The organism is Rhodococcus sp. HNM0569, from assembly GCF_012726205.1.
Taxonomy (GTDB): domain Bacteria; phylum Actinomycetota; class Actinomycetes; order Mycobacteriales; family Mycobacteriaceae; genus Rhodococcus_F.
In genome coordinates this window covers 56,434-171,776 of sequence record NZ_JAASAE010000003.1, presented here as the reverse complement: position 1 = coordinate 171,776, position 115,343 = coordinate 56,434, and the positions used below count along the sequence as shown (strand labels likewise).

87 protein-coding genes and 1 pseudogene (2 of these 88 only partly in view) are annotated in these 115,343 nt (G+C 69.6%); 44 read left to right on the top strand and 44 right to left on the bottom strand.

Annotated elements, in window-relative coordinates:
- The 3 genes in view from ipdA to ipdC are tightly spaced (each overlapping or abutting the next) and all read left to right on the top strand, a layout consistent with a single transcriptional unit that may run on beyond the window.
- Positions 1-346: the 3' portion of a cholesterol ring-cleaving hydrolase subunit IpdA gene (ipdA, locus tag HCA44_RS05385; RefSeq protein WP_169647504.1), read on the top strand. Its footprint begins 545 nt before the window's first position; only the last 346 of its 891 coding nucleotides appear in the window; its start codon lies beyond the left edge, outside the window; it ends in the stop codon at positions 344-346.
- Positions 343-1,092: a cholesterol ring-cleaving hydrolase subunit IpdB gene (gene ipdB / locus HCA44_RS05380; RefSeq protein ID WP_169647503.1), complete on the top strand. Its 750-nt coding sequence runs from the start codon at positions 343-345 to the stop codon at positions 1,090-1,092. The genes ipdA and ipdB overlap by 4 nt, the downstream gene beginning before the upstream one ends.
- Positions 1,089-2,153 carry a (3aS,4S,5R,7aS)-5-hydroxy-7a-methyl-1-oxo-octahydro-1H-indene-4-carboxyl-CoA dehydrogenase gene (ipdC, locus tag HCA44_RS05375; protein ID WP_169647502.1) on the top strand — a complete coding sequence of 355 codons (1,065 nt, stop codon included), beginning with the start codon at positions 1,089-1,091 and terminating at the stop codon, positions 2,151-2,153. The genes ipdB and ipdC overlap by 4 nt, the downstream gene beginning before the upstream one ends.
- 68 nt (positions 2,154-2,221) lie before the next feature.
- Here ipdC and HCA44_RS05370 read toward each other — a convergent pair whose 3' ends face one another.
- The gene (locus HCA44_RS05370) at positions 2,222-3,691 is read right to left on the bottom strand and encodes an MFS transporter (RefSeq protein ID WP_240945313.1); all 1,470 of its coding nucleotides are present in this window, start codon (positions 3,689-3,691) and stop codon (positions 2,222-2,224) included.
- Positions 3,692-3,932: 241 nt separating this feature from the next.
- Between HCA44_RS05370 and HCA44_RS05365 the strand changes: the two genes are divergently transcribed.
- Positions 3,933-4,511, top strand: coding sequence for a TetR/AcrR family transcriptional regulator (locus HCA44_RS05365; RefSeq protein WP_169647501.1), 579 nt, complete (start codon positions 3,933-3,935; stop codon positions 4,509-4,511).
- A 49-nt stretch (positions 4,512-4,560) separates the two neighbouring features.
- On the opposite strand, the gene HCA44_RS05360 is transcribed toward HCA44_RS05365, so the two are convergent.
- From HCA44_RS05360 to HCA44_RS05330, 7 genes are all read right to left on the bottom strand, one after another.
- The gene (locus HCA44_RS05360; RefSeq protein WP_169647500.1) at positions 4,561-5,295 is read right to left on the bottom strand and encodes a DUF6764 family protein; all 735 of its coding nucleotides are present in this window, start codon (positions 5,293-5,295) and stop codon (positions 4,561-4,563) included.
- Between the two features lie 152 nt (positions 5,296-5,447).
- Positions 5,448-5,717, bottom strand: a complete 270-nt coding sequence (locus tag HCA44_RS05355) for a DUF2277 domain-containing protein (protein WP_169647499.1) — start codon at positions 5,715-5,717, stop codon at positions 5,448-5,450.
- Between the two features lie 9 nt (positions 5,718-5,726).
- Entirely contained in the window at positions 5,727-6,116 is a 390-nt protein-coding gene (locus HCA44_RS05350; protein ID WP_169647498.1) for a nuclear transport factor 2 family protein, read from the bottom strand.
- 54 nt (positions 6,117-6,170) lie between these two features.
- Positions 6,171-7,322, bottom strand: coding sequence for an acetyl-CoA C-acetyltransferase (locus HCA44_RS05345; RefSeq protein ID WP_169647497.1), 1,152 nt, complete (start codon positions 7,320-7,322; stop codon positions 6,171-6,173).
- A 50-nt stretch (positions 7,323-7,372) separates the two neighbouring features.
- On the bottom strand, positions 7,373-7,975 hold the full coding sequence (locus HCA44_RS05340) for a TetR/AcrR family transcriptional regulator (protein ID WP_169647496.1): 603 nt from the start codon (positions 7,973-7,975) through the stop codon (positions 7,373-7,375).
- Between the two features lie 30 nt (positions 7,976-8,005).
- Positions 8,006-8,815: an SDR family oxidoreductase gene (locus tag HCA44_RS05335; protein WP_169647495.1), complete on the bottom strand. Its 810-nt coding sequence runs from the start codon at positions 8,813-8,815 to the stop codon at positions 8,006-8,008.
- The gene (locus tag HCA44_RS05330) at positions 8,812-10,044 is read right to left on the bottom strand and encodes an acyl-CoA dehydrogenase family protein (protein ID WP_169647494.1); all 1,233 of its coding nucleotides are present in this window, start codon (positions 10,042-10,044) and stop codon (positions 8,812-8,814) included. Before HCA44_RS05330 ends, HCA44_RS05335 begins: the two co-directional genes overlap by 4 nt.
- A gap of 47 nt (positions 10,045-10,091) precedes the next feature.
- Between HCA44_RS05330 and fadD3 the strand changes: the two genes are divergently transcribed.
- From fadD3 to HCA44_RS05305, 5 genes are read left to right on the top strand one after another with little or no spacing between them, the layout of a single operon-like run.
- A complete protein-coding gene (gene fadD3 / locus HCA44_RS05325) occupies positions 10,092-11,639 on the top strand; it encodes a 3-[(3aS,4S,7aS)-7a-methyl-1,5-dioxo-octahydro-1H-inden-4-yl]propanoyl:CoA ligase (RefSeq protein WP_169647493.1) in 1,548 nt (515 codons plus the stop codon).
- The gene (locus HCA44_RS05320; RefSeq protein WP_169647492.1) at positions 11,636-12,508 is read left to right on the top strand and encodes an enoyl-CoA hydratase; all 873 of its coding nucleotides are present in this window, start codon (positions 11,636-11,638) and stop codon (positions 12,506-12,508) included. Before fadD3 ends, HCA44_RS05320 begins: the two co-directional genes overlap by 4 nt.
- Before the next feature lie 2 nt (positions 12,509-12,510).
- The gene (locus tag HCA44_RS05315) at positions 12,511-13,686 is read left to right on the top strand and encodes an acyl-CoA dehydrogenase family protein (protein WP_169647491.1); all 1,176 of its coding nucleotides are present in this window, start codon (positions 12,511-12,513) and stop codon (positions 13,684-13,686) included.
- Positions 13,683-14,645, top strand: coding sequence for an acyl-CoA dehydrogenase family protein (locus tag HCA44_RS05310; RefSeq protein ID WP_169647490.1), 963 nt, complete (start codon positions 13,683-13,685; stop codon positions 14,643-14,645). The genes HCA44_RS05315 and HCA44_RS05310 overlap by 4 nt, the downstream gene beginning before the upstream one ends.
- On the top strand, positions 14,642-15,721 hold the full coding sequence (locus HCA44_RS05305) for an acyl-CoA dehydrogenase family protein (protein ID WP_346764587.1): 1,080 nt from the start codon (positions 14,642-14,644) through the stop codon (positions 15,719-15,721). Before HCA44_RS05310 ends, HCA44_RS05305 begins: the two co-directional genes overlap by 4 nt.
- A gap of 76 nt (positions 15,722-15,797) precedes the next feature.
- Here HCA44_RS05305 and HCA44_RS05300 read toward each other — a convergent pair whose 3' ends face one another.
- Positions 15,798-16,616, bottom strand: a complete 819-nt coding sequence (locus HCA44_RS05300) for an HAD-IIB family hydrolase (protein WP_169647488.1) — start codon at positions 16,614-16,616, stop codon at positions 15,798-15,800.
- 108 nt (positions 16,617-16,724) lie between these two features.
- Here HCA44_RS05300 and HCA44_RS05295 point away from each other — a divergent pair, with 108 nt between their 5' ends.
- A complete protein-coding gene (locus HCA44_RS05295; protein WP_169647487.1) occupies positions 16,725-17,600 on the top strand; it encodes an aldo/keto reductase in 876 nt (291 codons plus the stop codon).
- A 27-nt stretch (positions 17,601-17,627) separates the two neighbouring features.
- Here HCA44_RS05295 and recD read toward each other — a convergent pair whose 3' ends face one another.
- The 6 genes from recD to HCA44_RS05265 form a co-directional block, all read right to left on the bottom strand.
- Positions 17,628-19,523, bottom strand: a complete 1,896-nt coding sequence (gene recD / locus HCA44_RS05290; protein WP_169647486.1) for an exodeoxyribonuclease V subunit alpha — start codon at positions 19,521-19,523, stop codon at positions 17,628-17,630.
- Positions 19,520-22,831 (bottom strand): UvrD-helicase domain-containing protein, encoded by a 3,312-nt coding sequence (locus HCA44_RS05285; protein WP_346764586.1) that lies wholly within the window; start codon positions 22,829-22,831, stop codon positions 19,520-19,522. Before HCA44_RS05285 ends, recD begins: the two co-directional genes overlap by 4 nt.
- Positions 22,828-26,103, bottom strand: coding sequence for an exodeoxyribonuclease V subunit gamma (gene recC / locus HCA44_RS05280; protein WP_169647484.1), 3,276 nt, complete (start codon positions 26,101-26,103; stop codon positions 22,828-22,830). Before recC ends, HCA44_RS05285 begins: the two co-directional genes overlap by 4 nt.
- A 63-nt stretch (positions 26,104-26,166) precedes the next feature.
- Positions 26,167-26,538, bottom strand: coding sequence for an NAD(P)H-dependent oxidoreductase (locus HCA44_RS05275; protein ID WP_346764615.1), 372 nt, complete (start codon positions 26,536-26,538; stop codon positions 26,167-26,169).
- A 61-nt stretch (positions 26,539-26,599) separates the two neighbouring features.
- A complete protein-coding gene (locus HCA44_RS05270; RefSeq protein ID WP_169647483.1) occupies positions 26,600-27,748 on the bottom strand; it encodes an RNA-guided endonuclease TnpB family protein in 1,149 nt (382 codons plus the stop codon).
- Between the two features lie 84 nt (positions 27,749-27,832).
- Complete coding sequence (locus tag HCA44_RS05265) at positions 27,833-28,099, bottom strand: hypothetical protein (RefSeq protein WP_169647482.1); 267 nt, start codon at positions 28,097-28,099, stop codon at positions 27,833-27,835.
- Positions 28,100-28,199: 100 nt separating this feature from the next.
- On the opposite strand from HCA44_RS05265, the gene HCA44_RS05260 reads away from it, so the two are divergent.
- Positions 28,200-28,916: an acetoacetate decarboxylase family protein gene (locus tag HCA44_RS05260; protein WP_169647481.1), complete on the top strand. Its 717-nt coding sequence runs from the start codon at positions 28,200-28,202 to the stop codon at positions 28,914-28,916.
- An 18-nt stretch (positions 28,917-28,934) separates the two neighbouring features.
- Here HCA44_RS05260 and hsaB read toward each other — a convergent pair whose 3' ends face one another.
- The 4 genes from hsaB to hsaA are packed head-to-tail and all read right to left on the bottom strand — an operon-like array spanning position 28,935 to position 32,498.
- The gene (gene hsaB / locus HCA44_RS05255) at positions 28,935-29,498 is read right to left on the bottom strand and encodes a 3-hydroxy-9,10-secoandrosta-1,3,5(10)-triene-9,17-dione monooxygenase reductase subunit (protein ID WP_169647480.1); all 564 of its coding nucleotides are present in this window, start codon (positions 29,496-29,498) and stop codon (positions 28,935-28,937) included.
- A 26-nt stretch (positions 29,499-29,524) separates the two neighbouring features.
- Positions 29,525-30,424: an iron-dependent extradiol dioxygenase HsaC gene (gene hsaC / locus HCA44_RS05250; protein WP_169647479.1), complete on the bottom strand. Its 900-nt coding sequence runs from the start codon at positions 30,422-30,424 to the stop codon at positions 29,525-29,527.
- Complete coding sequence (gene hsaD / locus HCA44_RS05245) at positions 30,424-31,311, bottom strand: 4,5:9,10-diseco-3-hydroxy-5,9,17-trioxoandrosta-1(10),2-diene-4-oate hydrolase (RefSeq protein WP_169647478.1); 888 nt, start codon at positions 31,309-31,311, stop codon at positions 30,424-30,426. Before hsaD ends, hsaC begins: the two co-directional genes overlap by 1 nt.
- An 11-nt stretch (positions 31,312-31,322) precedes the next feature.
- Positions 31,323-32,498, bottom strand: coding sequence for a 3-hydroxy-9,10-secoandrosta-1,3,5(10)-triene-9,17-dione monooxygenase oxygenase subunit (gene hsaA / locus HCA44_RS05240; RefSeq protein ID WP_169647477.1), 1,176 nt, complete (start codon positions 32,496-32,498; stop codon positions 31,323-31,325).
- A gap of 187 nt (positions 32,499-32,685) precedes the next feature.
- Between hsaA and HCA44_RS05235 the strand changes: the two genes are divergently transcribed.
- Positions 32,686-33,849 (top strand): Rieske 2Fe-2S domain-containing protein, encoded by a 1,164-nt coding sequence (locus tag HCA44_RS05235; protein ID WP_169647476.1) that lies wholly within the window; start codon positions 32,686-32,688, stop codon positions 33,847-33,849.
- 30 nt (positions 33,850-33,879) lie between these two features.
- Entirely contained in the window at positions 33,880-34,221 is a 342-nt protein-coding gene (locus tag HCA44_RS05230) for a hypothetical protein (protein WP_169647475.1), read from the top strand.
- A gap of 48 nt (positions 34,222-34,269) precedes the next feature.
- Here HCA44_RS05230 and HCA44_RS05225 read toward each other — a convergent pair whose 3' ends face one another.
- Positions 34,270-35,853 carry an FAD-binding protein gene (locus HCA44_RS05225; RefSeq protein WP_169647474.1) on the bottom strand — a complete coding sequence of 528 codons (1,584 nt, stop codon included), beginning with the start codon at positions 35,851-35,853 and terminating at the stop codon, positions 34,270-34,272.
- A 113-nt stretch (positions 35,854-35,966) separates the two neighbouring features.
- On the opposite strand from HCA44_RS05225, the gene kstD reads away from it, so the two are divergent.
- From kstD to HCA44_RS05210, 3 genes are all read left to right on the top strand, one after another.
- Positions 35,967-37,691 (top strand): 3-oxosteroid 1-dehydrogenase, encoded by a 1,725-nt coding sequence (kstD, locus tag HCA44_RS05220; protein ID WP_206037751.1) that lies wholly within the window; start codon positions 35,967-35,969, stop codon positions 37,689-37,691.
- Complete coding sequence (locus tag HCA44_RS05215; RefSeq protein ID WP_169647472.1) at positions 37,681-38,538, top strand: MaoC/PaaZ C-terminal domain-containing protein; 858 nt, start codon at positions 37,681-37,683, stop codon at positions 38,536-38,538. Before kstD ends, HCA44_RS05215 begins: the two co-directional genes overlap by 11 nt.
- A 236-nt stretch (positions 38,539-38,774) precedes the next feature.
- Positions 38,775-39,221 carry an NlpC/P60 family protein gene (locus HCA44_RS05210; protein WP_240945331.1) on the top strand — a complete coding sequence of 149 codons (447 nt, stop codon included), beginning with the start codon at positions 38,775-38,777 and terminating at the stop codon, positions 39,219-39,221.
- Positions 39,222-39,329: 108 nt separating this feature from the next.
- On the opposite strand, the gene HCA44_RS05205 is transcribed toward HCA44_RS05210, so the two are convergent.
- The 4 genes from HCA44_RS05205 to HCA44_RS05190 form a co-directional block, all read right to left on the bottom strand.
- Entirely contained in the window at positions 39,330-39,965 is a 636-nt protein-coding gene (locus tag HCA44_RS05205; RefSeq protein ID WP_169647471.1) for a class I SAM-dependent methyltransferase, read from the bottom strand.
- 67 nt (positions 39,966-40,032) lie between these two features.
- The gene (locus tag HCA44_RS05200) at positions 40,033-40,686 is read right to left on the bottom strand and encodes a GNAT family N-acetyltransferase (RefSeq protein WP_169647470.1); all 654 of its coding nucleotides are present in this window, start codon (positions 40,684-40,686) and stop codon (positions 40,033-40,035) included.
- A complete protein-coding gene (locus HCA44_RS05195; RefSeq protein WP_206037750.1) occupies positions 40,670-66,733 on the bottom strand; it encodes a non-ribosomal peptide synthetase in 26,064 nt (8,687 codons plus the stop codon). The genes HCA44_RS05200 and HCA44_RS05195 overlap by 17 nt, the downstream gene beginning before the upstream one ends.
- A gap of 434 nt (positions 66,734-67,167) precedes the next feature.
- Positions 67,168-68,229, bottom strand: a complete 1,062-nt coding sequence (locus tag HCA44_RS05190; protein WP_169647468.1) for an isopenicillin N synthase family oxygenase — start codon at positions 68,227-68,229, stop codon at positions 67,168-67,170.
- A 127-nt stretch (positions 68,230-68,356) separates the two neighbouring features.
- On the opposite strand from HCA44_RS05190, the gene HCA44_RS05185 reads away from it, so the two are divergent.
- From HCA44_RS05185 to puuE, 3 genes are read left to right on the top strand one after another with little or no spacing between them, the layout of a single operon-like run.
- Positions 68,357-69,589 carry an aldolase/citrate lyase family protein gene (locus tag HCA44_RS05185; RefSeq protein ID WP_169647467.1) on the top strand — a complete coding sequence of 411 codons (1,233 nt, stop codon included), beginning with the start codon at positions 68,357-68,359 and terminating at the stop codon, positions 69,587-69,589.
- Positions 69,590-69,649: 60 nt separating this feature from the next.
- A complete protein-coding gene (gene alc / locus HCA44_RS05180; protein WP_169647773.1) occupies positions 69,650-70,666 on the top strand; it encodes an allantoicase in 1,017 nt (338 codons plus the stop codon).
- A 17-nt stretch (positions 70,667-70,683) separates the two neighbouring features.
- Complete coding sequence (puuE, locus tag HCA44_RS05175; RefSeq protein ID WP_169647771.1) at positions 70,684-71,595, top strand: allantoinase PuuE; 912 nt, start codon at positions 70,684-70,686, stop codon at positions 71,593-71,595.
- Here the strand turns inward: puuE and HCA44_RS05170 are convergent.
- From HCA44_RS05170 to HCA44_RS05160, 3 genes are read right to left on the bottom strand one after another with little or no spacing between them, the layout of a single operon-like run.
- The gene (locus HCA44_RS05170) at positions 71,585-72,796 is read right to left on the bottom strand and encodes a cytochrome P450 (RefSeq protein WP_346764585.1); all 1,212 of its coding nucleotides are present in this window, start codon (positions 72,794-72,796) and stop codon (positions 71,585-71,587) included. The genes puuE and HCA44_RS05170 overlap by 11 nt on opposite strands.
- A complete protein-coding gene (locus tag HCA44_RS05165; RefSeq protein WP_169647466.1) occupies positions 72,793-72,993 on the bottom strand; it encodes a ferredoxin in 201 nt (66 codons plus the stop codon). Before HCA44_RS05165 ends, HCA44_RS05170 begins: the two co-directional genes overlap by 4 nt.
- 31 nt (positions 72,994-73,024) lie before the next feature.
- Positions 73,025-74,131, bottom strand: a complete 1,107-nt coding sequence (locus HCA44_RS05160; RefSeq protein WP_206037749.1) for a cytochrome P450 — start codon at positions 74,129-74,131, stop codon at positions 73,025-73,027.
- Between the two features lie 358 nt (positions 74,132-74,489).
- Here HCA44_RS05160 and HCA44_RS05155 point away from each other — a divergent pair, with 358 nt between their 5' ends.
- The 7 genes from HCA44_RS05155 (at position 74,490) to HCA44_RS05125 (ending at position 80,240) form a co-directional block, all read left to right on the top strand.
- Positions 74,490-75,989: an NCS1 family nucleobase:cation symporter-1 gene (locus HCA44_RS05155; RefSeq protein WP_169647464.1), complete on the top strand. Its 1,500-nt coding sequence runs from the start codon at positions 74,490-74,492 to the stop codon at positions 75,987-75,989.
- 3 nt (positions 75,990-75,992) lie between these two features.
- A complete protein-coding gene (locus tag HCA44_RS05150) occupies positions 75,993-76,721 on the top strand; it encodes an aspartate/glutamate racemase family protein (protein ID WP_169647463.1) in 729 nt (242 codons plus the stop codon).
- Between the two features lie 169 nt (positions 76,722-76,890).
- Complete coding sequence (gene uraH, locus HCA44_RS05145) at positions 76,891-77,220, top strand: hydroxyisourate hydrolase (RefSeq protein ID WP_169647462.1); 330 nt, start codon at positions 76,891-76,893, stop codon at positions 77,218-77,220.
- Position 77,221: 1 nt separating this feature from the next.
- On the top strand, positions 77,222-78,139 hold the full coding sequence (gene pucL / locus HCA44_RS05140) for a factor-independent urate hydroxylase (RefSeq protein WP_169647461.1): 918 nt from the start codon (positions 77,222-77,224) through the stop codon (positions 78,137-78,139).
- Positions 78,136-79,506, top strand: a complete 1,371-nt coding sequence (locus HCA44_RS05135) for an 8-oxoguanine deaminase (protein ID WP_169647460.1) — start codon at positions 78,136-78,138, stop codon at positions 79,504-79,506. The genes pucL and HCA44_RS05135 overlap by 4 nt, the downstream gene beginning before the upstream one ends.
- A gap of 108 nt (positions 79,507-79,614) precedes the next feature.
- Positions 79,615-79,884, top strand: coding sequence for a hypothetical protein (locus HCA44_RS05130; RefSeq protein WP_169647459.1), 270 nt, complete (start codon positions 79,615-79,617; stop codon positions 79,882-79,884).
- Between the two features lie 98 nt (positions 79,885-79,982).
- Positions 79,983-80,240, top strand: a complete 258-nt coding sequence (locus HCA44_RS05125; protein WP_169647458.1) for a hypothetical protein — start codon at positions 79,983-79,985, stop codon at positions 80,238-80,240.
- A 29-nt stretch (positions 80,241-80,269) separates the two neighbouring features.
- On the opposite strand, the gene HCA44_RS05120 is transcribed toward HCA44_RS05125, so the two are convergent.
- Positions 80,270-81,400: an FAD-dependent oxidoreductase gene (locus tag HCA44_RS05120; protein WP_169647457.1), complete on the bottom strand. Its 1,131-nt coding sequence runs from the start codon at positions 81,398-81,400 to the stop codon at positions 80,270-80,272.
- Here HCA44_RS05120 and HCA44_RS05115 point away from each other — a divergent pair.
- The 10 genes and pseudogenes from HCA44_RS05115 (at position 81,399) to HCA44_RS05070 (ending at position 91,335) form a co-directional block, all read left to right on the top strand.
- On the top strand, positions 81,399-82,211 hold the full coding sequence (locus tag HCA44_RS05115; RefSeq protein WP_169647456.1) for an FAD binding domain-containing protein: 813 nt from the start codon (positions 81,399-81,401) through the stop codon (positions 82,209-82,211). The two genes, HCA44_RS05120 and HCA44_RS05115, sit on opposite strands and share 2 nt — an antisense overlap.
- The gene (locus HCA44_RS05110; RefSeq protein WP_169647455.1) at positions 82,208-84,916 is read left to right on the top strand and encodes a molybdopterin cofactor-binding domain-containing protein; all 2,709 of its coding nucleotides are present in this window, start codon (positions 82,208-82,210) and stop codon (positions 84,914-84,916) included. The genes HCA44_RS05115 and HCA44_RS05110 overlap by 4 nt, the downstream gene beginning before the upstream one ends.
- Positions 84,917-84,980: 64 nt before the next feature.
- On the top strand, positions 84,981-85,403 hold the full coding sequence (locus HCA44_RS05105) for a hypothetical protein (protein WP_169647454.1): 423 nt from the start codon (positions 84,981-84,983) through the stop codon (positions 85,401-85,403).
- 191 nt (positions 85,404-85,594) lie between these two features.
- Positions 85,595-85,727, top strand: a pseudogene (locus HCA44_RS20925) (IS5/IS1182 family transposase); the annotation flags it as partial.
- A 455-nt stretch (positions 85,728-86,182) separates the two neighbouring features.
- Positions 86,183-86,911, top strand: coding sequence for a hypothetical protein (locus HCA44_RS05095; RefSeq protein ID WP_169647452.1), 729 nt, complete (start codon positions 86,183-86,185; stop codon positions 86,909-86,911).
- A gap of 34 nt (positions 86,912-86,945) precedes the next feature.
- Positions 86,946-87,116, top strand: coding sequence for a hypothetical protein (locus HCA44_RS05090; protein WP_169647451.1), 171 nt, complete (start codon positions 86,946-86,948; stop codon positions 87,114-87,116).
- Between the two features lie 343 nt (positions 87,117-87,459).
- Positions 87,460-87,894 carry a helix-turn-helix transcriptional regulator gene (locus HCA44_RS05085; RefSeq protein WP_169647450.1) on the top strand — a complete coding sequence of 145 codons (435 nt, stop codon included), beginning with the start codon at positions 87,460-87,462 and terminating at the stop codon, positions 87,892-87,894.
- Positions 87,895-87,904: 10 nt separating this feature from the next.
- Positions 87,905-88,315, top strand: coding sequence for a VOC family protein (locus tag HCA44_RS05080; RefSeq protein ID WP_169647449.1), 411 nt, complete (start codon positions 87,905-87,907; stop codon positions 88,313-88,315).
- Between the two features lies 1 nt (position 88,316).
- Entirely contained in the window at positions 88,317-88,928 is a 612-nt protein-coding gene (locus HCA44_RS05075) for a glyoxalase (protein WP_169647448.1), read from the top strand.
- 31 nt (positions 88,929-88,959) lie between these two features.
- Positions 88,960-91,335, top strand: a complete 2,376-nt coding sequence (locus HCA44_RS05070) for an excinuclease ABC subunit UvrA (RefSeq protein WP_169647447.1) — start codon at positions 88,960-88,962, stop codon at positions 91,333-91,335.
- A 47-nt stretch (positions 91,336-91,382) separates the two neighbouring features.
- On the opposite strand, the gene mihF is transcribed toward HCA44_RS05070, so the two are convergent.
- From mihF to HCA44_RS05020, 10 genes are all read right to left on the bottom strand, one after another.
- Positions 91,383-91,697, bottom strand: coding sequence for an integration host factor, actinobacterial type (gene mihF / locus HCA44_RS05065; protein ID WP_169647446.1), 315 nt, complete (start codon positions 91,695-91,697; stop codon positions 91,383-91,385).
- 130 nt (positions 91,698-91,827) lie between these two features.
- Positions 91,828-92,631, bottom strand: coding sequence for an ABC transporter permease (locus tag HCA44_RS05060; RefSeq protein WP_169647445.1), 804 nt, complete (start codon positions 92,629-92,631; stop codon positions 91,828-91,830).
- Positions 92,628-93,635: an ATP-binding cassette domain-containing protein gene (locus HCA44_RS05055; RefSeq protein ID WP_169647444.1), complete on the bottom strand. Its 1,008-nt coding sequence runs from the start codon at positions 93,633-93,635 to the stop codon at positions 92,628-92,630. The genes HCA44_RS05060 and HCA44_RS05055 overlap by 4 nt, the downstream gene beginning before the upstream one ends.
- A gap of 112 nt (positions 93,636-93,747) precedes the next feature.
- Positions 93,748-94,584: a mycofactocin-coupled SDR family oxidoreductase gene (locus HCA44_RS05050; protein ID WP_169647443.1), complete on the bottom strand. Its 837-nt coding sequence runs from the start codon at positions 94,582-94,584 to the stop codon at positions 93,748-93,750.
- A 112-nt stretch (positions 94,585-94,696) separates the two neighbouring features.
- Positions 94,697-95,866 (bottom strand): lipid-transfer protein, encoded by a 1,170-nt coding sequence (locus HCA44_RS05045; RefSeq protein WP_169647442.1) that lies wholly within the window; start codon positions 95,864-95,866, stop codon positions 94,697-94,699.
- A complete protein-coding gene (locus tag HCA44_RS05040) occupies positions 95,863-96,270 on the bottom strand; it encodes a MaoC family dehydratase (RefSeq protein ID WP_169647441.1) in 408 nt (135 codons plus the stop codon). The genes HCA44_RS05045 and HCA44_RS05040 overlap by 4 nt, the downstream gene beginning before the upstream one ends.
- Positions 96,267-97,289: a bifunctional MaoC family dehydratase N-terminal/OB-fold nucleic acid binding domain-containing protein gene (locus tag HCA44_RS05035; protein WP_169647440.1), complete on the bottom strand. Its 1,023-nt coding sequence runs from the start codon at positions 97,287-97,289 to the stop codon at positions 96,267-96,269. Before HCA44_RS05035 ends, HCA44_RS05040 begins: the two co-directional genes overlap by 4 nt.
- 31 nt (positions 97,290-97,320) lie before the next feature.
- A complete protein-coding gene (locus HCA44_RS05030) occupies positions 97,321-98,472 on the bottom strand; it encodes an acyl-CoA dehydrogenase family protein (RefSeq protein ID WP_169647439.1) in 1,152 nt (383 codons plus the stop codon).
- Positions 98,457-99,509, bottom strand: coding sequence for an acyl-CoA dehydrogenase family protein (locus HCA44_RS05025; RefSeq protein ID WP_169647438.1), 1,053 nt, complete (start codon positions 99,507-99,509; stop codon positions 98,457-98,459). Before HCA44_RS05025 ends, HCA44_RS05030 begins: the two co-directional genes overlap by 16 nt.
- Before the next feature lie 53 nt (positions 99,510-99,562).
- Positions 99,563-101,689 carry an acyl-CoA dehydrogenase gene (locus tag HCA44_RS05020; RefSeq protein ID WP_169647437.1) on the bottom strand — a complete coding sequence of 709 codons (2,127 nt, stop codon included), beginning with the start codon at positions 101,687-101,689 and terminating at the stop codon, positions 99,563-99,565.
- Positions 101,690-101,782: 93 nt separating this feature from the next.
- Between HCA44_RS05020 and kstR the strand changes: the two genes are divergently transcribed.
- The 6 genes from kstR (at position 101,783) to HCA44_RS04990 (ending at position 109,038) form a co-directional block, all read left to right on the top strand.
- On the top strand, positions 101,783-102,421 hold the full coding sequence (gene kstR, locus HCA44_RS05015) for a cholesterol catabolism transcriptional regulator KstR (RefSeq protein ID WP_169647436.1): 639 nt from the start codon (positions 101,783-101,785) through the stop codon (positions 102,419-102,421).
- 56 nt (positions 102,422-102,477) lie between these two features.
- Positions 102,478-105,039, top strand: a complete 2,562-nt coding sequence (otsB, locus tag HCA44_RS05010) for a trehalose-phosphatase (RefSeq protein ID WP_169647435.1) — start codon at positions 102,478-102,480, stop codon at positions 105,037-105,039.
- Between the two features lie 155 nt (positions 105,040-105,194).
- On the top strand, positions 105,195-106,169 hold the full coding sequence (locus tag HCA44_RS05005) for a zinc ABC transporter substrate-binding protein (RefSeq protein ID WP_346764584.1): 975 nt from the start codon (positions 105,195-105,197) through the stop codon (positions 106,167-106,169).
- A 51-nt stretch (positions 106,170-106,220) separates the two neighbouring features.
- A complete protein-coding gene (locus HCA44_RS05000; RefSeq protein ID WP_169647434.1) occupies positions 106,221-107,108 on the top strand; it encodes a metal ABC transporter ATP-binding protein in 888 nt (295 codons plus the stop codon).
- Positions 107,105-107,998, top strand: a complete 894-nt coding sequence (locus HCA44_RS04995) for a metal ABC transporter permease (RefSeq protein ID WP_169647433.1) — start codon at positions 107,105-107,107, stop codon at positions 107,996-107,998. The genes HCA44_RS05000 and HCA44_RS04995 overlap by 4 nt, the downstream gene beginning before the upstream one ends.
- 122 nt (positions 107,999-108,120) lie before the next feature.
- The gene (locus HCA44_RS04990) at positions 108,121-109,038 is read left to right on the top strand and encodes a type II CAAX endopeptidase family protein (protein WP_169647432.1); all 918 of its coding nucleotides are present in this window, start codon (positions 108,121-108,123) and stop codon (positions 109,036-109,038) included.
- Here HCA44_RS04990 and HCA44_RS04985 read toward each other — a convergent pair.
- The 6 genes from HCA44_RS04985 to carD are packed head-to-tail and all read right to left on the bottom strand — an operon-like array spanning position 108,983 to position 113,521.
- On the bottom strand, positions 108,983-109,420 hold the full coding sequence (locus HCA44_RS04985; RefSeq protein WP_169647431.1) for a hypothetical protein: 438 nt from the start codon (positions 109,418-109,420) through the stop codon (positions 108,983-108,985). The two genes, HCA44_RS04990 and HCA44_RS04985, sit on opposite strands and share 56 nt — an antisense overlap.
- A 31-nt stretch (positions 109,421-109,451) precedes the next feature.
- Positions 109,452-110,420, bottom strand: coding sequence for a 23S rRNA (guanosine(2251)-2'-O)-methyltransferase RlmB (gene rlmB / locus HCA44_RS04980; RefSeq protein ID WP_169647430.1), 969 nt, complete (start codon positions 110,418-110,420; stop codon positions 109,452-109,454).
- Positions 110,420-111,814, bottom strand: a complete 1,395-nt coding sequence (gene cysS, locus HCA44_RS04975; RefSeq protein ID WP_169647429.1) for a cysteine--tRNA ligase — start codon at positions 111,812-111,814, stop codon at positions 110,420-110,422. The genes rlmB and cysS overlap by 1 nt, the downstream gene beginning before the upstream one ends.
- An 11-nt stretch (positions 111,815-111,825) precedes the next feature.
- Positions 111,826-112,317 (bottom strand): 2-C-methyl-D-erythritol 2,4-cyclodiphosphate synthase, encoded by a 492-nt coding sequence (gene ispF, locus HCA44_RS04970; RefSeq protein ID WP_169647769.1) that lies wholly within the window; start codon positions 112,315-112,317, stop codon positions 111,826-111,828.
- A gap of 23 nt (positions 112,318-112,340) precedes the next feature.
- On the bottom strand, positions 112,341-113,024 hold the full coding sequence (gene ispD, locus HCA44_RS04965; protein WP_169647428.1) for a 2-C-methyl-D-erythritol 4-phosphate cytidylyltransferase: 684 nt from the start codon (positions 113,022-113,024) through the stop codon (positions 112,341-112,343).
- A gap of 8 nt (positions 113,025-113,032) precedes the next feature.
- Entirely contained in the window at positions 113,033-113,521 is a 489-nt protein-coding gene (carD, locus tag HCA44_RS04960) for an RNA polymerase-binding transcription factor CarD (protein ID WP_169647427.1), read from the bottom strand.
- Between the two features lie 263 nt (positions 113,522-113,784).
- Here carD and HCA44_RS04955 point away from each other — a divergent pair, with 263 nt between their 5' ends.
- Together HCA44_RS04955 and radA are read left to right on the top strand one after the other, a co-directional pair.
- Positions 113,785-114,426: a hypothetical protein gene (locus tag HCA44_RS04955; protein ID WP_169647426.1), complete on the top strand. Its 642-nt coding sequence runs from the start codon at positions 113,785-113,787 to the stop codon at positions 114,424-114,426.
- 115 nt (positions 114,427-114,541) lie between these two features.
- On the top strand, positions 114,542-115,343 hold the 5' portion of the coding sequence (gene radA, locus HCA44_RS04950; RefSeq protein ID WP_169647425.1) for a DNA repair protein RadA. 602 nt of this gene lie beyond the right edge of the window; the window shows 802 of its 1,404 coding nt (coding positions 1-802); its start codon is at positions 114,542-114,544; the stop codon falls past the right edge of the window.

The window sequence follows — 115,343 nt, the reverse complement described above, 5'->3', positions numbered from 1 at the left end:
GTACACCGGCATCGACCCCTACTTCGACGACCTGTACTGCGCGGCCGCGCACAAGCGCATCGTGTCGGTCGAACGCGTCGTCGACACCGAAGAGCTCGTCAAGACCGTTCCGGTGCAGAACCTGCTGCTCAACCGGATGATGGTCGACACCGTCGTCGAGGCGCCGAACGGAGCACACTTCACGTTCGCCGGTGAGTACGGCCGCGACGAGAAGTTCCAGCGCCACTACGCCGAATCGGCGAAGGACCCCGAGGCATGGAAGGCGTTCGTCGCCACCTACCTGTCGGGCGACGAGAAGGACTACCAGGCCGCAGTCACGGCCTTCGCGGAAGGAAAGCAGGCATGAGCGACGTCACCCGCGCGGAATACTGTGCCGTCGCATGCGCCGAGATCTTCTCGGGCGCAGGCGAGATCATGGCCAGCCCGATGGCCACTCTTCCCCTCATCGGGGCACGGCTCGCACGTCTCACCACCGAACCCGATCTGCTCGTCACCGACGGCGAGGCGCTCCTCTTCGAGGACACTCCCCCGCTCGGCGCGAAGGCCTCGATCGAGGGCTGGATGCCGTTCCGCAAGGTGTTCGACGTCGTCGCGTCGGGCCGCAGGCACGTCGTGATGGGCGCCAACCAGATCGACCGGCACGGCAACCAGAATCTCTCCGCGTTCGGCCCGCTGCAGCACCCGACCCGCCAGATGTTCGGCGTCCGTGGTGCACCGGGCAACACGATCAACCACGCCACGAGTTACTGGGTCGGCAAGCACTCCACGCGGGTGTTCTGCGACAAGGTCGACATCGTGTCCGGCATCGGCTACGACAAGGTCGATCCGGACAACCCGGCCTATCGGTTCTTCGAATTGCCCCGCGTCGTCACCAATCTCGGCGTGTTCGACTTCGAGGGTCCCGACCACACCTTCCGCGCGCGCACACTGCATCCGGGCGTGACGGCCGACGACGTCGCCGCGAACACGTCGTTCGAGGTCGCCGGCCTCGCCGACGCGGGCGTCACGCGCGATCCGTCGGGCGAGGAGCTGCAGCTCATCCGCGAGGTGCTCGACCCGAAGAACCTGCGCGACCGCGAGGTGGCGGCGTGACCGCGGCGCTGCGCACCCCGCTCACCGAACTGGTGGGCATCGAGCATCCCGTCGTCCAGACCGGTATGGGCTGGGTCGCCGGGCCGCGGCTCGTCGCAGGCACGTCCAATGCGGGCGGCCTCGGCATCCTCGCGTCGGCCACCATGACCTACGACGAGCTGGTCGCCGCGATCGCGAAGACCAAGTCGCTCACCGACAAACCGTTCGGCGTCAACATCCGTGCCGACGCGACCGACGCGGGCGAGCGCATCGACCTGCTCATCCGCGAGAAGGTTCGGGTCGCGTCGTTCGCCCTCGCGCCGAAGCAGGAGCTCATCGCGAAGCTCAAGGACAACGGCGTCGTCGTGGTGCCGTCGATCGGCGCCGCGAAGCATGCCGTCAAGGTCGCGTCGTGGGGCGCCGACGCCGTCATCGTGCAGGGCGGCGAGGGCGGCGGCCACACCGGGGCCGTCGCCACGACCCTGCTGCTGCCGTCCGTCCTCGACGCGGTCGACATCCCGGTCGTCGCCGCGGGCGGGTTCTACGACGGCCGCGGCCTCGCCGCCGCACTCGCGTACGGCGCCGCGGGGGTCGCGATGGGCACGCGCTTCCTGTTGACACAGGAGTCGCAGGTACCCGATTCGGTCAAGCAGCAGTACCTTTCGCGGGGACTGCAGGACACGACGGTCTCGCGCAAGGTCGACGGCATGCCGCACCGCGTGCTCAACACCGAGCTCGTCGACTCGCTCGAGAACTCCGGCAACCTGCGCGGCCTCGTCGCCGCGGCGCGCAATGCGTCGAAGTTCAAGGCGATGACCGGTATGAAGTGGTCGACCCTCGTGCGCGACGGCCTCGCTATGAAGAAGTCGAGCGACCGCACGTGGCAGCAGATCATCATGGCTGCCAACACCCCGATGCTGCTCAAGGCCGGCCTGGTCGAGGGGAACACGCAGGCGGGCGTACTGGCGTCGGGACAGGTGGTCGGCATGCTGGACGACCTGCCGACCTGTGCCGAGCTGATCGACGGCGTGGTCACGGACGCCATCAAGCACATCGACGCCTTGGCGGCCTACCGGGCCTGAGTACATACGTGACATCGCCGGCCGCAGCCTCCTCGGGCTGCGGCCGGCGATGTCGTGTACGGGAATCGCTATGCGTGCACGGCTTCCTCGTCGCGCGACGCGCGCTCGTCCTTGCCGTCCTCGTCGCCGGTCGCGCGTGCGGCCGGGATGAAGGTGGCGATCACGAGGGCCGCCAGTGCCACACCGGCACCGATCGCGAGACCGGTCCGGAAGCCGCTCTCGGCGGTCACGTCGACGCCGCCGAGCGACATGGTCATCTGCGCGAGCACCGTGCCGATCACGGCCGCGCCGATCGATGTGCCGAGCGAGCGCATCAGGGTGTTGAAGCCGTTGGCGGCCGCAGTTTCCGAGCGGGGAACCGAGCCCATGATCAGCGCGGGCATGGCCCCGTACGCGAGGCCGACGCCACTGTTGATCACCATGAGCGCGAGCATCAGACCCCACGCGGTGCCGAACAGGGCGAGTGACAGCCCGTAGCCGATCGCGATCACGACGACACCGCACATGAGCGTGAACTTCGGTCCGCGCGCGTCGGTGAGCTTGCCGCCGAGCGGCGAGACGAGCATCATCATGAACCCGCCGGGCAGCATCCACAGGCCTGCGGCGATCATCGACTGGCCGAGACCGAAACCGGTCGCCTCCGGGAACTGCAACACCTGCGGGATGACGAGCATGCTGGCGTACATTCCGACGCCGACGAAGATCGAGGCGACATTCGTGATCAGCACCCGCGGGCGGGCGGTCGTGCGCAGGTCGATCAGCGGCTCACGGGTGCGCAACTCCCACACTCCCCACGCGAGCAGTGCGACGATCGCAAGCGCGGACAGCCCCAGCGTCGTGCCGGACGTCCAGCCCCATTCGGCGCCCTTCGACACCGCGAGCAGGCCACTCACGAGGCCGACACCGAGACCGACGGCGCCGGGCGCGTCGAAACGCTGGCCCTTCGCGGCGGGCGGCACGTCGGGCACGAGGAACCAGACGAGGGCGGCGATCGCCACGGCGAGCACGGCCGACCCCCAGAAGAGCACTCGCCAGTTCGCGTACTCGGCGACTGCGGCCGCGAGTGGCAGGCCGATGCCTCCGCCGATGCCCATCGACGCGCTCACCAGGGCGATCGAGGAGCTCAGCTTGTGCGCCGGGACGGCGTCGCGCAGTAGTGCGATGCCGAGCGGCACCATGCCCATACCGACGCCTTGCAGGCCGCGTCCGAGAATCATCGGCACGACGCTCGACGACAGCGCACACACGATCGAGCCGACCGCGAGCGGTACCGCGCACGCGAGCAGCATGCGCCGCTTGCCGAGCAGGTCGCCCAGGCGACCGGTGACCGGTACGCACACCGCCGCAACGAGCAGCGTGACGGTCACGACCCATGCGGAGTTGGACGGCGTCGTGTCCAGAATCTGCGGTAGTTGCGGCAGCAGCGGCGTCACCAGTGTCTGCATGATCGCAGCGGTGGTGCCGGCGAAGGCGAGCGTGGCCACCACGCCGTTCGACCGATCGGTCGAGTGGCTCGCGCTCATGGCGGACTGATCCATGACGAAATCGGCTCCTTGTGACGTACTTCTCGGAAGGGGTGCCGGGACCGGCGGCGCTGCGGGTCCCGTGACACGTGAGTGGGCCGACTCGATGTGGTCAGCCGACGACTCGACGACGCTACGCCGGACTCGGGCGATAAGTCAACAACTGACGACTTCGGACAAAACGCCCTCGACCAGGCACCTCCGGTGTCCTCTAGACTGGCCGACAGCCGACGAGCGAGTGGAGGATCAGACCGCGATGAGCACCGACGCCGCCCCTCCCGCCCGTCGCCGCAACGCCGCCGCGACGCGTCAGGCACTCCTCGACGCGGCACGCACGCTCATCGCCGACCACGGCGCGGCCGCCACCAGCACCCGCGACATCGCCGCGGCGGCAGGCGTCAATCAAGCGCTGATCAACCGTTATTTCGGCTCGAAGGAGAATCTCTTCGTCGAGGCGGTACGCGTGGGCGATCCCGGAGTGTCCGATGCGATCGAGTCGACACCGCTCGACGACGTCCCGAACGAGGTGCTCCGCCTCGTCCTCGAGATCAGCACCACCGGGCGTAGCACCGTGGGGATGCTCACGGGAGTCGTCAACAACGAGACGATGAGTTCGGTGGTCAAGGACATGGTGGAGACGATCTTCACGTCTCGGCTCGCCGCCCGTCTGGACGGCCCCGACGCCGCGCTCCGCGCCGAACTGCTCAACGCCGTCGTCGTCGGCATTGCGCTCATGCGCGAGAAGATCGGCAGTCCCGCTATCGCGGACGCCGACGTCGACACTCTCGCGGACTACGTCACGCGGATGTGCGCGCCACTACTCGCCGACTCGTGAGCACTCTACGAGTCCAGGTACGCCGAAATCACTCACGGCAGCGACGGCGTCACGGGTGGCCGAAGCACCATTGACCGGTGGTGAGGTCGGCCGCCACCGCCAGGCCCGCACACGTGGGCGGATCGGTGGCGTCGTGGCCGTCGGCGGTGCGGGCGGTGCCACCGGGCCCGGCCACCGCGAAGCCGTTCGCGTCGACGTGCCGGGCCGAGGCCACGGCGTCCGGTCCGACTGCGAGCGCGCTCTGGTGCGCGTCACCGAAGGCATAGCCCTCTGCGTTCCCGCCGAACAGAGCATGCGCGTCGGCTGTTCCGGAAGAGTTCGCGGTACTGATGGATTCGCCTCCCCACGCCGCGGTCGAGAGGCTCGCGCCGTCCACGATGCTTCCGCTGTTCGCCCTGCCACCGAATGCGGCGAACGAGTCCGAGGCCCGGTTGCCGTAACTCCCGGTGCTGATCGCCTCCCCGCCGAGGGCCGCATACGCAGCCGCCGCGCTCCCCTTCATCGAACCGCTGGTGGCCGTGCCGTCGAAAAGCCCGTGTGCGACGGCCGAACTGTCGGCGACCGCATCCGACCTCGCGTCGCCGAACGTGCCGTAGGCGTCGGCGGTCGACCCGGTGTCCGTGGCGGCCGAACACGCCGACGTCTCGGAGCGGTTCACGACCGTCGCGTCCCCCGTGGCATGGCACTGCACGGGATTCGCCGACGCGACGGCGGGCGACAGGAGCCCCACCGCGAGGACGCCGCCGACTCCGGCAAGACACGTCGCTGCCCACTTCACGACCATCGTCGAACCCTCCACTCACACTCGAACGTCCTGATCCGAGTGTGGTCCGCCCGGTGCGACGAGCGCACAGATTTCCGGGAATCGGGCACGTCACGACTCGTGAGCACTCTACGAGTCCAGGTACGCCGAAATCACTCACGGAGGGTGGGCGTTCAGGCGCGCGCGGCCTCGCGGGCCCGCACCTCCGGGCGCCGCAGCGGCGGCACCGACTTCGGCGGCTGCCGACGCGCGGGGAGCGCGTCCAGCAGCCGCGTCGTGGTGGCCGCGACCTCGGCGACCGCGATCTCGAAGGCCTCGCGGTTGGCGTCGGACAGCTTGTGGATTCCGCTCACCTTGCGGACGTACTGACGTGCCGCCGCCGCGATCTCCTCGTCGGTGGCCGCAGGCTCGAGTCCACGCAGTTCGGTGATGTTTCGGCACATATCTCCACGCTAGCCCGCTTGCGCCGCCTCACGCTCGATGCGCGGGAATTCGGCGCCCATCGCCTCCGCGAGCGCATGCGCACCCGACAGTGGGCGCACCATCACGGTGAACCGGTCGATCAGGCCGTTCTCGTCGAAATGCAGGAAGTCGCACCCCTCGACGGCCTTGTCGCCGACGCGCGCCTCGAACACGAGCGCGTGGTCGGCGCCCGATCCGATCTCCCGCACGTAGTGGAAGTCCTCGAACACACGCAGAACGGCCCGCAGGATCGCCGCCGTGATCGCCTTGCCCGGATAGGGCTTGAACGCGATCGGGCTCGTGAACACCACGTCGTCGGCGAGCAGAGCTTCGATCGCCTCGGTGTCGCGGGCCTCGACGGCGCTGCGGAACGGGTTCATGGTGTCTCCCTCTCGTCGCGTTGATCGGCGCACACTGCCACGCGGGTGAGTAGATCAGACCCGCTCGATGATCGTGACGTTCGCGGTGCCGCCACCCTCGCAGATCGTCTGCAGGCCCCAGCGGCCGCCGGTGCGCTCGAGCTCGTTGACGAGTGTCGCCATGAGCTTGGTGCCGGTGGCGCCGAGCGGGTGACCGAGCGCGATCGCGCCGCCGTTGACGTTGACCTTCGCGGGATCGGCACCGATCTCCTTGATCCACGCGAGCACGACGGGCGCGAACGCCTCGTTGATCTCGACCAGGTCGATGTCGTCGATGCTCAGGCCGGTGCGCTCGAGCGCGTGCTGCGTCGCCGGGATCGGCGCGCTGAGCATGAAGATCGGGTCGTCGCCCCGCGCGCTGAGGTGGTGGATGCGGGCCCGCGGCGTGAGACCGTACTTCTCGACGGCGTCGCCCGACGCGAGCATGACGGCACTCGCGCCGTCCGAGATCTGGCTCGCGACGGCAGCGGTGAGTCGCCCACCTTCGACGAGCGGCTGCAGCGCCGCCATCTTCTCGAGGCTCGTCTCGCGCGGGCCCTCGTCGACCGCGCAGTCGCCGACCGGCACGATCTCACGGTCGAACCGGCCCTCCGCGATCGCGGTCTTGGCACGCTCGTGGCTCTGCAATGCCCAGTGCTCGAGGTCCTCGCGACTCAGGTCCCACTTCTCCGCGATCAGCTCGGCACCGCGGAACTGCGACACCTCCTGGTCGCCGTACCGCTCGGTCCAACCGACCGAACCCGATGTGGGCGTGTCGAATCCGTACTCCTTGCCGACGATCATCGCCGCCGAGATGGGAATGCGGCTCATGTTCTGCACGCCGCCGGTCAGGATCACCTCGGCGGTGCCGGACAGGATCGCCTGCGCGCCGAAGTGCACGGCCTGCTGACTCGACCCGCACTGCCGGTCCACCGTCACGCCGGGCACCGCCTCGGGGAAACCGGCTGCGAGCCAGGCCATGCGGGCGATGTTGCCTGCCTGGCCGCCGATCGCGTCGACGCAGCCGAACACGACGTCGTCGACGTTCTCCGGGCTGATACCGGTGCGGCGCACGATCTCCTTGACGACGTGCGCGCCGAGATCGATCGGGTGGATCGGCGACAGGCCGCCGTTCTTCTTGCCGATGGGTGTACGGACGGCGTCGACGATGTAGACCTCGCGGGCCATGTGCTCTCCTCGAGTGTGGGGTGCGCTCGGCCGAGCGCACCGGTGGACGGTCACGGACTGGCGAGTCCGTCGAGAACTATCGAAAGGTATTGCTTGGCAACGGTGTCTGCGGTGAGAGTGCCACCGGGCCGGTACCAACGGACGGCCACCCACACGGTGTCGCGCAGGAAGCGGAACACGAGTTCGACGTCGGTGTCGGCACGGAAGGTGCCGTCGGCGATGCCGCGCGTGAGCACTCCCTCCCACAACGTGCGGAACTCGGTGTTGTACTCGCGCAGGTACGCGAACCGGTCGTTGTCGAGGAGGTGCTTGACCTCGTCCTGGTAGATCGCCACCGCCGCGTGCGACGAATCGATCGCCTCGTACGAACTCGTCACGAGCGCTTCCAGCGTGGTGCGCGCGTCGAGTTCGGACGCGACGATCTCGCGGTACCGCCCGAACAGCTCGCCCAGGAAGCTGCGCAGGATCTCGTCGACCATCGACTCCTTCGAGTCGAAATGGTGGTACAGACTGCCGGACAGGATGCCGGCGGCGTCGGCGATGTCCCGAACGGTGGTGGCGCGCACCCCACGCTCGGCGAACAGCGTCGCCGCGATGGCGAGCAGCTCGGCCCTACGGGCGCCCTTACCTGCGTCTTCGCGAGCTGGAGTCATCAGATGATCCTATCGACCGGGTACACGCGCTCACGCACGCTGCGACGAGATGGACACCACCTCGCCGGTGAGATAAGTCGAGTAGTCGCTCGCGAGCATCGCGATCGTCGCGGCGATCTCCCACACCTCGGCCGCGCGGCCGAATGCCTCGCGCGACGCGAGCTGGTCGAGCAGATCCTCGCTCGTGACCTTCGCCAGGAATGCGTGCCGCGCGATCGACGGCGCGACGGCGTTGATGCGGACGCCGTACTCTGCGGCCTCGATCGCGCTGCACCGGGTGAGTGCCATGACGCCGGCCTTGGCGGCCGCGTAGTGCGCCTGCGAGTGCTGCGCGCGCCACCCGAGCACCGATGCGTTGTTGACGAGGATGCCGCCGTGCCCGGCGTCGCGGAAGTGCCGCAGCGCCGCGCGCGTCGCGCGGAAGGTGCCGTTCAGGGTGATGTCGAGGACGCGATCCCACTCGTCGTCGGTCATGTCGACGAGCGGCGTCTCGCCGCCGAGGCCCGCATTGTTGACGAGCACGTCGATGCGCCCGAGCGCGGCAGCGGCACCGGTGATCAGCTCGTCGACCTGCGCGGTCTTCGATACATCGCACGCGAGTGCCTCGACCTTGCGGTCGGGGAACTCTGCGGCGAGCCTCTCGCGGGTCTCGCCGAGGCGGCGTTCGTGCCAGTCGGAGACGAGGACGTCGGCGCCCTCGAGCAGCGCGCGGCGCGCGGTCGCGTACCCGATGCCCGTGCCTGCCGCTGCGGTGACGACGACCTTCTTGTCGCCCAGCAGGTTGTGGCCGGGGGTTTCCTCGGGCGGGGTGGCCAGCGGGGACAGGTGCGGGGAACTCATGCTTTCGCCTCTCGCGGTAGTCCGAGCACTCGCTCGGAGATGATGTTGCGCTGGATCTCGTTGGATCCGCCGTAGATGGTGTCGGCACGGGTGAAGAGGAACAGCCGCTGCCACTCGTCGAGTTCGAGATGTTCCGGGTCGGTGAGATCGGATGCGGCACCGGCGTGATCGTGCTCGGGAGCAAGCAGTGACGACGCGCCGCGCACGTCGACCGCGAGCTGCCCCAGATCGCGATGCCAGTTGGCCCACAACAGTTTCGCGACGGACGCCTCGCCGCCCGACGCGCCGGCGTCGACCGCGCCGAGGGTGCGCAGCGCGTGCGCGCGGATCACGCGGAGCCCGATGTAGGCGCGCGCGATGCGCTCACGGATCGCGGGATCGCGATCGGTGCCGTGTGCGCGGGCTTGCGCGACGACGCCGTCGAGTTCGCGCGCGAAGCCGATCTGCTGGCCGAGCGTCGAGACGCCGCGCTCGAAGGTCAACAGACCCATCGCGACCTTCCACCCCTCGCCCGGCTCGCCGACCACCAGATCCGCATCGGTGACGGCGTCGTCGAAGAACACCTCGTTGAACTCCGAGGTGCCGGTGAGCTGCTGGATCGGGCGCACCGTGACGCCCGGCTGGTCGAGCGGGACGAGCAGGAAACTCAAGCCCTGATGACGCTTGGACCCCGGCTCGGTGCGGGCGACGACGAAGGCCCACTGCGCGACATGCGCGAGCGAGGTCCAGATCTTCTGCCCGTTGATGATCCACTTGCCGTCCTCGAGCCGCGCCGTCGTGGAGACGTTGGCGAGGTCGGAGCCGGCGCCGGGCTCGGAGTACCCCTGCGCCCACAGTTCGGTGACGTTCTTGATGCCGGGCAGGAAGCGCTGCTTCTGCGCCTCGGTGCCGAACGCGATGAGCGTCGGGCCGAGCAACTCCTCGCCCACGTGACTGACCCGCGCGGGCGCGGCCGCCTTCGCGTACTCCTCGTGGAATGCGACGTGCTGCGCGATCGAGACGCCGCGGCCGCCGTACTGCTCGGGCCACCCGAGGCACGTCCATCCCGCCGCGGCGAGGTGACGGTCCCATTCGAGCCGCTCGTCGAAGAATTCGTGCTCGCTGCCGGGGCCACCCTTGCCCCGCAGGTGTGCGAAACGGCCGGTGAGGTTGCCCTCCAGCCACCCGCGTACCGACTCGGCGAATGCGGTGTCGGTAATCCGTTCGTCTCGGCTCTCGCTCAGATCCACGTTCGTACGATAACCTACCAAGCACTTGCTAGGTAGTAGGGAGCGAAGTGACCGAGAAACCGAGAACCACCCCCGCAGCGCTCGTCCGCGCCGCGGACCTCTACGCCGACCGCATCGCAGTGGCCGACGGCGACACCCGCTTGACCTTCGCACAGTTGCACGCCCGTGCCCGCGATTTCGCGGCCGCCGCGATCGCACGCGGACTCGAGCCGGGCGGGCGCGTCGCGATCTGGTCGCCCAACACGTATCACTGGATCGTCGCGCTGCTCGGCACGCACTACGCCGGTGGCGTCGTCGTGCCGATCAACACGCGCTACACCGGCACGGAGGCGCACGACATCGTCGAACGCGTCGACGCGCAGGTACTCGTCGTGGCCGGCAACTTCCTGCGGGCCGACCGCTACGCGCAGCTGCGCGAGGTCGCACCGGATCTGCACATCCCCACCGTCGTGCGTGTGCCGGTCGACGGTGGCGACGAGCCGACCGAGGGCGTGCTCGACTTCGACGACTTCACCGCGCTCGCCGACGACGACACCCGTGCCCGCGCCGACGAGCGCGCCCGGGCGGTCTCGGCCGAGGACATCGCGGACATCCTGTTCACGTCGGGCACCACGGGACGCAGCAAGGGCGTGCTCACCGCGCAGCGGCAGACCGTCGACATCGCGGACTCGTGGGCCGACTGCGCCGAGGTCGTGTCCGACGACAACTATCTGATCATCAACCCGTTCTTCCACACCTTCGGCTACAAGGCCGGCATCGTGGTGTGCCTGCTGCGTGGCGCCACCGTCGTGCCGATGGCGGTCTTCGACGTGCCGTCGCTCATGTCGCACACCGAGGCCGAGCAGATCAGCATCCTCGCGGGGGCGCCCACGATCTTCCAGTCAATCCTCGACCACCCGGACCGGCCGAACCACGATCTGTCGAGCCTGCGCGTCGCGATCACCGGTGCGGCCGCCGTACCGGTGCGGCTCGTCGAGCGCATGCAGTCCGAACTCGGATTCGACGCCGTCATCACGGCATACGGCCAGACCGAGGCCGTCGTGGTCACGATGTGCCGCACCGACGACGACCCCGTCACGGTGTCGACGTCGTCGGGTCGCGCGACCGCGGGCTTCGAGGTCCGTATCGGCGAGCACGACGAGATCCTGGTTCGCGGCCCCAACGTCATGCTCGGCTACCTCGACGACCCCGAGGCCACCGCGAAGGCGATCGACACCGACGGCTGGTTGCACACCGGCGACGTCGGCACGCTCGACGAGCGCGGCTATCTCGACATCACCGACCGGCTCAAGGACATGTACATCTCCGGCGGGTTCAACGTGTATCCCGCCGAGATCGAGAACGAACTCGCGCGGCTCGACGCGGTCGCCGAATCGGCCGTCATCGGCGTGCCCGACGAACGCATGGGCGAGATGGGCCGGGCGTTCATCGTGGTCAAGCAGGGGCAGGCCGTCACGGAAGAGGACGTCATCGCGTTCTGCCGGCAGCGCCTCGCGAAGTTCAAGGTGCCGAGCTCGGTGCGGTTCGTCGAATCGCTGCCCCGTAATCCGTCCGGAAAAGTACTCAAGAACGTTCTGCGTGAGGAGAAGTCGTGACCATCCCCTACGAGCCCGATGTCGTCACCTACGAGGTGCGCGACTCGGTCGCCGTCGTGACGCTCAACCGTCCCGACTACCGCAACGCGCAGAACTCGGTCATGACGTACGCACTCGACGCCGCATTCGAGCGGGCCGTCGAGGACGACGACGTCAGGGTGATCGTGCTGGCGGCCAACGGAAAACATTTCAGCGCGGGCCACGACATCGGCACACCGGGCCGCGACCACCACGTGCACTACGACAACAAGGCCGTGATGTGGTGGGACCACGTCGACAAGCAGGGCGGCGACCAGCGCTTCGCGCGCGAGATGGAGGTGTACCTCGGGATGTGCCGCCGCTGGCGCGAGATCCCGAAGCCCACGATCGCGATGGTGCAGGGCGCATGCATCGCGGGCGGCCTCATGCTCGCGTGGGTGTGCGACATGATCGTCGCGTCCGACGACGCCTTCTTCTCGGACCCCGTGGTGCGCATGGGCATTCCCGGCGTCGAGTACTTCGCGCACCCGTGGATGGTCGGGCCGCGGTTCGCGAAGGAGATGCTGTTCACGGGCGACCGGTTCGGCGCGCAGCGCGCGTACGAGGTGGGCATGGTCAACCGCGTCGTACCGCGCGACGACCTCGAGAAGGAGACCTTCGAGATCGCCGAGCGCGTCGCGAAGATGCCACGCCTGGGCCTCGCGCTCACCAAGAAGGCCGTCAACCAGTCCGAGGATCTGATGGGTATGCGTTCGGGCATGGACTCGGTGTTCGGCCTGCACCATTTCGCGCACGCACACAATGCCGAGGTCGGTACGGATTCACTGGGTGGCCAGGATGCCAAGTCCATGGCTGCAAGCGGCAAGTCGTCCGCAGAAGGAGCGAAGTAACAGTGGACCTGTCACTGGACGAACATACCCTCGCCTTCCGCGACGAGGTGCGGGCCTTCCTGAAGGAGAACGTGCCCGCCACCCCGCTGCCGTCGATGGACACCGCGGAAGGGTTCGAAGCGCACCGCGAATGGGAGCGCACGCTCGCGGGCGCGAAGCTGTCGGTCGTGTCGTGGCCCGAAGACCTCGGCGGCCGCGACGCGTCGCTACTGCAGTGGGTCGTGTTCGAGGAGGAGTACTACCGGGCGGGTGCCCCGGGACGGGTGAGCCAGAACGGCATCTTCCTGTTGGCGCCCACCCTGTTCGAGCACGCGAACGCCGAGCAGCTCGCCCGCATCATGCCGCGGATGGCACGCGCCGACGACATCTGGGCGCAGGCATGGTCGGAGCCCGAGTCGGGCAGCGACCTCGCGAGCCTGCGCTCGACCGCGAAGCGCGTCGACGGCGGGTGGGTGCTCAACGGGCAGAAGACGTGGAGTTCGCGGGCGAGCTTCGCCGACTGGGGGTTCGGGCTGTTCCGATCCAACCCGGAGGCACCCCGGCACAAGGGCATCACCTACTTCATGTTCGACCTGCGCTCGCCGGGCGTCACGATCCGGCCGATCGACCAGCTCGACGGCGAGCCCGGCTTCGCCGAGATCTTCCTCGAAGACGTGTTCGTGCCGGACGATCCGGCCGAACCGGGGGCATCCGGCGTCATCGGCACGGTCGACGAGGGCTGGCGCGTCGCGATGAGCACCGCGAGCAACGAGCGTGGCCTGTCGCTGCGCAGCCCCGGCCGCTTCCTCGCGACCGTCGACCGACTCGTCGCGGCCTACCGCGAGACCGCGGGCCGCGACGACGAGGTGCGCACCGACACCGCGCTGCGGGCCCGGATCGCCGATGCCTGGATCGGCGCTCGGGCATACCAGCTGAGCACATTCGGCACCGTCACCCGCCTCGCCGACGGCGGGCAGTTGGGCGCCGAGTCGTCGATCAACAAGGTCTTCTGGTCCGAGTGGGACATCGCGACGCACGAGACCGCACTCGACCTGCTCGGTCCCGAGGCCGAGCTCGCCGGACCGTGGACCGACGGCTACCTGTTCTCGTTGTCCGGCCCGATCTATGCAGGCACCAACGAGATCCAGAAGAACGTGATCGCCGAGCGCCTGCTCGGCCTACCGAAGGCGGACCGATGAGATTCACCCTCGACGACGACCATCGCGACTTCGCGGCGAGCATCGACGCCCTGCTCGCGAAGTCCGACCTGCCGGCCGTCGCCCGCGCGTGGGCCGCGGGCGACACCGCCCCCGGGCGGGCGGTGTGGAGCAGGCTCGCCGACACCGGTGTCACCGCACTGTTGATCTCGGAGGAGAACGGCGGAATGGGCGCCGACGCCGTCGACATGGTCGTCGCCGTCGAGCAACTCGGCAGGCACGCGATGCCCGGCCCGGTCGCCGACACCGTCGCGGTCGCACCGGCACTGCTCGCGTCGGCGGCTGCCGACCGGCTCGCCTCGCTCGCGGAAGGCTCCCTCGCGACCGTCGCCGCGCCCCCGCGCGTGCCGTTCGCGGTCGACGCAGACACCGCGGACCTCGTCCTCGTCGCGGGCGACGGCTCCGTGTCGACAGCGTCCTACGGCGCCCCCGAAGCTTCCGTCGACCCTGCGCGGCGGCTGTTCCGCGCGACCGTCGACGCGTCCCTCGGCACGGCCGACACCGACGCGGCGTTCGACCTCGGCGCACTCGCCACCGCCGCGCAGTTGCAGGGCCTCGGCACGCACCTGCTCGAGGCGACCACCGACTATGCGAAACAGCGCAAGCAGTTCGGCAAGGTCATCGGCCAGTTCCAGGCGATCAAGCACCACCTCGCCGAGGTCGCGGTCGCGCTCGAGATGGCCCGCCCGTTGCTGCACGGCGCGGCGCTCGCGGTGCGCGACGGCGACCGCGACGCGTCGCGGGACGTGTCCGCCGCGAAGGTCGCGTGCGGCGACGCCGCGTACCGGGCCGCGCGCGTCGGACTGCAGGTGCACGGCGCGATCGGCTACACCCAGGAGCACGATCTGTCGTTGTGGCTCACCAAGGTTCGCGCCCTCGTCACCGCATGGGGCACGCCCGCATGGCACCGCGAACGCGTCGCCGTGGCGGTCGCGTCGTGAGCGTCGGGACGGCCGAGCGCGCATCGTTCGGCGAAACCGAGGAACAGGCGGCACTGCGCGCCTCGGTCCGGGACCTGCTCACGAAGCACTCCGACTCGGCAGCGGTGCGCCGCGCCACCACCACCGACACCGGCTACGACGCCGACGTGTGGTCGAAGCTGTGCGAGCAGATCGGCGTCGCAGCCCTCGCAGTCCCGGAGGAGTACGACGGCGTCGGGGCAGGAATCGCGGAATTGCACGTCGTGCAGGAGGAGCTCGGCAGGCGGCTCACCCCGTCGCCGATGCTCGGTTCGGCGGTACTCGGCACGTTCGCGCTGTTGTCGTCGGACGACGCCGACGCGTGCGCGCGGCTGTTGCCGTCGGCGGCCGCGGGTACGTCGACCCTCGCCGTGTGCTGGGCCGACGCGCACGGCTGGACCGGATTCGGCGTCGAGAGCAGTGCAGACACGCTGACCGGCACGGCGCACTTCGTGCTGGGCGGCGACGTCGCGGACGTTCTGCTGGTGCTCACCCACGACGGGTTGTACGAGGTCGATCCCACCGCCGAAGGCGTCACCCGCCGACGCGTCCCGTCGATGGATCCGACGCGTGCACTTTCCGAGGTCTCGTTCGCGTCCGTGCCCGGCACGCGGATCGCGGCGCCCGCGGACCTCGCCGACCGGCTGCGCACCCACGCGCTCGTCGCGCTGTCCGCCGAACAGGTGGGTGCCGCGGCAGCACTGCTCGAGCAGACCGTCGACTACACCAAGTCGCGCAAGCAGTTCGGCCGCGTGATCGGGTCGTTCCAGGCGCTCAAGCACCGCATGGCCGACATGTATGCGCTCGTCGAGACCGCACGGTCGATGTCGTACGCGGCGGCGCAATCGGGTAGCGCCGAGGATGCCGCGATCGCGAAGGTGTACTGCTCGGAAGCGTTCGAGCAGGTGGCCGCCGAGGCGGTGCAATTGCACGGTGGCATCGCGATCACCTGGGAGCACGACGCGCAGCTGTACTTCAAGCGTGCCCACGGCAGCGCGCAGCTGTTCGGTGCGCCGAGCACCTACCTGCCGGAGCTCGCGGCGGCAGCAGGGCTGTAGCCGCACCCTCACTTGTCGTCCGCACCCCGATTCGCCCGGCGAGTCGGGGTGCGGACGCGTAATAGGGGTGCGGCTGTCAGCGCGAGGCGACGAGCTGTTCGAGGAAGTGCGCGACGCCGTCGTCGTCGTTCGACGGCAGCATGCGGTGCGCGAGCGCCGCGACCTCCGGCAGCGCGTTGGCGGGCGCGAGCGCGGTGCCCGCCCACTCGAGCATCGGGATGTCGTTGACGGCGTCGCCCGCAGCGGCGACCTGATCCACGCTGATGCCCTTGACGGCGCACAGTTCGGCGAGCGCCGCGGCCTTCGACACACCGCTCGCGGCCATCTCGATGTACGGCGCACCGGAATGCGTGACGGCGATTCCGGGCACCGCGGACGCGAGGACCATGCGGTACAGCTCGGCCGCGGGCACGTCCGGGTGACGCGCGACGATCTTGACCATCGGCTCCGCGATCGACGGCAGCGCGTCGGCCAGATCCATCTCGTGCGGGTGACGGTAGTGGTCGACGAACTCGCACAGCGCCGCATACCGCGGTTCGGCGACGAAGGACGTCGGCCCGACATTGGCGAACACGACGCCCGGCAGCACCTCCCGCACCGCTTTCATCGCCGCCGCGGCGGCCTCGATCTCGATGTCGACCGTGCCGGTGACGACCGGAGTGCCGTCGGCCAGGTCGAGCGCGACGGCCCCGTTCGCGCACACCGCGAGCCCACGGAAGCCGGCCGCGCACGCGAGGTCGCCCACGGAGTGCCGCGCGCGGGCCGTCGCCCACACGATCTCGATGCCTGCGTCACGCGCCGCCGCCATCGCCGCGGCCGTGCGGGACGAGACCGTGTGGTCCGAACGCAGCAGCGTGCCGTCGAGGTCGGTCGCAACGAGCAGGATGTCCTTCACGACCTGCATCGTGCCACGGCCGGCGTTGTCCCCGTTCACGGCGTACGTGAGCGAAACAGGCGTGCGGAGACTCGCAAAGTACTCACGAGGGGGACGTAGTGTCGGAGCATGACCACTCCCACGATCACCCTGAACTCCGGAACCACGATCCCGCAGCTCGGCCTGGGAGTCTGGCAGGCGAGCAACGACGAGACCGAGAATGCGGTGCGTTACGCGCTCGACGACGCCGGCTACCGGCACATCGACACCGCCGCGGCCTACGGCAACGAGGAAGGCGTCGGACGCGGCATCCGCGCATCGTCGGTGCCGCGCGAGGACATCTTCCTGACGACGAAGCTGTGGAACTCCGACCAGGGCTACGAGCGCGCCCTGGCGGCCTTCGACGCGAGCCTGCAGCGACTCGGCACCGACTACGTCGACCTGTACCTGATCCACTGGCCGCTGCAGGACAGCGAACGCCTCCTGCGCACGTGGGACGCGCTCGAGGAGATCGCCGCGTCGGGCCGGGCGAAGGCGATCGGCGTGTGCAACTTCGAACCGCACCATCTGCGCCTGCTGCTCGAGGCGGGCAAGACTGTGCCCGCAGTCGACCAGGTCGAGTTGCATCCGCACCTCCCCCAGCCCGCGATCCGGTCGTACGCCGACGACCACGGCATCCACGTCGAGTCGTGGAGCCCGCTCGGCGGCACCAGCAACTCCGGCTGGGGCAAGGACTCGAAGCCGAACACTCTCCTCGACGACCCGATCATCGCTCGCATCGCCGACCGGCACAGCAAGACGCCCGCCCAGGTGCTCGTCCGGTGGCACCTGCAGAACGGGCTGATCGTCATCCCGAAGTCGGTGCACACCGAACGCATCGCGCAGAACATCGACGTCTTCGACTTCGAACTCGACGAGCTGGACCTGAGCGAGATCGCGACGCTGGACGACGGCACGCGCGTCGGCGCCCACCCCGACGACATGAACCTGGGCGCCCCGGAGTGAGCTGACGCGGCAGCCCGGGCGACACGGTCAACGAGCCGGGAACGGCCTGATCACCCGGCGCAGCCCGCTCGCGCGCGACACGCGGCGCCCGACCCCCGCGCGTACCGCATCCTCCGTACCGAGGATGCGGACGTGGCGGCGGGCGCGCGTGATCGCGGTGTAGAGCAACTCGCGGGTGAGCAGCGACGAGCCTTCCTCGGGCAGCACGATCGACACCGTGTCGTACTGGCTGCCCTGACTGCGGTGAATCGTCATCGCGTACACGGTCTGCACTTCCGACAGCTGGCTCGGATGCAGCAGGTACGCCTCGCGCCCGCGCGGGAACGCCGCCGCGAGGCTGCCGTCGGCTTGCTCGACGACCACACCCGCATCGCCGTTGTAGATGCGGATCTCGTGGTCGTTCGCGGTGACGAGCAGCGGTTGACCGGGATACCACTCATGTGGATCGAGCCGAGTGCCCGCCGCCTCGCCGACCCACTCGACGGCCTGCTGCGCCCACCGCTGCACGCCGTAGGGCCCTTCTCGGTGTGCGCACAGCAGGCGGTGCGCCTCGAGCCCACCGAGCGCGTCGAGCACGCGGCCGTCGCGTGCCGCCTCCGTGACCGCCCGCGACGTCGTGACGACGTCGTGGCGCAGCGAGTCGACGTCGTCGGGCCCGCACCATGAGATCTCGGGCGACTCGCCGCGCAACAACGCGAGCACGTCGTCTTCGCGGCCGTCGCGCACCGCGACCGCGAGCGCGGCGATCGCACCGCCGAACCGGCGGCCGCGGCTGAGCCGGATCACCCCGCCCGCCAGCCGTTCTCGCTCGGACCGCGACAGTGCGGCCTCGGCGGGATCGTCGACCGCGTCGAGATCGGCGCCGACGAGTTCGCCCAACCGCGGATCCGGCGTCGCACGCACCGGCCGGGCGGTGAGGTCCGCGAGCACCGCTCCCGCGTCGACCGACGTCAACTGGTCGGGGTCACCGACGAGCACGAGGCGCGCGTCGTCGCGCATCGCCTCGAGTAGTCGGCACATGAGGGTGAGCGACACCATCGACGTCTCGTCGACCACCACCACGTCGTGTGGAAGCCGGTTGTGCACGTTGTAGCGGAAGCGGGTGCCGCCCCGTTGCCAGCCGAGGAGCCGGTGCAGTGTCATCGCCGCGAGCCCGTCCGGCAGGCCCAGCGCCACCGACTGCTCGTCGACCGCTTCCTGCAACCGTGCCGCTGCCTTGCCCGTGGGGGCCGCGAGACCGATGCGGGGCGGTGCGTCGAACTGCTCGACGAGCAGCGCGAGAATACGTGCGACCGTGTGGGTCTTGCCCGTGCCGGGCCCGCCCGCGATGACGGTGGTCCACCGTGTGGCGGCGAGCGCGGCGGCGATGCGCTGGCGGTCGGGTGCGGCCGACGGTCCACCCGTCGGGTCGGTGAAATGCCGTGTGAGCCCCGCGCGCAGTAGGTCTGCATCGAGCGGCGGCCGCGTGGCCGCCCGCGCGTCGAGGACGTCGCGGATCGTCTGTTCCTGATGGAAGTAGCGGCTCAGGTACAGCAGCTCGCCGCCGGAGTCCTCCCCCGGAGCGGGGTCCGAGTCGGCTAGACACAGCGGCCGCAGCGGTCCGGCGTCGCCGCCCGACACGAGCACGCTCCGCCGCAACTCGGCGACGACCTCGTCGACGTCCGGCCACGGCAGCTCCGCGATGTCGGCCTCGTCGGCGTCCTCGACCGTCACCTCACGCATACGACGCACGTCGAGGCACACCGAGCCCGAACGCACCGCGCGCACCGCGAGGGCAGCCGCGAACAAGACGAGTTCGGACGACTCGCCGCCGAGCTTGCGCAGGCGCTCGGCGACGTGCACGTCGGCGGGCGACAGGACGCCCGCCTCGTCGAAGGTGCGCAGCAGGCCGGTTCCGCGTTGCGCGACGAGCGGCTCGGTCATGGCGTTCCCCCCAGCAGGTCGGACAGTGCGGTGACGAGCGAGGCGGGCGGAGCCCAGTCGAACACACCGCAGCCCTCGGGAGTCTCCGGTCCTGCCATGCCGCGGACGAACAGATAACGGATGCCGCCCAGATGCTTCTCGGGGTCGTACCCGGGCTGTCGCCACCGCAGATACCGGTGCAGCGCCACGGCATACAGCAACGCCTGCAGCGGATAGTGCGAACGCTCCATTTCGCGGGCCATGCGCTCGCGTGTGTAGTGCGCGGTGGTGAGCGCGTCCCGGCCCAGCCGATTCGTCTTGTAGTCGACGACGACATAGCGCGGCCCGGGCAAGCGCAGGACCGCGTCGATGCTGCCCGTGAGATATCCACGCAGCGGCAACGATTCGACCTTCTCGAGCATCGCGGGGTACGACGCCAGCACGTCGTCCGCGGGCAGGTACTCGCGCATGAGCGCCGCGATCCCGGCTATCGTCACGTGCCCGGAAGCCGGAGTGTCTCCGCCGTCGAGCGGCAGCTCGAAGTCGAGCTCGGGCAGCCGGTCGAGAGGCGCGATCGACGCGAGGGTCTCGTCGCCGATCGGCGTGTGCATCACCGGCACCAGCGCGGCGCCGAGCGCATCCGGATCGATCTCCGCGAGATGGGTCGCGACCGCGTCGCGACAGCTCCGTGTGAGCTCGGCCGCCAGATCGGGTACGGCGGTGTCGACGTGTTCGAGGACCTCGTGGACGAGCGTGCCGAACGCGGTGCCACCGGGAAACTCGTCGAGCGGCGACGCAATGCCTTCGTGGTCGGTCTCGTCGGGCGTCTCTGCGAGGACGTCCGGCTCCTCCGGTTCGTCGTCCTTCTGCGGCTCCTCCGGCTCGCTTCCGGTCCCGGCGGCGTGGTCGTGCGCGGCCGCGGTGAGCGCCGAGTACGACGTGCGCCGCCACAACGTGTCGAGTTCGCGGTCGAACCGCGCGGCCACCAGTTCGGCGGGTGCGGCGGCCTTCGCGGTCCACCCGCCCGAGCCGCGGGTGTCGGCGCGAGCCGGCTCGACCGAGATGACGGCGCTCGCACTCGCCGGCCACGCGTCGAAGGACGCGGACATCGGGCCGTCGTCGAGCACCTTGACCGTCTGGTCGGGCTCGCTCAGCCCGTCGCGCCTGCCGAACAGCATGCGGTGCAGTGCCGATCGTGACGTCGATGCCGACGGCGCCCACCACGCGACGACGTGGCACTTCGCGCGCGTGAGTGCGACATACAGCAGCCGCAGTTCCTCGCCCGCCTCTTCCGCATCGGCCACCTTGCGCCGCTCGGCGTACCCGGGGCCGCTGCGGCCGCCGACGTCGAGGACGCGTCTGCCGTCGTCGCCGTGCAACAGAAGAGTCGTCGGGTAGGGGTTGCGCGACGCGTCCCACGCGAACGGCAGATACACGACGGGGAATTCGAGGCCCTTGCTCGCGTGCACCGTGGCGATCTGCACGGCCGCGGCGTCGCTGTCCAGCCTGCGGCTACGGTCGGTGGCGCTGCCCGACGTCGGGTCGTCGAGCCGTTCGGTGAGCCAACGCGTGAGTTCCGCGAGCCCCATCGACTCCTCGGTCGCGACCTTGCCCAGCAACTGCGCGATGTGCCGGATGTCGGTGAGAGTGCGCTCGCCCGAGGGCATCGCGAGCACCCGCTCTTCGAGGCCGGCCACACCGTCGAGCCCCTGTGCGCGCGAGAGCCGCTCGTACACCGCGGCGAAACCCACGCGCTCGAACAACCCGGCCCACTCGCGCAGCACGCTGCCGACGCGGCCCACGATGTCGTCGGACTCGGCGTCGAGTCGTTCGGCGGTCCAGCCGAGGATCGGCGTGAGTGCCGCGAGCCGCACACGGTCGGACCTGTGTGGTTGCCCGAGCGCCTGCAACACCCACAGCCAGTGCGTCGCGCTCTCGGTGGCGAACACGCTCGTGCCCCCAGCGAGCACCGACGGCACGCCGACGCGGTCGAGCGCGTCGCGCACGAGTTCGACCTGGCTGCGCGTGCGGACCAGCACGGCGATGTCGCCGGGCGCCACGGGCCGCTCCCCCGCCGTGCCGTCGTCGAGGGTGATGCCGTCCGACAGCACCCGCACGATGTCGTGTGCGACGTCGGTGGCGACGACCGCGCGCAGCGCGCCGACCGCGGGAAATCCGGTCTTGCCCAGCGGGCCCGCTCCCGTGCGGCTGAGATAGCGCACGCGCAGCGGCACGGTGCCGTGGATGCGTGAGCGTTCGTGACGAGGCGTGACCGGGTGCACCGCGATGTCCGGATGTCCGAGCGCCGCACCGCCGTACAGGTGTGCGAGCGCCTCGATCAGGGGGCCGTCGGTGCGCCAGTTGACCGACAGTTCCTCGTGCGCCTCCGCATGTGCGACGGCGTCGAGGTAGCTCAGGACCTCGGCGCCGCGGAAGGCGTAGATGGCCTGCTTCGGGTCGCCGACGAGGATGAGCGTGCGGTGACCGACGAACACGCGGCGGATGATCTCCCACTGCAACGGGTCGGTGTCCTGGAACTCGTCGACGAGCACGACCCGGTACAGCGCGCGGATGCGAGCACATGCCGCCTCGCCGTGCGCGGGATCGGCGAGCACACCGTGCAGGAGGGCGAGCAGGTCCTCGAAATCTCGGGTGCCCGAGAGCTTCTTACGACGATCGACCTCTGCCCGGGCCGCGCGGGCGAACAACACGCGCTGCCCCGCGACGGTCGCGTCGTCCGGCTCGGGTGCGAGAGCGGACTGCCGGTCGGCCACCGCGCCACGTGCGAGCTGGTGCGCCTCGTCGAGCGAGAACGGCGGCGAGTCCTCGGCGCGTGCGTACGCCCGCAGGTACAGATCCCGTGCGACGTCGGAGGTGAGGTCGTCGACCGACTCGACGAGCGTGACGTCGGGGTCGTTCTCGCCCGCGACGCCGAGGCCGTCGAGCATGCGCTGGCAGAAGCTGTGAGTCGTGACGATCGTGCCCGAGTCGAAATCGGCGAGCGCGCGCACGAGCCGGCGGCGCCGCTGCTCGACCTCGGCGTCGTCGGCGGTGGCGAGATGGGCGACGAGCGGATCGTCCGACGCCCGCGCGGACGCGGGACCGGCCAGCGCCGCGGCCGTCGCCGCGAACCGCTCGCGCGTGCGCTCACGCAACTCCTGCGTGGCGGCACGGCTGAACGTGACCAGCAGCAGCTGCGAGATGTCGGCCTCCCCCTCCGCCACATAGCGCGTGGCCAGCGCGACGATCGTCCAGGTCTTGCCCGTGCCCGCACTGGCCTCGAGCACGGTGGTGCCGTGCGGAAGAGGAGTCGTCACATCGAAACTCACGGCTGACCCACCGTTTCCGCGCCGAGCAGAGGCGACCACAGTTCGACGGCGAGATCACCGAAGCGTGTGGGCTCCACCTCGCCCGCTCCCCCGCTGACCGCCGTGAACGGCGCCTTCGGCCCGTACAGGTACGTCGCGACGCGATTGGTGTGGTCGCCGAAGCGCGACGACCACGAGTTGTCCGCGGCCGCGTACGCCTCGTCGGGGCCGTCGCCACGGACCCGCCGCTCGGCGTACACACCCGATGCGGTCGGGGCGATCGGCAGCGGTTGCCGCAATCCCCGGTCGCGGAGATCGACCAGCCTGCGCAGCACCGCGAGCGCGTCGCCGGGCGCGGTGAGGGTGGACCGCCACGCCGGACGGTGGCCCGACCCTCGACCCGTCGTGGCCGCCGACACCGGCCCGTACCGGCCGTCGGCCGCGACGGCGAGCAGTTGCACCCACGCCGTCATGCGGTGCTTGGGGCCGAGCCGCGAGAACGACGACCGCACGAGGACGCCGTCGCGAATACCCGGCACCGTGCCGGTAATCCTTCTCCCGTCGCCCAGATCGACTGCGACGTAAGCAGTGTGCGCGTCCGGCCGATACAGCGGTGCGCACGCGGCGGCGAGCGCGTCGACCGCGAACTCGACCTCGGCGAGCGCGGCATTGCCGAGCCCGAAGGGCGGCAACGTGCCGCGCCGCCACTCGGCGGCGCGGAAACGGTCGGCCGGTTCGCCGTCGAGCCGCGACTGGAGCATCCGGTCGCCGACATCCCACCGTTCGAGCGCGTCGAGTTGGACGGACAACGAGTCGGCAGGCGTCTCGTCGCGCTCGGGCACTCGGAAGCCGAGGCGCTGGCGCAGGAATCCCTGCGCCGGATCGACGAGGAATGCCACGAGTTCGGTCAGATCGACGTCGCTGCGCGGCGGCGCGCCGAGCACGACGTCGCCGAGCGAGGGAACCGGACGCGGCGGAGCAGCCGACGCGCGTGCGCCCGCGAGCGCGGCGGGATCGAAACCGAACGGCCGCGGCGCGGCGAAATTGCGCGGATCGAAGGGCTGCAACGGGTGACGGCGCACGACCCCCGCCGCGGGCCCCCCGGTCATCGCGTCGAGAACATCCATCAGCCCGCCCAGGGGAATAGCGGGCGGCCGGTCGGTGCCGTTCACCGGGTCGCAGCCGGTGTAGAACACGAGCAGCCGGTCGCTCGCCGACATGATCGCATCGAGCATCAGCTGCCGGTCCTCACTGCGCGGATCGCGTTCGCCCAGAAGCGGATCGCGTGCGGTGAGATCGTCGCCGTCGACACCCGCCGAGCGCGGGAACACGTCGTCGTCGAGGCCGAGGAGCGCGACGACACGGTGCGGCACCGAGCGCATGGGCACCATCGTGCACACCGTGAGCTCGCCGGTGCGGAAGTTCGCGCGGGTGGGCCTGCCCGCGAGCCGCGCCGACAGCATCGCGCGCACGTCGGCCAGCGCGAGTGGCGCGTCGCCGCCGAACTCGGTGCCCTCCGCGAGTTCGCTGCGCGCCTGGACCCCCTGCCACCGCTCGCGCAGCGGCGTGTCGGTGAGCAGATCGAGTGCCCCCGCGAGGATGTCGCCCCACTCACGACCCGCGTGCGGGCCCGCGAGCCGGCGCAGCACGACGTCGAGCCGGTCGACGAACTCGGCGAACCGCCCGGCGAGGTCGATGTCGCTCGAGTCGACGTCGTCGAGCGGCAACGCGAGACCCAGCCAGCCGCCGTCGCTTTCGTCGGCACATGCGCCGAGCAGGATGCGGTCGAGCGCCGTGCCGAAGGTGTTCTGCGGGAACCCGTCGAGCCCGTACTCGGCGCGCTGGCGACCGCTGATTCCCCACCGCGCACCCGATTCGGCTGTCCACTGCCGGATCCTCTCGAGGTCGTCGTCGGCGAATCCGAACCGGCAGCGCACCGGACCCGCCGCCGCGACGTCGAGCACCTCGCTCGCGGTGACCCGCCCCTCGGCGAGACCGAGCAGGGTGGCGAGGACGTCGAGCACCGGATTGGTGCGGCGCAATCCACGGTCGGCGAGCCGCACCCGCAAGCGGTGTGCGGGATGTTCGTGCGCGCCGTCGCCGGGCTGCCCGAACACCGCACGCACCAGCGGCGCGAACGTTTCGACGTCCGGGCACATCACGACGACATCGCGCGGTTCGAGCGTCGGGTCGTCGGCGAACGCGTGCAGCAGCGCGTCGCGCAGCACCTCGACCTGACGCGCGGGACCGTGACACGCGTGCACCTGCACCGAGTCGTCGGCGCCGGCGCGGCTGGGCGCGCGATCGTGCGCGATGTCGTCCTGCAGAGTGCCGAGCAGAGACGCGGCGGGCGGCGGCCCGGCGTGATACCGATCGTCGAGGTCGAGCTCGTCGAGACCCGCTGCGCGGAACTGCAACTCGCGCACGTCCCGCGAAAGGCTCGACAGCAGGGGGTGGCGCACGTCGAGCGCGCTCGTGTCGGTGCCACGCGTCGGTGGTGCCGCGCGATCGCGCAGCACGTCCCACATCGTGGGGCTCGGATGCGGCAGCCACACGTGCACGTCGCGGTGTGCGGAGAGCGCGGCGACCACCGCGAGTTGCTCGGTGGTGAGGCGGGTGGGCCCGAACAACGACACGCGCGGCGGCAGATCGGTGAGCGACGGATCGGCGCGCAGCGCCGCACACGTGTCGGCCAGCCGCTCGGCGCCACTCGGCACACCGAGTTCGGCACGCACCCGCTGCCACACGTGCACCTGCCACGCCGAGTCGTCGGGCACCGCGGAGCCGGCGCCGTCGGTCGCGCGGCCCGCGGCCCAGTCGGTGAGCATGTGCGGCCGCTGGGCGCCGTACGACCGGAACAGCTGAGCGATGTGCAGCGCGGTCGCGAACCGTCTTCGGGTGCGGTACTCGTCGGTGCCGCCGCCCAGATGCCGCGCCAGCGGCGCGCACCACGGCTCCGACAGGCTCGCGTCGACCACGGACAGGACCGTCCACACCAGCCGCGACGGCACCCACGGGTCGCCGTCGGGATCGATGCCCGCGGCGGCCGACGAGACGTCGTCGACAAGACGCGTCGGCGACGGGAACTCGATGTTGGCGGCGACACCGTCTGCGTGTACCCCTCCGGAGGTGCCGAGCGAGGAGGAGAGCCGTTGTGTGAGCCACCGCTCGACGCCCTTCGCCGGCACCGAGACGACCTCGGGCGCGAACGGATCGTCGAGTGGCGTGCGGAGCAGGTGTGCGAGTTCGTCGGCGAGCGTGTCGGTGCGCTCGGCCCGATGCAACCTCAGCACGCGCGCTCCCTCCGGCCGACTCCCGTTCCGTCAGGGATGGTACGGATACCGTCGGACAGCGGGTCAGCAGGCAGCGGCCGACGCGGCCCCGACGATCCCGCCCCACCGCGCGACGTAGTCGCCGATGCGGCCGTCGGTCGTGTACGTCGAATCGATCAGATAGAGGCCCGCGGCGGGCGTCGTTGCACCCAGCTCCACCAGCACCGGCTTGAGCAGCAGATCCGGTGCCATCGCATGCGCAGGACCGGCGCCCAACATCAACGGCACCGCCACCACGTCCTTCAGCCCCTCGCCGGTGGCGAACTGGTCGAGGAACAACTTCAAGACGCCGGTGTACGTCGCCTTGAACGTCGGGCTCGCGAACACCACCAGGTCCGACGACGCGACGGATTCGACCGCGGCCTTGACGTCCTCCCGGCCGTGAACGACCGGGATTCCTACAGCGGCACGATGTGCCCCCTCGGTGGGTTCCTGTTTCACTGGGACTTGCCTTCCGCTACGCGGCAGGACTTACGGTCCCTCCGCAGGCGTTTAACCTCTCCGCACGTCCTGCGGCGAGAATGTTCTTCGCAGCGTTCAGGTCGCGGTCGTGGACCGCACCACACGCTGCACACGTCCACTCTCGAATCGAGAGCGGCTTCGGCCCGTCGACCACTCCACACGCCGAGCAGGTCTGGGACGACGGGAGCCAGCGGTCGATCTTCACGAAGGTCCGCCCATATCGTGCGGCTTTCTCCTCGAGCATCCGGGTGAACATGCCCCACCCGGCGTCGTGCACCGACTTCGCCAACCGAGTGCGCGCCAGCCCCGACACCGCCAGGTCCTCGACATACACCGCTTGGCTGTCGCGGATGATCACCGTGGACTGCTGGTGCACGAAGTTGCGACGCGAATCGGCAACCCGGGCGTGCGCCCGAGCGACCTTCCACCGGGCCTTCGCCCGATTCCTACTGCCCTTCTCCTTGCGAGAAAGGGTCTGCTGCGCCTTGCGGAGCGTGCGCTCCGCACGCCGCAGAAACCTCGGCGACTCGACGACCCTCCCATCCGAGAGCACCGCAAACGTGGTCAGACCCAAGTCGATACCGACCTCGGCATCGACGTCGGGCAGCGGAGCCTGGTCGACCGCGACGACGAACGAGGCGAAATACCGGCCCGCAGAGTCCTCGATGATCGTCACCGACGACGGCACCGACGGCAGATCCCTCGACCACGCCACCTTCAACTCGCCGACCTTCGCGACATACAGCTTCCGGTTGCCGCGGATACCGAAGCCGTTGCGGGTGAGCCGGATCGCCTGCCGATTGTCCTTGCGCGACTTGTATCGCGGCGCCCCGACCTTGCGGCCCTTCCGCTTCCCCGACATCGAGTCGAACCAGTTCCGGTACGCGCGCCGAGCGTCCTGGCACGCCTGCACCAACACCACCGACGCCACCTCGGAAAGCCACACCCGCTCCAGAGTCTTCTTCGCCCCGGTGACCACCCGCTTCTGCACGTCGGTATCCGAGAACGTCACCCCGGCCGCATACGCATCCTGCCGGGCACGCAGCGCATCGTTGAACACCACCCGCGCACACCCGAACGACCGCGCCAGCATGTCCTGCTGGCCCGGCGTCGGATAGACCCGGTACTGGTATCGCAGCTGCACAACAGGACCATAGCCACTACCACCGACATGATTGAGGCACCAACCCGGCCCTGAACGACCGGGCTTGCGCGCTACCTTGTCCGGTCAGTCCTTCCGCATGACGCGCTCGGTGAGCTCTGGCCACGGTGGACGGCGCAGCACCGCGAGCGTGCCGAGCGCGGCAGCGACGAAGCCCGTGAGCACGCCGATCACACCGTGCAGGCTCGCATCCACCGCCGGCTTCCATGTGGCGCCCTGTGCACCCACCACGTAGAGGCCGAGCGGGTGGTCGCGGCCGCGCCAGTCCGTACGCGTGACCGTGACGATCACCGTGCCGTCTCCCACTTCGTACGGTTCGCCGAACACGGGCATGTGCGCCTCCTGGACGTGGTCTTCGGTTGCCGGAGGTCGGGGTCGTGACATCCGACGTGACACCTGTCACGATAGGACGACCGACAGATCAGGATTGCCCATGCGACGGAACAAGTTGATCCAGAACAACTCCCAGAGCCACACGGTCCTCGATCGGGTGGTCACCACCCCCGTGCAGATCCGCCGTGCGACGTCCTTCATGGCCGGCTTTTCGGTACCCACCGCCGCGGTCGACGAGGTCGTCGCCCACACTGGCCTGCGTGCGGCCGCCACGATGCCGGGCCGCACGTGCGCGATGCTCGTGTTCGTCGACTACCTCGACGGCGATCTGGGTCCGTACAACGAGTTCGGTGTCACCTATCTCGTGCGCCACCCCACCGACGGCCGTCGGTTCGGTGTCCTCATCCAGCACCTACCCGTCGACGGCGACTTCACGCTCGCCGCGGGCCGTGGCATCTGGGGGTTCCCCAAGACCCTTGCCGATTTCGACGCCGACCACGCCGCACGCCGAGGAGCGCTCACGGCGCGGGGTGCGACGATCGCCGAACTCACGGTGTCCGCGCCGTTTCCGATGCCCGCCCGATTCGGGCGCACGTCGATCCCCGCCTACTCGCATCTCGACGGCGTCACCCGCCGCACCGAGTGGGCGATGAGCCCGAAGTCGATGCGCGTCGGGCTCGGTGGCGCCCGGTTGAGCCTGGGCGAGCACCCCATCGCCGACGAGTTGCGTGGCCTCGGCCTGCCCAAGCGCGCGCTGTTCGGAGCCGCGATCGACCACCTCGAGATGACCTTCCACGACGCGGAACCCGTGTCGTAACGCCCCCGCCCCGACCCGTCAGAGCCAGGTGTCTTCCGACGCGGTGGTGAGGAAGGCTTCGAGGTCGTCGCGCAGCGGTGCGGGCGCGGTCTTGTCGGGCTCGATGCCGCTGTACTGACCTCGGTAGAACAGCAGTGGCTGTTCGTCGCGCACCTCGCCGAGCGAGTGCACACGGCCGAACACCACGAAGTGATCGCCACCGTCGTGCACGGTCTCGACGGCACAGTCGATGTGCGCGAGCGAGCCGTCGATGACCGCCGAACCCAGCGGGCTCGGTGTCCACGGCACGCCCGCGAACTTGTCGGGCTCACGCGAACCGAACCTCGCGCACACTTCCTGCTGGCTCTCGGCGAGCACGTTGACGCAGAAGTGCCCGGCCTTCTCGATCGCCGCCCACGACCGCGACGCCTTGGTCGGGCAGAACAACACGAGCGGCGGATCGAGCGACAGTGCCGCGAACGACTGGCACGCGAACCCCACCGGCTCCCCGTCGACGACCGTCGTGACGATCGTGACGCCCGTGCAGAACTGCCCGAGCACGTTGCGGAACGTGCGTCCGTCGATCTCTGCGGTGCCGGTCATACCCACTCCTGTTACTCGAAACCCGACTACTTGAGACCCACCGTGAAGTCGTGTCCCCACAGGCTCACGGCGGTGCTCTCGCGGGCGATCCAATCGTCGTCCTCGACTTGCCGTCCTTCGCAGCCGAACTCGACGTCGAAGCCGCCGGGCGTCTTCATGTAGAACGACAGCATGAGGTCGTTGACATGCCGGCCCAGCGTCGCCGACATGGGCACCTTGCGCCGCAGTGCGCGGTCGAGGCACAGGCCGACGTCGTCGGAGTTCTCGACCTCGACCATGAGGTGCACGATGCCGGTGGGATTGGGCAGCGGCAGGAACGCAAGGCTGTGGTGGCGCGGGTTGCAGCCGAAGAAGCGCAGCCACGCCGGCTCTCCGTCGGCGGGCCTGCCGACGGCCTGCGGCGGAAGCCGCATCGAGTCGCGCAGGCGGAAGCCCAGCACGTCGCGGTAGAACAGGAGCGACGCCTGGTCGTCGTCGGTGGTGAGTACGACATGCCCGAGACCCTGCTCGCCCGTGACGAACCGGTGGCCGTACGGACTCACGACGCGACGGTGTTCGAGCGCTGCACCATGGAAGGCTTCGAGCGTGTTGCCGGACGGATCCTGGAAGCTGATCAGCCCGTCGACGCGACGGTCGGCGAGCTCGTCGGCCGTGCCTTCCTTGAAGGCGATGCCGTTGGCGGACAGTCGCTCCCGCACCTCGTCGAGCTCGCCGGCGTTCGCCGTCTCCCAGCCCGACACCGCGAGGCGGTCGTGTTCGCCGGGCACGATGACCAGTCTGGCCGGGAAGTCGTCCATCCGCAGGTAGAGCGCGTCCGGATTCGAGCCCTTGCCCTCGATCATGCCGAGGACCTTGAGCCCGTACTCGCGCCACGCGTCCATGTCGGTCGCTTCGATGCGCATGTAGCCGAGCGAACGGATACCCATCACTTGCCTCCGTCGGTGAGGAACTCGGTTGCGAGCCGGTTGAACTCGTCGAACTTCTCGAGTTGCGCCCAGTGGCCGCAGCCACCGAACACGTGCAGCTGCGCGCGCGGGATCGTCTTGAGTGCGACCAGTGCGCCGTCGAGCGGGTTGACGCGGTCCTCGCGGCCCCACACGAGCAGCACACGCTGGCGGAGCTTGTATGCCTCGCGCCACAACATGCCCTGCTCGAAGTCCGGACCGGAGAAGGACTTGCCCATCGCCTTCATCGCCTCGATCGATTCGGGCGTGCTCGCGTTGGCGAACCGTTCGTCGAGGAGTTCGGGCGTGATGAGCGACTGGTCGTACACCATGACCCGCAGGAACGCTTCGAGCTTGTCGCGGGTGGGCCCCTCCGGCGGTGCGCTGAACCGGCCCAGGTTCTTGACACCTTCCGTCGGATCGGGCGCGAACACGTTGACACTGAGACCACCCGGCCCCATGAGCACGAGACGGCCTGCGCGGTCCGGATGATCGAGCGCGAAGCGCACAGCGGTGCCGCCGCCGAGCGAGTTGCCCAGCAGGTGCACGCGCCCGGTGATGTCGAGCGTGTCGAGCAGATCCTTCAGCGCCGAGGCACTGTGCGTGAAGTACTGCGGATGGTCGGTGGGCTTGTCGGAGCGGCCGAAGCCCGGCTGGTCGACCGCGATCACGTGGAACGTCTCGGCGAGCACCGGAATGTTGCGCGAGAAGTTCGACCACGACGACGCCCCCGGTCCGCCGCCGTGCAACAGGATGATCGTCGTCGAATTCTGCTGGCCCGCTTCGTGGTAGTGCAGCTTCAGGTCCGGCCGCACCTGCGCGTAGCGGGATGTGGTGTCGTAGTCGACGGCAGCGTCGGCGAGTGTCACGAAAGCTCCCCTCAGACCATCGTGTCGGTGACCGGAAGCCCGAACTCCGCGGAGCCGAACATCGTGTACGCGCGCTCGGGATCGTTGGCGGCGTGTACCCGACCGGCGTGCGCGTCGCGCCAGAACCGCTGCAGCGCGGTGCCGTTGTTGAGCGCCGTGGCTCCCGAACTCTCGAACAGCTTGTCGATCGACGTGATGGCCCGGCCGGTGGCTCGCACCTGGTCGCGGCGCGCCTTGAGGCGCAGCTCGAAAGGCACCTCCTCGCCCGCGACGATGTGTGCGTACTCGTCGGCGACATTGCCGATCAGCTGACGCCACGCTGCGTCGATGTCACTCGCGGCCTCCGCGATACGCACCTTCGCGAACGGGTCGTCCTTCGCCTTCTCGCCTGCGAACGCCGCGCGCACGCGCTTGCCCTGGTGCTCGACGTGGGCGTCGTAGGCGCCGTACGCCATGCCCACGATGGGCGCCGAAATGGTGGTGGGATGGATGGTGCCCCACGGCATCCGGTAGACCGGCGCGGTGTTGCGCTCGAGCCCGGGAGCGGTGAGATCGTTCATCGCCTTGAAGCTCAGGACTCGGTGGCGCGGCACGAAGACGTCCTCGACGACGACGGTGTTGGAACCGGTGCCCTTGAGGCCCACGACATTCCAGACGTCGTCGATGCGGTAGTCGGTGCGCGGGATCAGGAAGCTCACGAAGTCGACGGGCTTGCCGTTCTTGATCACCGGGCCGCCGAGTACGGCCCAGTCGGCATGATCGCAGCCCGACGACCAGGCCCACGCTCCGTTGACCTTGTAGCCGCCGTCGACCACCTCGCCTGCACCCATCGGGGCGTACGACGACGAGATCCGCACGTCGGTGTCCTCGCCCCACACGTCTTCCTGCGCCTGCTGCGGGAACAGCGCGAGATGCCAGTTGTGCACGCCGATGATCGACGCCACCCAGCCGGTCGATCCGCACGCGGCCGCGATCGTCCGCACGGCGGAGTAGAACTGCACCGGGTCGGCTTCGTAGCCACCCCACTGCGAGGGCTGGAGCAGGCGGAAGAAGCCTGCCTCCTGCAGCGCCTTGACCGATTCCTCCGGAACCCGACGCGCGTCTTCGGCTTCCTGCGCGCGATCGCGCAGCTGCGGGACCAACGCCTCGAGACGCTTCCTCACCTCGTGACTCTCGTCGTCACCCACCGGACTCTCCTGTCTCGTCGGACGGTATGCGTTTCAACACTAGAACACGTTCTTATTCTTGTCGAGGTCACGACAAACAAGCAGGTCAGTTACGGATAATTTGCCCAGGACTCCACTCGGGACTGGCGCGCGAGGTACGATTTCTATAACGTGTTCTAGCGATACGAACCGTAGAAAGTGAGGGGTCATGGCCGGGATACGCGAGATCGATGTGGGAGCCACGCCGACACGCTTCGCGCGTGGTTGGCACTGCCTCGGCCTCGAAAAGGAGTTCGCCGACGGCAAGCCGCACTCGGTCCAGGCGTTCGGCACCAAGCTCGTCGTCTTCGCCGACAGCGAGGGCAAGATCAACGTGCTCGACGCGTACTGCCGGCACATGGGCGGCGACCTGAGCCAGGGCACCGTCAAGGGCGACTCGGTGGCCTGCCCGTTCCACGATTGGCGCTGGGGCGGCAACGGCAAGTGCACCGACATCCCCTACGCACGCCGCGTGCCCCCGCTTGCGCGCACGCGCTCGTGGACGACGCTGCAGCGCAACGGGCAACTGTTCGTGTGGAACGACCCGGAAGGCAATCCGCCGCCCGACGACATCACCATTCCCGAGATCGAGGGCTACGGCACCGACGAGTGGACCGACTGGGAATGGCACCGTCTCGAGGTCAAGGGCTCGAACTGCCGCGAGATCATCGACAACGTCGTCGACATGGCGCACTTCTTCTACGTGCACTTCGGTTTCCCGAAGTACTTCAAGAACGTCTTCGAGGGTCACGTCGCGACGCAGTACCTGCAGAACCACGGCAGGCCCGACGTCGGCAACATGGGCACGCAGTACGGCGAGTCGGTCCTCGACTCCGAAGCCTCGTACTACGGGCCCTCGTACATGATCAACTGGCTGCACAACGACTACAGCGGCTACAAGGTCGAGAGCGTGCTGATCAACTGCCACTACCCGATCACGCACGACTCGTTCATGCTCATGTACGGCGTGAGCGTCGAGAAGCCCAAGGGCCTCGACGAGAAGTCCACCGACAAGCTCGCCCGCAAGTTCACCGAAGGCGTGGCGATGGGCTTCGAGCAGGACGTCGAGATCTGGAAGAACAAGACCAAGATCGAGAATCCGCTGCTGTGCGAGGAGGACGGCCCGGTCTACCAGCTGCGCCGCTGGTACGAGCAGTTCTACGTCGACGTCGCCGACATCGACCCGAAGATGACTCAGCGCTTCGAGTTCGAGATCGACACCAGCCGCGCCATCGAGTCGTGGGAGGCCGAGGTCGCGGAGAATCTCGCGCGACAGAAGGCCGAGAAGGAGGCCGCGGAGAGCGCCGCGGGCTCCGACGGCGCCAAGGTGTGACAAACCGGGTGTGACAGGAGGACTGGGTCGATGACTGTGGAATGGGCGAAGGCGCCGAACTTCGCCGATCAGCCGGAGCGTCTCGCGGCCGTGCACGCCCAGACCACGGTCGACAAGGCCGAGTACCTCGAATCGGGGCTCGCGGACGTACAGTGCGGCACGTGTGGGGCGTGCGTGCTCGTTCGCAAGAACAGCCCCAAGCACACGAGCATCGAATGGCAGGAGTCACCGGCAAGCCGGTGCCCGGTGTTTCGTGAGCGGCTCGAGGCGGGGCAGCCCTCTGCGGCGCAGCAGGGCTGCCCCCACCTCCGAGCAAGCATCGACTACGCGGTCGCCGAAGGACTCGTGGAGGTCCGAGACCCGTCCGCGTGAGCGGGCAAGGCGCGCAGGCTGATCGACAACCGACCCGCCTGATCTGCCTCAGGCCGGGGCGAGCGCCGCGCTGCGCCCCGCCCGCCTGCCCGCGAAAATGCAGTCGGCGATGGACAATCCGCTGACGTAGGACGTGGCGCACACGCCTGCGGCGGCGCGGCCTGCCGCGTACAGACCGTCGATCGTGGATCCGTCGGTGCGCAACACGGCGCCGCTCGTCTCGTCGACCGTCAACCCGCCGAGCGTGAGCATCGGGCACGGGTTCATCGGATTCGGCTTGACGCCGACGTCGTACAGCGTGAACGGGCCTGTCTCGAGCACGCGCCGGAAGTCGTCGTACTTGTCCATCTCGTCGGGTTTGCCGTCGCGGATCGCGTCGTTGGTGGCGTCGACCGTGCGCCGCAGCCCGTCGGGATCGATGCCCGCGCGGCGCGCGACGTCTTCGATCGTGTCGCCCCGCACCGCGGTGCGCAGCAGTCCGGTCGCCTGGATGCGCTGGAACCACAACGACTGTTTCGGCAGCAGCGCACGCGATTCCGCGTCGAGGGGTGCGTCGACCAGCAACCAGCCGTGCCTGCCCGCCTTGCGGACCAGCGCATCGCCGACCGCGGCGCCGTAGCGGGATTCGTCGACGATACGGTTGCCCGCGCGGTCGACGATCAGCCCGCTGAGGAACCCGCTGGGCGGCGAGATGAACCGCCATGCCGACACCGAATTCATGTGTGCCGTACCGGCGCCCAGTTCGGTGGCCATCGTGATGCCCTTGCCGTCGTCGAGCGCGGTGCCGAGCGGGATGCCGCCCGTGAACTCGGGCGCATGCTCGGCCATGAGCTCGCGCGACGACACGAAACCGCCAGTGGTGAGCACGACCCCGGAGCGCGCCCGCACGACGAGGTCGGTGCCGTGGCGGCGTTCGAGGCGTCGGATCGCGTATTCGAGGGCGGCGCGCAACTGGGGCGCGTAGACACCGGGCTTCGACGACAACTTCGCGAGACGGGCATGAAGCGCACGCACCCGAGCGGGCGCGTCGCGCAGCGTGCGTGCCCGTACTCCGACGACGCGGCCCTCCTCGACCACGAGATCGGTGACCCACGTCTGCAGCAGCACGTCTGCACCCGAGCGCCGGGTAGCGGCGGCGAGCGGCTCGAAGATCATCTTTCCCGACGCACCTCGACCTTTCGCGCGGTGGCCACGCTGCACGGGTGGCGTCACAGCGCGCGCGGCGCCCGACGCCTCGCTGCCCGAGAAGTACAGGTAGTAGTCGTTCGTCGGGAACGACGTCTTGTACGGGCACACCGAGGCGTCGAACGGGACGCCGTGGCCCATGATCCACTCGAGATTGTCGGTGCTCTGGTCGACGAAACGGCGCAGCGTCTCGGGTGCAACGGATTCGCCGACCTCGAACGTCAGGTAGTCGAGCATCTGCGCCGGAGTGTCGGCGATGCCCGCGTCGCGCTGGATCGACGTGCCGCCGCCCGCGTAGTAGATGCCACCCGAGATGGTGGTGGCACCGCCGCCCGTGCGGGCTTCGAGCACGACGACGTCCGCCCCGTTCTCGCGTGCCTCGAGCGCCGTGGCGGCGCCCGCTCCCCCGAACCCCACGACGACGACGTCCGTCACGATCTCGGCCACCGGCCACCCCTCACAGGTTGGAACACGTTGCTGGTCACCTCCGGTCCGGCTACGACCTGCTGTAACACGACAGATCTGGACCACGAGCGGGGCAATTCTATAACGTGTTCTACATGAATGACAGTGCGTACGACGTCGTAGTGGTGGGCAGCGGCGCGGGTGGGATGACGGCGGCACTCACCGCGGCCCGTCACGGCCTGAGCGTCGTCGTCCTCGAGAAGGCCGACCACTACGGTGGTTCGACCGCCCGCTCGGGTGGCGGCGTGTGGATCCCCGGTAACGAAGCTCTCGAAGCCGCGGGAGTGGACGACACCCCCGAGGCGGCACGCGACTACCTCTACTCGATCATCGGCGACGTCGTTCCCAAGGAACGGATCGACGCCTACCTCGAACACGGCCCCGAGATGCTGTCGTTCGTACTCGCGAACAGCCCGCTCGAACTGCAGTGGGTGCCCGGCTACTCCGACTACTACCCCGAAGCCCCCGGCGGACGACTCGGCGGACGGTCCGTCGAACCCACGCCGTTCGACGGACGACGCCTCGGCGACCTGCTCCCCGAACTCGAACCCGACTATGTCAAGGCCCCCACGAACTTCGTCATCACGCAGGCCGACTACCGCTGGCTCAACCTCCTGATGCGCAACCCACGCGGTCCGCTGCGCGCGGCCCGTGTCGGGCTGCGCTTCCTCGCCGCGAAGATGCGCGGCAAGCACCTCCTCGTGCGCGGCCAGGCACTTGCGGCCGGGCTGCGTGCGGGCCTCGCCGACGCCGACGTGCCGGTGCTGCTGGGCACGCCGCTCACCGATCTGATCGTCGACGAGTCCGGTGCGGTCACCGGGGTCACCGCGACCGTCGACGGGCAGCCACGGGAATTCCACGCCCGCCGCGGCGTCGTGATCGCATCGGGCGGATTCGAGCACAACGACGCCGCGCGCAAGACCTACCAGCGCGCCCCGATCGGCACCGAATGGACCGTCGGCGCGAAGGCCAACACCGGCGACGGTATCTGGGCGGGCGAGAAGGCCGGTGGTGCACTCGAGTTCATGGACGACGCGTGGTGGGGCCCGTCGATGCCGCTCACCGGCGGGCCGTGGTTCGCGCTGTCCGAGCGCAGCCTGCCCGGCTGCATCATGGTCAACGACCGCGGCGACCGGTTCGTCAACGAGTCGGCGCCGTACGTCGAGGCGACGCACGCGATGTACGGGGGCCGGTACGGCCAGGGCGACGGCCCGGGCGAGAACATCCCGTGCTGGCTCGTGCTCGACCAGCGCTACCGCAACCGCTACACGTTCGCGGGCATCACGCCGCGGGCGCCTTTCCCGTCGCGCTGGCTGAAGGCAGGCGTCGTCGTCAAGGCCGAGTCGATCGACGCTCTCGCCGAGAAGATGGGCGTGCCCGTCGACGCGCTGCGCACGACCGTCGGCCGGTTCAACGACTTCGCCCGCTCCGGCAAGGACCAGGATTTCGGCCGCGGCGACAGCGGATACGACCACTACTACGGCGATCCGCTCAACAAGCCGAACCCGAGCCTCGGCGTGATCGACAAGGCCCCGTTCTATGCGATCAAGATGGTGCCGGGCGACCTCGGCACGAAGGGCGGCCTGCGCACCGACGAGCACGCGCGGGTGCTGCGCGAGGACGGAACCGTGATCGACCGGCTGTACGCCGCGGGCAATGCGAGCGCACCCGTCATGGGGCATACCTACGCCGGTCCCGGCGCTACGATCGGCCCCGCCATGACGTTCGGCTATCTCGCGGTCCTCGACCTGCTCGAGCCGAGCCCGCAGGCCGAGTCGACGGGACCCGCGACAACGGAGGAGACCAGCGATGCCCATTGATCTGTCGACTGCGCTCGGCGCGGAACTGCCCACCACGGAGTTCGCGTGGACCGCATCGGACGTGCAGACCTATCACCTCGCGCTCGGCGCGGGTGAGCATCCTCTCGACGAGGCCGAGTTGCGCTACCTCGACGACCGCTCGCCGGTGGTACTGCCCGGGTTCGCGACGGTGGCGCCGAGCTTCCACGCCACCGAGCCCCCGGCGGTGTCGTTCCCGGGCATCGAGATCGACCTCGCCAAGGTGGTGCACGGGTCGCAGGCGGTGACGGTGCACCGGCCGATCCCCGCGGAAGGCAAGGCACGCACCACGACGCGTATCGCCGAGGTGTGGGACAAGGGCAAGGCTGCCGTCATCGTGCAGGAGGGGGTCACAACCGACCTGGACGGCGAACCGCTGTGGACCACGCGCTCGTCGATCTTCGCTCGCGGCGAGGGCGGCTTCGGCGGCGAACGCGGCCCGTCCGAATCGGTCGCGTATCCGGATCGTCCCGCCGACGAGACGCTGCGCGTACGCACGCTGCCGCAGCAGGCGCTGCTGTACCGGATGTGCGGAGACCGCAACCCGCTGCATTCGTCGCCCGAGTTCGCCGTCGCAGCAGGTTTTCCCGCGCCGATCCTGCACGGCTTGTGCACGTACGGCATCGTGCAGCGCGCGATCGTCGACGGGCTGCTCTCGGCAGACCCCACCGCGGTCGGCGGCTTCTCCGCGCGGTTCGCGGGCGTCGTGTTCCCGGGCGAGACGCTCGAGGTGTCGTGCTGGCGGGAGGAGGGACGCGTCCTCGCGACCGCGGGTGTCGTCGAACGTGAGGCGCCCGCGCTCGCGGACGTGGTGCTCACGCTCGCGTAGCCGAGCTCGTCGCCACGCCGGCCTCGCCGTTCTCACGAATTGCCCCAAACCACTCATGCACCACTCCGGGCGTCGATAGCCTTTCGATGCCCGGAGTGATGCGCGGGGCTGCAACGGAGCACGCCTGACCGCCACCGGGTCCCTCGTGATCGACCGAAAGGGGTCCACCCGTGGCTCGACGTCTGTCGTACGTTCGCGTTGCGACCACCGCGGCAGCGGCCGCGGTCGCCGCCGGCCTGCTCTGCGGCGGTCCCGCCACCGCGGCGCCCGTCGCCGACAGCGGCAGCAGTTCGGGAAGCTCGTCGGGCTCGGCGTTCGTCCCGATGCCGATTCCCACGCCCACCGGCCTCGCCGCGCTCGCGGCCGCGACGACGCAGACCGGCAAGCCGTACCTGTGGGGCGGCGTCGGTCCCGACGCGTGGGATTGCTCGGCGCTGGTGCAGTGGGCTTTCCGGCAGGCAGGCGTCGACCTCCCCCGCACGACCTGGGAGCAGGCGGAGGTGGGCACGAGCATCCCGCTGTGGGCCCTCGCGCCCGGCGACATCGTGGTGCTGAATCCCGACGCGTCGCACATCGGCATCTACGCGGGCTTCGGCCAGGTGTTCAATGCCTACGGCGTGGGCGTTCCCGTGGGGCTGACGCCGCTGTCGCAGTTCCACGTGTACGACATCCGCCGTTTCTGACCCGGTCCGGTGAATCCAGCCCTGGGGGCGCCGCGGCCGCTCCCCGGTCTGTAGTGCCGCGTACACAACTGCGTCAGCGGCGGAACAAGCCGGGGAGCGGCAGCAAGGTCAGGAGTCGGAGCTGCCTCGGCGACGAGCGAGCACATGCGAGACCGGGAACCGCTGACCGGCATCGGGCCTGCTCAGCGTGCGCCACAGTTCGTCGAAACCCGCGGCCGAGAGCGCCTCGGACACCCGATCGGGATGCCATCGCCATGCAGGCGCGACCGCATGGTCGAATTCCTCGACGGCGCCGGGAGTGTCGGTGGCCTGGCCTGCGATCAGGACCACGCCGCCGGGCTCCATTCGTGCCGCCCAGCCCGCCAGCACGGCCGGCACCTCCCGCGGTGGTAGGTGGATGAGACTGCTGCGCGCCAGCACGCCCGCGAGCGCCCTGCCTTCGACGGCGGTGGCCCCGAGCGCGGCGTCGTCGTGCGCGAAACGCAGCCCGGGATGTTCACGGCGAGCGATGTCCAGCATCCCGCGGCTGGGTTCGACACCGAGAACGTCGAGCCCCCGATCCGCAAGATCTGCGGTGACGTGGCCGATCCCGCAGCCGATGTCGAGCACGAAGCCACCGGAGGCGTGTTCGTACACATGGTCGGCGAACGCGGCGACGACATACTGCTCGAGTGTGCTCTGGTAGGCGGTCGGAAACATCTCGGCGTAGAGAGCTGCTGCGGCGTCGTATCCGGGCTGATTCACCCGTCGATCATCCCCGAATCCGGAGACGAGGCATCCCGTCCACGAAGACGGCGGCCCGGCGGCAGCGTCAGAGCCCGCGGCGCGCGTCGTCGCGCGGGTCGAACGGCAGGTCGAGGACCGAGACGCGGGGATCGGGCACCCGCTTGTCCCACTTCTCCGAGTGTTCGAGCTCGAATCCGCGTGCGAGATAGTTCTTCAGCGCGTGCGGATGGTCGAGGGTCGACGTCACGAGGAACACGCGCGACGTGTCGCCCGGGAGGTCGCGGCCGGGCAGCGTGCGGTCGTAGCGCCACGCGGCCTCGATGCACGCCGACAGGAACGGACCGCCGACGCCGACACCGCGGAACGTCGGGATGAGTCCGAACAACACGATCTCGACGGCCGCGTCGTCGTGGCCGAGCAGCTCGCAGAAGCCTGCGGGTGTGCCGTCGACGGTCGCGATCCACAGTTCGAGCCGCGGGTCGGCCACCCACTCGTGCCATGCGTCGTAGTCCCACGTGCGACGGTCGGTCCAGCACACCGTGACCCCGACCGCGCTGTAGAGGGCATGACTGAGCTCGTACGACGGCACGCGGGCACGCTCGACGCGCAGACCCGGATGCGGCGGCGCGGGATCGTGTCTGGCGCGGGCGCGCATCGTGAGCGTCCATTCGGTGAGGGCGACCTCGCGGTCGCCGTCTCCTACTCCGCCGAGTGGGGGCACCTCACGTTCGACGTGCATGTCTCGTCCCTTTTCCGGTGGTCGGCGACAGATGCCGCTCGAGGACAGGGACCACGGTGCCCAGCACGTGCGCCGAGGTCATCTGCCAATGTGTCGCGTCGACCGGATAGCGATGGATCCGGCCGTCCACGAACGGCTTCCACGACAATGCGGGATCGGGCCGGTCCGGCCCGTGCGCGGTCGCGGTGAAGAACACGAGGTCGCCGCGGAGCACTCCTGGCCGGTGCGCGTCGAGGAGATCGGGCGTCGTACGGAAGGCGCGGGCGATGCGCTCGGTCGTCTCGCGCGACGCGAGGCCGAGCGCGTCGAGTTCGGCGGCGACCTCCTCGAACGACGCACCCCGCACATCGGCGACCGAGCCGAGGACGTCGGTGAGGGTCGTGGGTGCCTTCGCCTCCGCCGCGAGGTCGCGGCGCGCGTAGCTGTCGAGCATGCTCACGTGCGCGACTTCGTCGCCTGCCGCCTCGAGTTGCACCGCGATCTCGTGGGCGAGCACACCGCCGAGCGACCAGCCGAGCAGGTGGTACGGGCCCCGTGGCTGGATCGCGCGGATCTCGGCGACATAGCGCGCCGCGAGTTCGGTGATCGACGACGGCTCCGCACCACCCGACAACGTCGGCAACTGCAGTCCGTACACGGGCCGTTCGGCGTCGAGGTACGGCAGCAGGCCCGCGTAGGACCACGCGACGCCGACGACCGAGTGCACGCAGAACAGCGGGGCACTCCGCCCTTCGGTGCGCAACGGCAGCACGACGTCGAGGCCGTGGGTCTGCGTGGCACCGCCGTCGCCGTCGATCCGCGCGGCGAGTGCCGCGACGGAGGGTGCGGTGAAGATCGCCTGCATCGGAAGATCGACACCGAGTTCCTCGGTGAGCCCGCCGACGAGAGTCGTGGCGCTGAGCGAGTTGCCGCCGAGTTCGAAGAAGCCGTCCTCGACACCGACGAGGTCGACTCCCAGCACACGCGCGAATGCCGCGGCGACCACGCGCTCGGTGTCCGTGCGCGGCGCGACGTACTCCTTGCGCTGCGCGAGATCCGGTTCCGGGAGCGCCCGACGATCGAGCTTGCCCGCCGAGGTGAGCGGAATCGTGTCGAGCACGACGACGGCGTCCGGCACCATGTACGCGGGCAATGCGGCCGCGGCGTGCCGCGTCAACTGGTCCTCGGTGGTTCCGGTGCCGGGAGCGGTGGTTTCGGCGCCCTCGGCGAGGTGCACGTATGCGACGAGCGCGGTGTCGCCGGACGGGGTGCGGCGCCCGTGCGTCGACGCGAAGTCGACAGCCGGGTGCCGGGCGAGCACCGCGTCGATCTCGCCGAGCTCGATACGGAAGCCGCGCACCTTGATCTGGAAGTCGCTGCGGCCCACGTATTCCAGTTCCGGCTCGCCGTCGGATCGGTCGACCCAGCGCACGAGGTCACCCGTGCGGTACATGCGGGCTCCCGGCGTCGTGGGGTCGGCGACGAAACGCTCCGCGGTCAGATCGGGCCTGCCTGCGTAACCGCGGGCGAGCACCGGACCGGCGAGGTACAGCTCCCCCACCACACCGGGCACGACGGGACGCAGCGCGCGATCGAGGACGACGAGTTCGACACCGCGCGTGGCGGATCCGATCGTGACGGGCGCACCGGGCACCATCGGTTCCGACATCGTGTCGCAGATCGTGCCCTCGGACGGGCCGTATCCGTTGATCAGCGTGCGCCCGGCGTGCGTGAACCGTTCCACGAGGTCCGGCGGGCACGCCTCGCCGCCGACGACCACGACGCGCAGGTCACCGAGCGCGTCCGCATCGGTCGACGCCAGGGTCGACGGTGTCAGGAATGCGTGGGTGACGCCGTGCCTGCGGACCAGCTCTTCGAGTTCCCGGCCGCCGTACACGGTCGGCGGGGCGATCACGAGAGTGGCCGAACCCGAGACCGCCATGAACATCTCGAAGAGCGACGCGTCGAAGCTCGGAGACGCGAAGTGCAGCACACGCGCGTCCGCGGTGACGTCGAACGCACGCCGTTCGGTGTCGACGAGGTTCGCGAGCCCGCGGTGCGGCACCATGACGCCCTTGGGCCTGCCGGTCGAGCCGGACGTGTAGATGACGTACGCGAGGTGCTCGGGCGTCACCGGCGGGCCGCCCACGTCGGTCGCCGCGTCGTCGAGGTCCCGGTCGCTCTCGTGCGCCCCCGGCAGGATCCAGTCGACCGAGGAAGGCAGTCGGTCGACGATGTCGGCGGACGTCAGCCCGATCGCCACTCCCGAATCCGCCACCATCGCGTCGATCCGCTCCGCTGGATAGTTCGGGTCGACCGGCATGAACACACCGCCGGCCTTCGCGACGGCCCAGAGGCTCACGACCGACTCGACCGAGCGGGTGAGTGCGACCGCGACGAGGACGTCGGGGCCCACTCCGGCGCCGCGCAGGACGCGGGCGAGGCGGCTCGACGCGTCGTCCAGCTCGCCGTAGCCGACGTGCCGATCCCCTGCGACGACGGCAGTGCGCGTCCGGTCGACGACAGCACCGGTGAGCACCTCGGCGAGCGTGCGTTCGGGGAGTGGCGCGCGTCCACGGACCGGCACGAACCGTGCTCGTTCGTCGCCGGCGAGCAGGTCGAGCGCCGCGATACGGACCGAGGCATCCTCGGCGAAGGCCGTGAGGGCCCGGCCGAGCCGGTCGATCATCGCGTCGGCCGTGCGTGCGGGCACCACGTCGGGCAGTACGTCGAGCCGCATGTGCAGCCGGTCGTTGCGCGACGCGACGAGCGAGACCGGATAGTGGGTCGAGTCGATTCCCTGCACCCGCCGCACCCGCATGCCGGCCAGGTCGGTGTCGTCGCTGAGTCCGTCCTGGTCGATCGGGTACGACTCGAACACCGTGATCGTGTCGAACACACCTGTGGTTCCGGCAATCTCGGCGAGTCCCGCAGCCGACCAGATGTCCGGCAGCCCGAGATAGTGGTGATCGAGCAGCGCGGTCTGGTGTTCCTGCACGCGCGTCAATACATCCGCGAGGGTGTCTTCCGGCCGGAGGTCGACACGGACCGGCAGCGTGTTGATGAACAAGCCGACCATCGTCTCGATGTCCTCGACCTGCGGCGGACGGCCCGACACCGTCGCACCGAATACGACGTCCTCACGGCCGGTGTGTGCGCCGAGCACGAGCGCCCAGGCGACCTGGACGACGGTGTTGAGAGTGACACCGAGCCTGCGGGAGAGCCGGTCCAGTTCCTCGGTGAGCGAGGCGTCGAGCGACAGCTCCCGTCTGCGGGGGTTCTGTGTCGTCGCGGCGGAGGCTGCGTGGCCCGGGGCGACGAGCGTCGGCTCGTCGAGATCCGCCAGTTCGCGCCGCCACGCATCGCGCGAGGCGCCACGGTCCTGGTCCGCGAGCCATTCGAGGAACCGGCGGTAGGGCCGCACCGGCGGCAGGATGCCGGGCGCGCAGTCGGAGGCGTAGCCGACGAGCAGCTCGCGAATCAACAGCGGCGTCGACCAGCCGTCGAGCAGGATGTGATGGTTCGTGAACACGATGAGCGACGCGTCGGGTGCGGTGCGGAGCAACGTCATCCGGATCAGCGGCGGCGTCGCCATGTCGAATCCGGCGGCACGGTCGTCGGCGAGGAGTTCGGCGATCTCGCTGTCCAGATCCCGGGGATCGAGTGCGGTGAGATCGATTTCGGTCCACGGCAGGTCGACGTGCTCGAGCACGACCTGCACGGGCTCGCCGCCGGTACGCGGGAACGCGGTGCGCAGGTTGGCGTGCCGGGCGAGCAGCGCTTCGCCCGCGCGGCGCAGGCGCTCGGCATCGATGTCGCCGGACACGTCGAGCACGATCTGGACGGTGTACGCGTCCACTCCCGTGTCGTGTGCCGCTGCCGTCGCACCCGAGAGCGACGCGTGGAAATGCAGGCCGGCCTGCAACGGTGCGAGCGGCCAGATGTCGGCGAGTCCGAGATACCGGCGTTCGAGGTGCGCGATGCGTTCCTGCGTGAGCGCTGCCGCTCGCCGCCCGGCGAGCAGGTCCAGGTCCGACGGCGTGAGGCCCGCTCCCGGCACGTCGTCGGCGCGCTCGGCGAGCGCCGTCAGCGCCTCCGTCCACAGGTCGGCGAGCCGTCGGACGTCGCCGTGGCCGATGGCGTCCGCCGCATACGTCCACGTCGTGCGCAGTCGCGGGCCGGTGGGTGTGTCGACCATGACCGAGTTGATCTCGACGACCGCACCCAGCGTCATCGCGTCGTCGTGATGTCCACCGAAGTCGCCCGACGCCGAGTCGGGCAGCCACGCGGTCTCGCCGTGTTCGCCTCCGGACACGCGGCCCAGGTAGTTGAAGCTGAGCTGCGGGTCGGGCTCGCCTGCGAGCGCATCACGTCCGGCCTCCGACAGGTGCCGCAGGATGCCGTATCCGATGCCGCGGTCGGGGATCGCCAACAGTTGTTCCTTGACGGTCTTGAGCGCGCCTGCCGCCGCCGGGCCGCCCGCGAACGCGTCGGGAAGGTCGAGCCCGGCCACGTCGAGCCGCGCCGGGAACAGGCTCGTGAACCAGCCGACGGTGCGGGACAGGTCCGCACCGGGGGCCGCTGCCTCCTCGCGGCCGTGGCCCTCGAGGTGGACGTACGCGCCGGACGCCGACTCGCCGCGCTCGTCCCGGTAACGCGCGACCGCGAGTGCGAGCGCGGTGAGCAGCCCGGTGTCGACGCCGGCCCGGACGGACGCGGGAACCGCGGTGAGCAGTGCGTCGCTCACGTCCGTGTCCAGTTCGACGTCGATGCGGCCGGAGCGTGCGAACGTGTCCGCGGTGGGATCGAGGCGGCGGCGCCCGAGGACGGGGTCGTCGCCGCGAGCGATCTCCCGCCACACGTCGAGCTCTCCCCGCCTGCCGTCCGCGCTGTCGGCCAGCGCGTGCGCCCATCGCCGAAAGGACGTGCCGACGGGTGCGAGCGTGACGTCGTTGCCCGAGTGGACCTGCTCCCATGTGGTCGCGAGGTCGGGAACGAGGATGCGCCACGACACGCCGTCGACGGCGAAGTGGTGGATCACGACGAGCAGTCGCCCGTGCCGGTCGTTCGCGGCGGGGTCGAACCACACGAACTGCGCCATCGTTCCCGTCCCGGGGTCGAGACGTGCTGCGGCAGCGGCCAGTTCCAGCCGCACCACGTCCGCGAACTCCGGTGTGCCGGGCACCGCGTCGGTCTCGACGCGATGCAGCAACGACGCCGCGTCGACCGAGCCCGGCCGGGCCACCTCCAGCTGCGGCTCCGGGCCGCGGTGCAGTGTCGCCCGGAGCATGTCGTGGTGATCGATCACCGCGCCGATCACCTGGACGAGCGCGGGACCGGTTGCCTCGGCCGGCGCGACGAGCAGCGCCGACTGCGCGAATCCGTCCGTGTCGCTGCGGTTGTCGAGCAGCCACCGCATGACGGGCGTCGCGGGCAGATCCCCGATGCCGCCACCGTCGAGTTCGTCGAGGCGCGCGGCGGCGCCCGCGATGTCGGTCTGTGCGACGCGTGCCAGGCCCGCGACGGTCTTGCGCTCGAACACGTCGCGCGCGCTGAACACGATGCCCGCGGCCTTCGCACGTGAGACGAGTTGGATGGACACGATGCTGTCGCCGCCGAGCGCGAAGAACGACTCCTCGGCGCCCACCGAGTCGAGCCCGAGCACGTCGGCGAACAGCGCCGCGAGCCGCTCCTCGAGTTCGCCTGCGGGTACGCGGGACGGCTCGTCCCGCTCGTCGCGCGCCGGTTCCGGCAGGGCGTTGCGGTCGAGTTTGCCTGCGGGCGTGAGCGGAAGCGCGTCGATCACGACGAATGCCGACGGGACCATGTAGTCGGGCACCTGCGCCGCCACATGCCGTTCGAGATCGCCGGTGTCGAGCGTGGCGCCGTCCGTCGCGACCAGGTACGCGGCCAGGTAGGCGCCGCGCCCGCCTGCGGAATGCTGCCCCCGCACGAGCACCGTGGCGGACTCGACGCCCGGATGCTGCGTGAGCACCTGCTCGACCTCGCCGGTCTCGATACGCAGACCGCGCACCTTGACCTGGTGGTCGGCCCGGCCGACGAACTCGAGAGTGTGGTTCTCGTTCCACCGCACGAGATCACCCGTGCGGTACATCCGCCGACCCGCGTCGTACGGGTCGGCGACGAACTTGGTCGCGGTGAGACCGAACCGATGATGGTAGCCGCGCGCGACGCCCGGACCCCGCACGTACAGCTCGCCCGCGACGCCCGTGGGAACCGGCTGCAGCCGTCGGTCGAGGACGAGGGTGCCGAAACCTGTGGTGGGCGTACCGATGTTGACGGGCTTGCCGGGAGTCATCGGTGTGCTGCAGGTCGACATGATCGTCGCCTCGGACGGCCCGTACGCGTTGAGCATCACGCGTCTGCTGTCGGGACCGATCCACCGCCCGACGAGATCGGGCGGGCACGCGTCGCCTGCCGTGACGAGCACCCGCAGCGCGTCCAGCCCGCTCGGATCGAGCGACGCGAGGACTGCGGGGGTGATGATCGCGTGGCTCACGCGGTGCGTGCGCATCAGTTCGGCGAGTTCGTCGCCGCCGTACACCTCGGGCGGGGCGACCACGAGGGTGCCCGATGATCCGAATGCCATGAGCCACTCGAAGATCGACGCGTCGAAGCTCGGGGACGCGACGTGCAGCACGCGGGCGTCGGACGTGAGGCGGAAGCGCTCGCGCTGCTCGGCGACGAGGTCGGCCAGCCCCCGATGCGACACGGCGACGCCCTTGGGCCTGCCCGTCGAGCCCGACGTGTAGATCGCGTACGCGAGGTGATCGGTGTGCAGCGGCCGTACCCGGTCGGTGTCGGTGACCGGTGTTCCCGGGAATGCGGGCGGATCTGCGAGATCGAGCGCGAACCAGCGTGGCCCCCGCGGCAGGGCGTCTCGGAACTCCGGCGTCGTGATGCCGACCGCGGCACCCGAGTCGGTGAGCATGTGGGCGATGCGTTCGGCCGGGTAGTGCGGATCGACCGGGAGGAACGCCCCGCCCGCCTTGACGACGGCCCACGCCGCCACCACTGACTCGAGTGAACGTGGAAGCGCGAGTGCGACATACGTGTCCGCTTCCACGCCCGCGTCGAGCAGTGCCCGTGCCCAGCGGTTCGACGTCTCGTCCAGCTCCCGATAGCTGAGCGAGCGCTCCCCCAGAACCACCGCGGTCCGGTCCGGATCGTCCGCCGCGGCCGCCGCGAGGATCTCCGGCGCCAGTCGGGGGCCGACCGAGTCGCCACCGCGGATCGATGTGAGGACACCACGCTCGGCCGGGTCGAGGATGTCGACCTCGGCGACCCGGGTGGCCGGGTTCTCGACGAGTGCGTCCAGAATCCGCTGGAACCGGCCGACGATGCGCTGCGCGCTCGAATACTCGAACAGGTCGGTCGCGAAGGTGAGCGTCGCGTCCATTCCCGCTGGAGTGCCGTCGTCGTACGAGTCCTGGAGGATGAACTGCAGGTCGAATTGGGCGGTGCCGGCGTCGGCTTCGATGCCGTCGACGGTCAGGTCGGGCAGCGCGAAGCGGGCCCGCTCGACGTTCTGCAACGCGAGCAGCACCTGGAACAGCGGCGAGTGCGCCGTCGACCGCGGTGGATCGAGCGCGTCGACCAGCCGTTCGAACGGGACGTCGGTGTGCGCGAACGCATCGAGGTCACCCTCGCGTACGGTACGCAACAGGTCGTCGAATGTGCTGTCCGCCGCCAGCTCGGTGCGCAGCACGACCGTATTGACGAACATGCCGACGACGTCGTCGAGGCCGGCCTGGCCACGACCCGCGACGGGCGTACCGATCGTCACGTCCTCGCTGCCGGACAATCGTGACAGTGTCGCGACGAGCGCGGCGTGCACCACCATGAACGGGGTGATCGACCGCGACCGTGCGAGGGCGTCGATGCTCCCGTGCACCTCCGCGTCGATCGTGAACGGCACCGAGCGTCCCCGCAGCGAACGGGACTGCGGCCGCGGCCGGTCGGTGGGGAGGTCGAGACGGTCCGGCGCGCCCGCGAGGGCATCGCGCCAGAACGCGATCTGCCGGTACGACGCGGACTCGGGATCATCCTCGTCACCCAGCACGGCGCGTTGCCACAGCGCGTAGTCGGCGTACTGCACGGCAAGCGGCGCCCAGTCCGGCGCGCGGCCGTGCGTCCGCGCCGCGTACGCCGCCACGACGTCCCGCGCGAGCGGGGCCATCGACGCACCGTCGGCCGCGATGTGGTGCGCGACGAGCACGAACACGTACTCGCCGGGCCCGGTCTCGAACACCCGGATGCGCACCGGCACGTCGGCGGCGACGTCGAATCCCTGTGCCGCGACCGCCGACACCTGGGCGACGACCTCACCGGCCGGAATCGACATCGGCGTCAGATCGGCACCGACCTGGGCGGCCGACACGACGGCCTGGTACGGCCCGTCGTCGCCTTCGGGGTACATCGTGCGCAGCGTCTCGTGCCGAGAGAGGACGTCGACGACCGCGTCCTGCAGAGCGGGGACGTCGAGCGTGCCGGTGAGCCGGAACGCGAGCGGGATGTTGTATGCGGCCGAGGACGTGTCGTACTGGTTGACGAACCACATCCGCGACTGCGCCGGAGACAGCGGAACGTGTGCCGGGCGCGGGATCGCGCCGAGAACGGGAAGGTTCGCGCGCCGCGTCCTCGACTGCTCGACCCGTGCCGCGAAGTCGGACAGGACCGGTGCGTCGAACAGGTCCCGCACTCCGACCGTGGCACCGCACGCATCGCTCACCCGCGCGACGACCCTCGTCGCGGACAGCGAGTTTCCGCCGAGCCCGAAGAAGTCGTCGTCGCGTCCGACCCGCCGCGCGCCGGTGATCTCCTCGAACACGGCGGCGACGGCGCGCTCGACGTCGGTGCCCGGTGCACGGAAAGGAGCACGCGCGTCGCCGATCTCGGGCGCAGGCAGCGCGGTGCGGTCGAGCTTGCCGGTGCCGCCGAGCGGGAGTCGATCGAGAACGACGATGTGCGCGGGCACCATGTATCCCGGCAGCAGCGCCGCCGCGGCGGCGCGGACGGCGTCCACATCCACTGCGGCCCCCGACGGCACCACGTATCCGACCAGTTGCTGGTCGCCGGGGTGGTCTTCACGCACCAGCGCGACGGCGGCTCCGACGTCGGGGCGGCGCAGCATCGCGGACTCGACCTCGCCCAGTTCGATACGCAGACCACGGAGCTTGACCTGGAAGTCGGTGCGGCCCAGATACTCCACCTCACCGTCCGCGCGCCGACGTACGAGATCGCCTGTGCGGTACATCCGTTCACCACTGCCCGCGGGATCGGCGACGAACCGGTCGGCAGTCAGGTCCGGACGGCCCAGGTACGACTGCGCGAGTTGTGCACCGGACAGGTACAGCTCGCCCGGCACACCCGGGGGCACCGGATGCAGCCGGTCGTCGAGCACGTGCAGCCCGGTGTTCCACACCGGGCGGCCGATCGGCACGCTCGCGGAGTCCGCATCCACGACCTCGTGGTACGACACGTCGACGGCGGCTTCGGTGGGCCCGTACAGATTGTGTACCCGGGTGTCCGGCACGAACTGCCGCATACGCGCGGCTGTTTCGGCAGGCAGCGCTTCACCGCTGCAGAAGACGTGGGTGAGCGACCGGCACTGCCCGGCCGGAGCGGTCGCGAGGAAGGCCGCCAGCATCGACGGCACGAAATGCACCACCGTCACACCGCGCTCCGCGAACAACCCCGCCAGATACACCGGATCCCGATGACCGTCCGGACGCGCCACCACCAACGACGCACCCACCTGCAACGGCCAGAACAACTCCCACACCGACACATCGAACGTCACCGGCGTCTTCTGCGCCACGACGTCCTCACCGGTCAACCCGTACTCCGCCTGCATCCACACCAGACGATTCACGATCGCCCCGTGCGAGACCGCAACCCCCTTCGGCCGACCCGTCGACCCCGACGTGAAAATCACGTACGCCGTGTTCGACGGACGGAGCGGCGCCGCCCGCTCACCGGCCCGCACCGGTGCACCGTCGACATCGGTGAGATCGAGTGCGCGCAGATCGAGGCTGTGGGTGCCCGAAGGCAGCCGAACCGGCGCACCGGAGGTGAGCACGCACACCGGCGTTGCGATGCCGAGGATGTACTCGACCCGCTCGGCCGGATAGTCCGGATCGAGCGGCACGTATGCACCGCCCGCGGCCACGACGGCGTGGATCGCGACGAGCAGGTCGAGCGAGCGCGGCATCGCCACCGCGACCGTGGTCTCGGGCCCGACGCCCTCGTCCAGCAGCCGCCGTGCGAGCCGGTTCACCCGTTCACCGAACTCGCGATATGTCAGCGCTTCTCGCTCGAAGACGACGGCGACCGCGTCGGGCGTCCGCGCGATCTGTGCCGCGGTCAGCTCCGGCAGCGTCGCGGCGGGCACCTCGTGACGGCCGCCGAGGCTCACGTCGAGGACTCGGTCGCCGGCCTCGCCGGCTCCGGTCGTCAGCCAGTCCAGGTCGCCGACCGCCGTGTCGGGTGCGTCCGTGGCCGCGCCCAGCAGCGCGACGAAGCGGCGCGCGAACTGTGCGACCGTGTCGTCGTCGAACAGGTCGGTCGCGTACGTGAACGTGCCGGTCTCGCCTACGAGCGTGAGTTGCAGGTCGAACTGCGCGACGGCGAGATCCGATTCGAGCTCGGCGACGGTGATCCCGGGAAGCGCCACCTCGTGCGACTCGAAGTTCTGGAACGTGAGCATGACCTGGAACAGCGGCGACCGCGCCGTCGAGCGCTCCGGCTCCAGGACGTCCACGAGCCGCTCGAACGGCACGTCGGCGTGCGCGAACGCTTCCGCGTCCAGTCTCCGCACGTCGCCGAGGAGGTCGCGGAAGCTCGCACCCGATTCGACGGGCGTACGGAGCACGAGCGTGTTGACGAACATGCCGACGACGTCGTCGAGCTGGGCGTCGCCGCGGCCCGCGACCGGGGTGCCGATCGAGATGTCGTCGGTCGCGGACAACCGCGCGAGCAGGACTGCGAAAGCCGCGTGCACCACCATGAATTCGGTGGTGCCGCACTCTCGCGCGACGCGTGTGACGGCCTCCCGGACATCGGCGCCGCGTGTGAACGACGTGCGCGCACCGCGCATCGACCGCTGCTTCGGCCGCGGCCGGTCGGCGGGCAGGTCGAGCTGCTGAGGTGCCCCGGCGAGGCGGTCGGTCCAGAACGAGAGTTGCCGAGCGGCCACCGACTCCGGATCGGAGTCCGATCCGAGGAGATCGCGCTGCCACAGCGCGAAGTCCGCGTACTGGACCGGCAGCGGCTCCCAGCCGGGTGCGGCGCCGTGCGTTCGGGCCGCGTACGCCGTCATGAGGTCGCGCGCGAGCGGGGCGATGGATGCGCCGTCGGCGCAGATGTGATGCGCGACGAGCAGCACCACATGACGCTCGGGGTCGTCGGCGTCGTCGAGGAGACGCACGCGAAGCGGACGCTCGACGGAGACGTCGAATCCGCGGGACGCGAGGTCGACGAGCATGCCCGGAATATCGGCGGCCGCGACGCGCGCGGTCTCGAAATCGAGCTCGGTACGGCCGGGATCGGCGATCTCCTGGTACGGCCCGTCGACACTGTTCGGGTAGGTCGTGCGCAACGTCTCGTGCCGCCCGACGACGTCGGCGAGCGCGGCGCGTAGCGCCTCCCGGTCGAGCACGCCGGTCATCTCGAAGGCGGCGGGCAGGTTGTATGCCGCCGACGACGGGTCGTACTGGTTGACGAACCACATGCGGGACTGCGCGGGCGACAACGGAATACGGTCCGGCCGTGGGCCCGCCTCGAGCGGGGGCAGTGTCGACGATTCGGCGTCGGCGACTCGCGCCGCGAGCGCTTCGACGACGGGCGCCTCGAACACGTCGCGCACGGTCACTCGGCCACCGAGCCGCGCTGCGACACGCGCCGCGACCCGTGTCGCGGTGAGCGAGTTGCCACCGAGTGCGAAGAAGTCGTCGTCCGATCCCACTGCAGCGGACTCGGTACCGGCATCGGCGAGGCCGAGGACGTCGGCGAACACGTCGGCCACCACCCGTTCGGTGGGTGTGCGCGGCGCGCGGTACTCGCGCGGGGTGTACTCGGGCGCGGGCAGTGCGCGCCGATCGAGCTTGCCCGACGACCCGAGGGGCAGCGCGCCCAGTTCGACGATTGCGTCGGGAACCATGTACGCGGGCAGGGTGTCCGACAGCGCGCGGGTCAGCGCTGCGCCGTCGTGGGTGTGTGCGTCGCCGGGAACGACGTAGGCGACGAGTTGCTGGTTGCCCGGAACGTCCTCACGGACGATCGCGACCGCCGACTCGACACCGGGCTCGCGCCGGAGTGCGGCTTCGATCTCGCCGAGTTCGATGCGCAGCCCGCGGAGCTTGACCTGGAAGTCGGTGCGACCCAGGTAGTCGAGGCTTCCGTCGGCGCGGCGGCGGACGAGATCACCTGTGCGGTACATCCGTTCGCCGGAACCGCCGGGGTCGGCGACGAAGCGCTCGGCGGTGAGCGCACCGCGCGCGACATAGCCGCGTGCGAGCTGGACGCCGGACAAGTACAGCTCACCCGCGACGCCGCGGGGCACGGGTCGCAGCAGTGCGTCGAGTACATGCAGCCCGGTGTTCCACACCGGACGTCCGATCGGCACCGTCTCGGCATCGGATGCAGCCGTGTCGCTTTCGGTGACCTCGTGGTACGAGACGTCGACGGCGGCTTCGGTGGGCCCGTACAGATTGTGCAGCCGGGCACCCGTCAGCCGCACGAGCTCGCGTGCCGTGCGGGCAGGCAACGCCTCGCCCGACGCGAAGACGGTGCGCAGCGACGAGCACGTCGCCGCCGCGGGTTCGGCGACGAAGGCCGCCAGCATCGACGGCACGAAATGCACCACCGTCACACCGCGCTCCGCGAACAACCCCGCCAGATACACCGGATCCCGATGACCGTCCGGACGCGCCACCACCAACGACGCACCCACCTGCAACGGCCAGAACAACTCCCACACCGACACATCGAACGTCACCGGCGTCTTCTGCACCACGACGTCCTCACCGGTCAACCCGTACTCCGCCTGCATCCACACCAGACGATTCACGATCGCCCCGTGCGAGACCGCAACACCCTTCGGCCGACCCGTCGACCCCGACGTGAAAATCACGTACGCCGTGTTCGACGGGCGCGCTCGTGGTGTCGTGGAACCCGCGCCACGGGCGACGTCGGACGGGGTGAGGTCGAGTGCGGAGATGTCGACCAGGGGCACCGCGCGCCCGCCGGTCTCGAATGCGACGGCAGTGTCCGGGTGACGGGCCGGGCCGGTGAGGACGCACACGGGCTCGGCGGTGTCGAGGACGTAGGCGATGCGTTCGGCCGGGTGGTCGAGGTCGATCGGGAGGTACGCGCCACCCGCTTCGAGGACCGCGTAGATCGCGATCATCATGTCGAGCGAGCGCGGAAGCGCGATGCCGACGATCGACTCGGGCCCCACACCGCGCTCGGCGAGCACCGCCGCGAGAGCCGTTACCCGGTCGGCGAACTCGCGGTACGTGAGCGACTCGCCCTCGAACGCGAGGGCCGTCGCATCCGGCGTGCGCTCGACCTGAGCGTGGAACATGTCCGGCAGCGTCGTGTCGGGGACGTCGGCTGTCGTGGCGTTGGCGCCGGCGACGAGCGCGCGTTCGCTGTCGTCGAGCAGATCGACCCGGCCGAGTTCCCGCTCCGGGTCGGCGAGCAGTGTGCGGAGCACGCGCGACACGACCGCGCCGGCCGAGAGCGCGGTCATCGGGTCGACGGCGGCGGGCAGATAGCGCAGCTGGAGTTCGAGTCGCTCGTCGAGCGTGATGTTGAGCGACATCGGGTAGTGCGTCGCGTCCTCGCCGTGCACGTCCGCGACGTGCATCCCCGCGATGTCGGTCGACGAGTCGACGCCCTCGCGGTCCATGCCCTCGTAGTTCACCGGAAACGACTCGAACACCGTGATGGTGTCGAACACGACGCCGTGCCCCGTGGCCTGCTGGATCTCTCCCAGGCCGACGTAGTGGTGATCGAGCAGTGCGGTCTGCTCGGACTGCACACGCGTCGCCAGCGCCGCGAGGGTTTCGCCGGGCGAGAGCACGACCCTGACCGGCAGGGTGTTGATGAACAGGCCGAGCATCGACTCGATGCCTTCGATCTGCGGCGGCCTTCCGGACACCGTCGCACCGAACACCACGTCGCGACGTCCGGTGACGAGTGACAGCGCGGCCGCCCACGCGACCTGGACGACGGTGTTGACGGTCACGCCCAGTTCCCGGGTGAGCGTCACGAGGCGCGCGGTGGTGTCCTCGTCGAATCGCACGTCCATCCGTTCGGAGGTGACGCCTGCGTACTCACCGGGCGCCGCCACGAGTGTCGGCTCGTCGACGCCGTCCAGCACCCGGCGCCACGCGTCGATCGTCGGCTGCTCGTCCTGCCGGGCGATCCAGCGCAGGTACTCGTCGAAGCCCGGCACGTGCGGGAGCTGCGACGCGTCGCCGTCGGTCGCGTAGAGGACGAGGAGTTCGCGCACGAGCAGGGGCGTCGACCACCCGTCGAGCAGGATGTGATGGTTGGTGACGACGAGCCGGTAGTCGTCTCCGCCCGCATGCACGAGCAGGAAACGCACGAGCGGGGGTGTGCTCATGTCGAAGCCGTCGCGGCGCTCGCGCGCCACCTCGTCGCCGAGTACCTGCAACCAGGTGGCGTCGCTGGTGCGCTCGATCGAGACCGTGCGCCATGGCAATTCGATGTCACCGTGTACGAGCGCGACCGGCTCGCCGTCTTCGGTGACGGTGTATCCGGTGCGCAGGTTCGCGTGCCGGCCGATCAGCACGCCTGCCGCGCGGCGCAGCCGCTCGGCGTCGACGCGGCCGCGCAACTCCAACGTCAACTGCACGGTGTAGACGTCGGCGCCGGGATCGGCGATCTGTGCGTGGAACAGCAGGCCACGCTGCAACGGAGACAGCGACCACACATCCGTCAACGCTGGGTGCGTGCGTGTCCACGCGTCGAGTTCGCGCTGGGTGACCGGCACCAGGTCCACGTCGGACGGTGTGAGACCGCCCGCATCGGGCCCCACCGCATGCGCGGCGAGGGCACGCAGCGCGGTGGCCCAGTGCCCGGCGAGCGCGGACGCCGCATTGCGGTCGACGATGCCGCTCGCGAAGGTGAATCGCGTGCGCAACACCGGCCCGTCCGCCGAGTCGACGGTGACCGCGTTGACGTCGACGACGGCGGCCACCGCCATGTCCGGGTCCTCGCCCGTGGGCAGTACGACCGACTGGTCGGGGGTCCAGTCGGTGCCTGCCTCGAACTCGCCCGCGGACAGTCGGCCGAGATAGTTGAAGCTGATTTCAGGGCGCCGCCCGCGCACGTCGATCCGGTGGACGAGATCGCGCAGAACGCCGAATTCGATGCCGTGGAAGTCGATCTCGGCGAGCGATTCCTTGATCGACCGAACGGCGCGACCGGCATGGGGGCCACCTGCAAGCGCGTCGGCGAGGTCCACGCCCGCGAGGTCGGTGCGCACCGGGTGCACGGTGGTGAACCAGCCGACCGTGCGCGAGAGGTCGGCTCCGGGCACGTAGTCCTCTTCGCGCCCGTGCCCTTCGAGGGTCAGCACCCCGGTCGGGGCGTCGACGGCGCGATCCGCATGCCACGCCGCGAGCGCGAGCGCGAGCGCGGTGAGCAGACCCGTGTCGACGCCCGTGCGGTACACGTCGGGGAGCTCGGCGAGCAGCATCGCGGTGACGTCGGCCGGTACGTCGATCTCGACCGTGCCGGTGGTCGCGACGGTGTCGATCGTGGGGTCGAGCGGGCGCGAGCCGAGCGCGGGGGCGTCGGTGCCGAGCACGTCCGCCCAGTAGTCGACGGCAGCGCTCGGGGCGGCGACACCGGCGTCGGCGAGCGCATGGGTCCAGCGCCGCAGCGACGTGCCGACCGGTTGCAGCGACGGCGCGACGCCCGCGCCGATCGCCGCGGCCGCAGCCGCGAGGTCGGGAACGAGGATGCGCCACGACACGCCGTCGACCGCGAGATGATGCACGGTGAGCAACAGACGCCGCGCACCGGCGTGCGGCGCGTCGATCACGACGGCCTGCACCATTGTTCCGGCGGACGGATCGAGTCGCACTGTCGCGTCGTGTGTTTCACGCTCGGCCGGATAGCCGGGTTCGCCGGGACCGGCGTCGGCCACGACGACGCGCACGAGCTCCTCGGCCCGCACGGTGCCGCGTCGGCGCACGTCCATGCGAACCTCGTCCGTGCCGGTGTCCGCCTCGAGCCGCAGCCGCAGCGCGTCGTGCGTGTCGATCACGAGCTGCAGGGCCGCGGTGAGGTCGGCGACCGCGAGGTCGTCGGGCAGCACGAGCAGCAGCGACTGCGCGAACCGGTCGACTCCGCCGCGGCGCAGCAACTCGTGCACGATCGGGGCCGGAACGACGTCGCCGACCCCGCCACCGGGCAGTTCGTCGAGAGTCGGCGGCGTGTCGGTGCCGTCGCGGGCCTCGAGCAGTCGCGCGAGCGCAGCCACCGTGCGATGCTCGAACACCTCGCGCGGAGTGAGCCGCAGGCCGGCCGACTTCGCCCGGGCGACGAGTTGGATCGATACGATGCTGTCGCCGCCCAGGGCGAAGAACGACTCGTCGGCACCGACCGCATCGAGCCCCAGCACCTGCGCGAAGAGCGCCGCCACGGCACGTTCCGTCTCGGTCGCCGGCGGCCGCGAGCGGACGGCTGCCTGCGCCTCCGGAACAGGCAGCGCCGCGCGGTCGAGCTTGCCGATCGTGGTCAGTGGCAGCCGATCCAGCACCGCGATCGCGGTGGGCACCATGTACTCCGGCAGGCGCTCGGCCGCGACGCTCCGCAGCGCCTCGGTGCTCACGTGCGCGCCCGGCGCGGGCACGACGTACGCCGCGAGGTACTGCGCTCCCGGCCCGTCGTCGCGCGCGACGACGGCGGCCTGCGCGACCTCGGCGCGGCCCGCGAGGACGGCTTCGATCTCGCCGGTCTCGATCCGCAGGCCGCGAATCTTGACCTGGAAGTCACTGCGGCCGATGTACTCGAATTCGCGTGTCCCGTGCGGGGTGCGACGCGGCCGTACGACATCGCCCGTGCGGTACATCCGGGCGCCCGGCGCGCCGAAGGGGTCGGGCACGAACCGCCCCGACGTCAGTGCGGGCCGGGCGACGTAGCCTCGTGCGACCTGCGGGCCGCCGAGGTACAGCTCGCCCGTGACGCCGTCGGGCACCGGGTGCAGGCGCTCGTCGAGCACGTACCCAGGTGTGTTCCAGACGGTTTCGCCGATCGGGACGATCGCCTCCTCGTCCGGCGTGCATTCGTGGAAGGTCGCCGTGATCGCGGTCTCGGTGGGGCCGTACAGATTGTGCAGGCGTGCCGTTGTCACGTTGCGGAATCGTTCGGCGGTCTCGGCGGACAGCGCTTCCCCACCCGCGAACACGTGCCGCAGCGTCGGCGGCAAGTCGAGATCGGGGTCGACCGTCATCGCGCCTAGCATCGACGGCACGAAGCCGGTGAGCGTGACGTTCTCGGCGTGCATGACCTCTGCGAGGTACGCGGGATCGCGGTGCCCGCCCGGCTTCGCGAGCACAAGGGTCGCACCGACTCCGAGTGGTACGAAGATCTCCCACACCGACACGTCGAAGGTGAACGGGGCCTTCTGCAGCACGGCGTCGTGTTCGCCCATGTCGTAGTGCTCGCCCATCCACTGCATCTGGCCGACGACAGCGGCGTGGGTGACCGCGACACCCTTGGGCCGTCCGGTCGAGCCCGACGTGAAGATCAGGTAGGCAGTGTTCGACGGGCGGACCGGCGCGGTGCGATCGCCATCGGTGAGCGGGTGCCCCGGCCACCCGCGCAGATCCAGTTCGTCGACCGCGACGACCGCAGCATCGGGCGCCGCACCACCGGACCCGACGGCCTCGAAGTGCACGTCCGAGAGATGCTCGGTCGAAGTGAGCACGAGCGTGGGAGATGCCGTGTCCAGCACGTACTCACGGCGTTCGGCCGGATCGGACGGATCGAGCGGAAGGTAGGCTCCGCCCGCCTGCAGCACGGCGAGCGCGGAGAACACCATGTCGGGGGTGCGGTCGAGTGCGACCGCGACGACCGTTTCCGGGCCGACGCCGCGCGACACGAGGTAGCGCGCGAGCCGGTTGACGCGGTCGCCGAGTTCGGCGTAGGTCCACGACAAGTCCTCGAACGCGAGCGCACGCGCGTGCGGCGTACGCGTGACCTGCCGGGTCGCGAAGTCGCCGAGAGTCGTGGCCGGAATGTCGACGTACGTGGTGCCACCGTCGAGGACCTGCCGCTCGTGCGGTTCGAGCACGTCGACGTCGCCGACGGCGGCGTCGGGGTCCGCGACGACGGCATCGATCAGCCGGGTGAATCGGCGGACGATCGCGTGCGCCGTCGACTCGTCGAACAGGTCGGCTGCGTACTCGAGGACACCGGTCAGCTCACCCGGCGAGCCGTCGACGTCGTGATGCTCGGTGAGCGTGAGCGTGAGGTCGAATTGCGCGGTGCCCGTGTCGATGTCGATCTGCTCGACACTCAGGCCGGGCAGCTCGAGGGTGACCGGATCCAGATTCTGGAACGACAGCATCACCTGGAACAGCGGGGTGCTGTCGACTTCTCGGGGCGCCCCGACTCTGTCGACGACCCGCTCGAACGGGACGTCGGCGTGCGCGAACGCCCCGAGATCGCGTTCGCGGGCGTGTGTCACCAGGTCTCGGAAACTCGCACCCGGCTCGATCGCGGTGCGCAGCACGAGCGTGTTGACGAACATGCCGACGACGTCGTCGAGCGCCGCGTCGCCGCGCCCCGCGGTGGGCGTGCCGATCGTGATGTCGGCGCTGCCGGACAGTCGCGCGAGCAGAGCCGCGAAGGCCGCGTGCACGACCATGAACAGCGTCGCGTCCTCGCGCCGGGCGAGCGCGGCGAGCGCGCGATGGGTTTCCGCGGGCAGCGTGAGCGGGGCGGTGCCACCGCGCGTCGAGCGCGCGGTGCGGGGCCGGTCGAACGGCAGGTCGATGCGGTCGGGAACACCTGCGAGAGTGTCGCTCCAGTACCGCAACTGTGCGGCGATCTCGCTGTCGTCGTCGTCCTCGCTGCCGAGCGTGTCGCGTTGCCACAGCGCGTAGTCGGCGTACTGCACCGGCAGTTCCTGCCACAGCGGCGTCGTCCCGGTCGACCGCGCGGCGTAGGCGGTCATGACGTCGCGCGCGAGGGGCGCCATCGACATGCCGTCGCCCGCGATGTGGTGCAGCGCGACGGCGAGGACGTGTTCGTCGGGTGCCACCCGGTACAGCGCGGTGCGCAGCGGGACGTCGGCGGAGACGTCGAAACCCGCTGTCGCGAGGGCGGTGATTCGCGTGGTCGCCTCCTCGGCGCCTGCCACCGGCACGACGGGCAGCGCCACGTGTTCCTGCACTGCCGGGTGGACGACCTGAGCGGGTTCGGCGCCCGGTGCGGTGGGGACCGGATAGACGGTGCGCAGAGTCTCGTGCCGAGCCACGACGTCCGCGAGTGCGTGCCGCAGCGCGTCGACGTCGAGTGCGCCGGTGAGCCGGACGCCGAAGGCGATGTTGTAGGCGGCCGAGGTCGTGTCGTACTGGTTGACGAACCACATGCGCTGTTGCGCGAGCGACAGCGGGATCTCGTCGGGGCGTGCCCGCGGCGTGAGCGTGCTCCGGCCGCCCAGCGTTGCAGTCTCCGCGAGGTGGTCCGCGAGCTCTCCGACGGTGGGCGCGTCGAACAGCGCGCGTACCCCGAGGTCGACGTCCAGAGCCGCGCCGATCCGCGCGACGACTTTGGTCGCGACGAGGGAGTTGCCGCCGAGGTCGAAGAAGTGGTCGTGCAGACCGACCGGCGAGCGGCCCAGCACCTCCTCGAAGACCTTCGCGATCGCGCGCTCGAGCGCCGTGCCCGGTGGCACGAAGCTGCGGGCGGCGGCGAAGACCGGCTCGGGCAGCGCGCGGTGGTCGAGCTTGCCGTTGCGAGTGAGCGGCAGCGCCTGCAGCACGACGAATGCGGACGGCACCATGTGCCGTGGAAGGAACTCGCCGACGAAGGCGGCAAGCTCCGTACCGTCGAGATCGGCTGCTGCCGTGGGGACGACGTACGCCGCGACACGATCGTCGCCCGCGTCGTCGGTGCGGATCAGGGCGACCGCCGACGCGACGGACTCGCTTCGGGTCAGGGCGGCCTCGATCTCACCGAGCTCGACGCGCTGGCCGTGCAGCTTGACCTGCGTGTCGGCGCGTCCGAGGTACTCCACGTCGAGATCGCCGGTCCATCGCGCGAGGTCGCCTGTGCGATAGAGCCGTTCGCCGGGGGTGCCGTACGGATTCGCGACGAACCGTTCGGACGTGAGGCCTGGCTTGCGATGGTAGCCCCGGGCGAGCCCGGGCCCCGCGAGGTACAACTCGCCCGCCACGCCGCGCGGGACCGGGTGCATTCGCGCGTCGAGGATCGTTGCCGTCATGCCCCGGATCGGCCCGCCGATCGTGACGGGTGCGCCCGGCCGCAGCGGCTCCGAGATGTTCGTCATGATCGTCGTCTCGGTGGGCCCGTACCCGTTGTACAGCGCACGGCCGGGCGCCCACTGCGCGACGAGCGCGGGCGGGCTCGACTCACCGCCGGCCACGACGACCGCGAGGTCGTCGAGTCCCGCCGGGTCGATCGTCGCCAGTACCGACGGCGTGAGGAATGCATGGGTGACTCGTTGGCGTGCGAGCAGCGCACGCAACGGCTCGTCGGCGTACACCGACGGCGGCGCGATCACCAGCTCGGATCCCGCGGAGACCGCGAACAACACGTCGAGCACCGAGGCGTCGAAGCTGGGCGAGGCGACGTGCAGTGGTCGCGACGACGCCGAGAGCGCATACCGGTCGCGCTGCTCGTCGGCGAATCCCGACAGCCCGCGGTGGGTCACCACGACACCCTTCGGCACGCCCGTCGAGCCCGACGTGTAGGTGAGATAGGCCGGGTGGTCGGGCAGGGGCACGGTCGGCGCGGGGAGGTCGCCGCAGGCGGCCGCGTCGTCGAACTCGTCGGCGCGTGTGTCGATCTCGATCCAGTCGAGTGCATCCGGCAGTCCGGGCCGGAGCGTCGACCACGTCACGCCCGTGACGGCCCCGGAGTCGCGCACCATGTGCTCGATGCGCTCGGATGGATAGTCGGGGTCGACGGGGAGGAACGCCGCCCCCGTGTAGGCGGCCGCCCACACGCTCGTCACCGAGTCGATCGACCGGGGCAAGCCGACGACGACGACCGTGTCCGGGCGTGCACCTGCGGACCGCAACACCTGCGCGAGTCGCCGCGCGCGGGTGTCGAGGGTGCGGTAGTCGAGACGCTCGTCCTCGTACCGTACGGCGGGTGCGGACGGGTCGAGATCGACTGCATGCGTGAGAAGTTCGGGAAGTGTGCGCACCGGCGCAGCGGGCGGGCCCGCGACCGGCGCGAGCTGCGCACGCTCGCGCTCGGTGAGCAGGTCGACATCGCCGATCGCGAGGGCGGCGCCCTCGGCGGTGACGGCGTCCAGTATCGCGAGGTAGCGGTCCGCGAAGCCGACGACGGTGTCGCGGTCGAACAGGTCTTCCGCGAATGTGAAGTACGCGTCTCGCGGTCGCGATCCCGGTCGCCCACCGGGCTCCTGCCCGCCGGCCGGATTCGGGACGGTCAGCTGCAGATCGAATTTGACGAGGCCCGGGTCGATCTCGTACGTCGCGACGTCGAGGCCCGCGAGCGAGAACTCACTGTCGGCGAGGTTCTCCATCGAGAACATCACCTGGAACAGTGGGTGCCTGCCGGGGAGTCGTTCCGGTTGCAGTTCGTCGACGAGACGCTCGAACGGGATGTCGGCGTGGTCGAGTGCTGCCAGGTCACGGTCGCGGGTGTGCGCGAGCACGTCGTGGAAGGTCGCGGACGCGTCGATCCGGGTGCGCAGCACGATCGTGTTGACGAACATTCCCACCAGGTCGTCGAGCGCCGCGTCGCCGCGGCCCGCGACGGGAGTGCCGACGACGATGTCGTCGCCTGCCCCGTGGCGTGCGAGGAGCACCGCGAGGGCGGCGTGCAGCACCATGAATTCGCTCACCTGGCGGTCGGCGGCGAGGGTCCGGATCCGCTCGTATGTCGACTCCGGGATGGTGAAGCCGACGCGGCCGGCGCGGAAGCTCTGGTCGGCCGGCCGGGGGCGGTCGAGCGGCAGGGGCAGCTCGGGGGCGAGATCTGCCAATTCGTCGCGCCAGAACGCGAGTTGCCGTGCAGCGGCCGAGTTCTCGTCGGCGTCGTCGCCGAGCGCGTCGCGCTGCCACAGCGCGTAGTCGGCGTACTGGACCGGGAGCGGTGCCCAGTCCGGCACCGTCCCGGCGGAGCGTGCGGCGTAGGCGGCCATGACGTCGCGTGCGAGCGGGCCCATCGACCATCCGTCGGCGGCGATGTGGTGCACCACGATCGCGAGCACGTATCGGTCCGGAGCGGTACGCAGCAGCCGCGCCCGCAGCGGGACGTCGCGCGTGAGATCGAAACCCCGCGACGCGAACGCGCGCAGCTGTGCGGCGCATTCGTCGTCCGCGAGGTCGACGGGCTCGAGCACGGGTGCCGCGGCGTCGACGGCGACGATGTGCTGGCGCGGCCCGTCGACCGAGTCGGGGAACACCGTACGCAGCGCCTCGTGGCGTTCGACGACATCGTGCAGGGCGTCGTCCAGGGCGGAAGGATCGACGTCGCCGCGCATGTCGACCGCGAACGGCAGGTTGTACGCGGCCGAGTCGGCGTCGAAGCGATTGAGGAACCACAGCCGCTGTTGCGCGAGGGAGAGCGGGACGACCTCGGGCCTCGCGCGGGCCACGAGCGGCGCCCGGTCGGCACCCAGCCCTGCGGTGTCGATACGGGCCGCGAACTCGCCGACGGTGGGCGCCTCGAACAGTTCACGCACACCGAGCGACAGACCGAGCCGACTGCTCAGGCGAGACACCACTCGCGTCGCGACGAGCGAGTTCCCGCCGAGGTCGAAGAAGCCGTCGTCGAGGCCCGCGCGTTCGAGGCCGAGCACGTCCGCGAACGTCTCGGCGACGATCTCCTCGGTGTGTGTGACCGGCGCGCGGTACTCGTGCCGCTCGGACAGGAACACCGGTGGCGGCAGGGCCGCGCGGTCGAGCTTGCCCGTACTGGTGAGGGGAACCGTCGCCAGCACCGTGATCGCGGAGGGCACCATGTACCTCGGCAGGAAACGCGCGGCGTAGTCGGCGATCTCGGCGGGCTCGACCACGGAACCCGCGTGCGGGTACACGTACGCGACGAGGCTTTCGATGCCCGTCACGGGATCGGTGTAGCCGAGTGTCGCGACGTAGTCGAGGTCGTCGTGTGCGCCGATCACCGCGTCGATCTCGCCCAGTTCGATGCGGAAACCACGCACCTTGACCTGGAAGTCGGTGCGGCCCAGGTAGTCGAGCTCCCCGTCGATGTTCCAGCGGACCACATCGCCCGTGCGGTACATGCGGCTGCCCGGCGGGCCGTACGGGTCGGGGACGAACCGCTCGGAGGTGAGCGCGCGGCGAGCGTGGTAGCCGAGCGCGACACCCGCACCGCCGATGTACAACTCGCCGTCGGCGCCGGGTGGCACCGGCCGCAGGTGCTCGTCGAGCACGACGACGTGCGTGCCACGGACCGGCCTGCCGATCGGAACACCGTGCCCGGCCGCGAGTTCCGCCTCGGTCGCGATCACGGTCGCCTCGGTGGGCCCGTACGAGTTCACCATCCGCCGGCCCGGCGCCCATCGCGCGACCAGCTCGGGCGAACTCGCCTCGCCACCCACCGCGATCGTCTCGAGGTCGGGCAGGTCGCGCTCGTCGAGCGACGACAGCGCGGCGGGCGTCACGAATGCGTACGCGATGCGTTCGCGGCGCAGCAGATCGGTGAGCTCGTCGCCGCCGTACACGCTGGTGGGGACGACGACCATCGTGGCGCTCGCACCGAGCATCAACGTGTAGTCGCCGATCGACGCGTCGAAGCTCGGCGACGAGAAGTGCAGGGTCCGCCAGCCTTGTCGCGCCCCGACCTGTTCGCAGTGCTGGGTCACGAAATCACGCAGCCCACGGTGCGGTACGACGACACCCTTCGGCAGACCCGTGGTGCCCGACGTGTAGATGACGTACGCGGGATGATCGACCGTGAGGCGACCACGACGCTCGTTCTCTGTCAGTGGGCCGTCGTCGTCGATCCAGGCGTCGTCGACCCAGGTGCCGCCGTCGAGCGACAGCCACCGCAGGCGCGAACGGAGGTCGTCGAGCAGCCGCTGTTGCGGGCCCGCGTACAGCCCCACCGCGGGCGCGGAGTCGGCGAGCATGTGCTCGATACGCTCGGCGGGCAATCGCGGGTCGATCGGGAGGAATGCCGCGCCGCTCTTGGCGACCGCCCACACCCCGAGCACCGATTCGATCGACCGTCCGGCAAGGAGCGGGACGATGTCGCCGACGCCGACGCCCTCCGCGACGAGCGTGCGGGCGAGCCGGTTCGAGCGGGCATCGAGTTCGCGGTAGGTGAGCGTGCGCTCGCCCTCGACGAGCGCGACCCGGTCGGGTGCGCGCCGCGCGGCGTCCGCCATGAGCGTGGGAAGGAGCGACGGCTGCTGCTGCGCCGCCCCACGCGCAGGGGCGTACCGGGCGAGTTCGTCGTCACTCAGGAGCGGGAGGCCGAGGACGGGTTCGTCGGCGCCCGAGCGCAGGAACCGCTCGACGAAGCGCACGAACCGCGCGTGGTGCGCGTCCAGGACTTCCTGCGGATACAGATGTGGGTTGCCCTCGAAGTCGATGTCGATCGAGTTGCCCACGCGGCCCGGGTACACGTTGACGGACAGGTCCTCGACCGGACCGGTCGACAGCACGACCAGGCGACCGGACGCGTCGCCGAACGAGATACGCCCGTGGAACATCATGATGTTCGTGGACGGGCCGAAGAAGCCCCGCTGCTCCGACGACGAGCCGATGTCGCGCCGCATGTCCTCGTGGCGGTAGCGCTGACGGCGCAATGCGCCGGTCAGCTCGAGTTGCACCGCGCGGGTGAGCTCGCCGATCGTCGTGCCGGGCTCCAGGCGCACGCGCAGCGGGACGACATTCGACACCATGCCACCCGAGCGGCGCAGCGGCGCCGTCGTGCGCGCGGAGACGGGCAGACCGAGCACCACATCGTCCGTCGCGGTCATGAGCGCCATGAACGTGGCGAACGCAGCGAGCACGTTCGGCGCCGTGGTCGCCGACATGCCGTCACCGCCCGACTGCGCGAGCAGATCGGTCGCGGTTTCCGACAGCGCACCGGAGGACACGGTGGCGTGGGCCTCGACCTGTGCCTCCCTGCCCGCGAGCCGCGGCGCCTGCGGAAGGTCCGCGACACGCTCGCGCCAGTACTCGGCGTCCGTCTCGAAGCGGGTGCTCGCGCGGTATGCGATATCGTCCTCGTAGATCTCGACGAGATCGCGGAGCTTCGCAGCTGCAGGTTCGGTACCGGAGGTGGCGGCGTCGTAGCGCTCGGCAGTGCGTGTCGTGAGACCCATCGCACCGAATCCGTCGAGCGCGATGTGGTGGATCCTGGTGTACCAGAACCAGCGCCGCTCACCCACCCGGAGGATCGCGGACAGCACGAGCGAATCCCGCAGCAGATCGACGGGTCTCGCGTACTCCGCGCGCATCCAGGCCAACGCGGCTGCGGGTGGGTCGTCGTGTTCGCGGAAGTCGAGCACCGGCATCGAGATGTCCTGCGTCTCGTCGATCGCCTGGTGCGGCTCGCCGTCTACCATCACGATGCGCAGGTACGGGGAGCCGAACTCCCGGGAGGCGGCGACGCCGGCGTCGGACAGCCGGGCAGGGTCGAGATTGCCACTGCCGTTCGGAGATTCGATGTCGACGTACTGCGCGATCGTCAGCGGCGTGTCGCCCGCGAGTTGCTGCGCGAACCACATGCCGCGCTGGGCGGTCGACAGCGGGAACACGCGCGTGTCCGGGTCGGCGAGCAGGTCCGACGACGTGCGGGGCGTGCGCATCGGCATGTCCGTCGTGCTCCGCCCACTGCTCTGGGCGTCAGGAGACACTGCGGACACGGCCCTCCAGATCGGTTGCCACGCGTGTACCTCCCGGCCGACAGTCGCACTTCGACGTACTCTGCAGCCGTGTCTACCAAAGCGACAAACCGTGCTCAACTGAACGATTGACCAGGTAACACCCGAAAAACGCTGGTACAAACCGGTTTTCGTACCATGTCACAAAACGGTAGCGGCATGAAGGTTCAACCCTGGAAATGCCGAGCAACTGGCGATTCGCCTCCGCGAGTCGTCCATGTCGCGTTGCCGAGGACGGCGCCGGTGCGCATGCAACCGCGCATCCTGTGCCGAGCGGTTCCCCTCCGTAGCGGTTCCGAAACATGATTGTTCTGACACTCACAGTCGCTGCGACGCGCGGCGCGGCCGTCGCAGACGGTTCACTCCACCGGGACGTGTGGCACGGCCGACGCGAGACGCGCCGCTTCCCGATCGGCGCGGGTGTTGAGCTTGCCGAGGCGCGAGCCACCGAGCTTCGCAGCAATGTGCTCGCGCACCGTGACCGGGTCGTACGGCCGCCCGGCGGCGGGCGGGCACGTGGGCAGTGGAGCGATCACGGCGTCGGCGTTGCCGTCGTGGAAGAACGCTGCCGACCGTCTCCGCACGATCGTGCCGTCGACGAGCGGCGGCTTCACACGGTGCAGCGTCGACATCCAGCGGTCGTTGGTGAGCCGGGCGGTGAGATCGCCGAGGTTGACCAGCAGCGCCCCGGGAGCGGGCGCGACGTCGTGCCACTCGCCGTCGCTGCCGAGGACCTGCAGACCGGCGACGCGATCGGCCCACAGAACCGTGACGATGCCGAAGTCGGTGTGCTCCCCCATTCCGGTGAGATCAGCACCCGGTACGACGGTGCCGGGCGGCAGCGCGTAGTTGTTCATCCGCAGCACGTCGATCGAGTGGCCGGTGAGGTCGTCGAAGAACTCGACAGGCACTCCGAGGGCATCGGCGAAGATGGTGGTCAGGGTGCGGGCAACCCGCGCGGCCTCGGCGAAGTACGTCTCGACCGGGTCCCGGAACGCTGCGCCCGCCTCGTCCGGCCACACGTTGCGGCCGTAGTCGGCCTCGTCCAGCTCGAGGTGCGTGAACGAGCGCGCCTCGACACCGACGTTGAACGCCTCGAAGAAGTCGTTCATGCGGGCGGGTGCGTCGATGCCCGCGCTCAGGCTCAGGGCCTCGCTCTTCGGCGGGCTGTACCCCCGGTTGGCTCCCTCCACGCGGTAGCGAGCCTTGACCTCCGGGGCGAGCGCGAAGAAGTGGTCGAGCGCCGCCGCGAGAGCATCGGTGACGACTTCCGGGATGCCGTGCCCGGTCACCTGCACGAAGCCGACGGTGCGGCACGCGTCGTCCATGCTGCGCGCGGCCATCGCACGCTCGGCAGCATCGCCGCCCGTCACGTAGGGGGCGATATCGACTGTCGGAACCGAGAACACGGGAGCAGACATGCGGGCCAGTATCGCGGCGTCACTTTGCGCCTCGACGTCGCCGACGTTACGAGTCCGTGTCGCCCGGTGAGAGCGGGCCCACACTGGTCGACAGGCCGAAACACGCACCCTCTGCCAAGATCGAACGGTGACATCGCTCCGCCTTCCGCCCGCCGCGCACCAGCGCATCGACGCGCTGCTGACCCCCGTCGACGACGCGCTCGCCCGGCACTTTCCCGGCGACCGACCACACGGGCAACCGCTGCACACGGTGTACGTGAGCGCAGCCGACGCGTCGGCCAGCACCCCCTCGCGGTGGCGCGAGGACGCGCTCGAACTGCTCGAGCGGCACGTCGACGCGCTCGGCGAGATCAGCACCCCCGCGTCCGTCGACCTCGCGCGCGGAACCCTCACCCGGCGTCCGATCGCGGACCTGCGCATCGATTTCGAGGACGGCTACGGAGTCCGCGGCGACGACGTCGAGGACGCACACGCAGCGCGGGCAGGCCGCACGCTCGCCTCGCTCGCGGCCGATCCGCACGGACCGCCGTCCCTCGGTATCCGGGCCAAGGGTCTCGCGCCGCACGAGCGTGCACGAGGTATCCGCACCCTCGAACTCGTCCTCGACGCGGCAGGGGGCGTGCCCGCCGGATTCGTGTTCACGGTGCCGAAATTACGTTCCGCACAACAGGTTCCCGCGGTCGTCGCGCTGTGCGACGAGCTCGAGCGCGCACACGGACTGCCTGCCCGCGCGCTGCGGTTCGAGCTGCAGATCGAGAGCCCGCAGGCCGTGGTCGGTCCCGACGGCAGCGCGACACTCGCGCAGGCGATCCATCTCGCCGACGGCCGCTGCACCGGCCTGCACTACGGCACGTACGACTACAGCGCGGCGTGCGGTATCGCACCGCAGTTCCAGTCACTCGACCATCCGGTCGCCGACCACGCGAAAGCCGTCATGCTCGCGGCGGCCGCGCAGACCGGTGTGTGGGTGTGCGACGGCTCGACACAGGTCGTACCCGTCGGCTCCGAAGACGACGTGCGCGCAGCACTCGCACGGCACCATCGACTCGTCGCGCGGGCGCTCGGCCGCGGCTACTACCAGGGCTGGGACATGCACCCGGGGCACCTGGTGACACGTCTGCTCGCGAACTACGACTTCTTCCGCGGCGCGCTCGCCGCGGCGGCGCCGCGCCTGCAGAGCTATCTCGCCCGGATCGGCGGCAGCGTCGTCGACGAACCGGCGACGGCGCAGGCGCTCGCGACGGTCGTGCGGCGCGGTCTCGCGGTCGGCGCGTTCGCGCACGCCGATGTACTCGCGCTCGCCCCGTCGTGCACCACCGACGCGCTCGACGCACTCGTCACTCGCACACACAGTCCGTAACACACTCGCCGTCCGTCTCTTTCGCGACCGTCTCCAGGAGAATCGAACACCACCGTGACCATGCCCAGCTTCCGGAATCTGCCCGATCTCGCCGTGCGCACGCTCGGCGGCGCCGTCGTGTGGGCGAACGACGAGTTGTTCGCCGAACGCGAGAACCTCGTCCGCCCCACCGCCGCAGCACATCAGGCGGCCACGTTCGGCCACAAAGGCCAGGTGTACGACGGCTGGGAGACGCGCAGGCGCCGCACCGCAGGTGTCGACGAGGCAATCGTGCGGCTGGGCGTGCCCGGTGTCGTGCGGGGCGTCGTCGTCGACACCGCGTGGTTCACCGGCAACTATCCACCCGAGATCTCGATCGAGGCGGCGGCCGTCGACGGCTTTCCCTCGGTCGACGACGTCCGCGCGGCGGAGTGGACGACGATCGTGCCGCGCACCGCCGTGCAGGGCGACACCGAGAACCCGTTCGCGATCGACGCGAACCTCCCCGGAGCCGAGTCTCGCTGGACCCACGTCAAACTCACCATGTACCCGGACGGCGGCGTCGCGCGACTGCGCGTGCACGGAGAAGGGCGCCCCGATCCCCGATTCCTCACCGCGGGCCCCGTCGATCTCGCCGCGCTCGAGAACGGCGCCCGCGTCGCGTCGTGCTCGAACATGTTCTACGGCTCACCCGCCAACATGCTGCTGCCGGGCCTCGCCCGGGTGATGGGCGACGGCTGGGAGACGTCCAGGCGACGCGACGACGGCAACGACTGGGTCGAGATCGGCCTCGCCGCGGAAGGTGTCCCGGCACTCGTGGAATTGGACACGTCGTACTTCCTCGGCAACGCACCGGGCGCGGCGAGTGTGCGCGGCAGGCTCGGCGACGGCGACTGGTTCACCCTCCTCCCCCGCACCCCGCTGCAACCCGACACGAGACACCGCTTCGTGCTCGACGACGCGCGGCCCGTCACCGACGCGCGGCTCGACATCTTCCCGGACGGCGGCATGGCACGGTTCCGGCTGTGGGGATCGTTGACCGACATCGGATCGAGCGCTGTACGGGCGGGATTCGCGGCGGGGCAGGTGCGTCCGTGAACGACTACCCGCGCGACATGGTCGGCTACGGACGTCACGCCCCCGACCCCCGATGGCCGAACGACGCGAAGATCGCGGTGCAGTTCGTCCTCAACTACGAGGAGGGCGCCGAACGCAACGTCCTCGACGGAGACGCACACTCCGAGACCTTCCTGTCCGAGATGACGCCCGCGGATCCGTTCCCCGACCGGCACATGAGCATGGAGTCGCTGTACGAATACGGCTCACGCGCGGGGCTGTGGCGAGTGCTACGGGTGTTCGAGCGACGCGGTCTTCCACTCACGATCTTCGCGGTCGCGCAGGCGATGGAACGCAATCCCGAGGCCGCCGCGGCCTTCGGCGAGCTCGGCCACGAGATCGCCTGCCACGGGCTGCGTTGGCTCAACTACCAACTCGTCGACGAGCGCATCGAACGCGAGCACATGGCCCGTGCCGTCGAGGTACTCACCGGGCTCACCGGTTCCGCACCGCTCGGCTGGTACACCGGACGCGACTCGCCGAACACCCGTGCGCTCGTCGTCGAGCACGGCGGATTCCTTTACGACTCCGACAGTTACGCCGACGATCTCCCGTACTGGGTGCAGGTGCCGCACGCAGGCGGCGAAGGCGCGACCGATCATCTCGTCGTGCCCTACGCGCTCGACACGAACGACATGCGTTTCGCGTCGCCCGCCGGATTCCCCAGCGGAGACCAGTTCTTCGCGTTCCTGCGCGACGCCTTCGACACGCTGTACGCGGAGGGTGCCGCCGGTGCACCGAAGATGCTGTCGGTGGGCCTGCACTGCCGCATCGCCGGACGCCCCGCACGTACCGCGTCGCTCGAGCGCTTCCTCGACCACGTGCAGTCGCACGACGACGTGTGGATCACCCGGCGCGTCGACATCGCTCGGCACTGGCGATCGGTGCATCCTGCACCGGTCACCACGTGACGGGCAGCTCGTGCACGCCGTAGATGACGGCATCGTGTTTGAACGGGATGTCGTCGAGGTCGACGGCCGCGCGCAGGGTCGGAATGCGCCGGAACAACGTCGGGTACACCACCTGCAGCTCCATGCGTGCGAGTGGTTGCCCCACGCAATGGTGTGTGCCCGCCCCGAACGCGAGATGTGCACGGGCATCCCGCCCGACATCGAACACGTCCGGGTCGGCGAAGACGTCGGGGTCGCGGTTCGCGAGTTCGCCGAGCAGCACCACGCCGTCGCCCGCGCGGATCGTCCGATCCCCGATCTCGATGTCGTCGAGCGCGGTACGCCGCCTGCCGAGGTGCACGATCGACAGGTAACGCAGCAGTTCCTCGATCGCCGCGCGCAGCACCTTCGGGTCGTCGGTGTCGCGCACGATCGCCAACTGCTCGGGGTGTTCGAGCAGGAGCAGCGTACCGAGTGTGATCATGTTCGCCGTCGTCTCGTGCCCACCGAGAAGTAGCAACACGCCCATCGCCGACGCCTCCCGGCGCGTCAGCTCACCGCGGTCGACGCGGTCGGCGAGCGCGGACAGCAGGTCGTCGCCCGGCGCAGATGCCTTGCGGCCCACGAGATCGTCGAGATAGTCGGCGAGCGCCCCGTGCGCGGCCCTGCGCTCGTCGCCCGTGGCGACCGACGACACGATCGTCTTGCTGTTGGTCTGGAAGAACTCGTGGTCGTCGTACGGCACCCCGAGCAACTCCGAGATCACGAGCGACGGAATGGGCAGCGCGAACTCCTGCACCAGATCGGCCGGTTTCGGACCGGCGAGCATGCGGTCGACGAACTCGTCCGCCATCGCCTGCACACGCGGCCGCATGGCTTCGATCCGCTTGATCGTGAAGACCCCGCTGATCATGCGGCGCAGCCGCGCGTGCTCGGGGTCGTCCATCCCGACGCAGCTCATGTCGTTGTGGCCGCCGCCTGCCGTCGCCGGGTCGACCGGGCTCGGAAACCCCGGGCGAGAGAAGTCCGCGCTCAGCCGCGGATCGCCCAGCAACTGCTTCTGTTCGGCGTGCCGCGTGACCACCCAGGGAGTGCTGTCGCCCCACGACCGCACCTGAGCCACCGGGCCGAGGTCGACCAATTCCCGCATGCCCGTCGACAATCCGAACGGGCAGCCCGCCGCGCGAGGATGCGGGAACTCGGGCGCATCGACGGCGCTCACGCGTCGTCGCCGATGCTGATGGCGGCAGCCGGGCACACGTCTGCGGACTCACGCGCCGCGTCATGGTGGTCCGCGTCCGGCGACTCGTCGAGCAGGACGACGATGCCGTCCTCGTCGCGCTGGTCGAACACCTCGGGTGCGATCATGACACATTGCCCTGCGCCACAGCACTTCACCTGGTCGACGCTGATCTTCATACTCGTTCTCCTGTCCTCTTTCCTGCCGCGTTCACCACGTGACCGGCAACTCGCGCAACGGGGCGGTGAGCAGTCCTTCGTGCGCACGCAGCTCCGACGGTTCGACGGCGAGGTCGAGAGTCGGCAACCGCCGCAGCAGCACTGTGAGAGCTGTCTGCAGTTCGGTGCGCGCCAGGGGCTGTCCGAGGCACGAGTGCGGTCCCGCACCGAAGGTGAGGTGCGCGTTGGGGGTACGACCGACGTTCATCTCGTCGGCATCGGCCCACGTGCCCGTGTCGCGATTGGCCGACGCCATACTGCACACGACCGTCGTGCCCGCGGACAGGACGCCGCCGGACAGCTCGGTGTCCTCGAGCACGTAGCGCAGCATGCCGAAGTTCGCACCGTTGGGATCGAAACGCAGGCTCTCCTCGACGGCGAGGCGCACGAGGGCCGGGTCCTCGACCAACCGCTGCCAACGGCTGCGCTCGGACAGCAGGTGCGCGACCATCAGCGCGAGATAGCCTGCCGTCGTCTCGTGTCCGGCCAGCAGCAACGCCTGACCGGTCGCGATCAGCGCGTCGTTCGGCATCGGTTCCTCGGTGCCGCCGGCGCCGGTCATGAGCAGGCTCAGCAGGTCGTCGCCGGGCGCCTCCCGCCTGGCGTCGATCAAGCGCGTCATGTAGGCCGCGAACTCCTCGTGCGCGGCGTCCATTTCCGCGGCACTGTAGCGAGTCGTGTTCAGCGTGATGTCGGACCACGCCTTGAACTCGTCGCGGTCGGCTTCCGGGACACCCAGCATGCGGCAGATGACATAGACCGGCAACGGAAATGCCAGATCGCTCACCAGATCTGCAGGCCTGCCGCGCTCGATCATCCCGTCGACGAGTCGGTCCGTCATCGCCTCGATGTCGGGGCGCAGCGCCGTCATCCGCTTGGCGGTGAACCACTTCCCGACCATGCGCCGCCAGCGTTCGTGTCCCTGCGCGTTGAGCGTGCGCGCGGTCGAATTGTCGAACGCGCCGGCGTCGCCCGCGGTCACCCGCGCGGCGTCCGGGCGGGTCAGGGCCTCGCGACTGAAGCGGGGGTCGGACAGCGCGGTGCGCACGTCGTCGTAGCGGCTGAGCAATGCCGCGCCGTCGCCGCTGGGCAGGGTCACGTGCGCAATCGGGCATTCCCGGCGCAGTCGTTGCCATTCGGGCGAAGGCTTCAGCGCCTCAGGCGACTTCAACGGATAGTCGAATACGGAGGTCGAGGACTCCCGGGCTGCTGCATCGGTCACGCGCGCGTCCTTCCCACGACTTGCGGTCGGCAGTCGGTCGGTGCTGCTGGGCTGCGTCGGTCCACGAGCCGTAGTCAACGCTGCGGCGACTTTTAAGTCAACCGACTGATACCAGTTTTCTCCGCATGCGGCAACACGATCTACACGCCGAGGCAGCACACCGGCAACATCCGAGCCATAGCTTCGCGCGTATCCCGATCGGAACCCGGCCCGACACCGCGACAGGAGCCCCACGATGACCGACACCCTCCCGTCGCCGGACGATTCCGCGATCGACGCACGTGCCGACTACCACCCGCGACTGACCAACGACGACCTCGCGCCGCTGAAGAACCAGAACTGGTCGTCGTACAACATTTTCGCGTTCTGGATGTCCGACGTGCACAGCGTCGGCGGCTACGTCACAGCAGGCAGCCTGTTCGCTCTCGGGCTCACCAGCTGGCAGGTACTCGTCGCACTCGTCGTCGGCATCGTGATCGTCAATGTCTTCGCCAACCTCGTCGCGAAACCCAGCCAGCTCACCGGCGTGCCCTATCCGGTCATCTGCCGCGCGTCGTTCGGTGTCCTCGGGGCCAACATTCCCGCGATCATCCGCGGTGTCATCGCCGTCGCGTGGTACGGGATACAGACCTATCTCGCGTCGCACGCATTCGTCGTGCTCGGCCTGAAACTGTGGCCCTCGCTCGCCCCGTACGCCGACGTCGACCAGCACGGCTTCCTGGGTCTGTCGGCCCTCGGGTGGGCCGGATTCCTCGCGATGTGGGTGCTGCAGGCGCTCGTGTTCTGGCGTGGCATGGATTCGATCCGCAAGTTCATCGACTTCTGCGGTCCCGCGGTGTACGTCGTGATGCTCGTGCTCGCCGTATACCTGATCGGCAAGGCCGGATGGTCGAACGTGAGCCTGACCCTCGGCAGCGTCGACCACACCGGGTGGAGCGCACTCCCCGTCGTTCTCGGGGCGATCGCGCTCGTCGTGTCGTACTTCTCCGGGCCGATGCTCAACTTCGGTGACTTCTCCCGCTACGGCCGCACCTACTCCGCGGTCGAGCGTGGAAACTTCCTCGGTCTGCCGGTCAACTTCTTGTTCTTCTCGATCCTCACCGTCGTCACGGCTTCGGCCACCCTGCCCGTGTACGGCCGGCTCATCACCGACCCGGTCGAGACGGTCGCCGAGATGGACAGCGTGTTCGCGGTGGCGCTCGGACTGCTCACCTTCATCGTCGCGACCATCGGCATCAACATCGTCGCCAACTTCGTCTCGCCCGCATTCGACTTCTCGCACGTCGCACCGCAGAAGATCAGCTGGCGGATGGGCGGCATGATCGCCGCGATCGCATCGGTGCTCATCACACCGTGGAATCTGTACAACAATCCGGAGGTCATCCACTACACGCTCGAAACTCTCGGCGCGTTCATCGGCCCGCTGTTCGGGGTCCTCATCGCCGACTACTATCTCGTCCGGCGCCAGCACGTCGACGTCGACGACCTGTTCACGATGTCCGAGAACGGACGCTACTGGTACCGAAGGGGCTATCACCCCGCCGCGGTCGCCGCGACCGTCTCCGGGGCCCTGTTCGCAGTGATACCGGTAGTGCTGCAGGGCAACCCGTTCGGTGTGCACGTGTGGGGCATGACCGGCGCCGCCCAGTACTCGTGGTTCATCGGTGTCGGCGTCGCCGCAGTGGCCTACCTCGCACTCACGACGCGCGAGCGCTCCGTCGTCGCAGGAGCCTGAGCGTTGCACATCCGGCTGATCAACCCGAACACCACCGAGTCGATGACCACGGCGATCGCCGACTGCGCGCGCACCGTCGCCGCCGACGGCACCGTCGTCGACGCGGTCACGCCCACGACGGGCCCGACGTCGATCGAGAGTCACTACGACGAAGCGCTCGCGGTACCCGGCCTGCTGGCCGAGATCGCGCGCGGCGAAGCCGAATCCGTGGACGGCTACGTCATCGCATGTTTCGGCGACCCTGGCCTCGACGCCGCGCGCGAGCTCGCGTCCGGGCCCGTCGTCGGCATCGCCGAAGCGGCGATGCGCACGGCATGCCATCTCGGCCGCGGATTCAGTGTCGTGACGACACTCGCCCGCACGCGCGGACGGGCCTGGGACCTCGCGGAGCGGTACGGCACCCTGCGGTTCTGCCGCGGCGTGCACGCGTGTGAGATTCCGGTACTCGATCTCGACACCGATCCGCGCGCCCTCGCACTGGTCACCGCGGCATGCCGTGACGCGGTCGAGGTCGACGACTCGGACGCGATCGTGCTGGGCTGCGCGGGCATGGCGGACATGTGCCGCCGCATCTCCGCCGACATCGGCGTGCCCGTCGTCGACGGCGTCGCGGCCGCGACTCTCACGGTGCAGTCCCTCGTGACGCAGGGTCTGCGCACCGGGAGTCGCGGCGAGTTCGCGCCGCCGCCGAGCAAGGCGTACACCGGCATGCTGGAGCAGTTCGCACGGTGACCACTCGCTCCACCCACCCTCGATCCACACCTGGTCGGTCGCAATGTCACATTCTGCGCGCTCGATGCACGGTGTGTGACATCGTGACCACCGGGTGGAGTGTTCGCGCCCGCGAATGCGCGGTGCCCGCGCCCGGAAGATCGCCCGCAACAGGAGGAATCACCTCACGATGTCGACCACACTCAGCACTCACGTCCTGGACGCGACGCTCGGCGGGCCTGCGGTGGGGGTCACGGTGCGCCTCGAGGACTCCACGGGTGCCGCGCTCGCGACGCATCGCACCGACGACGACGGGCGCATCGGATCGTTCGTCGCGGACCCTCTCACCGAAGGCACCTACCGACTGGTGTTCGACTCGGGCGGGTTCTTCTCGGCGCAGGGCCGGGAACACTTCTACCCCGAGGTCGTCGTCGTCTTCCGGGTCGACGGATCCGGCCGCGGATACCACGTGCCGATCCTGTTGTCGCCGTTCGCCTACACCACCTACCGAGGGAGCTGACGTGGCACGTGAGTTGACCGGCCAGATCGTGCTCGCGGGACACCAGTACGGCAAGGCCGAAAATCGCGTCGTGCGGATCGTGCGCGACTCGCCGCGCCACGAGATCCGCGATCTCAACGTGTCGACCTGTCTGCGAGGCGATTTCGCAGACGCCTATCTCGCAGGCGACCAGAGCAAAGTCCTGCCCACCGATTCGCAGAAGAACACCGCCTTCGCGTACGCGAAGGAAGTGGGGGTGTCGTCCATCGAGGAGTACGGGCTGGCGCTCGCTCGGCACTTCGTCGACGGCGTCGCCCCGGTGACCGGTGCCCGCGTCGACGTGCAGGAGTACGCCTGGGAGCGCGTGTACGTCGGCGGCTCGGCACACGATCACACCTGGGTGCGGCGGGGACAGGAGACCCGCACCGCGGCCGTCACGGTCGACGCCCGCGGTGCGTGGGTACTCGGCGGGTTCGACGATCTCGTGATCCTCAAGTCCACGGGCAGCGAGTTCCACGGCTTCCTCGAGGACGAGTACACGACCTTGCAGCCCACGCGCGACCGCGTGATGGCGACCTCGCTCGTCGCGCGGTGGCGCTACACGGACACGATCGGCATCGACTGGAACGAGACCTATCACGCGGTCCGGGACACGGCCACTGCAACATTCGCGACAGTACATTCGTTCGCATTGCAGCAGACTCTGTTCGAGATCGGCAAAGCCGTACTCGAACGCTTTCCGTTCATCGCGGAGATGCGACTGTCGGCCCCCAACAAACACCACGTCGACTACGACCTGGGCCGGTTCGGCGTCACGAACGAGCGCGAGGTCTACCACGCCGACGATCGACCGTACGGCCTGATCCAGGCGACCGTCGCTCGCAGCGACGCACCCGACGCGGGGCCTGCGTGGGATCCGTTCACCGGCTGGCTCGCATGAGCATCGTCGTCGAGGGTGCGTACATCGCGACGATGGACGCCGCGGGCACCGAGTATCCGAACGGCCACGTCGTGCTCGACGGCAATCGCATCGTCGCGGTGGGCGCGGGCCAGGCACCGCGTTCCGAGGACGCCCGGATAAGCGGTGGACACGAGGTGGTCGACGGCCGGGGCTGCCTGCTGACCCCCGGCCTCGTGAACACGCATCACCATCTGTACCAATGGATCACGCGCGGACTCGCCGCCGATTCGACGCTGTTCGAGTGGCTCACAACCCTCTACCCCGTGTGGGCCGGCATCGACGAGGACTCCGTGCGCGTCGCCGCGACCGGCGGACTGGCGTGGCTCGCCCGCACCGGATGCACCCTCACCACCGACCACCATTACGTCGTGCCCCGCGGCGGAGGCGATGTGTTCGCCGCCGAGATCGACGCCGCACGCGCAGTGGGTCTACGGTTCCATCCGACGCGCGGGTCGATGGATCTGGGGCACAGCCGCGGCGGGCTGCCACCGGACTCGGTCGTCGAGACACTCGACGACGCGCTGCGCGGCACCGCCGACGTCGTCGACCGCTGGCACGATCCGTCCCCCGACTCGATGCTGCGGATCGGTGTCGCGCCGTGCTCGCCGTTCTCCGTCACAACCGACCTGTTGCGCGAAGCGGCGTCGCTTGCACGCGCGAAAGACGTTCGCCTGCACACACATCTTGCCGAAACCCTCGACGAGGAGCAGTACTGCCTCGATCGGTTCGGATGCACGCCGATCGAGTACATGGAGAGCGTCGGCTGGACGGGCCCGGACGTGTGGTTCGCGCACGCCGTACACCTCGACGACAGCGCGATCGACGTCCTGGCGACGACGGGAACCGGTGCGGCGCACTGCCCGACGTCGAACGCGCGTCTCGGCGCGGGCATCGCGCGCGCAGCCGACCTGCATGCCGCGGGCGTGTCACTGGGCCTGGGCGTCGACGGCGCCGCGAGCAACGAGGCGTGCAGCCTGCGCGACGAAGCGCACCACGCGACCCTGTTCGCGCGGGCACGCGGCGGACCTCGCGCGATGACGGTCCGCACCGCCCTCGAACTCGCGACGATCGGCGGTGCGCGCGTACTCGGCCGCGCGGGCGAGCTCGGGTCGATCGAGCCAGGCAAGCTCGCCGACCTCGCGCTGTGGCGCGTCGACGGGCTCGCCCACGCGGATATCGCCGACCCCGTCGCCGCACTCGTCCTGGGCGGCACCCCGCCTCTCGAGCGTCTGATCGTGGACGGTCGCACCGTCGTCGACGGTGATCGCGTCGTCACCGTCGACGAGGACGCGGTGGCCACCGACGTCGCCTGCGCCCACGACCGGCTCGTCGCCAAGGCCGGGTGACGGGCGGCCCCGCAGACGCACTCGATTTCTGCAGAAGCACTCGGAATTGCCGAGCGAGTCGGAGTGCGTCTGCCCATTCGGGGTGCGGCTGCGTGGCCCGGTGTCCCGATGCATCCGCCCACCGACGCCGCGGAGGAAGCACTGGCGGTGGTGCGCCGTGTGCGCGCGACGGCGCTCGACCTACTGGGACACGTCGGCGCCGCGATGTTCGACCTCGCTCCCGACGATCCGGCGATCTCGACGCTGTCCCGATACGCGCTCGCGACGATCGACGGCACGATCCTCGCGCAGCGCGCCGACGGTATCGCCGTCGAGGAAATCCTGACTCATCTGCCGACCGCGCTCGTCGCTGTGCACGCGTCTCTGACTCACTCCTGATCCGCCCGGTCGGAAGAAATCCACCAAGAAGAAAACCGACCGGTCCCGATCGGCATGTTCCGTATGTCGGCCTCGAACCCCTGTGTTATAGATTTGTTATGCAGGCAACCGCATCAGAACCGACGACAAGCGCCGAGGACGCGCACCTCACCGACTCGCACCTCAAGCGGGCGATGGAGGGCGCCGACACGGCCGAGGCACTCATCACGGAATCGACGTCATCGCCCGTCGCCGCCGCCGCGGGCGCACTCCGTGTCTACGAGTTCGTACTGCGCGAGCAGCGCGCAGGCCGCACACCCGCCGACACGGACATCCACGACTTCCTGCGCCGCGCGGGCTTCCCCATCGCGGCCTGACGCGTCGACCACTCGCGTGCTCCGAGGGTTCACCCACGGAGGACGAGTCGCACGATCGCCTCGGCGCTGCCCCACGACAGCGACACTCCGGCGCCGCCGTGCCCATAACACGCGTAGACGTCGTCACCGACCCGGCCGAGCCGGATACCGTCGCGCGACGGGCGAGCACCGGCGCCGCGCGAGACGATCGGCAGTCCGGCCACCGCCGGGACGACTTTCGCGGCGCGGTCGAGGATCGCGTGCTCGGCGGCGGGGTCGACGTCGGTGTTCCAGTCCCCTTCGTCGGCCGTGCCGCCGCACACGACGTCGTCGAGCCTCGGGATCACGTACACCATGCCGTCCGGGTGGTGCTCGTCGATGTACCAGTCGGTGAGGCCGGCATTGCGGACGCGCACCACCTGCCCGCGCGTCGGAAACGGCGGTGAGTCGTCGGATACCAGTGCCGCCGAGCGCAACCCGGCCGCCACCACGACGGGACCGCGGAGCGCTGCCACCGATTCGGCATCGAGTCGCTCGACCCGGAAGCCGACGCCTCTGCCGACGCACCGCTCGCGCAACCACGCGAGATAGCGCGGCATGTCGACCACCGGCAGCACGGCTTGGAAGGCGCTGCGCGCCCCCGACGGCAGATTGCCCGCCGCGACCTCCGTGTAGCCGGGCAGGTCGATGCACCACGAGCGGTCGGCGTCGGGTACGCGCTCGACATACGTGCCACGCCTGCAGACGACACCCGTGCCGGGGACGTCCGCGAGTTCTTCGAGGCGCGCTCGCGTGCGCTGCGACCACGCAAGCGTGTCGGGATCGAGGCCGACGCCGTACGGGAACCACACCGCGCCCGCGAGCGGCGACGCGTCGAGCGGATCCGGCGGCGCGTGCACCACCGTGACGTCGTGGCCCGCGTCCGCGAACTCGTGCGCCACCGACAGTCCGACGACGCCCGCACCGATCACCGTCACCGCTGCCACTGCACTCCCCTTCCTCGAGTTTTCGGCGCGCGTGCGCCCCGGCCGTGTGCGACACTTCTGCCCATCATGACCGTCCACCGCCGTGTCGCGCTCGGGAGCGATGCATGGCCGCAAGGCTGCATCGCCCACGGAAACTAGGCGAAGCCAGCGCTTCGCCCGTCCCCCGCCGCCCGCACTCCCTGCAGGACACCCCATGGATCTGTCGTTCGTCGACGCACTCGTCCTCCCCCGCACCCGCGCGGAGTTGCCCGCGCCTGCCCCCGACACCGCCTATCTCGCGGGCGGCACGTGGCTGTACTCGCAACCGCAGCCCCACGTGCGCCGCATCGTCGACCTCGCCGGCTTCGGCTGGCCCGCGCTGACCGTCACCGCGGACGGCCTCGACATCGCCGCCACGTGCACGATCGAACAGCTCGTCACGGCAACCTACCCGACCGAGTGGACCGCGACGCCGCTGTTCCGCCGATGCGCCGACGCGCTCGTGGCGTCGTGGAAGATCTGGCACACCGCGACCGTGGGCGGCAACCTCGCGTCGAGTCTGCCCGCAGGCGCGATCACCGCGGCGATGTGCGCGCTGGACGGCGAGCTCACGATCTGGCAGCCGGACGGCGGCGAACGCACCGAGCCGGCAAGCACATTCGTGACCGGCGACGGAACCAACACGCTTGCGCCCGGCGAGATCGTGCGGTCGATCAGGATCCCCGACGCGGCGCTGCGCGCGGTCGTCGCGGCACGCAAGATCGCATACTCGGCGCGCGGCCGGTCGGGCGCGCTCGTGCTCGGCCGCCGGGGCACGGACGGTCTGACGCTCACCGTGAGCGCGGCAACGGTGCGCCCGCACGTCGTGCACTTCGATCGCGTGCCGTCGGCACGCGAACTCGCCGACGCACTGCCGGCGCGCGGGTGGCTCCTCGATCCGCACGGCACGCCGGACTGGCGCCGCCACGTGACGGGCGTTCTGGCCGAACAGGTGCGCGGACAGCTCGAAAGCGGTGATGTGCAATGAAACTCACGGTGGACGGTCGCGCCGTCGACGCACCCGCACGGCCGGGCCAGTGCCTGCGGACGTACCTCCGCGAGCAGGGCACCTTCGCGGTCAAGAAGGGGTGCGACGCGGGCGACTGCGGTGCGTGCAGCGTCCTGCTGGACGACCGCCCGGTGCACTCGTGCGTCGTGCCCGCACACCGCGCCGACGGCGCCCGGGTCACCACGGCGTCCGGACTCGGCACGCCGGGCGACCTCGACCCGACGCAACGCGCGTTCGCCGAGGCGGGCAGCTTCCAATGCGGATTCTGCACGGCGGGCATGGTCGTCACGGCGTCGGCGCTCAGCGATGCTCAGCGGTCCGACCTGCCCGGTGCGCTTGCCGGAAACCTCTGCCGCTGTACGGGTTACCGGTCGATCCGGGACGCGATCGCGGGCACCGCGACGCTCGACGACGATGCGGCGGGCGCGTCGTGCGGGCGGTCGGTTCCGCCGCCCGCGACCGAACGGGTCGTCACCGGCACCGAGCCGTACACGCTCGACACGACGATGCCGGGGCTGCTGCACGTCGCGGTGCTGCCGAGTCCGCACGCGCACGCCCGTATCGTGTCGATCGACACCACCGCCGCAGAAGCCGCCGACGGCGTGCACGCCGTGCTCACCTACCGCGACAGCCCGGACGTGCACTTCTCGACGGCGAGGCACGAGGACCGCAGCGACGACCCCGACGACACCGTCGTCTTCGACAGCACGCTCCGCTTCCGCGGTCAGCGCGTCGCGGCCGTCGTCGCCGACACTCTCGACCAGGCACGCCGTGCCCTCGCGTTGCTCGTCGTCGAATACGAGCCGCTGCCAGCGGTATTCGACCCGGACGAGGCCCTCGCCCCGGGGGCGCCGCAGCTGCACGGCGACAAACCTGCGAGCGCCCGCATCGCGGATCCTTCTCGCAACCTCGTCGCCGAACTGCACGGCACCGTCGGCGATGTCGAGGCCGGGCTCGCTGCCGCACGCGCCGACGGTGCCGTCGTCGACGGTGTGTGGCAGACGGCGCGCGTGCAACACGTGCATCTCGAGACGCACAGTGCCATCGCGTGGGTCGACGACGGGCGCTTCACAGTCCGGTCGAGTACGCAGGTGCCGTTCCTCGTGCGCGACGAACTCGCGCACGTGTTCGGCCGGGATCGCGACAGCGTGCGGGTGTTCGCGCGACGCGTCGGCGGCGGGTTCGGTGCGAAGCAGGAGATGCTCGTCGAGGACGTCGCCGCGCTCGCGGCGCTGCGCACGGGCCGGCCCGTGCAGTACGAGTTCACACGATCGGACCAGTTCACCGTCGCGCCGTGCCGGCACCCGATGCGGGTCGCCATACGCGTCGGTGCCCGCCCCGACGGGGTTCTCACCGCCCTCGCGATCGACGTGCTGTCGGACGCGGGCGCGTACGGCAACCACTCGCCGGGCGTCATGTTTCACGCGTGCGGCGAGTCGGTGGCGCTGTACCGGTGTGCGGCGAAGAAGGTCGATGCACGCGCCGTCTACACCAACAACCTGCCGTCGGGCGCGTTTCGCGGCTACGGCCTCGGCCAGGTGATCTTCGCGATCGAGTCGGCCCTCGACGAGCTCGCGCGCGAACTCGGGATCGACCCGTTCGAGCTGCGCCGCCGCAATGTGGTGGTCCCGGGCGACGATTTCGTGGACGCCGAGATCCAGCACGGCGACCTCACTTTCGGCAGCTACGGCCTCGATCAGTGTCTCGATCTCGCCGAGAAGGCACTGCGGCGTGGCAACCGCGCGCCGGTGCCGGACGGTCCTGCTTGGCGCGTCGGCGAGGGGATGGCGGCGTCGATGATCGCGACGGTGCCCCCGCGTGGGCATTTCGCCGACGCGTCGTGCACGCTCACCTCCGACGGCCGCTACGAGGTGCGCGTCGGCACCGCCGAATTCGGCAACGGCACGACGACGGTGCACGCGCAGCTCGCGGCGTCGGCGCTCGGCACGACGGTCGACAACGTCACGATCCTGCAGTCCGACACCGACGTCACGGGACACGACACCGGGGCGTTCGGGTCGGCGGGCACTGTGGTGGCGGGTAAGGCGGTGCTCGCCGCGGCGCGGCGGCTCGCGGACCAGATGGTCGCCGCCGCACGGCTCGTGACGAGCGACCCCGACGACACGGCGCGGGTCGTGGAGGACGGCGTCCGCGTCGGCGACAGGACGGTGTCGTTCGCGGAACTCACCGCCGGGGGCCCACTGCGCGGCGACGGCGACAACGGCGGCAGCCCACGCTCGGTGGCTTTCAACGTCCAGGCATTCCGGGTCGCTGTCGACACGACGACCGGGGAGGTGCGCATCCTCCAGTCGATCCAGACTGCCGACGCGGGCACGGTGCTCAACCCGCAGCAGTGCCGTGGCCAGATCGAGGGCGGTGTCGCGCAGGCGATCGGGTCTGCGCTGTACGAGGAGATCCTGCTCGACGGGGCGGGGACCGTCGTCAACCCGCAGCTGCGCGGCTACCACGTGCCGCAACTGTCCGACGTGCCCGACACCGAGGTGTATTTCGCCGACACCTACGACGAGCTGGGCCCGCACGGCGCGAAGTCGATGAGCGAGGCTCCGTACAACCCGGTTGCTCCCGCCCTCGCGAACGCGATCGCCGACGCCACCGGTCTCCGCCTACGCAGCCTGCCGATGACGCCCGCCAAGATCTGGCAGACGCTGGCGAGCGGCAGGTAGCCACGCAACGATGTGCGAGTGAGCGCTCCCGTAGGTGACATCACGCAAGGAGTGAATCTCCCTGGTGCTCACCCGCAGCAGCTGTCCAGACGGCGCTGCGCGCACATACCATCGCGGTGCCATCATCGAAGACATGCCGTGGACCGAGGAACCGATGAACCCTGACGATCCCGGGGTCCGCCGGATCTACTGGGCGACGATCGGAGAACCCTCGCCCGAGGACGCCGCACACCTCGCGCGGCTCGCCGACCGCCACGCCCGCGAGCAGCCGCGCCGGGCGCAACGCCGCGACGTACCAGCATTCCGCAAGCCACCACGGCGCGAGTCCCCATTCACGAAACAGCCGGCCCCATTCAGTTCGTTTTCGACACCGAATACACGACCCGGTTCGAACTCGTCCGCCTGCGTCGATACACCACCGGTATCGCATTCGACCTCGTCGCACGGGACGCTCGACCACACCACTCGCCGCTCGGTGACCGCGTGAACGTCAGCCACCTCGCCAAGGCCGCCCACATCGGCAGGGTCTACCTCGGGATCGTGCTACCCAGCGGCCCGGCCGCCGAAATGGACGAAACGCCAGTTGATCGACGGCATCCGGTGCCCGACGCGACGGCGGCGGGCACGTCCAGAGACTCGGCGGCCTCGACACCGAACCTGATGATCACCCGTTGGGTCTCCGATCGTGCGTACAGCAGCGCTGCCGATCGCGCCTACCCGCCGTCGCGGTGTCCGGGCGACGATCCCGATCAAGAGCGACCAGGCCGCCAACCGACAGAAGAAGGGTAGCGCTGGCGGCCGATCCCTTGCCTGAGATGCCGAGCACTACAAGCAACGCCACGCCGCCGATTCCGGAATCAAACTGCTCGAGCAGAAACGGGCTGCCGCAACGTGATACGACAAGCAATCCGTCCGCTATACCGCCACGGTCCGCATCGCGGCGATCAACCAGTGAATACGCGTTCCGGGCCTTCGAAACACGGCCTAACGGCCCGGACGCCGCAGTTCCAGCCAATATCGAGTCAGCCAGGGCATCTCGCCTGGCCCTGACGGCGGATAGCTGGACGACCGCCCGCCAACGACGCGCCTGTATGCGCAAATATCACGTAGTGCCCATTTCGTCTGGTTGACTCGGATCAAGTGGAGGATTCCGGTCCAGCCGCTGCGTTGATCCCGTTCATTCTCAGGATGTTAGAAGGGTTTGCATGCTGAAGCGCACTACACTCGCGGTGGCGACCTTCACTGCCGCTAGGACTGACAGCCCTGTTGACGCCGCCAGCTGTCGCGGAACCGGCGAATGCGGTCGTCGAGTACGCAGAGCAGAACCCACGTGACTTTGTGGGTATCAACGCGTTGGCCGAGAAGGAGTTCGGGACTTCGATCCAGTTCTCCGTCTCGAATGTCGATGGCCCCGTCGATGCTGCCACCGCGGATATGCTCAGCAATCAGAAGACGCTCCCGCCGGGCACAATCGAGCCCTCCGCGGTACCGATCGATGCCTTCGGTGTCGTTGGCTACTGGCTGCCGACGGCTGGCCGCGCCGCAACATACATGGGGACATGGGACTTCCGTGACGATTACGTCAACGGCTCCGAACCCGACGATTTCGCTTCGATCATGTTCGACTGGTCTTCGAGCTGCCTGGCCATGACGTCGACGACATACAACTCCTACTACTACGACGGCACCCGCACCACCGATTCCACGATGTACCTCAAGGACGGCGGCATCAGCGGAGCGCCGATTACAGGCCTGCGTGACGCGGTCGACGGTTTCCAACTGAACGTCGACCACGGCCACATGAGCGCCACTGTCACACGGAAGCTCGGATGCGACGCACAACCCTTCGGTGCACAGTTCGCATACGAGCACAATCAGGACGGGGGGAGCGTCCTCAGCGTGTCGGCATCGTTCCTCGGCGGCCTGTCGATCAGCTACGGTGGCGCTCCCTCAACGCTACAGAAGAGCAACTCGCCGACCTACATCTCGTTCTAGGCCGACGAAACCACCTCGCTGAACAGGGACATTCATGAACCGATACTCGAGTGCGGCGATCGGCCTCTACCTGATCGCGGTCATCGCGCAAGCGCTGACGTGGGCCGACTTGAGTAGCGACGAGCGCAGTTCGCGCATCGTGCTCCTCCTACTGGCCGGCGCCCTGCTTGCCGCGATCCTTGGCTCAGGCTCCGGCAAGGATTGAACGTCTCAGCGCTCACAAGCCTCGATGCGAGACCGACCAGTGCGCAGGACACCGCAGTCGCGGGCGAGCACTACACCCCGAAATCGCTACGAAGAAGCGGCCGCCGCTGCCCACTCAACTCGTTGACACGGACGAGAACGTTGCCCCGGACGGCGGAATCCCGAACTCCGGGTACGCGAGAACCAGCGAAATCTGTCCGGATCGCGGGTGATGCGTCAGAAAGTAGTCGGACCACGAGTTGATGCAGGTCACAGCGCGAGGACGGTAGTCTGACTGAAGTGACCTGCCGTCGGAACGGTTCTTCTCACTGACCGTGTCCGGTACACGTGGCAGGATCGGAGCCGTGACGACCAGCAGCTCGCCGCGCCTCGACGACCTCGCCCGCCTGCGCCGCGTGCGCGATCGGATAGACCGGGAGTACGCGCAGCCGCTCGACGTCGAGGCGCTCGCGCGTGGAGTCCACATGTCGGCCGGGCACCTGAGCCGGCAGTTCCGCGCCGCGTACGGAGAATCGCCCTACGCCTACCTCATGACCCGGCGCATCGAGAGGGCCATGGCGCTGCTGCGGCGCGGCGACCTCAGCGTCACCGACGTGTGCTTCACCGTCGGGTGCTCGTCGCTCGGCACCTTCAGCACCCGGTTCACCGAGCTCGTCGGGGTTTCGCCGCGGGCGTACCGGCGTGCGGCAACGCAGACCGACGGCATGCCGTCGTGCGTCTCGAAACAGGTCACGAGACCGGTCAGGAATCGAGAAGTTTCGCAGGGGCCGCGCGCATAGCGTGATCGCCATGGACATCACCATTCACAACGCCTTCCTCCCCCACCTCGACCGCGATGCGACACTCGCGTTCTACCGCGACCTGCTCGGCTTCGAGGTCCGCAAGGAGGTCGGCTACAACGACATGTACTGGATCACCGTCGGCCATCCGGATCAGCCCGGGGTGTCCCTCGTGCTGCATCCGCCTGCCGCCGACCCGGGCGTCACCGAGGACGAGAGGCGCACCGTCACCGAGATGATGGCCAAGGGCACCTACGCGATCCTCACCCTCGCGACCCCGGACCTCACCGCGACCTTCGAAAAGCTCGAGTCCGGCGGCGCCGAGATCGTGCAGGAACCGATCGACCAGCCGTACGGCATCCGCGACTGCGCCGTCCGCGATCCCGCGGGCAACCTCCTGCGCATCAACGAGGTGCGTTGACATGGGCGCCACGAATGTGTCGTCGGTGATCCTGGACGCGGCCGACCCCGACACCGCCACGCAGTTCTACCGCGAACTCGGGGTCGGGCCCCGTATCGGGGTCCGCGCAGGCAACGAGCCGTCGAGTGGGTTCCGCGGGTACACGCTCTCGCTGGTGGTGTCCCAGCCGAATATCGTCGACCTGTACGTCGACGCCGCGACGGCGGGCGGCGCCGCGGTGCTGAAGGCGCCGCAGAAGAGCCTGTGGGGCTACGGGGGTGCGTTCGCCGCACCGGACGGCGCGATCTGGACGATCGCCAGCTCGTCGAAGAAGAACAGCGGCCCGGCGACGCGCACGTTCGACGAGCTCGTGTTGCTGCTCGGCGTGGCGGACGTCAAGGCGAGCAAGCAGTTCTACGTCGAGCACGGCCTCGAAGTGGAAAAGAGCTTCGGCCGCAAGTACGTTCAGTTCGCCGGCTCACCGGACGGCATCACCCTGGCCCTCAACGGGCGACGCGCGCTGGCCAAGAACGCGGGCGTGTCCGCCGAGGGATCGGGGGCACACCGCATCACGATCGAATCCGGCGCCGGAGAATTCACCGATCCGGACGGATTCGCCTGGGGCACTCCGTGACGAAGGGACAACCGATGAGCAGGGACAACGGATGAGCAGGACCGACGACGGCACTTCGACGGCGGCCGACAACCACGACCGCATCCGGGTGCACGGGGCGCGCGTCAACAACCTGAAGGACGTGAGCATCGACCTGCCCAAGCGGCGGCTCACCGTGTTCACCGGCGTCTCGGGTTCGGGCAAGAGCTCGCTGGTGTTCGGCACCGTCGCGGCCGAATCGCAACGCCTCATCAACGAGACCTACAGCGCTTTCGTGCAGGGCTTCATGCCCACGCTCGCCCGGCCCGACGTCGACGTTCTCGAAGGTCTCACCACCGCGATCATCGTCGACCAGGAGCGGATGGGCGCAAACCCGCGGTCGACGGTCGGCACCGCGACCGACGCCAACGCGATGCTGCGGATCCTGTTCAGCCGTCTCGGCAATCCGCACATCGGTTCGCCGCAGGCCTTCTCGTTCAATGTCGCCTCGATCAGCGGAGCGGGCGCGGTCACCGTCGAAAAGGGTGGCCGCACGATCAAGGAGCGACGCAGCTTCAGCATCACCGGCGGCATGTGCCCGCGCTGCGAAGGCATGGGCAAGGTTTCGGACTTCGACCTCACCGCCCTCTACGACGACACGAAATCGCTCAACGAGGGCGCGCTCACGATTCCGGGTTACAGCATGGACGGCTGGTACGGGCGCATCTTCCGTGGGTGCGGATTCTTCGACCCGGACAAGCCGATCGCGGAGTTCACCAAGAAGCAGTTGAACGACCTGCTCTACAAGGAGCCGACGAAGGTCAAGGTCGAAGGGGTCAACGTCACCTACGAAGGGCTGATCCCGAAGATCCAGAAGTCGATGCTGTCGAAGGACCGCGAGGCGATGCAGCCGCACATCCGGGCCTTCGTCGACCGCGCGATCACCTTCCAGACGTGCCCCGAGTGCCACGGCACCCGGCTCAGCGAGGAAGCCCGCTCGTCGACGATCGACGGCAAGAGCATCGCCGACGTGTGCGCGATGCAGATCAGCGATCTCGCCGAGTGGGTGCGTGCGCTCGACGAGCCGTCGGTGGCTCCGCTGCTGAAGTCGCTCGGCGACACGCTCGACTCGTTCGTCGACATCGGCCTCGGCTACCTGTCGCTCGAACGTCCGGCAGGCACGCTGTCGGGGGGTGAAGCGCAGCGCACCAAGCTGATCCGGCACCTCGGATCGTCACTCACGGATATCACCTACGTGTTCGACGAGCCGACGATCGGACTGCACCCGCACGACATCGCCCGCATGAACGACCTGCTGCTGCAGTTGCGCGACAAGGGCAACACGGTGCTCGTCGTCGAACACAAGCCCGAGGCCATCGCGATCGCCGACCACGTCGTCGACATCGGTCCCGGTGCCGGCACCGCGGGCGGCGAGATCGTGTTCGAGGGCACGGTCGACGGGCTCCGCCGTTCCGACACGCTCACCGGCAGGCATCTCGACGACCGCGCGAAGCTCAGGCCGGACGTGCGCACGGCGACGGGTGCGCTCGAAGTGCGCGGCGCCGACGAGCACAACCTGCGCGATGTCGACGTCGACATCCCCCTCGGGGTGCTCGTCGTCCTCACCGGCGTCGCCGGCTCGGGCAAGAGTTCGCTGATCGACGGCTCGGTGGCGGGGCGCGACGGTGTCGTCTCGATCGACCAGGGCGCGATCAAGGGCTCGCGGCGCAGCAATCCCGCGACGTACACGGGGCTTCTCGATCCGATCCGCAAGGCGTTCGCGAAGGCGAACGGCGTCAAACCGGGCCTGTTCAGCGCGAACTCGGAAGGCGCGTGCCCCAACTGCAATGGTGCGGGTGTCGTCTACTCGGATCTCGCGATGATGGCGGGCGTCGCCACGACCTGTGAAGTGTGCGAAGGCAAACGCTTCCAGTCCGAGGTGCTCGACTACACGTTCGGCGGCAAGGACATCAGTGAAGTGCTCGGCATGTCGGTCGCCGAAGCCGAGGAGTTCTTCCGCGACGGCGACGCGAAGATCCCGGCAGCCCACAAGATCCTGCATCGTCTCGCCGACGTCGGCCTCGGCTACGTCAAACTCGGCCAGCCGCTCACCACGCTCTCCGGTGGCGAACGTCAGCGGCTCAAGCTCGCGGCGCACATGGGCGAGAAGGGCGAGGTGTACGTGCTCGACGAGCCCACCACCGGCCTGCACCTCGCGGACGTCGAGAACCTGCTCGGTCTGCTCGACCGGCTCGTCGACTCAGGCAAGTCGGTCGTCGTGATCGAGCATCACCAGGCGGTCATGGCGCACGCCGACTGGATCATCGACCTCGGCCCGGGCGCAGGCCACGACGGCGGGCGAGTCGTATTCGAAGGAACGCCACACGATCTGGTTGCCGACCGCTCGACGCTCACCGGCCGCCACCTCGCGGAGTACGTCGGCGTGTGACGGCAGGACGGGGAGTGGCCGCCCGCGCGGGCGGCCACTCCGTCACGTCAGTCCGAGAATTTCGCGAGCAGTTTGTCCCGCTGCTGGCTGCCGAGGCCGCCGAGCCGGCGGGTCGCGGGGATGCCGACTTCCTCGACGATCGAGGCCGCGGTGGTCTTGCCCACCTTGGGCAGCGACTCGAGCACGTACAGCACCTTCGTCTTCGCGATCGTCTCGTCCTCGTCGGCGAGCGTGAACACCTCGGCCAGGTTCGTCTTGCCGCTCTTGAGGTCCTCCCGCAGCTTGGCCCGCGCGGTGCGCGCGAGCGCGGCCTTCTCGAGTGCCGCCTTGCGCTGTTCCGGAGTCAGGGACGGTAGTGCCATTTCGGATCTCCTCATCTCACCGGGCGTGTCTGCCAGTGCCGCGTGCGGCGGCAGAGGCTTCGACCGTACCGGCAACCAGCGACACCGGGCGCGTTTCGACACGACGCGAACAGCCACCCGCTGCCGTGAGTCAGCGGCTGACGGCCTTCTTGTAGCGCCAGATCGCGAAGGGGACGAAGACGGCGAGCAGCGCCGCCGACCAGATGAGCGACGTGATTTCGGCATTGCGCAGCGGCCATGCCTCGGGCGGCGGAACCGCCGGATTGGTGTTGCCGAACAGGTCGCGCGCCGCCTGGGTGACGGCCGAGACCGGGTTCCATTCGGCCACCACCCGCAGCGGGCCGGGCAGCGACGACGGGTCGACGAACGTGTTCGCGACGAACGACAGCGGAAAGATGACGATGAAGCTCGCGTTGTTGAACACCTCGGGAGTGCGGATCCACAGTCCGACGACGGCCATGACCCACGACAGTGAGTACGCGAACAGCAGTAACAGCAGGTACGCGGCGAGCGCGCGCAGCGGGTCGGTGTGGATGCGCCACCCGACGATCAGGCCGGTGAGCGACATGACGACCAGGCTGATGACGTTGATGAGCACGTCCGACGTGGTGCGCCCGGTGAGCACCGCGGACGACGCCATGGGCAGTGACCGGAACCGGTCGACGATGCCCTTCTGCAGATCTTCCGCCATGCCCAGGCCCGTCCACGTGGATCCGAAGATGACGGTCTGCGTGAAGATGCCCGCTATGAGGAACTCGCGGTAGGACATGCCGGGGATGTCGATCGCACCGCCGAACACGTACGCGAAGAGCAGCACGAACATGATGGGCGAGAGCGTGGTGAACACCAGCAGGTCGGGAACGCGCTTGATCTTGATGAGGTTGCGTTTGGCGATGGTGATGCCGTCGCTCACCGCATACGAGAGTGCACTCATCGGGTCGCTCCCGTCTCGCGCGTGGTCTCCGCGGAATCCGCCTCCGCCGCGGCGCCGTCGGTGTCGGCTTCGTGCCCGGTGAGGATGAGGAAGACCTCGTCCATCGTGGGTCTGCGCAGCCCGACGTCGAACACCGCGATGTCGCGCTCGGCGAGCCGCCCGAGCGCGTCGACGAGGGAAGCCGTGCCTTCCGCGACCGGGAAGGTGACCCGCCTGGCCTTCTCGTTGACGTCGACGTCGCCCGTCGCGACCTGCTGCAGTACGTCGCGGGCGTGTTCGAGGTCGCTGCCGTCCTCGACGCTCAGTTCGATGCGCTCGCCACCGACGCGTTCCTTGAGCGAATCGGCGGTGCCGCGCGCGATGACCGCACCGTGGTCGACGACGACGATGTCGTCGGCGAGACGTTCGGCCTCGTCCATGTACTGCGTGGTGAGCAGCAACGTGGTGCCCCGGGAGACGAGGTCGTCGATGACGTCCCACAGCCCGAGCCTGGCCCGAGGATCGAGCCCCGTGGTGGGCTCGTCGAGGAACAACACCTCGGGCTCGGCGACGAGTGCACCGGCGAGGTCGAGGCGTCTGCGCATGCCACCGGAGTAACCCTTGACGGGCCGATCACCCGCCTCGACCAGATCGAACTGGCGCAGGAGTTCGCGCGAACGTTCGCGCGCTCGCTTGGCCCCCAGGTGGTACAGCCGACCGACCATCTCGAGGTTCTCGAACCCGGTGAGGTACTCGTCGACCGCTGCGTACTGGCCCGACGCGCCGATCCGCGAACGCAACTCCTGGGCGTCGCGGACCACGTCGAGACCGAGCACCCGCGCCGAACCGGCATCCGGCGTGATCAGCGTGGTGAGTACCCGCACCGCCGTGGTCTTGCCTGCCCCGTTGGGGCCGAGCAGTGCGGTGACGGTACCCCGCGGCACGACGAGATCGATGCCGTCGAGTGCGCGCAGGGCCCCGTACTTCTTGACCAGCCCTTCGACCACGATGGCCGCATCCGTCATCTTCGTCTCCGTCCGTCGACCCCGACAGCGCGATGAAGCTACTGAACCAGTGTGACCGGAGGAACCGACAGAAGTCACCGGAAGACGGATCTCGCCGGTGGCGCGCGTGAGGTCAGCCGGTGACGCGCGCCGCGTTGCCCGCGTCGACCGGGACCACGATGCCCGACAGGTGAGCGCTCGCCTCCTCCGCGAGGAACAGCACGACCCGCGTGACCTCGAACGCCTCGAGCCACGGCACGGGCTGGGCGTGCAGCGACTCGAACACCGGGGCGACGTCGTCGGATGTGGGCTGGGCGAGGTCCGGACGCATCATCGAGTACAGGGCGTCGTTGTGGATCATGGGCGTCGAGATGTTTCCGGGCGCGACCGCGTTGACGGTGATGCCGTGCTTCGCGAGGTCGAGCGCCGCGCTCTTGGTGAGGCCGATGACACCCCACTTGGACGCGGAGTACGCGACCATGTTGGTGTTGCCTGCGCGGCCAAGCATCGACGACACCGTGACGATGCGACCGTAGCCGCGCTCGATCATGCCGGGCGACACTGCCGACACGGTGTTGAAGACACCGGTCAGGTTCGAGTTGATCGCCTCGTTCCACTGCTCGCTCGTCATCGACTGCACCGGCGATGCGATCGAGACGCCGGCGTTGGCGACCGCGATGTCGATGCGGCCGAGCTCGTTCTCGGCCTGCGCGACGAGCGCGTCCATCGCGGCGCGGTCGGCGGTGTCGGCCTTGACGGCAAGGCACCGCCGGCCCGTCGCCTCCACCAGTCGCTTCGTCTCGTCGAGGTCGGCCTGGGTGGCCAGCGGGTAGAACACCGCGGGCGAATCCTCCAGCCGGTCGCAGATCACGACGTCGGCGCCGCGTTCGGCGAAGGCGACCGCGTGCGAACGTCCCTGACCCCGCGCTCCGCCCGTGACGAATGCGACCTTGCCTTCGAAGTTGTCCATGTCGATGATGCCCTTCCTCTGCCGCCCGTGTCCTGTCGCTGTACGTCCTATCCGATCGTGGCGCACGGCGAGGGCGTGTGTCCCGGTTGGCGAGAAATGGGCGTGCGCGCGCTCAGCGGGTGAGCACGAGCCCCGACGTCGGGACGCCCGTCCCGGCGGTGACGAGCACGGTGTCGACGTCCGCGACCTGGTTCACGGCGTCGCCGCGCAACTGCCGCACACCTTCGGCGATGCCGTTCATACCGTGGATGTAGGCCTCGCCGAGCTGGCCGCCGTGCGGGTTGAGCGGCATCCGGCCGTCGAGATCGAGTGCGCCGCTCGCGACGAAGTCCTTGGCCTCGCCGCGACCGCAGAAGCCGAGTTCCTCGAGCTGCATCAGGACATACGGCGTGAAGTGGTCGTAGAGCACCGCGCAGTCGACGTCGTCGGGGGAAAGCCCACTGTGGCGCCACAACTGGTCGCCGACGAGCTTCATCTCGGGCAGGCCCGCGAGATCGTCTCGGTAGTAGCTCGTCATGATGAACTGGTCCTGCGCGCTGCCCTGCGCGGCCGCGGCGATGGTGACAGGCGGACGCTTCAGGTCACGCGCACGCTCGGGCGAGGTCACGACGATCGCGACACCGCCGTCGGATTCCTGGCAGCAGTCGAGCAGGTGCAGCGGCTCGGCGATGAACCGCGAGTTCTGGTGGTCTTCGAGAGTGATCGGCTTGCCGTGGAAGAAGGCCGCCGGATTCGTCGCGGCACGGGCCCGGTCGAGGACCGCGACCGCACCGAAATCCTCACTCGTCGCACCGTATTCGTGCATGTACCGCTGCGCGACCATCGCGACGAATGCGGCGGGGGTCGACAATCCGTGCGGATACGAGAACGCATTGTCGGTGCCCGACGAGTTGACCTGTTGCACGAGACCGGTGTTCACCTGCCCGTACCGCTGCCCCGATCGCTCGTTGAACGCCCGGTACGCCACGACGACGTCCGCTGCTCTGGTGGCGACGGCCATCGCAGCCTGGTGCACCGTGGCCGCGGCCGCGCCACCGCCGTAGTGGATCCTGCTGAAGAACGTGAGATTCGGAATGCCCACGGCCCGCGCGACGGCGACCTCGATGTTGGTGTCCATCGTGAACGAGGTGAGGCCGTCGACGTCCGACGGCGACAGGCCCGCGTCGTCGAGGGCGGCGGTGACGGCCTCGGCGGCGAGCCGCAACTCGCTGCGGCCCGAGTCCTTCGAGAAGTCGGTGGCCCCGATGCCCGCGATCGCGGCACGGCCGGACAACGCACTCACAGCTCGGCTCCTGTCGTGAGGGTCACGGTCGAGGTGATGTGGTCTCCCAGAGAATTCCGCCCGACGACGGCGACTGTGACGACATCGTCGTCGACCGACGTGACCTCGCCGCTGAGGGTGAGCGTGTCGTACGCGTACCACGGCACGCCGAGGCGCAGGCTGATCGACTTGACGACGGCCGACGGGCCTGCCCAGTCGGTGACGAACCGTTGCACGAGGCCCGTGTCGGTGAGGATGTTGACGAAGATGTCCTTCGAGCCCCGGGATTGCGCGAGATCGCGGTCGTGGTGCACGTCCTGGAAGTCGCGCGTCGCGAGCGCGGTGGCGACCACGAAGGTCGGACTCGCATGGATCGCGAGTTCGGGCAGCGCCCGGCCCACGTCCACCTGCAGTGTCGAGGTCACGACCGTGCTCCTCTCGGTTGCCACGCGTACAAGGTCCAGGGCTGCCCACCGGTGTCCTCGTCGCCGTCGAAATCGAGGAAGACCGCCTCGACGGGCATACCGACGTGCACGTCCGCAGCGTCGACTCCGCGCAGTTCACCGAGCATGCGCACCCCCTCGTCCAATTCGACGAGCGCGACGACGAACGGCACGCGCCTGCCGGGAACCTTCGGCGCGTGGTGGACCACGAAGCTGAACACCGTGCCGGTGCCCGCCGCGATCACGTAGTCGGTGGTCTCGTCCTTCGCCTTCCACAGCGCGGGAACCGGTGGATGACAGAGCCTTCCGTCCGGTCGCTGCTGGATGCGCAACTCGTGCTGCGCGACGCCGTCCCAGAAGAACTGGGTGTCGAGCGAGACGCTCGGACGCATCATCCGGGCCGGCTCGAGGCCGTCGTGATCGACCGGTTCCGGCGAAGGCTCCTGTCGCGGCGGAGCGAATTTCAGGATACGGAACCGCATCTCGGCAACGACCTCGTCGCCTGCCTCCGTCGGCACCGTCCAGTAGTTGCGCGTCGTGAAGAACCAGCCCTCGCCGAGCGCCGTTTTCTTCGGCCCTACGAGGTCCTCGAGCTCGGACGTGATGCTCACGTGTTCGCCGGGGCGCACGTACCGGTGGTAGGTCTGGTCGCAGTTGGTCGCGACGACCGAGGTGTATCCGGCCGCGTCGAGGATGTCGGTCATGACGCCGAGCGGGTCGTCGGCTTCGCGTTCGGCGCCGAGCCCGCGCATCGTCCACACCTGCGCCATCGCGGGCGGCGCGACCGGGCCACCGTGCCCCGCGGCGCGAGCGGCGGCCTCGTCGACGTAGATCGGGTTCTCGTCGCCGATCGCCTCGACCCAGTTGTTGATCATCGGCTGATTGACGGGGTCGCGTCCGGCGCGAGGCGCACTGCGGCCCCGTGCGCGCAGTGCCTCGGCCGCGTCGGTGATCCCGGCCGAACCGGCGCCCCGGTTCCGCTCGGTCGCGGCGGCATCCATCGTGTCTCCTCTTCGTCGTCCGACCGTCGCTCTAGCGCGGCACCCGTGGCAGCCCGAGGCCCACGGTCGCGATCAGCTCGCGCATCACCTCGTTGACTCCGCCACCGAAGGTGATGACGAGATTGCGCTTGACCTGGACATCGAGCCACTGCAGCAGATCCGAGGTAGCGGGATCGGCGAGATCGCCGTGCCGCCCGACGATGTCCTCGGCAATCCGGCCGACGCGCTGGATGCGTTCGGTGGCGAACACCTTCGTGGCCGACGCGTCGGCGATGTCCACGGCCGACGAGGCGCTCGCCGCCACCTGCCAGTTGAGCAGTTCGTTGAGCCGGAACAACGCGTGGATCTCACCGAGGCCGCGCCGCACATCCGGCTCGCCGAGCAGGTTCTTCTCGGCCGCCCACGACTTCACGTGGTCGTAGATGCCGCCGATCCGGCCGGCCGGGCCGAGCATGACGCGTTCGTGATTGAGCTGGGTCGTGATGAGCTTCCAGCCCTTGTTCTCCTCACCGACGAGCATCGAGGCCGGGACACGGACGTCGCTGTAGTACGTCGCGTTGACGTGATGCGCACCGTCGGGCGTGATGATCGGTGTCCAGCTGTAGCCCGGATCTCGGGTGTCGACGATCAGGATCGAGATGCCCCGGTGCCGCGACTCGGTGTCGCCGGTGCGCACCGCGAGCCAGATGTAGTCGGCGTCGTGGCCGCCGGTCGTGAAGATCTTCTGCCCGTTGACCACGTACTCGTCGCCGTCGCGTACCGCGGTGGTGCGTAGCGACGCGAGATCGGTGCCCGCTTCCGGCTCGGTGTAGCCGATCGCGAAATGCACGTCGCCGGACAGGATCGCCGGCAGGAACTTCCGCTTCTGTTCGTCCGTTCCGTACACCTGGAGCGTCGGGCCCACCGTCTGCAAGGTGACCGAGGGCAACGGGACGTCCGCGCGCACAGCCTCGTTCGCGAAGATCTGCTGTTCGATGTCGCCGAAGCCTCTGCCACCGAACTCGATCGGCCAGCCGACACCGAGCCAGCCGTCCTTGCCCATGCGGCGGACCACCTCGCGGTACGCCGGGCCGTGCCGCTGTGTGCGCATCTGCTCGGCTTCGGCGGGTGTGACGAGACCCGCGAAGTACCGGCGCAGTTCGTCCTGCAGCGCGCGCTGATCGTCGGTCAGTTCGATGAACACCGTTCCCCCAGAAGGTCGAGTCGGTAGTCGGCACCGCCCACGAGACGCGCCAGGTCCTTCGCCGTCGACGAGTAGCGGTGCAGCGGGTATGTGACGTCCACACCGAGCCCGCCGTGCAGATGGTGCAATGTCCGCATCGTCTGCGGCATCTCGGCGGCCAGCCAGTACGCCGCCACGTCCAGATCGTCGGTCGCGTCCAGCCCCTCGCCGAGCCGCCACGCCGCCGACGCCGCGGCGAGGTGCAGTGTGCGTGCGACGACATAGGCGTCGGCGATCTGTTGCGACACGGCCTGGAAGGTCGCGAGCGGCTTGCCGAACTGCTGCCGATCGCGAATGTGCGCCGCGGTGAGATCGGTTGCACCCGCGACGAGCCCGTCGGCGACCGACGCGACAGCCGCGGTGACGAGCTGCGCGTATTCGGCGAGCGCCTGCGTCCCACGCGCGACGAGCACGCCGTCGGCGCCGTCGAGCGCGATCGCGGCCTCGGGGGTGCCCGCGGCATTGGCGACCGTGGTGAGAGTGAGCGCCGCGTCGTCGGTGCGCACGGCGGCGACACCGAGATCCGTGGGCACGAGTACGCGCGCGGCCTCGGCGCCGTAGGGCACTGCCTGCACCCGCCCGTGCACCACGACACGTCCGGAACCGCTTTCCCGCGCGGTGGTTTCGGGAGTATCGGGAAGCGGACGGCCCGGCTCGCCGAGCGCACCCGTCACGATCGACCCGGCTGCGATCTCGCCGAGGATCTCGTGTACCGCGTCGTCGCACTCGCGGCCCTGCCAGTGCCGCAGCGGCAGGACGGCGAGCCCGAGCGTCGCAAGCGCGGGCGACGGCGCCGCCGCGCGGCCCACTTCCCGCAGCAGGCTGCACACGTCGGCCACACCGAGGCCGTCGCCGCCGAGTGATTCGGGCAGCGCCGCGGCCACGAGGCCCGCGTCGACGAACGCCGACCACTGCCCGTCGGTGTCGAGGTCGCGGCCGAAGACGCCGGTGGCGACCTCCGACAACGCCTCGGCGGTGTCACTCTTCGTGAAATCCACTGGCTACCTCGCCTTCCCGGCCGTACCGGCCCTGTCGTCGTGAGTGCGCGCAGTCACCCGCGCGGCAAGCCGAGAACCCGTTCCGCGGCGACGGTCTCGAGGATCTGCGTCGTGCCGCCCGCGATCGACAGGCACCGAGTGTTCAGGAACTCGCGTGTGCGCGGGCTCTCTTCCGTAGCGCCGGCGAGACGCATCGCGAGCTCGGCGACCTCCTGCCGCTGCCGCACACCGACGAGCTTGCGCACGCTCGACCCGGCGCCCGGGTCCTGACCCGCGAGCCGCGCGAGCGTGTTGCGCACGTCGAGTACCGACGCGACGACGGCGGACGCGGTGAGCCGACCCAACTCGTCGTCGGTCACGGGATCCTCGTCGGGCGCGAGCTCGTACAGCTGCTCGACGGCCGAGCCGACCGACGACCCACCGCTCATCGCGACACGCTCGTTCGCGAGCGTGGTGCGTGCGAGCCGCCAGCCCGCGTCGGGCGCACCGACGAGCATGTCGTCGGGCACGAACACGTCGTCGAGGAACACCTCGTTGAACAGCGCGTCGCCGGTGATCTCGCGCAGCGGCGAGACGGTGATGCCGGGACTGGTCATGTCGACGAGGAAGTAACCGATGCCCTTGTGCTTGGGCACATCCCGGTCCGTGCGCGCCAGGCAGATCGCCCAGTCGGCTTCGTGCGCCTTGGACGTCCACACTTTCTGCCCGCGCAGCGTCCATCCGCCGTCGACGCGTTCGGCGACGGTGCGCAGCGACGCGAGGTCCGAGCCGGCGCCGGGTTCGCTGAACAGCTGGCACCACACGATCTCGCCGCGCAGTGTGGGCGAGACGAAACGCTCGATCTGCTCGTTGCTTCCGTGCTCGAGGATCGTGGGCACGGCCCACCAGCCGATCACCAGATCGGGTCTCTCGACGCCCGCCGCGTCGAGTTCCTCGTCTATCAGCAACTGCTGACGCGGCGACGCGGCCCGCCCGTAGGGCGCGGGCCAGTGCGGCGCGAGCATGCCCGATTCGGCGAGCGCGGCACGCTGTTCGGCGTCGCTCCGGGACGCGACGGCGGCGACCTCGGCGCGCACGTGTTCGCGTTCGCTCGCGACGTCGCCGAGATCGATCGACAGGTGCCGACGCGCGCCCTTGCGGGTGAGTGCGGCGACGCGCGCCCGCCACCGCGGCGTGTCGCCGTAGGAGGCGCGCAGGGCGGTGGCGCGGCGCAGGTAGAAATGCGCGTCGTGTTCCCACGTGAATCCGATACCGCCGAGTACCTGGATGCAGTCCTTCGCGTTCTCGACGGCGTGGTCGAACACGACGGCGGCAGCGACCGCGGCGGCGATCGGGAGTTCACCGTCGTCGGCGGCCGCCGTCGCGCAGTCCCACGCCGCCGCCGCGGCTTCCTCACTGCGGCACAGCATGCGCGCACAGAGGGCCTTGACCGCCTGGAACGAACCGATGGGCTTGCCGAACTGCTCGCGCACCTTGGCGTACTCGACGGCGGTGTGCAGGCACCACGACGCGACGCCGGACGCCTCGGCCGCGCCGAGGGTGACGGCCAGATCGAGCACCCGCGCGGGGTCCGTGTCGCCCGCGATGCGATCGGGGGTGACGGTGACGGCCTCGCACGACACACGCGCGGAAGGACGACTGTGGTCGAGTGCGGCGACGGGCTCGACGGTCACGCCGGCCGTCGCGTCGTCGAGAAGGCACCACACGACGGCCGATTCGGTGCGCACCGGGACGAGGACCGCGATGCCCGCACCTGCGCCCGGCACGATGCCTGCGTCGCCCGACACGCTCAGCTCCCCGGAGGGGCCTGCGCTGTCGGCAGCGAGTGGAACACAGTCGAAGGCGACCGCACAGGGGAGCGAACCCGTTCCTGTCCGGGCCGCCGTCGTCGGGTCGGACGCGATGAGGGACGCGAGTGCCGTGCCGAGGACCGGGCCCGGCGTGAGCGCGGCCGCGGCGGCCTCGAGCATCGCCGCGAGATCGGCCACCGACGCGCCGGAGCCGCCGACGCTCTCGGGTTGCGCCGCGGAGAAGACGCCCAGTTCCGACAGTCCTTCCCATAGAGTGCTGCGGGTGTCGTCGGACGGTGCCCGCACCGCCGCGACGGGCTCCGTGGACTGCGCCCAGTCGCCGACCATCTCGGCCGCCGCGCGCTGGTCTTCGGTCGTGGGCAGGGTCACTGTGGCGTCCCTCTCGTGAATGACAGATCCATCTAGAACGTGTTCTAATATGACACCTGGCCGCTCGTCAAGGCGCGAAGGAATCGGACATCTATGACCAGCTCTTCTCGGACCCGACCCGCACCGGTCGTCACCAGCGCACTCGGTGAGGAGGATCTCGGCTCACAGGCGCAGAAGGACCGCCGCAAACGGCTTCTCGACGCGACACTCGCGCTCGCGTCGAAAGGCGGGTACGAGGCGGTGCAGATGCGTGCCGTCGCGGACCGGGCCGACGTCGCGGTAGGCACGCTGTACCGCTACTTCCCGTCGAAGGTGCATCTGCTCGTGTCGGCGCTCGCGCGCGAGTTCGAACGCATCGACTCGCGCGGCAAGACACCACCCGGGCGCGATCCACACGAACGCATGCGGCTGATCCTCGGGCAGATCACGCGCGCGATGCAGCGCGATCCCCTGCTCACCGAGGCCATGACCCGCGCGTTCATGTTCGCCGACGCGTCGGCGGCCGCGGAGGTCGACCGCGTCGGCAAGCTCATGGACCGGTTGTTCGCGCGCGCCATCACCGAGGGCGAGCCCACCCCCGACGAAATCGCCGTCGCCCGCGTCATCTCGGACGTGTGGATGTCGAATCTCGTGGCATGGCTCACACGCCGGTCGTCGGCCACCGACGTCGCCGAGCGGCTGGAACTCACGGTTGAGCTGCTGCTGGGTGACGGCAGCCGGCTGCCGGGCTGACAGCACAACGCCCGGCCGCGTCACCCAGCGCGTGCCGATCGCCTAGATTTGAGGGTGTGAGCGCGCAAGACCTCCCGATCGAAGTCCGCCGAGCGCTGTCGACCCTGGCGCGGACGCCGCGCCTGCTGGTGGCGTCCGACTACGACGGTGTGCTGGCGCCCATCGTGTCGGATCCAGACAAGGCGTACCCCGACGGCGAGTCCGTGCGGGCGCTGCGTTCGCTCGCGATCCTGCCGTTCACCGCGGCGGCCGTCGTCTCCGGTCGTGCGCTCAAAGATCTCGCGGTGCTCTCGCGCCTGCCCGCCGAGGTGCAACTCGTGGGCAGTCACGGCTCCGAGTTCGACGCCGGTTTCGTGCATCCCATCGACGACCGCGCGCGCGAGCTGCTCGCCCGAATCGTCACGTCGCTCGGCGACGTCGTGTCCCGTCATCCCGGCACCACGGTCGAGGCCAAGCCCGCCTCCGCGGCTCTGCACGTGCGCAATGCGTCCCCCGAGGACGCCGAGCAGGCCCTCGACGCGGTACGCGGCGACGCGGCCACCTGGGACGGCGTCCAGGTCACCGAAGGCAAGGCGGTCATCGAGCTCGCGGTCATCCCCACCGACAAGGGCGCCGCGCTCGACGTCATGCGGCACCAGCAGGCTGCGACGGCCGCGCTCTACATCGGCGACGACGTCACGGACGAGAAGGCGTTCGTTCGGCTGCAGGGCCCGGACGTCGGCATCAAGGTCGGGGACGGCGTCACCGCCGCGGAATACCGCATCGACACCACCGACGACGTCGCGGCCGCGCTCGCGTTCCTGCTCGACGAGCGGCGCACGTGGCTCTCCGGCGCCGACGCCCCGCGCATCGAGCGGCTCACGATGCTCGCGAGCCCGCGGACCGTCGCGCTCCTCACGCCCGACGCGACCGTCACATGGCTGTGCCATCCCGAGCCCGATTCGGCCGCCGTCTTCGCGCACCTGCTCGGCGGCGACGCCGCAGGTCATTTCAGCGTCCGGCCACGCGAGAGCAAGCTGCCGCTCAGCCAGCGCTACATCGACGGCACGATGACCGTGCAGACACGCTGGGCCCGGCTGTCCGTGCTCGACTACCTGCCGCACGACGTGGGTGTCGGCCGCACAGATCTGACCCGCGTGATCAGTGGCACCGTGCCCGCCGTCGTCACCTTCGCCCCGCGGCCCGAGTTCGGACAGAGTCAGGTGTCGCTCGAGGTCACCGAGGACGGGCTGCGCGTGCACGGCACCAACGAGCCGTACGTGCTGCGGTCGCCGGGCGTCGAGTGGACGGTCACCAGCGACGGGAACCAGGAGACCGCCACGGCGGTGGTGGACCCGTCACAGGGCGAGGTCGTCCTCGAATTGCGGTGCGGCACCGAAGACATCGACCCGTCGACAATGCCCGAGATCGACCGCCGCGCGCAGTCGGAATCGTACTGGAGCGACTGGGTCGCGGACCTGACGCTGCCGAAGGTCAAGCCGGACCTGATGAAGCGGTCGGCGCTCACCCTGCGCGGGCTCGTGCACGCGGACTCGGGGTCGATCATGGCGGCGGCCACGACGTCGCTGCCCGAGGAGATCGGCGGCGTCCGCAACTGGGACTACCGCTACTGCTGGCTGCGCGACGCGGCACTCACCGCGTCCGCACTCGTGCGGCTCGGCTCGCTCGGCGAGGCCGAGGACTACCTCGACTGGGTACACGTCGTCCTCGAGACACTGCCGGGCCCGGAGCGGCTGCACCCGCTCTACACGCTGTGGGGCACGAGCCTGCCCACCGAGGCCGTGATCGACACCCTGCCCGGGTACGCGGGTTCGCGTCCGGTGCGCGTCGGCAACGCCGCGAACCAGCAGGTGCAGCTCGACGTGTTCGGCCCGATCGTCGAGCTGATCTCGGATCTCGCACACGCCCGCGAGGCCAAGGGGTTCGACGCGGCGGTCGCCCTGAACGACCGCGACTGGGAACTCGTACAGGCGATGGTCGAGGCCGTCGAACGCCGGTGGTTCGAGCCCGACCACGGCATCTGGGAAATCCGCGACAACCCGCGCCACCACGTGTACTCGAAGGTGATGGGCTGGGTCACGGTCGATCGCGCACTCGCGCTGTCCGAGCACTTCGGGCGCCCTGCCGCCGCGGGCTGGAAGTCGCTGCGCGAGGAGATTCGCGACGAGGTGCTCGAGAAGGGCTGGAACGACGAGGTCCGCTCGTTCACCGCCGCCTACGACGGCACCGATCTCGACGCGGCGTCGCTGCACATCGGCCTGTCGGGGCTGATCAGCCCGGAGGACGAGAGGTTCCGCGCCACGGTCCTCGCGACCGAGGCGGGCCTGCGCACCGGGTCGACGGTGTACCGCTATCACCACGACGACGGACTGCCCGGCACCGAGGGCGGATTCCATCTCTGCGCGGCGTGGCTGGTCGAGGCGTACCTGCTGGTGGGTGCGCGAGAACCCGCCGAAGCGCTGTTCACTCAGCTCGTGGACGTCGCGGGCCCGACGGGCCTGCTGAGCGAGGAGTTCGACCCGGTCGCCGAACGCTCGCTCGGCAACCATCCGCAGGCCTACAGCCACATCGGCCTGCTGCGCTGCGCCCAACTGCTCGCCGCGGATTCCACGCGCTGACGGCAGCTCGAAAGCACGGGTTCGCGGGACACGGCTGCACCACTCCTGCCAGCATGAGCTGACGGTCCGACCTGCCCGGTTGCGGGCAGGCGCGGGGTCGTGAGCTATTCTCATTTGGCAATGGTTTCCAATAGCGATAAGACCGGGAGACACCCGTGCGACTGACCCCGTCTCTGCGCGCCGTCACCGCCGTCGTCGGAACGACACTCGCGGCGGCGTTCACGCTCACCGCATGCGGCTCCGACTCCGGCGGCCCAGGCGGGTCGAACGGCGACCAGCCGAACATCGTGGCGTCGACCAATGTGTGGGCGAGCGTCGCGGAAGCGGTCGCGGGCCCGGACGTCACGGTCACGTCGATCATCGACGAACCGTCCGCCGACCCGCACTCGTACGAGGCGAGCCCCACCGACGCGGCCGAACTCACCGACGCGTCGCTCGTCGTCTACAACGGCGGCGGCTACGACCAGTTCGTCGACGACGTCGTCGGCGGGGAATCGAGCGGCGACCAGCTCACCGTCAACGCGTTCGACCTGTTCGAAGGTGGCGCACACGCGGGCGAGTCGCACGAGCACGGGTCCGAGGCGGGCCACGAGGGTCACGACCACGGCTCGGTCAACGAGCACGTCTGGTACGACCTCCCGACCGTCGAGCAGGTCGCCCGGGCGATCGCGGACAAGCTCGCACAACTCGATCCGGACAACGCGGAGAAGTACTCCGCGAACGCCGACGAGTTCTCGTCGCAACTCGCGTCCGTCACCGCGATCACCGATGCGATCGCCGCGGCCCACGCGGGCACGCCCGTCGCACAGACGGAGCCCACCGCGCACTACCTTCTCGAGGCCGCGCAACTCACCGACGCCACGCCCGCCGAGTTCACCGAGGCCGTCGAGAACGAGACCGACCCGTCGCCGGCGTCGATCGCGAAGACGCGAGAACTGCTGCAGAACAAGCAGGTTCAAGCGCTCGTCTACAACGTGCAGACCGAGGATCGCGTGACCCAGGACATGCGCAAGACCGCGGAGGGAGCCTCGGTGCCCGTCGTCGAGGTGACGGAAACCCTGCCCGAGGACGAGGACTACATCCAGTGGCAGACCGGCATCGCGCAGTCGCTGAGCGACGCGCTCGGCTGAGCCCGCTCCCCGCAACTCCCCGACAGGCAGCCACCCAGACAGGACCACCCCGTGACCAGCAGCCCCGAGCCGACACCGAGCGCGCCACGCGACGCTGCAGCGGTCGAGCTACGCGACGCACGGCTCGCGTTCGGCGAACGCGTGCTGTGGGACGGCCTCGACCTCGCGGTCGAACCGGGCGAGTTCGTCGCGGTGCTCGGGCCGAACGGGTCGGGCAAGACGTCATTGCTCAAGGTGCTGCTCGGTCAGCTCGCGCTCAGCGCAGGCACGGCCGACGTCGTCGGCATGCCTGCCCGCTCGGCGAACACACACGTCGGCTACATCCCGCAACAGAAGTCGATCGACGAGGGCCTGCCGCTGCGCGGGCGCGATCTCGTCGCCCTCGGGTACGACGGCCATCGCTGGGGCACCGGGATCCGGCGTCGCCGCAAGCGCCGCGAGGTCGTCGACGCCGCGATCGCCGAAGTGGGGGCGCAGGCCTACGCCGATGCACCGATCGGGTCGATGTCGGGCGGCGAACAGCAGCGGCTCCGGGTAGCGCAGGCCCTCGTGGGCGACCCGCAGGTCCTGCTGTGCGACGAACCACTGCTGAGCCTCGATCTCGCGAACCAGCAGCGCGTGTCGACGCTCATCGACCGGCGCCGCCGCAGCCACGACACCGCCGTCCTGTTCGTCACGCACGAACTCAATCCGATCCTGCCGATGGTCGACCGCGTGCTCTACCTCGTCGACGGCAAGTTCCGCATCGGCGCCCCGCACGAGGTCATGACGTCGTCGGTGCTGTCCGAGCTCTACGACACCGACGTCGAGGTGCTGCACGTGCGTGGCCGGCTCGTCGTGGTCGGCACGGGCGACGCGATCGACGCGCTCGGCAGCGCAGGTGGGCTGCGCCCCGGTGAGGGCGTGCACCACCATCACGACGGAGAGGACGACCATTGAGCAGCAAGTTCACCGACGCCATGTCGCGCTTGTTCGACGTGTCGGCGACGAGTGACCTGCTGCGGTACGACTTCGTGCAGCAGGCCCTGATCGCGGGTGCGATCCTCGGACTCCTCGCGGGTGTCATCGGACCGCTCATCGTCAGCAGGCAGATGTCGTTCGCGGTGCACGGCACGAGCGAACTGTCGCTGACCGGCGCCTCCGCGGCACTGCTGCTCGGTGTCAGCGTCGGCGCCGGGGCCATCGTCGGTTCGGTGATCGCAGCCGTCCTGTTCGGCCTGCTCGGCACACGTGCCCGCGACCGCGACTCCGTCATCGGCGTCATCATGGCGTTCGGGCTCGGCCTGTCGGTGCTGTTCATCTGGTCCTACGACGGCCGCACCGGCACGAGCTTCTCGCTGCTGATCGGCCAGATCGTCGCGCCCGGCGGCACCGGCATCACATTGCTCGCGGTATGCGCGGCGATCGTGATCGCGGTCCTCGCCGTCATCGCACGTCCGCTGCTGTTCGCGAGCACCGATCCCGCCGTCGCGGCGGCCCGCGGCGTGCCGGTGCGGACGCTGTCGATCGTGTTCGCAGTCCTCGTCGGCATCACCGCGGCACTCGGCGTGCAGATCGTCGGCGCGCTGCTCGTCATGTCGCTGCTCATCACGCCCGCGGCTGCCGCCTTCCAGCTCACCGCAGACCCGATCAAAGCCACCGTGCTGTCGGTCGTGTTCGCGCTCGTCGCGTCCGTCGGCGGCATCCTGCTCTCGCTCGCCCCCGGCATCCCGGTATCGAGCTTCGTCACCACGATTTCGTTCGTGATCTACCTCGTGTGCCGCATCGTCGGACGCACCAAGCGCGGCAATGCGGGCCGCGTCGCCGTCGGGATGTCGCACGCTCACTGACCCACACCCTCACTGATCCGAACGTTCACTGACCCGCGTGCGCACCGACTCGTGCGTGCACGAGCCGCGAGACGGGTGGGCGCACTACTGATTCCACGCGCGCGAAGCGGTGAAGTGGATCCATGTCCACCACTCCGCCACCGACCACCTCGCCCGATCGCTCACGGCCTACGTCCACCGCGACGGCGACCCGGCTGCGCGGCATCCGCTGGTTCCTCGCGCTCACCTTCGGATGCTCGTGGATCCCGTGGGTGCTTGTCCGGGCAGCGGGCTACTCGCTCGACGACCCTGCCGTCCAGTTGCTGACCGCCGCATTCGTCCCGGCGCTCGCCGCGATCGTCACCCGCGGCTGGATCACCCGCGAAGGCTTCGACGACGCCGGGCTGCGCCCGCGCATCCGGCAGTCGTGGCCGTCCTACGCGATCGCACTCGTGCTGCCGGGCGGCGTCTTCGTGCTCGCGGCCGCGGTCGCGGCGGCGACCGGACTGTGGAACGCCGACCTGCACCTCACCCGTCAGGACGTGCTGTTCGCCGCCGTCGCACTGGTGATTCCCGTCGTCGCCGCCCCGATCTTCTGGGGCGAGGAGTTCGGATGGACCGCATACCTGCGGGATCGACTGGTCCCGGGACGGCCCGTCGCCACCACCTTCGCAACCGGGCTGATCTGGGGGCTGTGGCACTGGCCGTTGCCGTGGGTGGGGTACTTCGGTGGCGGCGGCACCGCGGTCGACGCGATCGTCGCGATGTTGCTGTGGCTGCCGCTCTCGGTGCTGCTCGAGTTCGTGATCGGCTGGTTGTGGGCACGCAGCGGATCGGTGTGGCCGTCGGCGATCGTGCACGGCGGAAGCAATCTCGTCGTCGCACTCGGGCTCGAGCACCTCGTCGATTCCGGGGCACACGCGGTGACGCTGCTCATGTGCGTTGCTTACGTGCCTGTCGTCGCGTGCATCGTCGTGGCGCAGTGGCGGGGACGCGCGGGCGCAGTCAGGACAGCACCCGCGCGAGAGTTCGCCAGCGGCGATGGCGGTGACGGAACATGATCTCGGCAAACAGCCGGACGGGGGCTCCGCGTACGCCGTCCTCGAGCTCGATCTCGTCGGTGTAGCGGCACGTGTGCTCGTCGATCGGCTCGAAGACGAGCCGATGGTTCCACACTCGCACCGGGCCGCCCCGCTCACGCGAGCGGATCTCCGTGCCGGAGAGCCGGACGACGGTGAGCCGATGCGTCCACGCCGGAATCACCCCGAACCACCACAGCCGCGCCGACGCTTCGGTGCCCTCGCCGATCCGGTCCGGCACGCGCAGACCTCGCAGCTGCAGGATCGGGCTCATGACGTACTGCATCAGTGCGGGCTTGCGCGCCAGGGCCGCCGCGGACTCGGCGGGCAGCGGCAACTCGCTCGTCCGGGTGACGGTCGTCATGCGTGGATGATGCGCCGGTCGCCCGGCGCCGTCAACGGCGTCGGCTGCGTGCGATGTCGGCGAGAACGACGCCCGCAGCGACGGACGCGTTGAGCGATTCGACCGGACCCGCCATCGGGATGCTCAGGATCGAGTCGCAGGTCTCGCGCACCAGACGCGAGAGGCCCTTGCCTTCCGAGCCCACGACCACGACGACCGGCGTGCTGCCGTCGAAGTCGTCGAGCGACGTGTCGCCGCCGGCATCGAGACCCACGACCTGCACTCCCTCGGCAGCCCAGGCCTTGAGGGTGCGGGTGAGATTGGTGGCGCGTGCGATGGGCAACCGGGCGGCCGCACCGGCGCTCGTCCGCCACGCAACCGCGGTGACCGCGGCACTGCGTCGCTCCGGAATGAGCACGCCGTGACCGCCGAATGCAGCGACCGAACGCACGACGGCGCCGAGATTGCGCGGATCGGTGACGTGATCGAGCGCGACGATGAGCGGTTGTTCGTGGTTCTCGCGCGCGCGGGCGATCAGGTCGTCGGGATGCGAGTACCGGAACGGCGGCACCTGCAGCGCGACGCCCTGGTGCAAGCCGTTGGCGCTCAACCGGTCCAGATCCGTGCGCGGCACCTCGAGAATCGCGATGCCCGTGTCCGCCGCGATCTGCACACTCTCGGAGAGGCGATCGTCGTTCTCGGTGCCGAGCGCGACGTACAACGCCGTCGCGGGCACACCCGCACGCAGGCACTCGAGGACCGGGTTGCGGCCGAGGACGTTCTCGGGCCCGTCGACCTGCTTGCGACCGGCCGCCGAACGGCCGCGCTGACGCTGCTGTTCGGTCGACTTGGCGGCACGTGCCGCACGCTTGGCCGCGGGATGCTTGGTGCGGGCCTCAGCGGGTGGCGTGGCGCCCCGGCCTTCCAGTCCCTTGCGGCGTTTACCGCCGGACCCGACGACCTGCCCCTTCTTGGTGCCGGACTTGCGGACCGCGCCGCGCCGGCTCGAGTTGCCTGCCATTACTTCTTGTCCTCCAGAGACCACGAGGGTCCGTCAGGGGTGTCGGTGACCGCGATACCGGCCTGTGCGAGACGGTCGCGCACCGCGTCGGCCACCGCCCAGTCCTTGTCCGCGCGCGCCTGCTGGCGCCGGTCGAGTTCGGCACGGATCAGGACGTCGAGCGCGGCATGGGCCGCCTCGTCGTCGCCGCCGCCGCGAGTCCAGTGCGGGTCGAGCGGATCGACACCGAGGATCGCGGTCATCGCCCGCACCTGGCCCGCGACGGTCAGCGCCGCGTCGAGATCGCCGCGCTCGAGCGCCGTGTTGCCCTCGCGCACGCGACCGTGGATCTCCGCGAGCGCCGCCGGCACACCCAGATCGTCGTCGAGCGCGGCGGCGAATGCATCGGTCCACGAACCGATCGGCACGTCCCCTGCGCGTTCGACGGTGCGCGCCACGAATGCCTCGATCCGCCGGTACGCCGCCGCACCTTCGGCGAGTGCCGCATCCGAGTACTCGAGCATCGACCGGTAGTGCGCCGACCCCAGATAGTAGCGAAGCTCCTGCGGTCGAACGTTTTTCAGGACATTGGGCACCGAGAGCACGTTGCCGAGGGATTTCGACATCTTCTCGCCGCCCATCGTCACCCACCCGTTGTGCAGCCAGTACCGCGCGAACTCGTCGCCTGCGCACTTGGCCTGCGCGATCTCGTTCTCGTGGTGCGGGAACACCAGATCGAGACCGCCGCAATGGATGTCGAACGACGCGCCCAGATAGAACTCCGCCATCGCCGAGCATTCGAGATGCCAGCCCGGCCGGCCCGCACCCCACGGCGTCGGCCACGACGGCTCGCCGGGTTTACGTGCCTTCCACAACGTGAAGTCGCGCGGATCGCGTTTGCCCACGCCCGCGCTCTCACCCTGGTGGACGTCGTCGAGTTTGTGACCGGACAGGCTCCCGTAGTCGGGATAGCTGCGGACGTCGAAGTACACATTGCCGTCGGCCGCGTACGCATGCCCGTTCACGATCAGCCGGTCGATCATGTCGATCATCTGCGTGACATGGCCCGTCGCGCGGGGTTCGACCGACGGCGGCAGCACGCCCAGCTGGTCGTACGCCCACGTGAACGCGCGCTCGTAGGTCGCGGCCCATTCCCACCAAGGCCGGCCCGCATCGCCTGCCTTGACGAGGATCTTGTCGTCGATGTCGGTGACATTGCGGACGAAGGCGACATCGGAGCCGTGCGCCGCAAGCCACCGACGCAGGACGTCGAAGGCGACACCGCTGCGCACGTGTCCGATGTGCGGCTCGCCCTGCACCGTGGCGCCACACAGGTAGATCGACGCGTGGCCAGGGGTCTGCGGGACGAAGTCACGCACAGCCCGGGTTGCGGTGTCGAATAGGCGCAGAGTCACGACATGCCATCCTACCTGGCGGTATCGGCACTCTCGTCGGCGGCGGCGACGATCAGCGCCGTGGCCGTCGCGGCGATGCCCTCGCCGCGTCCGGTGAGCCCGAGGCCGTCCGTCGTGGTGGCCGACACCGACACCGGCGCGCGCACGATCTCGCCGAGCACCTGTTCTGCTTCGCGTCGACGCGGCCCGATCTTCGGACGGTTCCCGATCACCTGGACCGCCGCATTGCCCACCTTCCAGCCGTCCGCCGCGAGCAACGACACGACCTCGGTGAGCATGCGGGCACCGCTCACGTCGGTCCACTCCGGCCGGCCGGTGCCGAACACCGACCCGAGATCGCCGAGGCCGGCCGCCGACAGCAGCGCGTCGCACAGCGCGTGGCACGCGACGTCGCCGTCCGAATGGCCTGCGCATCCGTCCGCGTCGTCGAACAACAGACCGGCCATCCAGCACGGCCTGCCCTTCTCGATCGGATGGACGTCGGTGCCGATGCCTACGCGCACGTGCTCGCCTTTCGTGCTCGCACTCATTCGCCGGGCGCCACGAGGGCGCGCGCGAGAACGAGATCGAGCGGTGTCGTGATCTTGAACGCCAAGGGGTGGCCGTCGATGCACGTGACCTTCTCACCCAGCCGTTCCACGAGCCCTGCGTCGTCGGTCGCGATGCCCTCCGCGGCGTCGTACGCGGTGCGCAGCAGTGCGGCGTCGAAGCCTTGCGGGGTCTGGACCGCACGCAGGCCCGACCGGTCGGGGGTGTGGGTGACGCACCCGGCCGCGTCGACGGCCTTGACGGTGTCGGTGACCGGGACGACCGGAACGACCGCACCGGCGCCGTCGCGCAGTGCGGCGACGACGGCCGCCACGGACTGCGGCGGGGTGAGTGCACGCGCGGCGTCGTGCACGAGGACGTATCGGGCGTCGCCCGCGGCCGCCAGCCCGGCGCGCACGGAGTCCGTGCGCTCGGAACCACCGGCCACGACGTCGACCTCTTCCGGGACGAGCGACGCGGTGTGTTCCACGAGTTCGGCGGGCACGACGACGACAACGCGGTCGACGGCCCCCGATTCGAGGAGACCGTCGACCGCGCGTACGAGCATCGGTGCACCGCCCAGTTCGACGAAGGCCTTGGGCAGGTTCTCGCCCAGCCGTACTCCCCGTCCTGCGGCTGGTACCAGTGCAACCACCCGGCCCGCGTGTGCGGCGCCGTTCATCGTGCGGCTCAGGAGGCCGCGGCCAGGACTTCGTCGAGGATCGTCTCGGCCTTGTCGTTGTCGGTGCCTTCGGCGAGTGCAAGCTCGCCCACCAGGATCTGCCGCGCCTTCGCGAGCATGCGCTTCTCGCCTGCCGAGAGACCGCGATCCTGTTCGCGGCGCCACAGGTCGCGCACGACCTCCGCCACCTTGTTGACGTCGCCGGAAGCCAGCTTCTCGAGGTTGGCCTTGTATCGGCGCGACCAGTTGGTGGGTTCTTCGGTATGCGGTGCCCGAAGGACTTCGAACACCTTGTCGAGGCCTTCCTGGCCGACGACATCGCGAACACCGACGTACTCTGCGTTCTCAGCGGGAACCCGCACCGTGAGATCGCCTTGCGCGACCTTCAGGACCAGGTATTCCTTCTGCTCACCCTTGATGGTGCGCGTTTCGATAGCTTCGATGAGCGCCGCACCGTGATGGGGGTATACGACGGTATCTCCGACCTTGAAAATCATCTGTCCCGTGCCCCTTTCGATCTACCGAGTTTAACACGTGTTCTGGACGACGTCGCATCAACACTGCAGGTCAGGGGCTTCCTGGACTGATCCGAGGCCTTGACACAACCGACGATTCGTGCATCTGTCCAGGCTCGCACACCCACCCGACACCACCGTTCCGGGCGGTCGACGCGCGTTTCCGGCGACCCTGTGAGCGGTGACGCCCTTGCGCCTACTACGCTGCCTAGTTGGGCCTACTACGCTTCCCTGGAGGACACCTCGTGACTGCTCTCGACAAGCCGACTCGACGAGTCGCCACCACCGTCGCCCTCGCCGCGGGTGCCGCCATCGCGCTGTCGGCATGCAGTGCGGGTCAGATCAGCCAGACCGCGACACAGGCCGCGGCCATCAACGGCAACTCGGCCGAGGCAGGTGCGCTCGCGCTGCGCAATGTGCACGTCGTCTACCCCGCCGACGAGGAGTACAGCATCGAGCCGGGCGGCACCGCACAGCTCGCGTTCTCCATCGTCAACACCAGCGCCGAGCAGGCCGACCGGCTCACCTCGATCTCGACCGACTACGCGTCGTCCGTGGTGCTCGGCGAGCGTGCAGGCGCACTTGAGATCCCCAGCCAGAGCACGCTTGCGTCCTACCCCGCCGAGTCGGGCGTCGCGAGCGAGGACGTCCTGATCGACGACACCACCGGCTCGGAGACCGACGAGGGCGCCGACCTGCCCGCCGACGTCACCGAGGTTCGCCTCGTCGGACTGCAGGAGGGCGTGCGCCCCGGTCTCACCTTCCCGGTCACGTTCAGCTTCGAGAACGCAGGGGACGTCACGGTCGAGGTGCCGGTCGACGCGGGCCACTCGCTCGAACGCCAGGTGTCCGAGAAGAGCGGCGCCGAGGCGAGCGGCGGCCACTGACCCACACACCGATGCCACGACGGCGGGGGCGGAACCGACAGGGTTCCGCCCCCGCCGTCGTCTGCGCGAGTCGTCGTGTCCGTGCGTGTCGGCGGCGGACTCTACGCTGACCGCCGTGGCCAAACCGAAGTCGAACTTCCGCTGCAGTGAGTGCCAGTGCACGGTGCCCAAATGGGTCGGCCGGTGCCCCGAGTGCAACGCGTGGGGGTCGATGACCGAGAGCCAGGTGCTCACCGCGGTCGTCGCGCGGCCCGGCACGTCCAACGCGAAGGTCGGCGCCGGCGCAGTCCTGCCCACCACCGCGGCCACCCCGATCACCCAGATCGACGGCCGGGTCACGCGCGCCAAACCCACCGGAATCGACGAACTCGACCGCGTGCTGGGCGGCGGCGTCGTACCGGGCTCGGTGGTGTTGCTCGCAGGCGAACCGGGTGTCGGCAAGTCGACGCTGCTGCTCGAGGTGGTGCACCGATGGGCCCGACAGTCGACCGACGAGCGCGCGCTGTACGTCACGGGCGAGGAATCCGCCGGGCAGGTGCGGTTGCGTGCCGACCGCACGGGAGCGGTGCACGAACGCGTGTTCCTCGCCGCGGAATCCGACCTCGCCACCATCCTCGGCCACGTCGAGCAGGTGCGGCCGTCGCTGCTCATCGTCGACTCGGTGCAGACCATGATCGCGGCGGACGTCGACGGCGTGTCGGGCGGCGTCACACAGGTCAAGGCGGTCACGAGCGCCCTCACGTCGCTCGCGAAGGCGAGCGGTGTGCCGGTGCTGCTCATCGGGCACGTCACCAAGGACGGCGCGGTGGCCGGTCCGCGTTCGCTCGAGCATCTCGTCGACGTCGTGCTGCACTTCGAAGGCGACAAGCACTCGACGCTCCGCATGGTGCGTGGCGTCAAGAACCGGTTCGGCGCAG

Bases quoted from the DNA above. Each gene is read 5' to 3' on its own strand.
- HCA44_RS05055 (WP_169647444.1), bottom strand. From the start codon at position 93,635: ATGACGGATGCGGCCATCGTGGTCGAAGGGCTGGTCAAGAAGTACGGG.
- HCA44_RS04985 (WP_169647431.1), bottom strand. From the start codon at position 109,420: ATGACGACCGTCACCCGGACGAGCGAGTTGCCGCTGCCCGCCGAGTCC.
- HCA44_RS05200 (WP_169647470.1), bottom strand. From the start codon at position 40,686: ATGCACGTCGAACGTGAGGTGCCCCCACTCGGCGGAGTAGGAGACGGC.
- HCA44_RS05190 (WP_169647468.1), bottom strand. From the start codon at position 68,229: ATGTCTGCTCCCGTGTTCTCGGTTCCGACAGTCGATATCGCCCCCTAC.
- HCA44_RS05260 (WP_169647481.1), top strand. From the start codon at position 28,200: ATGCGACGGAACAAGTTGATCCAGAACAACTCCCAGAGCCACACGGTC.
- HCA44_RS05340 (WP_169647496.1), bottom strand. From the start codon at position 7,975: ATGACTCCAGCTCGCGAAGACGCAGGTAAGGGCGCCCGTAGGGCCGAG.
- recD (WP_169647486.1), bottom strand. From the start codon at position 19,523: ATGACCGAGCCGCTCGTCGCGCAACGCGGAACCGGCCTGCTGCGCACC.
- HCA44_RS05120 (WP_169647457.1), bottom strand. From the start codon at position 81,400: ATGGGGTGTCCTGCAGGGAGTGCGGGCGGCGGGGGACGGGCGAAGCGC.
- uraH (WP_169647462.1), top strand. From the start codon at position 76,891: ATGTCGACCACACTCAGCACTCACGTCCTGGACGCGACGCTCGGCGGG.
- HCA44_RS05125 (WP_169647458.1), top strand. From the start codon at position 79,983: ATGCAGGCAACCGCATCAGAACCGACGACAAGCGCCGAGGACGCGCAC.
- HCA44_RS05130 (WP_169647459.1), top strand. From the start codon at position 79,615: ATGCATCCGCCCACCGACGCCGCGGAGGAAGCACTGGCGGTGGTGCGC.
- HCA44_RS05070 (WP_169647447.1), top strand. From the start codon at position 88,960: ATGAGCAGGACCGACGACGGCACTTCGACGGCGGCCGACAACCACGAC.
- HCA44_RS05355 (WP_169647499.1), bottom strand. From the start codon at position 5,717: ATGTGCCGAAACATCACCGAACTGCGTGGACTCGAGCCTGCGGCCACC.
- kstD (WP_206037751.1), top strand. From the start codon at position 35,967: ATGAATGACAGTGCGTACGACGTCGTAGTGGTGGGCAGCGGCGCGGGT.
- HCA44_RS05060 (WP_169647445.1), bottom strand. From the start codon at position 92,631: ATGAGTGCACTCTCGTATGCGGTGAGCGACGGCATCACCATCGCCAAA.
- hsaB (WP_169647480.1), bottom strand. From the start codon at position 29,498: ATGACCGGCACCGCAGAGATCGACGGACGCACGTTCCGCAACGTGCTC.
- HCA44_RS05115 (WP_169647456.1), top strand. From the start codon at position 81,399: ATGGATCTGTCGTTCGTCGACGCACTCGTCCTCCCCCGCACCCGCGCG.
- HCA44_RS05090 (WP_169647451.1), top strand. From the start codon at position 86,946: ATGAACCGATACTCGAGTGCGGCGATCGGCCTCTACCTGATCGCGGTC.
- carD (WP_169647427.1), bottom strand. From the start codon at position 113,521: ATGATTTTCAAGGTCGGAGATACCGTCGTATACCCCCATCACGGTGCG.
- HCA44_RS05370 (WP_240945313.1), bottom strand. From the start codon at position 3,691: ATGGATCAGTCCGCCATGAGCGCGAGCCACTCGACCGATCGGTCGAAC.
- HCA44_RS05365 (WP_169647501.1), top strand. From the start codon at position 3,933: ATGAGCACCGACGCCGCCCCTCCCGCCCGTCGCCGCAACGCCGCCGCG.
- HCA44_RS05360 (WP_169647500.1), bottom strand. From the start codon at position 5,295: ATGGTCGTGAAGTGGGCAGCGACGTGTCTTGCCGGAGTCGGCGGCGTC.
- HCA44_RS05235 (WP_169647476.1), top strand. From the start codon at position 32,686: ATGGCCGGGATACGCGAGATCGATGTGGGAGCCACGCCGACACGCTTC.
- HCA44_RS05265 (WP_169647482.1), bottom strand. From the start codon at position 28,099: ATGCCCGTGTTCGGCGAACCGTACGAAGTGGGAGACGGCACGGTGATC.
- rlmB (WP_169647430.1), bottom strand. From the start codon at position 110,420: ATGGCAGGCAACTCGAGCCGGCGCGGCGCGGTCCGCAAGTCCGGCACC.
- HCA44_RS05350 (WP_169647498.1), bottom strand. From the start codon at position 6,116: ATGAACCCGTTCCGCAGCGCCGTCGAGGCCCGCGACACCGAGGCGATC.
- HCA44_RS05035 (WP_169647440.1), bottom strand. From the start codon at position 97,289: ATGGATGCCGCCGCGACCGAGCGGAACCGGGGCGCCGGTTCGGCCGGG.
- HCA44_RS05135 (WP_169647460.1), top strand. From the start codon at position 78,136: ATGAGCATCGTCGTCGAGGGTGCGTACATCGCGACGATGGACGCCGCG.
- HCA44_RS05075 (WP_169647448.1), top strand. From the start codon at position 88,317: ATGGGCGCCACGAATGTGTCGTCGGTGATCCTGGACGCGGCCGACCCC.
- HCA44_RS05155 (WP_169647464.1), top strand. From the start codon at position 74,490: ATGACCGACACCCTCCCGTCGCCGGACGATTCCGCGATCGACGCACGT.
- ipdB (WP_169647503.1), top strand. From the start codon at position 343: ATGAGCGACGTCACCCGCGCGGAATACTGTGCCGTCGCATGCGCCGAG.
- HCA44_RS05110 (WP_169647455.1), top strand. From the start codon at position 82,208: ATGAAACTCACGGTGGACGGTCGCGCCGTCGACGCACCCGCACGGCCG.
- puuE (WP_169647771.1), top strand. From the start codon at position 70,684: ATGGTCGGCTACGGACGTCACGCCCCCGACCCCCGATGGCCGAACGAC.
- HCA44_RS05215 (WP_169647472.1), top strand. From the start codon at position 37,681: ATGCCCATTGATCTGTCGACTGCGCTCGGCGCGGAACTGCCCACCACG.
- HCA44_RS05335 (WP_169647495.1), bottom strand. From the start codon at position 8,815: ATGAGTTCCCCGCACCTGTCCCCGCTGGCCACCCCGCCCGAGGAAACC.
- HCA44_RS05195 (WP_206037750.1), bottom strand. From the start codon at position 66,733: ATGCGCACGCCCCGCACGTCGTCGGACCTGCTCGCCGACCCGGACACG.
- ispD (WP_169647428.1), bottom strand. From the start codon at position 113,024: ATGAACGGCGCCGCACACGCGGGCCGGGTGGTTGCACTGGTACCAGCC.
- HCA44_RS05165 (WP_169647466.1), bottom strand. From the start codon at position 72,993: ATGAAGATCAGCGTCGACCAGGTGAAGTGCTGTGGCGCAGGGCAATGT.
- HCA44_RS05230 (WP_169647475.1), top strand. From the start codon at position 33,880: ATGACTGTGGAATGGGCGAAGGCGCCGAACTTCGCCGATCAGCCGGAG.
- HCA44_RS05345 (WP_169647497.1), bottom strand. From the start codon at position 7,322: ATGGCCCGCGAGGTCTACATCGTCGACGCCGTCCGTACACCCATCGGC.
- HCA44_RS05050 (WP_169647443.1), bottom strand. From the start codon at position 94,584: ATGGACAACTTCGAAGGCAAGGTCGCATTCGTCACGGGCGGAGCGCGG.
- HCA44_RS05080 (WP_169647449.1), top strand. From the start codon at position 87,905: ATGGACATCACCATTCACAACGCCTTCCTCCCCCACCTCGACCGCGAT.
- HCA44_RS05310 (WP_169647490.1), top strand. From the start codon at position 13,683: ATGAGATTCACCCTCGACGACGACCATCGCGACTTCGCGGCGAGCATC.
- HCA44_RS05295 (WP_169647487.1), top strand. From the start codon at position 16,725: ATGACCACTCCCACGATCACCCTGAACTCCGGAACCACGATCCCGCAG.
- kstR (WP_169647436.1), top strand. From the start codon at position 101,783: ATGACCAGCTCTTCTCGGACCCGACCCGCACCGGTCGTCACCAGCGCA.
- hsaC (WP_169647479.1), bottom strand. From the start codon at position 30,424: ATGGGTATCCGTTCGCTCGGCTACATGCGCATCGAAGCGACCGACATG.
- alc (WP_169647773.1), top strand. From the start codon at position 69,650: ATGCCCAGCTTCCGGAATCTGCCCGATCTCGCCGTGCGCACGCTCGGC.
- HCA44_RS04990 (WP_169647432.1), top strand. From the start codon at position 108,121: ATGTCCACCACTCCGCCACCGACCACCTCGCCCGATCGCTCACGGCCT.
- mihF (WP_169647446.1), bottom strand. From the start codon at position 91,697: ATGGCACTACCGTCCCTGACTCCGGAACAGCGCAAGGCGGCACTCGAG.